Raw genomic sequence first — 115,343 nt, forward strand, 5'->3', positions numbered from 1 at the left:
GGCCGGAGAGCACCGAGACGATGGCGGTCGAGGTCCAGGCCCCGATCCTCCAGCGCCGGACAAGGATCGTGTAAGCGGCAAACATCGTTCCCGCGGCGGCGAAGAGAAGGTCGCCGCGCCAGGCGCCGGCCTCGCCGCCGAGCAGTCCCGGACCGGCGATGGTCGCGAGGCCGGCGACGAGAATGAGCACCCCGGCGAGCCGCGCCGGATTCATCCGCTCCCCGAAGAGCAGGGTCGCGGCGCAGACGCTCGCCAGCGTCATTGCCCCCGGCTGGATAACCGCGGCATGGGCGGCCGGCGCGAAATAGAATCCGCTCGCCCCGACGATGATGAAGAGCGGTCCGGCGAGAGCTGCCAGGACCAGCGGCTTGAACCAGCCGAGCGCGGCAAGCTCCTTCCGGACCGAACGCCGCAGAAACAGCGGGAGCATGACCAGCCCGGCGGACACGTAACGCAGAAAGGCGATATCGACCGCCTCCAGACCGACAACCACACCCCGTCGAGAGTAGGCAAGAAAGCCGCCCCAGATCACGGCCGCGAGCAACCCGAAGACGATGCCGACACGCGGCGATTCCGCTCCCGCGGCGGGAGAGATGACGGTGGTTGGCATGAGCTATCCGGACGCGACTTGAAGTGTCAGGCAGATAATTGCAGGACGACGAACCCGGAGGAAGCCGGAGGTCGACGGCCCGATCTACGGATATAGCCGGAGCCGGTATCCAGGCGACAATCCGAATGCGCCATGCTCATGCACAAGTGATTGCAGGGTCCAGGTGCGGATCTTGTCGGGCATCCGATCGAGCTACCCGATATGGATCAGCCGGCCGCCGGTTTCTCGGACTCCGCGTCGCTCATCAGCCACGCGAGGGCCTCGTCCTCGGTCGCGACTATCTTGAACTCGCGGCCGGGAATTTTTTGCTCCTCCATCAGCACCGCGTAGATGCTGAGGGCGAGCTGATCCGGACCGGGTCTCGCGACGAAAGCCGCCTTGTAGCCAGCTTGCCTGGCCTCGGGCGCCTGCGTGACGGCGGCGACGATCTTCTGAGAATCGGCAAACTGCAATTCGGAGAGATCGGCATCCAGATAGTTCCACAGCACGCGGTTCCAGCGCGTGATATCCGGCCGGTTCCGGACTTCCTGCAGAATAATCTCCGCCGTGAGGGTCCCGCTCAGCGTCGTCTTGACCAGGTTCGCATCCGCGAAATATTCGCGCCTGGCTTCGCCAAGTTTGGGCATGCTGACCATGGAACTACACTATCTGATTTCTACCCACCCCTATATACCATGGTGTTCTTGTCACATCCCAATACCTTCCCATGGTCACGACGACTGGCGAACAGGCCGCCTTCGCCGAAATAGTCGCGCCTCCGCGCCCGCGCTCATCCGCCGCGCAAGGTCCAGCGTGCGAGCTCGACCTGCCGACTTCGGCCGATCAGGCTGCGCACGAGCACGAACTCTTCGACCTCCCAACCGATCGGCGCCTCGAGACGCGTTTCCGGAACCCTATTCCGGTCCCAGAATAGCGTGACATGGGGCTGAAATTGCGTAATGCCCGGGCAAAGCCCGGCCTTCGCCAGCTCCTTCCGTAACAGGCTTCGAAGCGCTGTGACGGCAGACGCATCGTCGTCGCAGCGCAGCACCACCGGACGCTTGTCGCGGCCGCCGAACGTACAGAGCCGGTCGAACCTCAGGGTGAAAGGGTTGATCCTGATACGGGCTGCCGCACCGCAGGCCGCCTCCACGTCACACCGCCTGAAACCGCTCCGGGACACCGCCGGCACGAGGGACAGATGCAGCCGGTCCGGCCCGTAGAGCCGCGCCGAACTCCCGCAGCGCGCCCGGCACAGCTTGCCGACCTCCGTCATTTCCCGCGCAGCCCGGGCATCCGGCCGCAGAGCGAAGAAAGAGATCGCCGCCGGCGCCGGCGACCCGAATGCGAGCGACAATTGCTCTCCCACCGTCACGCTCCCCATGCAATGCATTTTGTTCATGTTATGTTCTCATATCGAGTTGTGACATTCCAGTGCAATCCGCCTCCGGACGCGTGCATCGACGATAGTTTGCGGAAACCGGCGGACCTGTTGCGGAAAAGAGAGAGGCGCCCTGAGGGCCTCACTCCCACTCGATGGCTCCCGGGGGCTTCGAGGTGATATCGTAGGTCACCCTGTTGATGCCCCTGCACTCATTGATGATCCGGGTGGAAACCCGGCTCAGGAGCTCGTGATCGAAGTGGAAATAGTCCGCCGTCATGCCCTCAGCCGAGCTCGCGGACCTCGTCCTTGAAGAGTTCGCACAGCGGCTCGACCAGCTTCTGGTTCATCCGTTCCGGCAGGCCGCCGACATTGTGGTGGCTCTTGATCGTGACGTTCGGGCCGCCGGAGACGCTCTCGATCACGTCCGGACGAGCTTTGCGGCCACGTCCCGCGCGGGTACAATGCAATGAATACGTCACATCCATCCTTTAACGTGATTCTTCCGAAATGGCCGAGCGCCGCCCCCCCACGATCTCCTCCCGAAAGCAACCGAAACAGGCCCGCTCCGCCGAGCTGGTCGCGGCCATTCTCGAAGCCGCCCTCCAGGTCCTGGCGAAGGAAGGCGCGCACCGCTTCACGACCGCCCGGGTTGCGGAAAAGGCCGGGGTTAGCGTCGGGTCGCTCTACCAGTATTTCCCGAACAATGCCGCGATCCTCTTCCGCCTGCAGAGCGACGAATGGCGAGAGACCACCGGCATGCTGCGGGAGATTCTGGAGGATCTCTGCATGCCGCCGCTCGAGCGCTTGCGCATGCTGGTTCACGTCTTCCTCCGCTCCGAATGCGAGGAGGCCGAGGTGCGCGTCGCGCTGAACGACGCCGCTCCGCTCTACCGGGACGCGCCGGAAGCCCGAGAGGCAAGAGAGACGATCGACGACACCTTCCGCGCCTTCATGCGCGAAACCCTGCCGGAAGCGACCCGCGACCTCGCCGGCGAGCTGGTCATGAATGCCTTCAGTACCCTCGGGAAGGAATTCTCCGAAAGCCCCCGCGCGGAGGCGGAGATCGAAACCTATGGCAACGCCATGGCCGACATGCTCTGCGCCTATCTCGAAAGCCTTGGGGCGAAGCGGACAGGCTGACGTTGGGCGCCAAAAACCTGAACAGCCGCCCCCGGCACCTCCCAGATTTAGCCGCCAGCCCCCGCCGCAGGCCTCCCAATAAACTGATTTCACGACATTTTTGATCACTCCGCTCCCAGCTTGCCCGAATGCGAATAGAAAATGCGAATGTTCATTCGCATTTCTAAACCGGCTTCCAGACACACCTGAACCGGAACGGAAATCCCATGCCCCTGTTGACCCAATCGCCGCTCGCCCCCCTGCTCGACCGCTTGTTCGCCGAAGCCGAAATGGCCTCGCCGTCGGTCCGCGCGATCTTCTCGGAGACCAATGGCGAGGAAACCGACCGCATGATGCGGAGCAAGACCGCTTATCTCGATCTCTACGGCAAGCTGAAGGACATCGCGCTCCCGGTCTCGCGCGAAACCGGAACGCTGCTCCACATGCTTGCCCGCAGCAGCCGCGCACAGTCGGTCGTCGAATTCGGAACCTCGACGCTCTATCTCGCTGCGGCCCTCCGGGAGAATGGCGGCGGCCTGCTGATCACCAGCGAGTTCGAACCCTCCAAGCTCGCCCGCGCCCGCGCCAACCTGACCGAGGCCGGGCTCGCCGACCTCGTCGAGTTCCGCGAGGGCGATGCTCTCGAGACCCTGGCGAGCGACCTGCCCGATACTATCGATCTTCTGCTGCTCGACGGTGCCAAATCGCTCTATCCCGAGGTGCTCGACCTCGTCGAACCCCATCTCCGGCACGGCGCCTTTGTCGTCGCCGACAATGCCGACTATTGCCCCGACTATCTTGACCATGTGCGCAATCCCGCCAACGGTTACCTCTCCCAGCCGTTCAACGTGGATGTCGAGCTTTCGCTCTATGTCCCCTGATCGCCACGGGCGCCGCACAGTCCTGCATCACTGATCTATCGGAGAATTTATCCTATGCTTCAATCCTCCGGGCGAGATCCCGCGCAGCTTCGCCTGCTGCTGGCCGGTGTCCTCGTCTTCTCCTATCTCCGGCCTCCGCGGCGCTCACGTCCGGCAAAGCGCATGAACGGGAAGACGCGAGACGGGTGGAGGGACGAGGCCGCCTCGTGGATGTCAGGACTGGTGCGCGCCCTCCTGTTTCTCTGCCTCGCCGCCGGCCTCATGGTCAGCGGTACCTGGGCGAAGGCTGCCGACGATCCGCGTCTCCTTCCATCGAAAACCGCGCCCGCCACGACGGCTCGCGGAGGAGATTTCCGGACGTATCTGCGCGATACGAGACGCCGCGTTGCAACCGCCCTGGCGGTGTCGCCCAGCCTCGACCGGGACAAGGCTCTCGAGGCGGCGCTGCCGTTCGAACTCCCGCCGGGCCGGACATTGCAAGCCTCAGGCGGGAGCACGGCCGTCGCGCGGCATTCTGTTGATCCACGGGCTTTCGGACACGCCCTTCTCGATGCGCGATCTCGCGGTCGCGCTGTCCGAAGAGTGCTTTCTGGTGCGCGCCATATTGCTCCCCGGACACGGCACACGCCCCGGAGATCTGCTTGCGGTGACCAGGGAAGACTGGCTGGAATCCGCGCGCTTCGGCATCTCGACGCTGGCAGGAGACGTCTCCGAAATCTATGTCGCGGGCGTGTCTCTGGGCGGCCTCATCGCAGCGGAGATCGGCCTGACCGATCCCCGGATCAGAGGCATCATCGCGCTCTCGCCGGCGTTCAGCATTGAACGCGCCGCTTGGGTCGGCCAGTCCGTGTGGCTGAGACATCTGGTCACCTGGGCGGACACGGAAGCGTCGGAGGATTACGCCCGCTACGAGGCCATGCCGTTCAATGCGCTGGCCGAGACCTTCCTGCTATCGCACGACCTGCAGGCGATGCTCCGGACGCGCGGCTACGTTGAGACCCCGCTTTTCCTTGCGCAGAGCGCCGACGACGGAACCATCGACATCTTCGAGAACTTGCGGATCTTTCGGCACCATTTCCGTTCGCCGTTGAGCCGTCTGCTGATCTATGAGCGGGCTCCGGACAGCCCGACAATGCCGGACGAGCCCCGGGTCCTCCGTCTCGACAGCCTCCATCCCGAGCAGCGGATCTACGGCTATTCGCATCTCGCCCTGCATGTCTCGCCGCGAAATCCGCATTACGGACGAAACGGCGACTACAGGGATTGCGGCGCGACCGCCGACCGACCGCCCGACGCGGTCGAGCGCTGCCTCTCCGCTCCGCAACCGCTCCGCGGCGAGACCTTCGCCCGGGCTGAGATACCCGGAATCGACATGCAGGCCATGGCCCGCCTCACGTTCAATCCGAACTTCGCCCGACTCGTGGAACGGATCCTCGCCTTCGCGAACGCCGTGTCGGCTTCCTGAGTCTGCCGGGAAATCAGCCGCGGCTTGCCGCCGCGCTCTCGCTTTCGTCCGCGGCGGACCGATAATGCGATGAGCGGAGCAGCCAGCCCCGTTCGACAAAGCGCCAGGAGAGGAACGCCAGACCGAAAGTGGCGAGAATGGCGACCGCAAGGCCGAGATGGGCATCGACACGAAAGAGCCCGAGACGGGTGACAAGCTGAAGGGTGGGGAAATGGAACAGATAGACGCCGTAAGAGAGGTCGCCTATCCGGCCAACGCCAAAACTCAGAGCTCCGATCCGGGACAGGCCGATGACGAAGGCCGGATACATGGCCATGTTCAGCAGCTCCGCCGCCGGTCCGGAGACGTCAAATGCGAGATAGACGACGGAGATCCCGAGGAGGCCGAGCATGACCTTGCGGCCCGGCTCCGCCACGGCAAGGAAGCTGCCGATGGCGAAAAAGGGAAGCTGCCCCGGGAACTGACGCGCGATCACCGCCCCCAACGGGTGGTCGAAACCGAAGCTGAAATAGGCGTACCACGCAACGCCGAACAACAGCGCCAGAGCCAGTCCGGCAGCGTGTCCTAAACGTCCGTAGAGCAGGAACAGCACCGGCAGGACGCAATAGAGCATGAGTTCGACCTTGATGGTCCAGAGCGCCCCGTTCATCGCCGCGACGGGATTCTCGGCAAAGACGCCCGGCAAAGTCGGCTGAAAGAAGTTCAGGAAAGCGAGATTCGCGCCGAGATAGCGGTAGGTCACGGGGTCCGTCAGGAAGGCCGTCGTCCCGAGATCGGTCGCGAACAGTCCGACGAGGAAGCAATAGAGAATGACGAGCGCATAGGCCGGGACGATCCGGCGCACCCGCTTCTCGAAATACTCACGTCCGGTCCGGCTTGAGAGAAAGCTCTTTGAGACGAGATAACCGCTGATCGCGAAGAAGCCCTTTACCGCGAAATCGGCATCGAACCAGTTCGCCATCCACGCCAGCGCGCCGGCGCCGGAGAGCTCGTGCGCATGTGCGAAGAGGACGATGCAGGCCAGCGCGAGCCGGATCTCGTCGAAACAGTTCCGCTCGGCGTGCATCCGGTCCCTACGAAACTGAGATGAAAAGGAAAACGATCAGGAAGATCACTCCCCTTCAACCACAGTAAGTGAACAAGCAGTTCATTTTTATTATTTTTTAATCTCCCAACGACTTCCGGGTTCTTAGCGACGATTAAAAATCGCACCAGAACCAGAACGTCATTTTCTTATCAACCGCTTAGCAATTCAGCAATGCGAAACCGTCCAACCAGAACATACACGTTTCACATGGCCCGCATCGCCAACTCTTTCAAACAAGCATTTTTCATACAAAATCGCGCAATGCACTGATCTAACTATTATTTCATACTTAAAATTTCTATAAACTAAAACTTATCATTTTTATATTATATGCCCATAACTATTTTACTTTTCATTATTTCATAAATCTTTGCATTGTCACACCGCTTATTTCGTAATTACATTTTTTATAAAACTCCACATTATGCTCTTGGCATTGAAGAGCAACTTTGTGGCAACCGCTGGCTTTTGCTACATCGAACAATGCATCCAGAATAGCCTTACCTATTCCTTTTTTTCGATAATTTGGGTGGGAAACGATATCTTCAATATGTCCCATTTTTCCGCCTCTAATTTTTATTTCAAATACAACGGAGCCGTACCCCACAATATTTTCATCAATAATTGCCACTATTGAATGAACATTGGTTTGCCGGCACAAATTTTCCCATATATGGGGGTAATCATTTATTGGCGGCCTGAACTCTGACATCGACTGCAAGAGTTCAATAACATCAGCCATATCGGCTTGTTCAAGCTTTCTTATCGAAATGCTCTCGTCGCCCATTATTCAATCCATTTATACATTCTGCGTAACAGTTGCCATGCCGTCTACTGCCTCTAGTATTGTAGACGAAAAGCAAGTTACGGCAACCAAAACGGGGCCGACTTCCAACCACTTCCAAACTTGTAAATTTATATATATCAAATAGTTAAGAGATGAGACCTATTCCCACTCGATGGTTCCCGGGGGCTTCGAGGTGATGTCGTAGGTCACCCGGTTGATGCCCTTGCACTCATTGATGATCCGGGTCGAGACCCGGCTCAGGAATTCGTGGTCGAAGTGGAAATAGTCCGCCGTCATGCCGTCGGTCGAGGTGACGGCGCGGAGCGCGCAGGCATAGTCGTAGGTCCGGTAATCGCCCATCACCCCGACCGTGCGCACCGGCAGCAGGACCGCGAAGGCCTGCCAGATCGCGTCGTAGAGGCCGGCATTGCGGATCTCTTCCAGATAGATCGCGTCCGCCTTGCGCAGGATGTCGAGCTTCTCGCGGGTGATGTCGCTGCCCGGAATGCGGATGGCGAGGCCCGGCCCCGGGAACGGGTGGCGGCCGACCAGGCTTTCCGGCAGGCCGAGCTCGCGGCCGAGCTCGCGGACCTCGTCCTTGAAGAGTTCGCGCAGCGGCTCGACCAGCTTCAGGTTCATGCGCTCGGGCAGGCCGCCGACATTGTGGTGGCTCTTGATCGTGACGCTCGGGCCGCCGGTGAAGGAGACACTCTCGATCACGTCCGGATAGAGCGTGCCCTGGGCGAGGAACTCGGCGCCCTCGATCTTATTCGCCTCTTCCTGGAAGACGTCGATGAAGAGCCGGCCGATGGTCTTACGCTTCACCTCGGGGTCGGTCTGGCCGGCGAGTTCGCCAAGGAAGAGATCGCTCGCATCCTTGTGGATCAGCGGAATGTTGTAATGATCGCCGAAGAGCCGCACGACCTCCTCCGCCTCGCCCTGGCGCAAGAGGCCATGATCGACGAAGACGCAGGTCAGCTGTTCGCCGATCGCCTCATGGATCAGCACCGCCGCGACCGAGCTGTCGACACCGCCGGAGAGGCCGCAGATCACCTTGCCGTCGCCGACCTGGTCGCGGATCTGCCGGATCGCCTGCTCCTTGAACGCCTCCATGGTCCAGTCGCCGGCGCAGCCCGCGACCTTGTGCACAAAGTTGGAAAGCAGCGCGGCGCCGTGCGGCGTGTGCACCACTTCGGGGTGGAACATGGTCGCGTAGTAGCGGCGCTCGTCGTCGGCGATGACGGCGAAGGGTGCGCCCTCGCTGGAGGCGACGACCCGGAAGCCTTCCGGTAGCTCGATCACCCGGTCGCCGTGGCTCATCCAGACCTGCTCGCTGGCGCCCAGCTCCCAGACCCCGTCAAAGAGAATGCAATTGTCGGTGACGTTCACGAAGGCGCGGCCGAACTCGCGATGGTCGGAGGTCTCGACCCGTCCGCCGAGCTGGTGGCAGAGAGTCTGCTGCCCATAGCAGATGCCAAGGATCGGCAGTCCGGTCTCGAACACCATTTCAGGCGCCCGCGGCGTCGCCTCGCCGATCACCGAAGCGGGACCGCCGGAGAGGATGAAGGCCTTCGCCCCGAACTCCCTGATCTTCTCGACCGGCGTGTTGAAAGGCATGATTTCGCAATAGACACCGGCTTCACGCACGCGGCGCGCGATCAGCTGGGTCACCTGACTGCCGAAATCGAGAATGAGAATACGATCGGTCATCGGGCACCATTTGGCTCGGCGGGAGAGAAGCGCAGGAAACTACCCGAAGCGCTGCACTGCGGCAAGGCCGGTGACCGAGCGCCTGACAGAGGCATCGCTCACCCGGGCGATCGCGCCCCGGACGGGCCGGGACAAAGGATCGAATCGCGGACATAATCGCAGAAACAACGCCCCAAAAAGTAGTTGTCTAAATCCACCGTTTTCCCGCAAGTAGAGAAAGTCATTCGGTCAATTGAACCTTACGCGTTCCCGTCGCTTTCCCCCTTCAGATCGACGGAATACGGATCAGGAAACGAAATGCTGCAAAAAGCCGCGCCGGAATTTACTACCGACTGGTTCCAAATGTCCCGATCGGTCTGGGAAGCGCTCATTCCCCGGAAAAAGCCGGCCAGGATTCTCGAGATCGGTTCATATGAAGGGGCAAGTGCGTGCTTCGTCGTCCAGAAACTCGCGGACGAGCAATCGATCGAGATCCATTGCATCGATACCTGGGAAGGCAGCGTCGAGACGAAAGAGCGGGACATGGGCGCGGTCGAACGTCGCTTCGACCAGAATATGAAGATCGTGACCGAAGCCGCGGCCCGGGAGGTGAAGCTGACAAAGCACAAGGGCAGATCGGACCGGATCCTCGCCCGCCTGCTCACCGAGGGTTATGCCAGCTATTTCGATCTGGTCTATGTCGACGGTTCGCATCAGGCTCCGGATGTGCTGTGCGACGCGGTGCTGGGCTTCAGGCTTTGCCGGACCGGCGGCGTGATGGTCTTCGATGATTATCTGTGGCGGGACCCGTCCGACCCGGCGAAGAACGTCATGCGCACGCCGAAGCCGGCCATCGATGCCTTCACCAACATCTACGGGAGCAAACTCAGGTTCTTTCCGGCCGTGCTCTATCAGGTCTATCTTGAAAAACTGTCGGACTGAGCGCGGATCGGCTTACCCTTCGGCGCCGGCCAGCCGGTCCTGCAAGGCGCGGATGTCTGGCCACCTGTAGACCGTCTCTTCGGCTTTCGCGCCCATCACTGTGCATTCCATCGGCAGGTCGGGCGATCCGTCCAGTTTCTCGTAGAATGCGACGCCCGGCCGGTTGGCACTCAGAACGGTCAGCACGAGCGATCCGAAGCCTTCCTCGGCAAGGCTGTCCACGACACGACCCATCATCGCCGTGCCCACGCCGAGCCCCTGAAAGCTCGGATCGACGTAGAGCACGTAGATCTCCGCGATCTCGCCGGTCTCATTCCCCGCTGCCTTGATGTCCTGACGCCGCTGTCCGCCCTGACAGAAGCCGACGATACGGCCCTGCCAATCGGCCACCTGGAAAAAGCCCGGCACCCTGTTCTTGGCGATCGCGTTGGACCATTGAGCGGCGGAACGGACGGGACGCATTTCCAGCAGAACGCGATCCGGGAGAATGCCGACATAAGCATCCTGCCACGTCTCGACCTGAACCTTGCCGACCGCCGAAGCATCCTTCGCCTCGGCGGGACGGATCTTGATGTCTCGCGGATCCGGCATGGCTTTCCCTTTGGAGCTCTAAACTCCTCCGGGAATCATAGTGAAGACCGCCGCGGGTTCAATGCCGAATAAGCACTCAGCTATCGGCCGAGCGCTCAAGGATCTGGACGAAAAAACCATCCGTGTTGTGGCGATGCGGCGTGAGCCGCAGGCACGCGCCGTCCACCGGGCAGGCGCCGCCGCCGAGGGCAACGACGGTCTCGTTCCAGACCTCGGCGATATCGAGACTGCGGAACTCGTCGCCGCGTTCCGCGAGGAAGGCGTCGACGATGGCCTCGTTCTCTTCGGGCAGGAGCGAGCAGGTGACGTAGGCGAGCCGTCCGCCCGGCTTCACCAGCCGCGCTCCACGCTGCAGAATGACCGCCTGCAGCTTGGTAAGCTCGGCCAAATCTTCTTCGGTATAGCGCCAGCGCGCATCCGGATTGCGGCGCCAGGTTCCGGTCCCGGAACAGGGCGCGTCGACCATGACCCGGTCGAACTTTCCGGCGAGACGCTTCACGCGCCGGTCGCTGCCTTCCGCAAGCTCGTGCCGCTCGACATTGTGCAGCCCGGCGCGCCGGGTGCGGACACCGCAGCGCTCCAGCCGGCCCTTGGAGGTATCGAGCGCGAGCACGCGGCCCTTGTTCTCCATCAGCCCGGCCATGACCAGGCTCTTGCCGCCGGCCCCGGCGCAGTAATCCGCGACCTGCATGCCCGGCGCTGCGCCGAGCAGGAGCGCGGCGATCTGCGCGCCCTCGTCCTGCACTTCGATCAGCCCGTCCTTGAACAGCTTCAGCCCGTCGATCGGCTTGCGGTCGCGCGACCGGAGACCGAAGGGTGAGTAAGGGGTCGGTTCGGTGACGAGCTCCTGCTTGGCCAGCGCCTCGCGGACCGACTCCCGGTCAGCCTTGTGCAGGGGGTTGATGCGGAGATCGAAGGGCGCTTCCGTGCCCATCGCCGTCAACGCTTCCGCACGCTCGTCGCCCAGCACCGGCTCGAGGCGGCGATAGACCCATTCCGGCGTCTCCAGACGCACGGAGGCCGGCATCGCGTCGTCTCCGTCGAGCGTCTTGTCCTTCAGTGCGGAGAAGGCCCGGTTCTCGATCTCGCCGAGTGCATCCGGCGCATGTCGCTCGCCGGAGAACAGTTCCTGCACCGCCTTGCCGGTGAGCTCGTCCGTCAGCACCAGGTCGGCCATGACCCGGAGCCGGGCTGTCGGCCGTTCCACGACACCGGTGCGCTCGAGGTGCCAGTCGATCCGCGCCCGGCGGCGCAGGATCCCGTAGACCCGCTCGCGGATCGCATGGCGGTCTTTCGAGCCGGCATAGCGGCGCTGACGGAAATAGCCTTCGAGCACCCGGTCGACCGGGCGCGGATCCGCTTCGGCTTCTTCGAGAATCTCGATCGCGGCGAGAAGGCGGGCCGCAGGGATCATGGACTGTGCTTTCAAAAGTTCCGGGGGCGCGGGCGGCGCCCCTGGAGGTTACATGCTCGGCCGGTAGTTCGGCGCTTCGCGGGTAATGGTCACATCGTGGACGTGGCTCTCGCGCAGCCCGGCGCTGCTGATCCGGAGGAACTTGCAGTTCGACTGCATGTCCTTGACCGTCGCGTTGCCGGTATAGCCCATCGCCGCCCGGAGGCCGCCGATCAGCTGATGCACCACGGCCCCGACCGGCCCCTTGTAGGGCACTTGGCCCTCGATCCCTTCCGGGACGAGTTTCAGATTGTCGGAGACCTCGGCCTGGAAGTAGCGGTCCGCGGAACCGCGGGCCATCGCGCCGAGGGACCCCATGCCGCGATAGGCTTTATAGGAGCGGCCCTGATAGAGGTAGACCTCCCCCGGGCTCTCGTCCGTGCCGGCGAAGAGCGAGCCGATCATGGCGCAGTCGGCGCCGGCTGCGATCGCCTTGGCGAGATCGCCGGAATATTTGATGCCACCGTCGGAGATCACCGGAACACCGGCCTTGTGGCAGGCTTCCAGCGCACCGGTGATGGCGGTCAGCTGCGGCACGCCGACGCCGGCCACCATGCGGGTGGTGCAGATCGAGCCCGGGCCGATCCCGACCTTGACCGCGTCGGCACCGGCATCGATCAGCGCCTGTGCACCGTCACGGGTGGCGATGTTGCCGGCGATGATCTGGGTCCGGTTGCTGAGCTTGCGGATCTCGTCGACGGAATTGAGTACACCCTGGGAGTGGCCGTGGGCAGTGTCGACAACGACGATATCGACCTCGGCATCGATCAGCGCCTCGGCGCGGGCGATGCCGTCCTTGCCGGTGCCGGTCGCGGCGGCGACGCGGAGGCGGCCCTTCTCGTCCTTGCAGGCGTTCGGGTGGCTCTGCGCCTTGTCCATGTCCTTCACGGTGATCAGGCCGATGCACTTGTGATCGCCGTCCACCACCAGCAGCTTCTCGATCCGGTGCTTGTGCAGCAGCGCGCGGGCCTCTTCTGGGGTCACGTCCTCGCGGACCGTGATCACCTTCTTGGTCATCAGGTCCTTCACCGGCTGCGTCAGCTCTTTCGCGAAGCGCACGTCACGGTGGGTCAGGATACCGACCAGCTTGCCGGTCTTGGCCTTGACCACCGGAATGCCGCTGATCTTGAAGCGGGACATCAGCGCCATCGCCTCCGCGAGGCTCTGCTCCGGCGCAATCGTGACCGGGTTCACCACCATCCCGGCCTCGAACTTCTTCACCGCTCGAACCTCGTCGGCCTGCCGGGACGCGTCCATGTTCTTGTGAATGACCCCGAGTCCGCCGAGCTGCGCCATGGCAATGGCGAGCTGGCTTTCCGTCACGGTATCCATCGCCGCGGAAATCACGGGAATGCCGAGGCGAATGGTGCGGGTGAGCTGTGTGGACGTGTCGACCTGGGCTGGGAGAACCGACGAAAGAGCCGGTTCTAGAAGGACGTCGTCGAAGGTCAGAGCTTCGCGGATATCCATGGTGCCTCCGAATGCTGCGGTGGCACGGCCCTATAACACCGCCCCCCCGGACTGCCAAGCGCGAAGTGCCGAAGCTTCCGTGACGATTGCGCAGAGCTGCCATGCGGCCGCCCCAGCCGCCCCCTATGCGGCGGCGGCAACCAGCCTTGCCGCGAGGGAATCGAGGCCGCCCTGTGCCGTCTCGTCCGCCAGGTTTCCGTCGTCGGCAAAGGCGCTGCCTGCCGCCGGCACGGTGACGAAGCCCTGTACCGGGACACAACCGAGTTCACAGAGACAGTCGCGCAAACGCGGGATCACCCGGACACCGCCGAGCCGGCCCGGCGAGGCGGCCATGATGGCGACATGCTTCGATTTCAGAACGTCTTCCGGACCGCCCTTGTCCGACTTGCGCGAAACCCAGCTGAAGATGTTCACCAGAAGCGGCGGCACGAAGCCGTTATATTCCGGTGTCGCGATCAGCAGCCCGTCGTGGTCGGCGATCATCTGTTTCAGCTTGAGGATATTCTCCGGCAATCCGTGCGCGGCCTCGTCGTCGCCGTGATAGATCGGCGCCGGATAGTCGTTGAGGTCGATCAGCGTCGCCGAGCCGCCCGCCCGCCGGACGGCCTCCGCACCGGCAGCCGCCAGCCTCTTGTTCAAGGAATTTTCGCGCGCGCTGCCCGCGAATACGAGGAACTTCGCATTGCTCATGGAGGAGTCCTTGCCGGGGTTTGGAGAAATCGAACTGGATGGAAGACTTAGAGATGTGGCGCTCACACCTCAAAGCAACTCAGATTTCCCGGGAAAGGTAGAAGCGGCTGTTGCCGCTCGGATAATCGAGCGTGCCGAAGACGGAGAATCCGAGCGCCTCGTAGAAGGCGCGGGCCTGGAAATCGTAGGTATCGAGCATGATCTTGCCGGCTCGCATTTCCCGCCCCTTTTCCATGATCTTTTCGACCAGGCGCCGGCCCCATCCGTCTCCGCGCAACTCGCCGTCGAGCCAGATCGTCGATACCTCGACCGTCCCGAGATTGACCCGCCCGCCCGCACCGCCGCGCAGCCTGCCGTCAGCATCGCGGATCTCGACCGTGAAATAGCGGCTGTTCCAATCGGACCGCTCGCGGTTGAACGCGACCAAACGCTGGTCGAGTTCATAGAGGCCGTCGGTTTCACCATCGATGACGTTAAACGTCAGTCCCGTCATCCTCGTTCTCCGAATCCCCGTCTTCCCGCTGTTCGTTCTCGGGCAGCCCCCTGAATCCCATGCAGACGACATAGGCTTCCGGCGATTCCGGCCGGCTGGCGGCGGGCTTGGCATGCCGCACGGTCCGAAATGCGAGTTTCATGCGACGGAGCATTTCCTGCTCGCTTCCGCCCTTGAAAACCTTGGCGACGAAGGTTCCGCCCTCGTCCAGCACTTCGATGGCGAATTCAAGCGCCGCTTCGCAAAGCGCTGCAGTCCGCAGATGATCCGTCGGGGCGTGCCCAGTGGTGGATGCCGCCATATCGCTCAGCACCACATCGACCGGGCCTTGCATGCGTTCGCGCAAGGCGGCCAACCCCTCGTCGGTCATGAAATCGCCCTGGAACAGGTCCGCTCCGGTGACCGGTTCCATTTCCAGAAGGTCGATCCCGACGACCGAACCCCGATCCTTATCGGCTCCGACAACCGCGACCGCGATCTGGGTCCAGCCTCCGGGGGCGGCACCGAGGTCGACGACTTTCGCACCCGGCTTCAGGAAATGGAACTTCTCGTCCAGCTGCAGCAGCTTGAAGGCCGCGCGGGAGCGATAACCCAACCTCTGCGCCTCGGCCACATAGGGATCGTTGAGCTGGCGCCGCAGCCAGCGTTGCGAGGAAGGTTTGTGCCGGCGCGCATTCTTGAGCTCGACACTGGTCATCCGGGACCCAGAGCCGCGCCCGCCGCGCCGTCCGCCGCGTTTGCTTGTCATGGGCGCCTAAGTGCGCCGGAAGCGGCAGGCTCGTCAAGCGGCGGGGCGCTATTCCGCCGCAGTCACCTGCTCCAGAAGGTCGAAGAGTATGCCTTCGCGCAGCCCCCGGTCCGCGACCCGAAGCCGGCCGACCGGCCAGCGCTCGCAGATCCCCTGCAGGATCGCGCATCCGGCGACCACCAGATCCGCGCGTTCCGCACCGATGCACGGCATTGCCGCCCGCTCGCGAAAGCCGACCGATGCGAGCCGCGCCGCGATTTCCTCCATCTCCTCGAAATCGAGATAGGTTCCGTCCACCCGGTCGCGGTCGTAGCGCCTGAGATTCATGCTGATGCCGGCAAGCGTGGTCACGGTACCGGAGGTTCCGACCATCTGGACCGCGCCGTCACGGATCGCCGAACTGATATCGAAGCGGGCCTCGAAGGCGTCGAGCGCGGCGCGGGTCTCGTCCACCATCCGGCGATATGTCTCGCGGTCGAAACGGTCGCCACCGTGGCGTTCGGCCAGGGTCACGACCCCGACCGGCAGGGAAATCGCATCGAGTGCCCCACGCCCGTTGCGCGGGCTATCCGTCTCATCGCGGCGATGCCACACAAGTTCCGTGCTGCCTCCGCCGATATCGAAGACCAAGGCATTCGGGATGTCAGGATTGAACAGCGGCACACAGCCCGCGAGCGCCAGCTCGGCCTCTTCGTGGGTCGAGATGATCTCGATCTCGAGATCGGTTTCCGCAGCCACACGTTCCAGAAAGGCATCGCAGTTCCGGGCCCGGCGGCAGGCTTCGGTCGCCACCAGGCGCGACAGCGTCACATTCCGCTTCGCCATCTTGCGGGCACAGATCTTCAACGCCTGAACCGTACGTTCCATCGCGTCGTCGGACAATTTCTGGTGTTTCTGCAGGCCCTGTCCGAGGCGGACAATCCGGGAGAAGGCATCGATCACGCGAAACCCGGAGTCCGACGGGACGGCGATCAGCAGGCGGCAGTTATTCGTTCCCAAATCCAACGCCGCCAGAACAGGCTCGTGGCCTGATCCGTTTGAGCGGCGGTCGGCGCTGTTCGGCGGTTTCGGCGGGCCTTTACGCACCGGCGGACGCGGCCGCACGAAACGCCCCTTTTCCCGATCGTTCTCCGTCGAACGGCCTCCCCGGCGTGTCGATAACGAACGGCCGGCGGACATGGTTCACTCATCTCAAATGTCGCGCCCCCGGCCCTGCCGGAGGCTGTTTCAACGATGAGTGTAGTCACAATGTCCGACCTTGCCTACTCTGCGCGCCGTCTGAAATTGCATTTTATGATAAATGCGTGACAGCCCTCGAAGCGATCGGCCCACGGGCATGCTTGTCCACGTCGCTCTTTCCCGCTTCGATCTGCGCGGCGATCCATGCGTAGGTCTTCCCGAGCCCGGCTTCGAGAACCTCTGCCGGCGCCCAGTTCAGCTCCCGCTGGATCAGATCATTGTCCGAGTTGCGGCCCCGCACACCGATTGGACCGGTGACATGTTTCCGGCTCACCTGTTTGCCGGCGATCGCGCACACCATGTCGACGAGCGTGTTGATGCTGACCATCTGCTCCGAGCCGATATTCACAGGGCCAGCGAAATCGGAGCGGGTCAGGCGCAACACGCCCTCCAGGCATTCGTCGATATAAAGGAACGAGCGGGTCTGCTCGCCATCGCCCCAGATCTCGATCTCGCCGCCATCCGGCACCTCGGCGACCTTGCGGCAGATCGCGGCCGGCGCCTTCTCCCGCCCATCGTTCCATGAGCCTTCCGGGCCGAACACGTTGTGGAACCGGGCTATGCGGCATTCGAGGCCATAGTTGCGCGCGAAGGACATGAACATCCGTTCACTGAACAGCTTCTCCCAGCCGTACTCGCTGTCCGGATCGGCCGGATATGCGCTGTCCTCGCGGCAGTTCGGATTGTCCCGGTCAATCTGGTTCTCTCGCGGATAGATACAGGCGGAGGACGAATAGAAGATTCGCCGGATCCCGTTCTTCGCAGCCGTCTCGGCGACATTGAGATTGATCATCGCGGAATTGTGCATGATGTCGGCGTCGTGGCTGCCGGTGAAGACGAATCCGGCTCCGCCCATATCGGCAGCGAGCTGATAGACCTCGTCGAACGGGCGGTCCATCGCGGCCCGCACGTTCGCGGTTTCGCGTAGATCAGCGATGACAAACTCGTCGGCCGCGGTTTCGGAATAGCGCGGATATTTGAGGTCGACTCCGCGGACGAGGCATCCCTCGGTCTTCAGGCGCTTCACCAGGTGGCTGCCGATGAACCCGCCGGCGCCCAGCACAAGAACCTGTTTCATTTCCATTCCCTTCGCGCGGCGCGACCGTCCCGTCGGCCTGACTGAACTGACCCGGAACGGGTCCGGTTCGGTCATACCCTGCCAAAGTATAAAAAGTGTGAAGAATGTCAGATAACCGGACGTTTATTGTGGAAACGATTAAGATAGATCCCGGCTCGGCTACCCGTCGGGGTTCCCCTTCTTCCGCCGCCACCTGGCCGGAGGGCCGATCCAGCGCTTGCGGAAGAAATAGGTGAGCATGACCCCCGCACAGAGCGCCATCAATCCTAGGGCAAAGGGATAGCCGAAGACCCAGCCGAGCTCCGGCATGTTCCAAGGCGAAACCGAACGGTCGAAATTCATCCCGTAGAGACCGGCGATGAAACCGAGCGGCATGAAGATCGTCGCGATCAGCGTCAGCACCTTCATGATGTCGTTCAACCGCGTGCTCATGCTGGAATGATAGAAGTCTCCAAGATCGGAAGCGATTTCGCGGTCGGTTTCGATGAGATCTATCAACTGGACCAGATGATCGTAACAATCTCGCAGATAAATGCGGGTTTGGTCCTCGAAGAACGGAATATCGTCGCGAATCAGCGCATTGACCAGGTCGCGGTGCGGCCAGATCGTGCGCCTCAGGTCGAGCAGCTCGCGCCGGAGGCGATGCACCTGGGGCAACTGACCGGGTTCGGGACGAATGGTGACGGCGTCCTCGAGCTTCTCCAGCCGCTCTCCAAGGTTTTCAACGAGCGGGAAGTAATTGTCGATCGCCGCGTCGATCAGGGAATAGGCGAGGAAATCCGCACCGTACTGACGAATGCGCCCGCGCCCTTTGCGCAGGCGCTCGCGCACCGGTTCCAGACAATTCAGCTCCTGTCCCTGGAAGGTCAGGACAAACCCGGGCCCGACGAAAATGGACATCTGGTCCGTTTGCACCCGGCTCGCCTCGACGGCGGTATGCAAGACGATGAAAACATGATCGTCATACTCTTCGACCTTCGGGCGCTGGTGGGTATTGATGACATCCTCGAGCGCCAGACCGTGCAATCCGAACACCGCCCCGAGTTCCTCGACCATACCCACATCGGCGAGCCCGGTGACGCTGATCCAGAGAAGCTCCGCACCGCCCTTGAGCGTCCGTACCTCCTCTGCAGTCAGATCCTGGCGTTCGAAGAACTGCGTCGCGTCATACCCGATCGCACTGACACTCGAGCGTGCCGCCTCGGGATCGGCGACGAGCGTGCCCGGCGCCGATCCGGGAGGCGTCCGGCGCCTGTACCGCTGGCGGGTCATAGGGCTCGCTCCTGCACCGCGTCAGCCCTCGAACCGCCAGGATTCGGGGATGAGGCGGTACCCGTCCCCCTCGCGGCCCACATAGGCGAAACCGGGAAAGTGGAGATGCATGCCGGCAACCAGCAGCCTGTCGGCGGCGGCCATGTCGAAGGCCCGCCGGCGCGCCGCGATCGCGGCCTCGGGGTCGCTGTCGAAGGCCATCGTCACTCCGGGATTGCGCACCTGAATGTCCGGCACATGGCAGATATCGCCCCAGATCAGCAGCGCCTCGCCATCCGACTCGACCAGATATCCGGTATGGCCCGGCGTATGTCCGCCGAGCGGAACCGCACTCACCTGAGGGAACACGTCCTTGCCGGTCGATTTGCGCCGGTCCTGATAGGGCGCGATCTGGCGCCGCGCCTCGTCGAAATAGCGGGCCTGCTTGCTCTCGTCGGCCTTCGCCCGGGCACCGTCGTCGAACCAGTGCCTCACGTCAGCCTCGTCAACCACGATCTCGGCGTCCGGGAACAGCCGCTCCCCGCCCGGCCCGGTCAGCCCGTTCGAATGATCCGGATGCATGTGGGTCAGCAGAACGGTATCGATGTCGCCGGGCGTCAGTCCCAAGTGGCCGAGCAGAGCCGGCATCTTGCCGAGGGTCGGCCCCATCGTGTCGCCCGAGCCGGTATCGATGATGGCTGTACGCCCGCCGGCCTGAACCAGAAAACAATTCACGGAGATGCGCGGCGGCGCCGGGCGGAAATCCGCCTTCAGCAGAGCTTCGGCCTCCGGCGGATCGATCCCGACCAGCGCGGCGAAGGGCGCGTCGACATAGCCGTCGCAAATCGCTGTCACCAGCACCTCTCCGATCCGGCGGCGATAGACTGCCGGAACCTGATTGCGCGCTACGTCCGTCATTCCGTTTCCCCCGTCTGTCCCGCTCCGAGAGTCTCCAAACTTTAAGGACGGCGAATGGTTCCGTCGAGCGCTCCGCGCCGACGATCCCGGCAGGCGGAAACGGGCAGCCGGTCCTTCGAAATTCACACTTGCCATCGACCGGCAAGATGGCTAGTTTCCGGCCCCTGCCGCGAGCGCATCCGTAGCGCCGATCCCGTTGGGGGATAGTTTAACGGTAGAACAGCGGACTCTGACTCCGTCAGTCCTGGTTCGAATCCAGGTCCCCCAGCCATTCTTCTCCTGACATTTATGTCTCTTGTGGGCCCAGAGGGCGCTGTCACACCTTCAGGCGATGAGCGGCATGCACCGGGAACCTGGTTGAGGATCATGCGACACTGGCAACGGTTTTCCATTGAGCCAAGGCCGCGCGGTACGGTGGAGCTTCATCTGCCGATCATAGCGTCGTTCTCAATGCGATCGTGCTTCGTGTGACAGCCCCGTCCAAGCAGGTGTCCGTCGTCAGGCGGCTGTTCTCTTGCCAGGCTCGACCAGATGCCTGCGTCGCCATGCGAAGGTGGCGGGAATGAGGGCGAGGGCAGCACCGGCGAGTGACATTTCTACCGGCCCGAGATTCATCAGCCCACCGAAGGGCGCGGCGACCAGCAGGCCCGACAGCGAGAGCAAAGTCCGCATCGCGATGGAGACGGTGCCGCGACCGAGGCTGCCTACGAAAGCGAGATAGCCCTGCATCCCGGCCGCCAGGAGCCAGACGCCGAGGAACGCACTGAGGACACTGGTGACGACCTCGGGCATCGGCGCCTGTCCGATCAGCGCCGGATTAAGGACGAAGAAGAACGGAATGACGTATATCACCACGCCAAGCTGCGTCGCCTGCCAGGCCGCAGCCATCGGATTCGCCCCGGCCAATGTTGCGGCGGAAAACGCACCGAGAGCGACCGGCGGTGTGATGAAACTGACCATCCCCCAATAGAGAATGAAGAGGTGGACGGCGAGTTCGTTGAGGCCAGCCTGTACCAGCGCGGGAGCAAGCACCACTGCGAGGAAAATATAGCAGGCGGTTACCGTCATCCCCATTCCGAAAATGAAGGAGGTCAGGGCGCCCATGAGGAGCAGCATCGCCGTGGAATTGCCCGCAGCATGCACCAGTTCGTTCGCCAGCGGTCCGGTCAGGCCGGTCGCCTGGAACGCGCCGACGATCATGCCGATGCCCAGCAGGATCGACACGATCTCGGACAGAGTCCGGCCCACCGAGACGATCATGTCGACGAAGTCGCGCCACGTGAATCTGTCGCGCCGGCTGAACTGATTGAAAACCAGCAGCAGGGCGACGGAGTAGAAGGGAGCGGTCGTCTCCCATCTGTAGGCGGTCATGAGAACGATGAGTAGTGCGAAAACGAGGATGTAAGGCCAGCCCTGCCGCAGGGTGTCGCGGATTTTAGGCAGCTCCGCTCTCGACAGGCCGGAGAGGCCGCGCCGGGCGGAATAGGCGTCGATCTGAACGAACAGGCCGAAATAAAAGAGTGCGGATGGAATTGCTGCGGCCAGCATGATCTCGACGTAAGGGCGCCCCAGCCACGACGACATCACGAAAGCGGTGGCGCCCATGATCGGCGGCATGAGCACGCCGCCCGTGGAGGCGCAGGCCTCGATCGCGGCGGCGATTCTCGCGGAGAAGCCGCTGGATTTCATCGCCGGGATGGAAACGGCACCGGTCGTGAGCACGTTGGAGATCACCGATCCGGACATGGATCCCATGAAACCCGATGCGAAGATCGACACCTTGCCCGCCCCGCCGCGGTATTGCCCGACCAACGCCATCGCAAGATCGTTGAAAAAGCGCCCGCCGCCGGTGAACTGAAGGACCGCGCCGAAGAGGATGAATCCGATGACAAGCGTCCCGAATGCCTGCATCGGAATGCCGAAGGACGCCTCCGGGGAAATCATGAAGTACGGCACCACGTCGGTGAAGGGCTGGGTGAAGCCGCTCAACGGATCGGGGACACTGCTGGCGAAGGTCGGGTAGAGTGAGAAGATCAGAACCACGGCGAACAGGATTAGCCCGCCCGCCCGGCGCGTCCCCTCGAGGATCAGCAGGTAGAGCGCGATGGACATCCATTTCGCGGTCTCCGGTGCTGCATATTCCCATCCGTTCCGAAGGCTCTGATCGGAGGTGTAGGCGAAATATCCGCCGATGAGCAGCGTCGGGACGACAAGGAGCCAATCGTACCAGGGGACATCGGCCGAGCGCCGGCCTGTGATCCGGAACGCGAGGAAGGTAACCGAAAGAAAGATGCCCGCGAGAAGATAGAGATACGTCCCTTCAAGCATCGCGGCACCGCCGATCCGCAGGTTGAAGAGCTGCTTGATCGCAAGCAGGATCGCGACCGTAGAGGCGATCCCGATGTACCACCGGGCCACACCTGAAAACGTCAATGTCTCGCTTACGATCTCGTCTTCGAGAGCCCTTGTCACACGATCGTTGACCACGTCATCGTTCATCTTAGCGCCATGCCTTACATGCCGGAGGACGTTCGGGCGGGCTCTTCACCCGCCCGGCCAACTCAGAAGGCGACCTCAAAACCACCGGCCTTCAGAGCCTCTCGCCGCTTTTCCGCCCATGCCACATCCCAATCGTCAGGTGCTGCGGCCTTGAGCTCGCCCCATGCGGCGGCCAGCGCATTCTGACGGGCGATGAGCCTGTCGTTGTGCTTCTTTGCCTCCTCGGTCCAGACCCCGGCCTCCTTGTAGTAGCGGATTGCGCCAGCGTGGTAAGGGATCACCCATTCAAGTTGTTGAAACTCTATCGCCCAGCCCTCGATGCCGGGGGCCTTGCCGGAATAGACGGGCAGAAGATCGAACATCGCCTTGGTCATATTGTAGGCGAGGTCCTCGTCGGTGGTGTCGAGTGCGATGAGGATCGGATAAGGGAAGGCAGCCATGTCCCGGCCATCAGTGCCGTCAATGTTCGCGCCAACCGTCCCGCGTGACTTGATGTAGTAAGGAGCGACGTCGGTCAGCCGCTTAAAGGCAGCTTCGTCGGACGGATCGAACGGGGGCCAGTAAAGACCGCGCGGGCTTGACGCCGCTTCATAGGTCCGGCCGGAGTTGGTGGACGAGAAGGCAACGTCGACGGTGCCGTCGACTATGCCTTTCCATGCAGCGCCAAAACTTCCGAATTCGACCGTCTCGACGTCGCTCCACGTTAGCCCGCCATAGGCCAGCCACGCGGAGGTGTTCGTGTTGAGCGCGGGCGCGCCTTTAATGGAGGCGACGCGGAGCCCCTTTATATCGGCATAGGTGAAGCCCTTGCAGTCCGGCTTGCCGACCTCGTCGCAAGCCTCGCGCGCGACACCGACCGACATGGCCACACCGCCGCCAGAATTGGTGCCGAGCAGACGGATCTTTTGTGGCCCCCAGGTCTCTCGCCCGAAGTCCAACACGCCTTCCTGCGCAAGATAGACCCCGATACCGCTCAGTGAGAACGGGACCTTGCCCTGCCGCAGCGGTTCCATCCGTGCGATGTCGTTGCCCGCAGGCAGAATCCGCAAGTTGATCCCGGCCTTATCTTGGAGGGCCGCACCGATGGCCACGGCCTCGTTGTACCCTGCGGATCCGGTCCCATAGGCGGTCCAGGCGAGCTGTTTTGGCAGTTCGAAATCGGCGGCGTTGACCCCGAACGAAACCAAGCACATCGCAGCCACATAGATGAACTTTTGCATCGTATCCTCCCTTTGTTCCCAGCGCTTTAGGTCGCTGACTTTATCGCTAGCCTTGCACGGGAATGACCTATCATCAAATATTTTTCTATTTATTGGTCTGAAATTACATATTGTTCAATATAATTGAACTATCAATTCAGACAACAGGAACCCTGCGGGCGGAGCCGTCGCGCGCAGTTTTTGACTGTCGTTGGATTTCAGGCGTGAGGAGGAGGCAGTCGAAAGACACCTGACAGGCGCATGGACGCAGCGGCCTCGGCCAGCCGGGGGCCAAAATCCGTTTCGAAATATTCGGCCACCGCGCGATAGCGCGGCACGGCGCAAGCTATGGCAACAAAGAGGCCGTCTTCGGTTCGGCCGATTGGCGCACCGGCAGCGACCAGTTCCGGTCGCCAATCCCCGTATGACACGCAGAAGCCGTCGGTCCGGCAACGTGCCACGGCGGCCTCCATCACCGGAAGGGAGTCCTCCAGATCCTGCCCGTGGATCGCTCGGATCTCCGCGATCTTGGCATCATAGTCCGTGGGCGGCAGCATCGAGAGCATGGACCAGCCGAGCGCGGAATGATGCAGCGGCCCGGACTGGCCGATGTCGGGAACGTGCGGCCAGCTGGGCGGAAGACCCGCCGTCTGAACGTGGATGAAGGAGTCTCCCGACATCACACCGATCGAGGCGTTGCCCGAGCACATCTCGGCCATTTCGCGCATCAGGGCACTGACATTATGGCGCCACGGCATTGTCGCCAGAACGGGATAGTTCAGGGAGAGCAGTCGCGGCGCGAGGCGGAACGCCCCCGTCTGCGTCTTGCGCAGGTAGCCGAGATGGAGAAGCGTCTTGCACAGGCGTGAAACGGTCGGCCGCTTCAACCCCATACGACGCGCGATCTCCGCATTGGACAGCTCCTGCTCGTCCGCGGAGAAACACTGGAGGATCTCGATCCCGCGCATCAGCGTCGAAGAAATGGAAGTATCGAGTTCGGTGACCAGATCCGTTGCCTGTTCGCCCGCCGGCACCTCCGGCCCTGTCGCCGCTCTCATATGATCCCTTTTGCCACCAACTGCTCAATCTCCGTATCATCGAGACCCAGAAGGTCTTTATAAACATAATCGTTGTCCGCCGCGATGCCCTTGGCGGCCCAGCGAATCCGGCCCGGATTCCTGCGGAACCGGGGCACGAGGCCCTGCATTCGTACTTTTCCGAAATCTTCGTCCTCAACCTGTGCGATCGCGTCGCGCGCAATGAACTGCGGATCGGCAAAGATCTGGTCGATGGAATAGATCGGCGCGAGTGTTCCCCCCGTTGCGCGGAACGCGGCGACAGCTTCCTCCTGGGTGTGGGAGGCAATCCAGCCGCCAAAAACGCGATCCAGTTCCTCCACATTGGCCACGCGCGCGCTGTTGTCGCAGAATCGCGGGTCATCGATCAGGTCCGGGCGTCCGATCGCGCGCGCGTTGTTTGCGAAGGTGCGCGCGGTGCTGCCGGCTACTGTCACGTAACGCTTGTCGGAGGTGAGATAGACGTCTGACGGTGCCGAATACGCATTCCGGTTGCCGGCGCGTTCGCGGACCGCGCCGAGCTGGTCGTATTCGATGGCCAGCACCTCAATGATGCGGAGCAACGCTTCGGTCAGGGAGAGGTCGATCTCCTCGCCCTGCTGGTCGCCCTGCGCCACGCGCCAGAGCGCGGCCATGATCGCGAAGGCTCCGAAGAGCCCTCCGATCGGATCGCCGATTGGATAACCGGTGTGCATCGGCGGCCTGTCGGCGTCGCCGGAGATTGCGGTCAGGCCGCCCATGGCCTCGAAGATGCGTGCCAGTCCCGACATCTCGCGGTAGGGCCCGTCCTGTCCGAAACCGCTGAGACGCAGGATCACGAGCTTCGGGTTCGCCTTCCAGAGCGTATCGACGTCCAGCCCCCAACGATCCAGCGTGCCCGGACGAAAATTCTCGACCAGCACGTCGTTCTGCGCGACGAGCCGCAGGAACAGCTCCTTGCCTTCCTCCCGGCGCAGGTCGAGCGTTCCGAAATATTTGCCGCGGTTCGTGACCTTCCACCACAGCGACTTGCCTTCCTTGAGAGGAGGGAACCCGCGCAGTCCGTCGCCGACACCCGGAAGTTCCAGCTTCACTACCTCCGCACCGAAATCGGCCATCATCGTGGCGGCCATCGGACCCGCGATGATGGTGGCTATGTCCAGCACGCGAAGACCGGCGAGCGGCCCCATTCCCCGGGTTTTCGTCATTCTTCGACTCCCTAAAACTCAAATCGTTCTATCTTATCATTCTTATAATTCAAATTATTTCTCTATTGATGCAATATATTAGTCCGACATAAGGTGCGCGGGAAGTGATTGGAAGGAAGTGCCATGACGAAACCGCTGAACGACAGGGTCGTGCTGATTACGGGCGCAAGCCGGGGGATCGGGCGTCAAATCGCGCTGACGGCGGCGGAACAAGGCGCGGCCGTGGTCATCGCCGCGAAGTCGGACACCGCTCACGCCAAGCTGCCCGGCACGATCCACAGTGTGGCGGAAGAGGTTCGTCAGCGCGGGGGCAAGGCGCTTCCCCTACGGCTGGACGTGCGTGACGATCAGTCCATCGATGCCATGATGCGCGCGGTGGATAACGAATTCGGCCGGTTGGACGCGCTCGTTAACAACGCTGGGGCTATCCGGTTAGAAGGCGCGGCCGACCTCGAGATGAAGCGCTTCGATCTGATCCACATGATCAATACCCGGGCGGTTCTCGCCTGCACCAAGGCGGCGCTTCCCCTGCTCGAGAGATCGGACACCCCCCATGTCCTGAGCCTGGCCCCGCCGCTGAATCTGTCTCCCGACTGGCTAGGTCGCTATGCCCCGTATACCGTGACAAAATACGGCATGACGCTGCTGTCGCTCGGCATGGCCGAGGAGTTCAGGGGGCGCCGGATCGCCGTCAACACCTTGTGGCCGCGCACCACAATTGCGACCGCCGCCGTGGAATTCGAAGTCGGCGCCGACTACCTTGCCCGCTCGCGCACCCCGCAGATCGTCGCGGACGCCGCCTGCCGGATCCTCTCCACGCCCCCCACCGAGTTGACGGGTCAAAGCCTTGTGGACGAAACCTATCTCAGGTCCTGCGGGGTGACGGAGTTCGACATCTACCGGCACGATCCCGCGGGCGGGGACCTTGCACTGGACCTCTTCATCGATGCCTGACGTCTCGCCGAAATACATCTCGCGCGCTGACTACGAGGCACTCGTCGGGCAGGAGATCGGTCTCTCGCACTGGATCACCGTTACGCAGGAGCGGATTGACCAGTTCGCCGCCTGCACCGGCGACCATCAGTATATCCACACCGATCCCGAGCGTGCCCGTCACGGGCCGTTCGGCAAGACGATTGCGCACGGTTTTCTCACCCTCTCCATGATCGCGGAGATGATGCAGAAGCTCCCGCGGATGGAGGGTGTCCGGACGAACGTGAACTACGGGCTCGACAAGGTGCGGTTCATCTCTCCGGTGCCGGTCGACAGCCGTCTGAGGGGGCGGTTCACACTTTCCGGCCTGACCGAGGTGAAGCCGGCCGTCATCGAGACCGTCTTCGCGGTGCGGGTGGAGATCGAGGGAAACGAGAAGCCCGCTCTCATTGCGGACTGGCGGGCACGCAGGTGTTTCTGAAGCGGGTACTTTGTTTTCAACGAAAGGAAGCGGCGTGAACAACTCATCGACCAGGGTGGTGAACGAACGGCGGGGCAACATCCTGCTTCTGACCCTTGACGGCGCCGAGACCCGAAATGCCATCGGCCCCGATGTCTATCCCGTCCTGCAGGCCCACATCGTGAATGCCGAACAGGACCCCGAGATCGGCGCGATCATCCTGACCGGGGCGAATGGTTATTTTTCGTCTGGCGGCAACGTGAATGCACTGAAGGCCAGCGGAGCCTCCACCCTGGCCGCAGCGACCGGCAACACCGACAAGCTGAACGCCCTCATCCTTTCTATTGCTCAGAGTTCCAAACCCATCATCGCGGCCGTCGAGGGCGGAGCGGCAGGAGCGGGATTTTCGCTTTGCTTGGCTTGCGACATGATTGTCGCTAGCGAAGACGCCCGCTTCACCGCCGCCTATGTGCGGGTTGGCCTGAGCCCGGATGGTGGCGCAACGCATTTCCTCACGCGCGCTCTTCCGCGCCAACTCGTCAACGAAATCTGCATGCTGGGGAGGCCGGTGGCGGCCCTTCGCCTCTATGCTGCAGGTTTGATCAACAGCTGTTATCCGGCAGGAGGAGCAATAGATGCCTCCCTTGAGCTGGCGAGCGAGATAGCGGCAGGACCGCCGAACGCAATGAGGAAAATCAAGGAGCTTATTTGCATCGCCGGTTCAAGTGATCTGCCGGCCCAGCTTGCCATCGAAGCACGTGCGATCAATCTTGCCCGGTTTGGCGACGAAGCGGCCGAAGGTCTGTCAGCATTTGTCGAAAAAAGAAAAGCGAATTTTCAGCGCTAGTCGGCAGGGCGATTCCGGCAGCTTGTATCGAGTTTCCCTGTATTTTCCCAGTTATCAAGGATCCCCACACCGGAGCACGGTTCGCCCTCACCTGCCCGCACAGCCAACTCCCTGACCGAACGCCAAGCCAACTCGCCGAATAACCGGATCTGCGCATGTCCGATTGACCGCCCCTGAGCGCAAGTCGGGTGACGTACACCTACACTCAGGCCTTCGGATACATCTTCACGATCGAGCAGCCGTCCTCCTCGGCATGGCCTTGGGCGACATGGAGACGGAAGAGTGTCAGCGCCTGCCCCGCCATCGGCATGGCGAGCGGCAGGTCCTTGGTCGCGCTGTGCAGCATCTCCAGATCCTTGAGGATCTGCCGCGCGTAACCGGTCGGCGCGAAGTCCTCGGCAGCCAGCCGCGGCATCAGCGTCTTCAGCAGGTTCGAGCCGGCGTGGCCGGTTTCCAGCGCCTCCGGGATTTTGCTCGCATCCACGCCGAAGGCCTCCGCGAGGCGGAAGGATTCGGCGATCACGCAATAATTGGTCAGCACCAGGGACTGGTTGACCAGCTTGGTCGCCTGTCCGGCGCCGATCCCGCCCATCAGCGTCGCCCGGCCGAGTCCGCCTAGGATCGGGGCGACGCTGGCGAAATCCTGCTCGCGCCCGCCGGCCATGATCGCGAGCGTTCCGTCCCGTGCCGCCTGCGGTCCGCCGGAGACCGGCGCGTCGACGAAGCCGACGCCCGACCTGGCGAGAGCCTCGTCGAGCTCCCGCGTCAAAGGAATGTCCGTTGTCGAATGATCCACCACGACCAAACCGTCGCGGCCCGGTGCCGACAGGATCCCGTCCTTGCCGCGGATGACAGCGTCCACAGCGGCGGGCGTGGTGACGCAGATCAGCACGTGATCGGCCTCCGCAGCGACCTCGGACGCTGAGCCTACGGTGCGGGCGCCGAGACTTTCGGCGGCCGCCCTCGCCTCCGGCCTCACATCGGTGCCGACAACCGGATGGCCGTTGGCGATCAGACGCTCCACGAAACCGAGCCCCATCAGGCCGAGGCCGACAAATCCGACGGTGACAGTCATGGCAGCCCTTTCAGAGACAGATGTCCGGAAGGGCGATTGTTGCCGCCGGGAAGAGTGAGGGCAAGCGGAGGGACAGGGCGGGAAGTGCACGCGGCACGCACCATTCGCGTGGAATACTCAAGAAAGCGAACACGGATCAAGCGACGAGAACGCTCAAACGACCGCAACCCGCATAATAGATCTTCAGCGCCTTTCATTACAATCAAAAAATTCAGTGAATGAAATTTCAAAAATTAATTATTCAAAACTCTTTGTAAAACATCATATATCTTATCCGCCATAGAACTCAAAGTATATTTTTTTACTATATAGTCTCTCCCCTTATGACATGGTTTTGATTTTTTACTATAATCATCGAAAACTCCCCTCAACGCCCGGGCCGCATCATGCACATCTGGCTCCCAGAACGTATTTCCCGCAAAACCATAATGATTTTTCATGTTGTAACCGAACTCACTTTGGATTCCGGCCACTTCCGTCTCAGTCGCTTGGACGCGGTAGACTCCGGTTCTCGGCAAGCTTTCCGCCATTGCAGTCGAGGCAGGCGCGACCACTGGCTTTCCACAAAGCAAACCCTCATGAAGCGGCATGCACCATCCTTCCCCGCGAGACAGCGAAACGACGCAATCCGCTCGATTGTACATGCGGCACATCCAGGGTGGTGAGGTCGTTCCGCTGAAAGCGCTGACCTCGATATTTGAAGGAAGCTGCCTGCTCTCTGATAATAAATGACTAACCCCATCTTTTTCTAATCCGCTGAAGCAATGAAGACGGAGGTGTACCTTCTCCCCTGCTGAAAACGCCCCCTTGAACGCCGGAAAAAGAAGATCGACTCCCTTCCTATATGAATAAGATCCGACAAATAAAAATGTAAAATCGTCTTTACCTTCATTTCTATATTTTAGGTAAGGCTTGAATACATTAGGATCTACGTATTGATGACAAATATAAACATTATTAAAATATCTCTTAAATATTTTTTCGTCGAACGCTCCGGGAACAATAATAGAATCTGCGCTCCTAAGGCTTTCGATCCACTCCGGCTTTAAATCTCCTAAAGCGTTTTGTGTATATACGACGGTTGGAATTCCTAAATTATTACTTCCTTCCGGAGTGCCAACGCGGAGGGCCACATCGCACTGCAGAGGAGAGTCAGACTCTGGCACGCCCATCAATTCGTCTTTATTGGAAATTCCTTCATCCCATCGCGCTTTCCTTGATTTCACCTGGAGTTCTAAGTTGGTGTGGCGCTTCAATGAAAGCAGGATAGCTCTGGAAAGAGCCCCGTAACCTGAGGCTTTCAGGTGCCTGTTTCCATCATCAACAAATACCCGCATATCATTTCACTCGCAGGTCAGAACGTCGATTATGGAAGCGCATGCCGACCGGGTCGTGTATTCAGACGCTGTGGAGATCGCTTGAATGCACATTTTCCGCCGTGTCGTCGATGGGGATTTCGCGAACTCTCGGACCACTCGAAAGACTTCTTCTTCGTCACGGACATCAACCAAAAAGCCGTTTTCCCGGTGCCGGACATACTCACTGGCTCCACCAAACATAGGCAGCACTGGGGTCGCCCCGCAGGCCATAGCTTCCAGACCGGTACGTCCAAAGGCCTGATAGTCTGAAAGATCCAGAAAAATGTCGGTTTGTCGCAGAACCTGCGCAACCTGTTCGCGGGTCAGGCGGTCCAGATGCTGGACTGAAGCAGCCAAGTTGAGGCCATAATCACGCAACTGCTCGCGATTGCATCCGAAAGTCGTCACGCCGACACCTTCGCCGTATTCAGCCACGATCTTGTTCACGACCCTGCATGTGCGACGCGGCGCGCGGCGCGGCGTGCTCGGGCGTATCATTGCTGCGATCTTTAGCTTTCCACCCTTAGGCTTGGTCAACAGCGGGAAGAAAGTACCGTGATCGATGCTTGCCTTGACGCGCGACACGCGCATCCCGTGACAACGCTCGACGGTTTCACAGATCCAGTCGGTCTTGGCAAAAGCTTTCATAATGAGGTTGTGCTCGTAAGACTGTGCCGCCGCCAGCCAGTCCGGGCTTCCCTTTTCGAAGAACAATGGCTCGTAGTCCTGAATGTAGTAAAAAAGTTTCGGCCTCTTCCTCTCGGGCACATCATTCCAAGCGGAAATGATATCCGGCACTGATGTCGCCACCGTCACGACGGCGATGTCAGAGTCAGCCAAAATCTTTTTCATCGCTTCGCGCGTTCCGTATGACCGAACACCGGAAGCGATATCGGGCAGCGACGCATAGGCATTCGTGAATGTTTCGTAATTCTTGTCATCGACCGCGATCTTCGCGTTGATACCCATCTTCTGCAGCCCGGAAACCTCCTGAACGACAGAATTGGCACCACCGGAATAACCTCCAGCCGGCAGTAAGTAGCAAACATTTCCGATCATCTTTGCCTCACGCGACAGACTGCTTTTTCATGGGTTCGATGTATTCTCGGATCTGCTGAAGTCCCGGAACTTGCAGCATGGCGGTCTCCAGGAACTTCATCCGCGCTTCGCCATAGCGTCCAATCAGTATCTTGTTGGCTCTGGTCGACAAATCCTTGCGCCTTTCGGCGCCAAAACTTGCGGATTTGTGGTGGTATACATAGACATGGTCGGCGACACGCAGCTTGAAGCCGCTATCGACCGCTCGCATACAGAAGTCATTTTCTTCCCCGTATCCCTGCGGAAAGGTGATTTCGTCGAACAACCCGATCGCATCGATCACGTCCCTCCTGATCGCGAGACAGAACCCGTTGAGCACAGGCACTTCCGGAAACTTTTTCATGGAAGCCTGGCGTAGCGTTTCCGCCATGCTCTCGGGGGTCTCGCCGCGCGCCAACTTGTTGACGCACCACCCGTTTTCGTCCTTCACCTTGGGGATCGACTGCCAGCTGGCTGCATTCGATAGCGGCCCAGCCATTCCGGTGTCGTCGCAGACGTTCAAACACTCGATCAGCCCGGTCAACCATCCCGGCGTAACCAGGGTATCCGAGTTCAGGATGATGAGGGTCTTCCCAACTGCAGACTTGATCGCCTTGTTGACGGCGCGTGTGTAGCCTTCGTTTTGCGCGTTGCGCATAACGCGGCACCAGGGTTTATCGGCCGCAAATCGATAGAGAACTTCCGAAGTGTCCGAAAAGGACCCGTCATCTACAAGGGTAATGAGATGCGGGATGTTCGAGTGCCGCTCCAATGATTTCAGACACATCTCTACAGCATGGGGCGAATTGAAGACCGGAACGATTATTTCCGGAACATCAATCTGATCGTAGATTGCCCATTGATCAGCGGGGCTTTCGATTTCAATGGAGCCTTCCGGCTGTCCGCTAACTTCTTTCCATTGATCGCGCACCGCCGGATCTTCGAAGTCGCGAAGTGGTCCTTCAGTATTCGCTTTCCAGTCCCGTCCCATGAACATGCTGGGCGGGGAGATTGTCAGGTCTGCGGCTCCGATGAGATCAAAAATCAGCACCGGCGCTTTGCCGCCGGACGCGGCGCGAGCGGAAACCTCGTTGAGCACCTCCGCCGGTACGGGAATATTGAACTCTTGAATTTGCGCGGCCAAGCGGCCTATCCGTTGGCTCCAGACGCGCTTGAACTGGCTATTCTCCCGATATCCCAGCGCGATCTTGCCAACGAACTCTTGCCCCACAGATTTTTTTGCAACAGCAAAACAAACTGACAGAGGGCTCACGAGGAAAGACCGCGGCGCCTTCATCTCAAAGAACAGCCTTAAATGGGCGTCACGAAGAGGACACCGCAGGCGGACTCCAGGCAAGATGCTGCCAAGCGCAGAGAATTTGAACCCTTCGATAGACTCGCAGCTAAAGTTGCTTATTCCAAGAGCACTCTTGCCGGCTTCGACCCAGATTCCGGGAGCAATGATCTGTCCCCCATTCTCAATCACGCCGGTGATGGCGAGCGGACTGCGGATCGTTGGATTGAGTATAAGCCCTTCATCGAGCTCAACGGGAGGAGCGTTGTAAGGCTCGCCGACGATGTTAATTGGCGATCCGGGCAACTCCTTGTCAGTCCCAGCCAACCTGACGGAAAGCTTTTGAGGACGCCCGGTAAACAGAGTTGGAGGAATGGTAAAGAAGAACGCGTGACACCCGTCGCCTACCCCCGCGCCCTTCAAGTCATCGCGGTATTGGTCAGCTGCAGCAATGCCAATATGCTGGTCTCCAAGAATGATATCGACAGAATTGCAGACAGAGGTTCCGTCATAGGCCCATCCCGCGATGGTATTTCCATCGAAACTGTCTAGATGGCCGAACTCTACCGTAAGATCTAAAGCCACATTCCCAACTCCCAACATGTTTGCTCGTTCGATGTTTCTACCGAGCGACGCCCATCGAAAATGAGGGCCAAAGTTCCGGAGAAGACGACGGTCCGGATTTGACTTCAGCCAATCTTTTAATTCGGCCTTCGCTCATCCCCGCGGTCCGCCGACCGCGCCGGCAGCCCTGCCCTTTGGCCGTAACTCCGCGCAAGTTCTCCCGCTTCGTGCCGAGGCAATGTCTGTTCGATAATCAATTCCAACTCCGACAATCTGGGCCTCCAACCCAATAGGCTCGTGGCGCGACTTAGACCGGCGAGCAGGACTGCTGGATCTCCTTCTCTCCTCACGCTGCTCCGGGCCTTCAATTTCCTGCCAGTTAAACGCTCGATCGACTTGATCACTTGTTTGACAGATCGTCCGATTCCAGATCCGAGATTGATCTCGCCGCTCTCCCCTCCATCAAGCAGCCGCCGCACCGCCAGCACATGTCCCTCGGCCAGGTCGCTGACATGCACGTAGTCCCTGACGCAGGTCCCGTCGGGCGTGTCGTAGTCGGTGCCGAAGATCACGAGTTCGTCGCGCAGGCCGAGCGCGGCCTGGATGGCGAGCGGGATCAGATGCGTCTCGGGATCGTGATTCTCCCGGAGTTCGCCTTCCGGATCCGCCCCCGCGGCGTTGAAATAGCGCAGCGCGCAGTAGCGCAGCCCGTATGCCGCTGCCGCATCGGCGAGTATGTCCTCCACCATGTTCTTGCTGCGCCCGTAGGGATTGATCGGCCGGCGCGGATGGGTTTCCGGGATCGGCACGATTTCCGGCTCGCCATAGACCGCCGCCGTCGAGGAGAAGACGATCCTGCCGATCCCGGCCCTGCGCATACAGCGCAGCAGCGTCTGCGAACCGGAGACATTGACATCGTAGTAATCGAGCGGCTCGCGGACGGAGGTTCCGGCCTCGATCAGGCCGGCGAAATGCAGCACGGCCTCGGGCCGGTAGGTCGCCATTACCGAATTGAGCCGAGCCTCGTCCCGGATATCTCCGATCTCGAGCGGGCCCCACCGCACCGCTGCTGCAATCCCGTTGCTGAGATCGTCATAGGTCACGGGCAGGTAACCGGCGCGCGACAACGCCTTGCAGGTGTGGCTGCCGATGAAACCGGCCCCTCCCGTGACCAGCACGACTGGCCTTGCCGCTCCGCCCACCCGGCGGTCATGCGAACTCGCCGCGCTCATTTCTCGAACACCAGAATGTCCTGGAAGGGCGTACCCGGCGCGGGATTGGCGTAGGGCCAGTGCCCCTCGGCGCGATTGACGAGCGCATATCCGGAACGTCGGAGCGCGCAGTCGAGCAGCCAGTCTTCCTCGACCGCCGCGGCCGCGAAGCCGGTATCTTGAGGTGGCGTATAGACTGGCCCAGGCGCGCCGAGATCGAACGGATAGCGATGGTTCACACCCGCCAGCGGCCGGGTCCGCTCGTCGATCACGAAGAAGCTCGCGAACAGCCGTCCACCCGGCACCAGGATCCGGCTGACCTCGGCGAGGTATCGTTCCGTGACCGCTGCGGACAGATGCGTGAAGACAGAAACCATGAGGACGAAATCGAAAGTCTCGTCGGCGATCGGCAGCGTGAGGTCCTCGGCGCCGATCCTTCCACCCGGATTGTAGAGCGGGTGTCGGACGTCGACATGGAAGAATCCGAACCGCTCCCGCTCGTCGCGGATGTTCTGCAGGCACCACTCGACATTCTCGCGCACCACGTCGAAGCCGAAATAGCTGGCATCTGGTCCGAGATAGTATTTCAGCGGCTGCGCGAGCCGCCCGAGCCCGCAGCCGATATCGAGCACGCTCGCGTCCGGATCGAGGCCGCCGAGATCGACCATGAGGCGCAGGAACTCCGCGCCGATAGCGGCATAATCGCCGTCGCCGATCTTTGCATTGGCATCATCCGGAAGCGTTTCTTCCCGTGCGGACAAGTAACAGTCTATCGCGAGTTCGGCCCTGTCCCTCGTCGCATGATCCAGCATCACGCCGCCCTCCGCCGCTCGAAAAGCGCCAGATAATCGGAGGCGGCCTCGTCGAGAGTCCGGACCGGGGCAATGGCGGCGCTCAGTTTTCGCCAAAGGATCTCGTTGCCGGACACATGCTCGATAACCTCGCGCCAGGCCGCCACGTCTCCCGCCCGCACATGCATCCCGTCGACGCGGTCGCGCACAGCCTCCGCCATGCCTCCGATGTCGCTGCACAAGACCGGGCGTTTGAAACTGAAGGCCTCGTTGATGACCAAAGGCGCGTTCTCCCACCAGATCGACGGCACCAGCACCCAGGCCGCGCGCCGCAGAGCGGGGGCCAGATCGTCCCGGTCATAGCGGCCGTGCATCCGGACAAGGTCTCCGGCCCCGTCGACCAGGGAGGCGAGTTCTTCTTTGAATTCCTCGCGCTGATAGAGCGCCGAGCCGTATATGTTGAGAACCGGTTTCTGCTCGCTTGCGTCTGCGGCTTCGAGAAACGCGCGGATCGCAACCAGCGTGCCCTTGGTCTCGCGGAGATTTCCGAAGAGCGCGAAACTGCGGGGGTCTGGCAGCAGCGTCTGCTGCTCTCCAACGTCGGGCGACCAGCCATTCCGGATCACGGCGATCTTGTTGCCTGCAAGCCCCCAGGCAACGAAGCGCTCGCGGAGAAACGCGCTCGGGGCAATCAGCAAATCCGCAAGACCCAAATGCTTCAGGACGAACTCTTTGCGCGCCGCGAAACTCGCGGGCGAGCGCTCGGGGAAACAATTGAAGCAGCGGTCCGGGGTCGGCTCGGAGCAGCGTTCCCCATCCGAATTGAACAGCAGACCGTCGCGCCCGCAGATCAGGTAGTAGTCGTGGAGAGTCACATAGATCCTGGCCCGCGGAAGCTCCTTGCGAACAAGCTTTAGAAACTCAAGACCGAACTGGTTGAAGTGGTGAATGTGGACGATGTTCGGCCGGAAATCGCGAAGGAACCAGGAGACATCGTACAGAAGCGGTTCCAGCGAATAGCGCGACTGCTCGACGGGATCGAATCCGGGCGCGCGGAAGAAGAAGATGGAGGGATCGCCTTCAAGCGCGGTAATGGCCGTTCCCGGGAGTCCCGGACGCAGCCCGGGATCAACCCCGGCAAGCAGTCTTGCCTCCACTCCGGGGCGCTCCCGATAGGCACTGTGCAACCCTTCCGCCATCATTTCGGTGCCTCCGGGATGCAGGGATGAATGATTGTGAACGACGGAGAGAACGCGCATCGGTCAATGGCCTCCGTATGTGACGTAGAGCACGGCGAAAATGGCGAGCAGACCGACACCCGCGACGGCGCCGAGCGCATGCACCCGCTCGAACCAGCGCAAGGCGCCCGGATCATCGAGCCGGTTCAGCCGGGTTTCGGCCTTCTTCAGCCGCTCGTCGCTCCGGACGGCGAAACTCTCGAGCGAGGCGACCTCCTCCCGAAGCGCCTCGACCAAGGCCTGCAGCTCGCCGGACTTGGCGGCTTTCTGCTGTTCGTAGTCCGATGCCGGATGCGCCATGTGAACGAGGCTGACGAGCGCCCGTTCAATGGATTCCATACGGCCAAGCAGAGCATCCATGTCCGGCCCTCCGCCCCCGGCCGGGTTGTTCCCGGAGACAAGCGTCTCGATCTGCGTCCCAGCAACGGATTGAAGCTTCGTACAACGCGGGCCGCGCAGAAGCGGCACGTTGGAGCCCGCAAAGCAGGCGTAGAAGGCGGCCGCATCTTCCGCCCAGAGCTCTTTCGGCAGCGTGAAGACGAAAGCGTGCCGGCCGGAGCCGCCGCCATACTGTACGAGATCTTCGCGATACCGATCGGCGGTCACCTGCCCGATCTGCTCCGGACCGTGGAACAGATCGATTTCCAGCTTCTTGTCCGGATCTCCGGGATCCAGCGCCCAGCCGAAGATCCTTCCGTCCTCGACGGCATCGATGAACCCGTCGTAACCGGCGGCAAGGATGTCGAAATCAGCGTTCGTATCCTTCGTCCCGCCGCTCTTCCGCGATCGCTTGCTCATTCTCTCTACTCCTCCCGGAAGCCGAGGAAGAGCGCGCGGGAGACCGGCGACAGCAGGTACTCGACGAAGGTCCGCTCCTGCGTGGTCAACACGACATCGGCCGGCATACCTGCCTGCAGCTTGAGATTCTTCGCCCGCTCCAGCGCGTCCTCGGTGAGCTTCACGAAGACTTCGTAATAGGTCGCGCCGTTGGTCGGATCGGTCAGACGGTCGGCCGAGATGTGGGTGATGGTGCCCGGGAGCGGATCGGAGTAGCGCTGGTTGATCGCCAGCAGGCGGACCTCGGCGGCCTGCCCCTTGTGCACCGCGTCGATATCGGTCGGACGGACCTTCGCACGCACGAAGAGCGCGTCGTGTGCCGGCAGCAGATCGAAAATCCTCTCGCCGGGCCCCGCGACGCCGCCGGTGCCGAAGAACTGCAGATCGACGACTGTCCCACGGGCAGGTGCACGCAGAACGGTGTTCTCGAGCAGGGAGGCCGCGCTCATCCTCTGTTCGATCGCATCGCTCAGCGCGCCTTCGGTCTCGGTCAGCTCGCCCGCGACACTCATCGTCCGTTCATAGTCGAGATTGGCCAGTTCGAGCCGGGTCCCATTCTCGGCTTCCTGGATGCTCAGAAGCGATGCGCGCAGGGAGTCGATCTCGCCCTGAAGTTCCGCGCCGTCGCGGCGCAGAGCGAGCAGTCGCGGGCGGCGCTCGTATCCGCGCGCGACCAGCGAGGCGACATCATTTTCCTCCGTGCGCGTTAGTTCGAGGCGTTCCATGCGGCTCGCGATCTCGGCGTTCACGCCGTCACGCCGCTGACGCAGCTCCTCGATGCTCGATTGCAGGACCTCGCGGCGCCCTTCCAGATACCGCCGGCGTGCCGAAAGCAGGTCCTTCTCGATATCCATGAGCTGATCGACGAAGATCTCGCCGGACCGTTCCCGAATCTCCTCCGGCCAGACGATCTCTGCCGCCTTCGAGAGCTCCGCCTTGAGCCGCGCCCGCTTTGCCAGAGCGCGAAGATAGCGGGCATCGGCGATACCGAAATTGGCCTGCGCCTGAACAGGATCGAACGTCACGACCGTGTCGCCGCGCTCGACCACCGATCCTTCGGTCACGTGCAGGGTTGCGATCGTGCCGCCATCCTTGCTTTCCACGCTACGCCGGTTGGCCTCGACGCTGAACTCGCCATTCGCCACCACACCGCCCGTCATCGGCAGGAAATAGGCCCAGCCTGCGAAAGCCGCCAATCCGACGCCGAGAAATAGCAGAACACTGCGGATGCTCGAGGCGATCGGGGGATAGCCCTCACTCTGGGAGCCAGGCCCAAGCGCCGGCGAGCCGGCAGATTTCGTCGGAACCAGGATCGTCATGACCGCCCTCCCATGCCAACGAGATGGCCGCCGCGACGTCCTTGCCCCTTCACGCCGATGAAACCGCGCTCGTCGAACAGCAAATCATCGGGTCGGGCGATCCGTTCGATCGTTCCCTCGCGCATGACGATGATGCGGTCGGCAAGCTTGATGAGCGCCGACCGGTGACTGACGACCAGCGAGGTACTCCCATTCGCCTTCGCGTCCTCGAGGGCGGAGACCAGGGACTGTTGCCCTTCCATATCGAGGCTCGCATCCGGCTCGTCGAGCACCAGAAACGGCGGATTGCCGAACAATGCCCGTGCAAGGCCGATACGCTGCGACTGGCCGCCGGTCAGCTTGGCCCCGAACGTTCCGACATCGGTATCGTAGCCATGCGGGAAACGTCCGATCATCGCATGCACGCCGGCACGTTTCGCCGCTTCGATCACCTTCGGTGCCGGAGCCTCGGTCAGCCTCGAGATGTTTTCCCGCACCGTGCCGGAGAACAGCTCGACCTGCTGCGGCAGGTACCCGACATACTGACCGAAATCGTCACGGTTCCAGGTATAGACATCGTGCCCGTCGAGGCGAATGGAGCCGGCGGTCGGAGCCCAAACGCCAACCAGGAGTTTCGCCAGCGTGGATTTGCCTGCAGCCGACGGCCCGATGATGGCAACGAACTCACCGGGCTGAACCGAGAAACTGACATTGCGGATAATCGGCTGCGGCGCACCCGGCGCGGCGAAGACCAGTCGGTCCACATCCAACTGTCCGCTCGGCCGGGGCAAAGGCATCGTCGACCGCGGCCGCTTCTTCAGATCTTCCGCCACCAGTGCGTTGAGGCGCTGCAGCACCGCACGAGCATTGACCCATTCCCGCCAGCTCGAGATGACCGAGCCGAACGGCTGCAACGCCCTGCCGGAAATCATCATCGCCGCGACGAGCGTCGCCGCGATGACTTCACCTTGGACGACGAGATAGGCACCCGCCGCGATAATGCTCATCTGTCCGACAAACTGGATGCCGCGTGAGATCGAGCGAACTTGGCTCGCCCTTTGCTCGGCAACCTGGCTGGTCCGGATGGTCTGGTCGTTCGCGCGTCGCCAGCGTTGGAGGACATGGCGCATCAGCCCCATTCCCTCGATCACCTCGGCATTGCGCAAGGCGTCGCCAAGATCGTTGTAGGCCACCAGGGCCAAATGCTTGGCCTCGGCGGTCGGCTTGCGGACCAGGATCTCGTTGGCGATCGCGAGAACGACCAGCACGGCCGCGCCGGCGAGCGCGACGGTGAAATAGACCGGATGGAGAATGAAGAGTGCGAGGAAGAATATCGGCGACCAGAGAACCTCCATCCCGGCGGAAATATTCTGGCCGCTGACGAACTGGCGCAGATCGCCGATGTCGCGCAGAGTCTCGCTGATATTCCCTTTGCCGCGGAGCGAGCGGCCGAGACCGGCCTCCAGCAGGTTCTCGTTCAGCTGCTGCCCCAGCCAGGTTCCCGTCAGGAGAAAGATCTTCGAGCGGAAGAAGTCGAAGACCACATAGAGCGAAACGCCGATGATCGCCGCGACGGAAATGCCGAACAATGTCGAATAGCTGTGGCTTAACAATACCTTGTTGAAAATATTGATCATGTAGAGCGGCGGCACCAACATCAGCAGGCTGGTGACAAGACTCAAAAGCAACGCGAAGAGCACCGCCCTGGTCGACCTGCGCAGAACCGACGTGACCGGATTGCCGGTGGCCGACGGAGATATCTTGTGCTGCTCGCTCATGCGGACACCGTCACTTTTGGAGATTGAGGGGTGGCGAGCTGCCTCGCGGCCGGCATTTGCTCCTTGAACCAACGGTTCTGATGGAGCCACCGGTTGTATTGCCCGGCGCAGGAGGTCCGATGCAGCTGGTGTTCCCCGATCGATTGCCGCTCGTAATGCCCGAGCGAGACACGCGGCTCGTAGCCGAGCAGCCACCCGGCGGCCCGCAATTTCAGACAGAGGTCGGTATCCTCGAAGTCTCCGACGATGTAGTCCTCGCTCAGTCCGCCGACCGCCTCCCAGGCATCCCGCCGGATCAGAAGGCAGGCGCCGGTCAGTGCGTCCGGACGGGCCGATCTGTTGGCGCCGCGGTGATCCGCGGGATAGCCCTTGAAGAGGGAACGGTTGAAAACGCGCCCGCGGGAATCCCTGTCGAAAACGAGTCCGGCATGCTGGATGGTCCCGTTCGCGAACAGCAGCTTGGGTCCGACAGCTCCCGTGCTCGGACGGCGGACGAGCGCGCGGAGAAGCCCTCTGACCGGGGCCCGGGTCGTCGGAACGACGTCCGAATTCAGCAGAAGCAAGTGGCCGGCACGAGCGAGCCCGGCCCCCGAATTGACAGCCGGCGCATAGCCGAAATTGGCCCGGTGAACAATCACACGGCAGGCAAGGCCGTATAGCTGGTGCATAGCCCGGAGTTGCGCTTCGACGCGGGAGGCGCTCTCCGGATCGTCCACGACATAGATCAGCTCATCGCGCGCACTGTCTTTCTCCATGGCGAGCGCGCTGTATTGCGCCCTCAGGAACGCGAGATTCTTGTAAAGCGGGATGACGATACTCACCCTCGGAGACGGAACCGTCTCACCGATCTCGACCTGCCGCTCCACCCGGTCGCCGCCGACAAACGCCCCATGAAGCGCAGAAACCGTCTTCGCGAGGCCGGACTCGAACAGACTGTCCGACTGCTCAGGATCGGCCGGCAAGGACAGCAGAAGATCCCGCGCGACTCGCACGTCTCCGGTCGCCGGCCCGACCACCAGGGTCCTCGCGTTCCCCGAGACGAGACTGATCCGAAACACCTCGCTTCCGAGGGCAACGGACGCGGCCGGCGTGCGTATCGTAGCGCAGAAGCCCCGGCGGACGTCGTGATCGGGCTCCGCTGTGTCAGGCTTCGGCACACCTCGATGCGTGACCGGCACCAGCACGTCATTAAGTCTGATGGATGTTCCGCCCGGCCCGATCCAGCAGATCTGGTCCATCAGTTCGTGTGGATCCTCGATCCAGCCGAACACCGTCATATGGCCCTCGGCCGTCCTGACTGCCGCCGTGAGACCGACCGATACCGGTCCCGGAAAGGCGGCCACCGGCGTCTTGCTCGCGGACGCGGAAGCATCCAGCTCCCGGAGGAAACCCGGGAGCTTGCGATTCACTTTCCCGAGAAGGCCGACGGCATTCTTCAGCCACTGGATCGCGTTGGCCGCATCCGGGCCGGACGACGCGCACAACTGGAGGAGATAGCTGGTATCAACGAGCCTGGCGTGCCCCGGCTCGATCCGGTGCATCTGTCCCGCAGACCAAAGCAGGAGACTCCCCCGCCAGAGATCGTCGCGCGGAATATCCAGCATCCAGAAGCCGGTCTGCTGCTCCGAGAGGATCAGGGACCGCCCCGACGACCTCCGGAATCCGCCCTCACCCAGGACCTGAACACTTTCCACCCCGCCGATGTCCGCAAGGCCGGTCACGACCAGAAGCATGGAGCCCGGCGCGAGTTCGACAACATGGCCGGCGTCCGGGAGAGCGACAGGCTCCAGCGCATCCGCCAGTGCCTCCGCGAAGGCAAGCGCTTCGGGGTCATTCGACCGTTTCATGTAAACCAGGATGAACTCGATCAATTTCCGCGCGAGATCGACGCGTACCGCGCGGTCCTCGCATGCGCCCAGCAGATCCCGAGCTTCCGCCTGTCCGAAAACGGCCGCCTCGGCGACCTTCCCGTCCGCCAGGAGCTCGCCGGAGATCGACCAGCTCAGATGCATCTCGGGTTCCAACGCGGCTGAAAACAGTGTCAGCACGAGTTGCCTTGTGTCCGACTCCCGAACCGGAACCGAAATGAGCGGGCTCTTCACCGCACGCCCATCAACAACGATGGATATGTCCTTCAGGTCCCGATGCAGCTCGCAGAGCCCCAGCAGGACAAAGAGATCCGGCGCAATTCTCAGACACGCAGGCCTCCTGTCCCTCGGGGAAACCGCAAGCCGGGACTCCCGGCTTGAAATCTGTCCCACGGCACAGTCCGCCCGGACAAACGTCCGGACGCCCCTCAAAGAAAATCAGATAACCTGGATGTAGAGGCCGATATTGGCCTGAATGTCCGTTGCGGTAATGCCGACAACGGTCACCTGGTTGCCGCCTCCGAGGTCGATTACGGCGTTACCGCTCGAGTCCGAGGAAATGCGGGTCAGCAGATCCCCTGGTTGGGTGACGGAGAGACCGTTGATGTTGGACTGGACCTGGATGACGTCCGCTCCGGCCGTGAAATCGAAGACCACGTCGGAGCCGCCGTCCGTCTCGAAGACGAAAACATCGTCGCCCTGGTTGCCGAACAGCACGTCGTTTCCCTTGTTGCCGAACAAGGTGTCTTCGTTCTGGCCGCCATAGAGCGTATCGGCTCCCTGGCCGCCATAGAGTACGTCGTTCTGCTGGTTGCCGTATGCGATATCGTCGGCCTGGTTACCGTAGATGATATCGTTGTCGCGTTGCCCGAACGCGACGTCGTTGGCGGCGCCGCCGGCGATCTCGTCATTCCCGATGCCGCCATAAAATAGATCGTCACCTTCGTCCGAGCCGATCGTATCGTCGCCCGCGCCGCCCTCGATCGTATCGTTTCCGAGACCGCCAAAGACGACGTCGTTGCCGAGACCGCCATTGACGACGTCGTCGCCGACCCCACCGGTCAGGCTGTCGGAACCGCCGCCGCCGAGAATGTTGTCCGAACCGCCGCCACCGACAACGCTTGCGTTGCCGGAGCCTGCCACAATCACCGTTTTCGCCGTCGTTCCGGAAAGCGCGATCGTTGTCGTCTGGCCCACCGAAAGAGACACCGTGGTCGTCGGCGTCGTGTCGGAAATCGTCGTCGTCCCGCCGACGGATGCCGTTACTGTGGTGATCTCGGTTTCGGTGATCCCGAGCGAGTCGAGGAACTGGCTGATTTGCGCCCCTTCGTCGGCCGTCACGGTTCCGGTATCAAATATACCACCTGCAATTGTCGCCATGAGTGCCCCCTAATATCATTCGAAATCTGAAATTCATTTGTTTCTATCGAATTCGACCGCCGTGAGTATGTCGGCGCGCCTTTCGATAAAAGGCATCTCATGTTTGATTTTTCAGGACAATTTTTCTATTTTCTGAAAAATCGTGAAATCGTTTCTATATTATAAAAATATTCGATTTAACTTCGCGCTGGATAATCGCTGAAATAACGTTGAATTTACGATGGCATGTTTTTCTAGCATCGACACGCCATGGTAGCGTGAAAGCAAACTGAAGGACCGGGGCACAAAAAGCATATTATTCGAAGCACCACGTTTGCCCCGCATAAGGTCGGACTTTGAACGAACGAATTCTCTGAATTACTTATAAATAATAAATACTATATTGCGACATTTACATTCAAAGAGACAATGATAGAAAATTTTGAGCTGTCAGATTTTCCATACGCGGAATTTGCGCGCCCTCGGCTGCCCCAGTCCGTCCGAACTCTCGACATGGAGCTCTTCAAGCTGGTCGAGATGGCAAGACTCTGGGTTCGCGAGCACGAATATCCGCCGTATAAACTGGCGCTGCAGGCCGACATTTCGACCAGCCAGTGCCACAAGATGATGGAGCCGGTCTGGAATCCGTCGGTAAAGCTGCTGCGCAAGATCGCGGCCGCTCTTCCAACGGACTGGGTGCGTGCATTCGAGCTGGATGCGAATATTTCGCTTCCCCGGGTCTTTGCGACTCCTTATTCGAACGCGATAGACCACAGCACCATCGACAGGATCGAGACCGATCTGCGGTTCGGACACCTGGACACGGCCGGTGAGCGGCTTGACGCGGAAGGGCTGTCCTTCCGCGAATTCGACTTTTCGAGTTCTGACCACGTAAAGGTCATGACATTCTACAGCACCGCACCTGATCCGACCGTTGACGGGACCAGCATTTCGCTCCGGAACATCCCGCCGTTCTATCCGGAGGCCACCCCGACCGGGTCGATCTCGATCACCCAGTTTCTCGAGCAAAGAAAGCCGTTCAATTATTTCGGTCGCCATTACGTGACCACAATGAGCCTGATCCAAACCGAAGACCGGAACAAAGTTCGCCAATACTGGAAGGTGAATCCTATCTTGCCGTTTTCCAACCAGAGGCAGAAAGACCTGTTCGAGCTATACAGCCAATACCGAAAATCGAATAGATCTGGCTAAATATTCCCAACAAATTGCTCGTCACGCGTAATATTTTTCAAGTTTCAGAAAATCGAATTCCTACAATAGATCATTGATTTTATAATTTTCAATTACATCGCCGCGCATAAGGCGCAAAATCCCTAAATTTCCTTTTATATCAATATTATTGATCCCGAATAACCTTATCGACACCAACACTCTATAAGAGAATTATTAAAGCCACACCCCCATTTCCATCTGATTTTTACCAGATCCAATTATTGAATAAAAAACAAATATCTCGTTTCTCTTTAACTGAATAAATTCCAAATATGGCGACAGCAGCCGAAATTTTTTCCTCATTAACATTTATATTTATATATTTTTAACTGTATCGATTAACGTTTTTTTCGAAATTTGGAACTAGAACCCGTCTCGGAACATGCAATAACGCAGCCGAGACACCTATGACCTACAAGCGATCATTTCTTCCCGACAGCACAATTTCGTGCCGTTCCTGCAGCGCCGCAACGCTCCATGCTGCCATTGCCGGCCGGATCACGCCTGCTTCGCGGGGAGCGGGGCGATGATCGGCTGGGACAAAGAGATCACCTTCATCATCAATGCGAACGTCAACTATTCGAGAGCGGCCATCCATGATGGCTTCGCGCTTTGGGAGAACGTCGCGGACATCAAGTTCAGCGAGACCGTCAATCCGGCCGCCGCGGATTTCATCGTCGCCGACCTGACCGAAGTGAAAACGGCATTCGGGGCCTTGCACGATGCGGACGGGCTGAACGTTACCGTCACCGACGAAGCGGGTAACGGACTGAAGTCCTATGTCGGTCTGGACGAGACCCGGATCAGCTCCTTCGACCTGACTCGGGTCGCCGCGCATGAAATCGGCCACGGCTTCGGTTTCACCGACAGCCCGGCCGCCGACCCGAACCAGACGCTCTACAGCTATCGCAGCTCTGACGGAGCGCATCTCGAAGCTGACGACATCGAAGCCATCCAGCAGCTCTTCGGAGCCTCCTCGGGCAACAACCTGATCCACGCCGGCGACGGCAGCGGAACCGTCAGTGGCGGCGCCGGAGCCGACACGATTATTGCCGGCGGCGGAGACGACGTCGTTTACGGGAATAAGGGCAATGACATTCTCTATGGCAACCTTGGGAATGACCGACTGAACGGCGGCCAGGGCGACGATGCCATTTACGGCGGCAGCGGCGACGACGTCATCGTCGCGAGCCTCGGACATGACACCGTCGTGGGCGGCACCGGCTTCGACACACTGAAGCTCCGCTCGGCACCGGCCGAGATCGGCAGCACGAGTGTTCACGGCGACGGCTACCGTGTCGAACTGATCGGGGTCGAGAAAGTCCAGTATGGCGGACTCGAGTGGTTGCTCTGAAGATGCGGGTCCGCTCCGCCGTCAGCCGGTAGCATCCGAACGCGGCCAGCCCCACCAGTCGCGAACGGCCGATCCCATAACCCGCTCAAGGTCCGCGCCCCGGAGCCAGGGAAGCTCTTCGGTGAACATCGTCACGCATTCGCGCCAGGAACACGGCATCTTCGAGATGTCCGTGCCCCAGAAGGTCCTGTCGGGCCCAAAGGCATCGAAGACCTGCCGCACATACCCCTGCATCACCGGGAACGGATAGGATTCGGCAGAATAGCCGGGCGCGCCCGTCACCTTGATCGCTACGTTCGGCCGGCGGGCGAGTTTCAGAAGCTCCGGCATGTGGGCCATGGCGGCGGCGTCCTTCAGCGTCGTGTTGCCACCCCTGCCGCCAAGATGATCGATGCTGAGACGGAGACCCGGATGCCGCTCGGCAATCTCGCCGAGCAGGGCGAGCGAGTCGGTCGCGAGCACCGTCACCGGGATATTGAATCTTTCTGCCGCCTCCCAGAACCACGCGAGCTCGCCGTCATACAGGAGCCGGCGGTCCTCGCCTTCGAGAAACATGCAGCGCAGGCCGAGCATGCCGGTCTGCTCGCGCCAATGCTCCATGGCTGCGCGGCTCGCCTCCGGAGCGGTGAGATCGACGGCACCGATGATGGCGAAGCGGCCCGGATAGGTCCGGACCGCATTCATCGCGAGCTCGGTCGAGTTCGGGTCCCAGGACGGCGGATGGATCACCGCGGCATCGACGCCGGCCTCGTCCATGAGCGCGATCGCTTCCGCGGCTGTGAACGAGGTGATCTGCCAATGAGCCGCGTTACTCGGTAGCCCGGTCTGCCAGATGTGAATCTGCGCGTCGACGATTTCCAACTTTTCCTCCCCGGCGGCCATTTGTTCTGGCTCGTCTTCGGCATGAGCCTAGCGCGCATAGCGCGGCGCTGTAAGCTGGCAATGTGACCGAGATCGAAACGGAGTCCCCGATGCGTTCAGACGTGATGGCCAAACTTCAAGAGATGGGGCTTTCCCTGCCTCCCTATCGCGGTGCGCGGGGCAATTTTCTGCCCTGGCGCCGGGACGGCAATCTCGTCTTCCTTGCGGGGCAGACCTGCGACTGGGGCACCGAGGTGACCCATCTCGGCCCGGTGATCGCGCCGGGCCAGACGCCGCCGGTGGACGGGCCGCACGTCACGATCGCCGAAGGCCGGAAGGCCGCCGAAATCTGCGCCCTGAACCTGCTCTATCACCTGCGAGAGGCCTGCGAGGGAAATCTCGACCGAGTCAGGACCGTGATGCGGCTTGGCGGCTTCGTGAATTGTCTTCCCGGCTTTGACAGCTCGCCCGAAATCATCAACGGGGCGTCGGAACTCCTGATCGCGCTCTATGGAGAGAACGGCCGCCACGCACGGACGGCCGTCGGCGTCTCCGGACTGCCGGCAAACGCCTCCGTCGAGGTTGACGCCATCGTCCTGATCGAGTGAGGCCAGCGCCGCTCGTTACGTCTCGCCGCGGTGAATCGGGTCGACCCATTTCACCGCCTCAGGCTTCTCGACCGGGTCGATCTCAAGATTGACGACGACGTTCTCGTTGTCGCTGCGCACCAGCACACAGTCGAGCGGCTCGTCCGTCGAGGCGTTGATCTCCTGATGCGGCACATAGGGCGGCACGAAGATGAAATCGCCCGGGCCGGCCTCGGCGACGAATTCGAGATTGTTGCCCCAGCGCATCCGGGCCCGGCCGCTGACGACATAGATCACGCTCTCCAGTGCGCCATGATGATGCGCGCCGGTCTTCGCGTTCGGGTGGATCTTGACCGTTCCGGCCCAGAGCTTCTTGGCCCCGGCCCGCGCCGTGGTGATCGCCGCCGCGCGGTTCATGCCAGGGGTCTGCGCGGTGTTGGCATCCAGGCTGTCGCCCGGGATGACCTGCACACCCTGGGTCTTCCAGTCGATCTCGCCGTCATGCGAATGATCGTGGCCGTGCTCGTGCCCGTGATCGTGATCGCTCACGCCTGCTTCTCCCTGGTCAGTGTTATTTGCCGGAGCCGAAAACGGCCGTCAGAGCGTTGTCGATCGCGCCGGTGATCTGGTCGATGTCGGACTTGGTCGCGATCAGCGCCGGAGAGAGGCAGAGCGTGTTGTTGTAGCCAGGGATCGAGCGGTTGGTGACGCCGATGATGACGCCTTCGGCGTTGCAGTGACCGACCACGGCCTGGCCCTTGATCTCGTCCACCGGCTCCTTGGTCTCGCGGTCCTTGACCAGCTCGGCGCCCCAGAAGAGGCCCTTACCGCGGACATCGCCGATCACCGGATGCTTGTCCATCAGGGCGAGCAGGTTCTGCTCCAGACGCGCGCCCATGGCGGTCGTGTTCTCGAGCAGCTTCTCGTCCTCGATGATGCGCATGTTCTCCAGCGCCGCCGCCGGACCGGAAGCGCAGCCGCCGAAGGTCGAGATGTCGCGGAAATAGCTCAGCGGATCGGAAGCGTCGTCCTTGAACATGTCGAAGACAGCCTCGGTGGTGACGGTGCAGGAGATCGCCGCATAGCCGGAGGCAACGCCCTTCGCCATGGTCACCATGTCCGGCTTGATGCCGTAATGCTGGTAGCCGAACCATTCGCCGGTCCGCCCGACGCCGCAGACCACCTCGTCGAGGATCAGCAGGATGCCGTATTTCTGGCAGATGTCCTGGACCCGCTCCCAGTAGCCCTTCGGCGGGGTAATGACGCCGCCGCCGGCGGTAATGGTCTCGAGGCAGAGGCCGCCGACCGTGTCCGGGCCCTCACGCAGGATCACTTCCTCGATCGCGTCCGCGGCGCGCTCGCCGTAATTCTCCGTCACGCCGTACTGGTTGCGGTACTCGAGGCAGTGCGGGACTTCGACGAAGCCCGGAGTGAAGGGACCGTAATGCGCCGCGCGCTGCGGTTGGCCGGCCGCCGACAAAGCGGTGATGGTGGTGCCGTGATAGTCGCGCTCGCGATAGAGGATCTTGGACTTCTTGCCGCCGTGATGACGCGCGGAGATCTGCCGCACCATCTTGAAGGCCTTCTCGTTCGCCTCGGAACCCGAGTTCGAATAATAGACCCGGGTCATGCCCGGCATCTTGGAGATCAGGCGCTCGGAGAAACGGGCGCCCGGAACCGAGCCGAGGGCGCCGGCGAAATAGTTCATCTTCACCAGCTGCTCGCGCACAGCGTCGGCGATGGTGTCGCGGCCATAGCCCACATTCACCGTCCAGACACCGCCGGACACGGCATCGAGATGCTCCTTGCCGGTGATGTCCCAGACACGCATGCCCTTGCCTTCGACAATGATCCGCGGGTCCGCCGTCTCGAAAGCCTTGTGCTGGGCGAGATGGTGCCAGACATGCGCCTTGTCGGAGGCGACAACGTCGGAAAGATCGTTTTCGAACTGCTTGGTGCTCACGGCGCGTGTCTCCTAAACCTGATCGCGATGCAGAAGCCACTTGGGGCCGCTCCGCGCCGATGGGCGGACCGCGACCCTGTGGAAGGTAAGACCCGACTCAAAGCACAGATAAAGCACGAACGCCACCACGACGTTCGGCATATCCGATCAAAGCCGCATCGGCCCTAGTCGACCCAGGGCGCCTTGGGCTTCGACTGTCCCTTCCGGTGAGTCTTCTTCGGCTTGCCCGCCCCGTGCTTCGCGTCGCCGCGCTTGCCGTCCAAGGCTTTCGGGCTGCCGGCCTTGCCCTTGGCGAATTTTCCGCCCGGCTTGCCGCCGCTTCCTTTCGGCTTCCGGTTCTTGTCGAACTTCCGCGGCTTGCCGTCGAAGTCGGGAGCTTCCTTCGCGACCGTATCGGAACGCTCCGCCGCGGCCTCCCGCTCAGGCCTGCCCTGCCTGCGTTCCTTCTCCCACTTCCGGGGCGGCGTACGGTCACCTGCTTCCCGATCCTGTCCGAAACCCTTTTCCGCTCTGGGTTTGCGAGGGGCTCTGGGCGCGCGTGATTCCACGATGTCTTCGAGCGCCTCCGGAGTACCGGCAAACCGGTCGACGGTGATCGACTTCTCGACCTTGCGGCTCGGCCCGACGGCTTCGAGGAGAGTCTCGGCCGCCTGCGGGAGTATCTCGACGTAGGTCTCGTTCTCCTGGATCTTGATCCTGCCCACATCGGCCTTGGTGATGTTTCCGATGCGGATCAGCATCGGCAGGATCCATCGGGCCTCGGCCCGATGGCTGCGCCCGACGGAGAGACGGAGCCAGACCCCGTTCTCGAAATCCTGCCGCGTCTTGGGCGCTCCGTCGCGAGGCCCCCGTTCGCCGCGCCTGTCGTCCTGCGGACCGTCCAGCAGATCCTCCGGTGCCGCGAGCCCGGCCATCTGCTTGCGCAGGAAAGCGATCGCGACCGCTTCCGCGTCGTGTTTCGCAAGCAGCTCGGCCGCGAAGGCGCGTTCCTCCTCGGTCGTCTCGCCGCCGAGATCCGGGTCTTCCAGAATGCGCTTGCGGTCCAGCGCCAGGATCTCGTCCGCCGACGGCGGCTTGCCCCAGGTCGCCGTCACATTCGCGAAGCCCAGAAGGCGTTCGGTCTTGCGCCGCATCGAAAAGGGCACGATCAGGGTGGAGACGCCCTTGCGTCCCGCCCGCCCGGTCCGGCCGCTCCGGTGCAGCAGGGACTCCTCGTTCTTCGGCAGGTCCGCGTGGATCACGAGCTCGAGGTTCGGCAGATCGATGCCGCGTGCGGCGACGTCGGTCGCGACGCAGACCTTCGCCCGTCCGTCCCGGAGCGCCTGCAGCGCGTAGGTCCGTGCGCTCTGGTTCAGCTCGCCCGAGAGCGCCACCACGGGAATGCCCCGGTTGGTGAAACGGCTGGTCAGATGGGCGACGGTCGCACGCGTACTGCAGAAAACGATCGCGGAGGGCGCATCGGTATGGCGCAGCACGTTGATAATCGCGTTTTCCCGGTCGCTCGGCGCGCAGACAAGCGCCCGGTACTCGATATCGCCATGCTGGCGCTTCTCGCCCGCCGTGGTGATCCGGACCGCGTCGCGCTGGTAGCGCTGGGCAAGTGTGGCGATGGGTTTGGCCACCGTGGCCGAGAACATGAGCGTCCGGCGCTCTTCCGGGGCGGCGCCCAGAATGAACTCCAGATCCTCGCGAAAGCCGAGATGCAGCATCTCGTCGGCCTCGTCGAGGACCACAACCTTCATCTGCGACAGGTCGAGCGCCCCCCGCTCGATATGGTCGCGCAGGCGGCCGGGCGTGCCGACGACGATATGCGCACCGCGCTCAAGCGCCATACGCTCGCGTCGCGGGTCCATGCCGCCGACGCAGGACGTTACGGAAGCGCCGGTGAACTCGTAGAGCCATTCGAGCTCGCGCTGTACCTGCATTGCCAGCTCGCGGGTCGGCGCTACAACGAGGGCCACGGGTGCCTCGAGCCGCCCGAAGCGCCCGCTCTCGTCGAGCAGAGTCGGCGCCATCGCGAGGCCAAAGGCCACGGTCTTGCCGGAGCCGGTCTGCGCCGAGACCAACGCATCGGCGCCCTGCATCTCCTCGCCGAGAACAGCCTGCTGCACCGGGGTCAAGGTCTCGTAACCGCGCTTCGCCAATGCCTTGCCGAGCGCAGGAACAACGCCTTCGAAATCCGTCATATCATTTCTTTCGGAGTGTCCGCGATCTGCCGACCGGTTGAAGTTCTTCCCGAGCCGGGGATCTGCGGTGCCGCGCCGTCAGCGCGAAATCAAAATCAGTGGCGCGCAACATAATGACGCGCGCGCGTAAAGTACAGCGTTCCCGGATAGAGGCAGCCATGCATGGAAACTGGCCTCGGCAAAGCGATACCGTTAAGTTGGAACAATGACATAGCAGGGGAGCAGAGATGCACCGCGTTGGGATCATCCCGTTCGATATCAGAGACGATCTGGTCGCCGTTCTGTTCGTGACCTCGCAAACGCGCGGACGCTGGATCCTGCCGAAGGGAAAACGCAAGAAGGACGAGACCCAGACCGAGGCCTGTCTGAGGGAGGGGTTCGAGGAAGCCGGCGTCAAGGGCGAGGTGCTCAAGGATTTCCCGATGACCCAGGTAATCACCAAACTGACAAGCGCGGGCAAGGTCGAAATCCCTGTGACTTACTACCCGTTCCTCGTAACCGAGCAGTTCGACGAATGGCCGGAGAAAGAACAGCGCCAGCGCCACTGGGCTCTACTGGAAGACGCCCCGCGGGTCGCCTACCGCGAGGACTATCTTCCCGTCCTGCGCCAGTTCGAGGCGCTGAGCAATTGGATCAGAGAGACTGCAGCACAGCATAAACGGCAGCAGCAAGCAGAGCTGACGCCGGCACAGTGATGATCCAGGCGGCAGCGATCGAGATCACGAAATTGCGCCGCACCAGCCGCCGAACAGACCGGTATTCCTTGCTGTTGAAGGCGTCCTCGGCGGTCGCATTCAGCTTGTGACCGGGCCGGAGCTTGCGCGTGTTCGGGTTCTCCAGAAACTCCCGCAGAAAGCCGACGCCGAAGACAGCGCCGACCGCGATATGGGTTGAACTGACCGGCAGGCCGAGCGTGGTCGCGATCAGCACCGTGACAGCGGCGGAAAGCGCGACGCAGTAGGAGCGCGGCGAGTTCAGCCGCGTGATCTTCTCGCCCACGACCGCGATCAGTTTCGGTCCGAAGAGGCCAAGCCCGAAGGCAATCCCGAAGGCGCCGATCGCCATCACCCAGAGCGGGATGGTGACGTTGCTCGAGATTCCCGCGCCCTCTCCCGCCGTGGAGACGATCGCGGCGAGCGGGCCGACAGCATTCGCGACGTCATTTGCCCCGTGCGCGAAGGAGAGCAAGGCGGCACCGGCGATCAGCGGAATGTCGAACAGGCGATAGACCCCCTGGCGGGTGTTCTCCAGCTTGAGCACGCGCCGGGCGATGTAAGGCTTGGACAGAAAGTACGAGACGGCAAAGGCAAGCAGCGAGTAGAGCGCGATCTCGAACAGCGACGGATGCCAGATCTTCTTCAGTCCCTTCATCGCCATGTAGGCGGCGAAGGCACAGGCCATTAGGCCAATCAGGATGGGGACCCAGGTCTTCGCGGCGGTCAGCTTGTCTTCGACAAGCAGCACCTTCTTCTTGATCACATAGAGCATCGCCGCGGCGCAGATCGCGCCGAAGACCGGGGAGATCACCCAGCTGGCGGCAATCGCGCCCATGGTGCCCCAGTTGACGAGGCCGAAGCCTGCCGCCGCAATGCCGGCACCAAGCACGCCGCCGACGATCGAGTGCGTGGTGGAGACCGGCGCGTTCAGCATGGTCGCGAGGTTGATCCAGAGCGCGGCCGCGAACAGCGAACTCAACATCAGATCGCGGAATTCCCCGACGCTGACGCTTTCGCCCGGAGAGATGATCCCTTTCGACACCGTCTTGACCACGTCGCCACCGGCGAGCAGAGCGCCCGCGCTCTCGCAGACGGCGGCGATCAGGATCGCGCCGGTCACAGTCAGCACCTTGCCGCCGACCGCGGGGCCCATGTTGTTGGCGACATCGTTGGCGCCGATATTGAGCGCCATATAGCCGCCGACCACGGCCGCGACGGCCACGATCAGCCAGTCCTCACCGAGGTTCTCCTGCGTGCTCCCGACATAGATCCCGACTATCGCAAGGAACACGACCGAGAGGCCGAGCGGAACGGTCACGCTCTTCAGATTGCCGAACTGGGACTGGAAGAAGTCGAGCCGGCGCAGGTCGTTGACATACCGGTTTTCGATTTTGCGGGGATTGGAAGACACTGAAGCGACTGCCTATGGGTCTGTCGAGATGCCATTCAGCCTTCTGGCCGAACCGCTTCACGGGGCTGTCTCGCCGAACGCCGGCCAACCGGCAGCGTTCGTTTCGCCGGGCCTATCTTTCAATCGAACGCAGACGCATTCGACCCCCGGGCGGGTTCGCAGCCCTAGTAGCACTGAAAGACGCCGCACGAAAACACAATTCATCCGTCTAAAGAGCAAGCGGAGGTCGGCCCGTCAGTCCCGGCGAAGACCGCCGTACATTTTCAAACGAAACCGGAAAAGCTCATTCCGGGAGCCGTATCCGGCGACAAGACAGCCCAATTTTGTTTGCTGTCCTATCCCGGCGTCAGACCGTTTCGCAGAGGACTGAGCCGGACAGCGCGGTCAGAAACTGTCCGCGACCCGTACCCAGGTATTGCGCAGATGGCGTTGGAGCACCTCGGCCAAAGCGGCCCCGTCGCGGCGCTTGAGTGCTGCAATCATTTCATCGTGCTCGGCAAGCGCGGCCTTCCACTTCTCGGTGCCGCTGTTGCCGATGAAACGCAGCCGCTTCATGCGCGATTGCAGCATCCCGTGCATCTCGATCAGCGTCTCGTTGCCCGTCGCCGCCACGATCATCGAATGGATTGCCTGGTTGAGCTTATAATAGCTCAAGCGCTCCTTCGATCTGTAGAACCCGACCATCCGGTCGTGCACGGCCGAGATCTCCGCGATCTGCGCGTCGCTTGCCTGCTCGCAGGCAAGGCGTCCCGCCATGGCCTCGAGCTCCGTCAGCACCTCCAGCATGTCGCGGGCATCCTTGGCGTTGAATGACCTGACGACCGTGCCCCGCCCCGGACGCGGTTCGATCAGGCCTTCGCTGGCCAGCGTCTTGACGGCTTCCCTCAATGGCGTGCGGGACACCCCGAGTTCCTCGCAGAGCCGGGATTCATTGAGCCGCATCCCCGGCGTCAGAACGCCTTCGATGATGAGGTCGCGCAACCGGTTCGCCACCAGATCGTGCAGCGACTGGCGCTCGATCCGGACCGCGGAATGCTCGCTCAAAGGAGCTGTCAGACCGGCGGCCGCAGCCTCGGGGGAAGACGCTTCATTCATGCCGGCACCATACCCGATTTCGCGGAATTGGAAGATCAAAAGCGCTTGCGACGCATATTGCATTCTGCATACAGTATGCAAAATTGACGAAAGAAACAATGATGCCGACGAGCGAAACGCCCTCAGAAAGACCGACGATCGCGCTTGCCCTCGGAGACGCCGCCGGGATCGGCGGGGAACTGGCGGTCAAGATCCTCTCCGACGAGGAAGTCCTTGAAAATGCGCGCCTTATCCTGATCGGAGACCGCCGGCAGCTTGAGACTGCGGCAGCAATGTTAGGAACCGGCCTCGACCTGCCAGACTGCGATCCAGAGACGGACTCGCCAGCCTCGCTGCTCAACCTTGCGAACATCGATCCGGCTGCCGTCTCCCCAGGCGAGGCTTCGAGACACACAGGCGCCGCCGCGCTGGAGAATTTCGCCACCGCGCTCCGGCTCTGTGCCGCGGGTGGCGCGGACGCGGTCGCCTTCACCCCGTTCAACAAGTACGCGATGCGCCTCGCACGCCCGGACTATGTCGACGAGATCGGCTTCATCAACGCGGTCACCGGCGCGACCAAGGACGGACGGGAATTCAACGTTCTCGACGAGTTCTGGAACGCCCGGGTGACCTCGCACATCCCGCTCAGCCAGGTTGCCGAACGGATCACGGAGGAGCGCGTCTTCGCCAGCATCGAGCTGACCGACCAGACGATGCGGAATGCCGGCTTCGCCCGGCCGCGGATCGCGGTCGCCGCGCTCAACCCGCATGCGGGAGACGGCGGCAATTTCGGCCATGAGGACGACCGGGAAATCGCGCCCGCCGTGCAGCGCGCGAAGGAAAAACAGATCTCCGTCGAGGGACCGCTGCCGTCAGACACCGTCTATCTGCGCGCGTACAAGGGCGAGTTCGACGCCGTGCTGTCGATGTATCACGACCAGGGGCAGATCGCGATGAAGCTCATCGGCTTCGACCGCGGCGTCACCCTGATCGGCGGCTATCCCTTCTGGATCGCGACGCCCGCCCACGGCACCGCCTACGACATCGCGGGCCAAGGCATCGCCAATCCGAACGCAACCAAGCGGGCATTGCTGCTCGCGGCCAAACTCGCGCGGCAGGGCGACCTCGTGCCCGCCGATGCCGCATCGAGAGCGTCCGCAATTGCCAAGGCCACCGCGGAGGTCTCCACGGCGGCTCCATAAAACCGAAGAGCAAGAATGGGAGGAAATACAATGATCAAAATAAGATCACTCGCTCTGGCCGGCGCCATGATGCTGGCCGCAACATCCTTCGCCGACGCGAAGGAAGAGATCATTTTCGGCATCTCCGCCGCGACCGGCTCGCTACAGCAGCAGACCGCCGCCGAGTTCGTGAAGCGCGCCAACGCCAAGCTCGGCGACAAGGCCGAAGTGAAGCTGTTCGACTCCTCGCAGATCGGCAAAGACAAGGAGCTGATGCAGAAGCTGAAGATCGGCACCGTCCATCTCGCCCTGCCCTCCTCGATCATGTCCTCCGTCGCCGACAAGTTCGCGCTTTTCGACATGCCCTTCCTGGTCGCGGACCGGGCGCATCTGGCGCGGATCGAGGAGAAGGTCTTCTGGTCCGAGATCGCCCCGACGGCGGAGGAGAAGGGCTACAAGGTTCTCGCGGTCTGGGAGAACGGCGTCCGGCACATCACCAACAATGTCCGCCCGGTTACCACACCGGAAGATCTGAACGGCCTGAAGATCCGCACGCCGAAATCGACCTGGCGGGTGAAGATGTTCGAGGCCTGGGGCGCGAACCCGACGCCGATGGCTTTCTCCGAAGTCTTCACCGGCCTCCAGACCGGCGTGATCGACGGGCAGGAGAACCCCTATACGAACATCGCCTCGGCCAAACTGAACGAGGTGCAGAAGTATCTCTCCAAGACCGGCCATGTCTACACGCCCTCCTACCCGACCATGGGAAAGGCGATGTACGACAAGATGGACCCGGCGATCGTCTCGGTGCTTGAATCCGTCGCCCGCGAACTCGAGATCTGGGCCCGCGACAGAGGCGAGGCAGCGGACACCGAGCTTAAGGACAAGCTCGTCGCCGGCGGCATGAGCTACAACGAGGCCAACCGCGCCGCCTTCGTCGCCGCCTCGCAGCCGATCTATGACGCCTTCGCCGCCGAGGTGAAGGGCGGACAGGCCCTGATCGACGCGGCCATCGCGCTCGCTCCGGGTTCCTGACCGGCGCACTTTCAAGGGTCGTCCGCCCCACGCCTCCGGCCGGCTGGCGGGGGCGGGCACCCGCCCTTCCTTTCGACCCGTTCCGGGACGCGCCTCATGACCGCCTTCTCCAGAGCCCTTCGCGCCGCGCTCGCCGCCATGACCATCGGACTTCTGGTCACGCTCGCCATCGTCGTCGTCTCGGCGACCGTCGCGCGCTACGTCTTCAATTCCTCCTTCGTTTGGTATGACGAGGTCGCCGGCGTGCTGCTCGCCTGGATCACCTTCTACGGCTCGGCCTACGCCGCCACACGGCGCCGCCATCTCGGCTTCGACGGACTGGTGATCTCGCTGGCGATGCCTTACCGCGCCTGGCTCTTCGCGCTCGCCGAGCTGATCGGTTACGTGGTCTTCGCGATCCTCGCCTACGCCGGCTGGTTCATCCTGCAGGTGATGGGGACCGAGACCCTGATTTCCCTGCCCTGGATGCCGCTCTGGTTCACCCAGTCGGTGGTCCCGGTCGGCGCCGTGCTCTTCATGATCGGCCAGGCAGCCTCGACGCCCGAGGCCTATGCCCGGATCCGTGCCGGACGAAGCGCCGAGATGGACGAAATCGACGAGGAAATCGCCCACGCCAAGAAAGCACAAGGCGCGGGAGACGAGAAATGATCGCCGTCCTGCTCCTCATCCTTCTCGCCATGATGATCGCGATCAACGTGCCGATCGCGGTAGCGATCGCCGCCGTCGCGCTGATCGGCACCTGGACCGAGAAAGGCGTCTTCGGCTTCTACGACGCGGCGCTGACGATCTTCGACGGGTCGACCAATTTCCCGCTGATCGCGATCCCGCTCTTCATCCTCGCGGGCGCGCTGATGAACACGAGCGGCATCTCGCGCCGGCTGATCGACTTCACCGCGGCGCTGATCGGCTTCGTCCGCGGCGGCCTCGCGATGGTGAATGTCGGCGTCTCCCTTTTCTTCGCGGAGATTTCCGGATCGGCCGTCGCCGACGTCGCGGCCATCGGCTCGGTGCTGATCCCGGCGATGAAGCGCAAACGCTATGCCGCGACCTTCGCCGCCGCCGTCACCTCCTCCTCCGCCTCACTCGCGGTCATTATCCCGCCGTCGATCCCGATGATCCTCTATGGCGCCCTGACCGACGCCTCGATCACCCAGCTTTTCGTCGCTGGAATCATCCCGGGCCTGCTCGGCGGCTTCCTGATGCTCTGCCTCTGCCACTGGTTCGCGGTGCGCTACAATCTGCCGCGCGAGGAGGCCTTCTCTCTCGACCGGCTCTGGAGCACTTTCAAAGCCGCGGGGCCCGCCCTGCTGCTGCCGATCATCATTCTCGGCGGCATCTTCGGAGGCGTGGTGACGGCAACGGAAGGTGCCGGGCTCGCGGTCGTCGCGGCTCTGCTGATCGGTGGCTTCGTCTACCGGGAGATCGATCTGAAGGAACTGCACGGCGCGCTGATCGAAGGCGTCTCGCAGACCGCCATCGTCATGCTGCTGGTCGCGAGTTCCGCCATCCTCGGGCTCTATCTTACCGAGAGTGAGGTTCCGCAGCATTTCGCCCGCTGGATCACCGGCGTCTCCGAGAACAAGTACGTCGTGCTGATGCTGCTCAACGTGATGCTGTTCATGCTGGGCATGATCCTGCACGGCGCGGCTGCGATCATCCTGATCGTCCCGATCGTCATGCCCCTGGTGCAGCAGATCGGCGTCGACCCGATCCAGTTCGGCATCATCCTGACTCTGAACATCGCCATCGGCCAGCAGACGCCGCCGGTCGCGAGCGTGCTGGTGACCGCCTGCTCCATCGCCCGCACCGACATCTGGGCGACGACCCGCACCAACGTGCCGTTCATTCTGGTCCTGATCGGCCTGTTGCTGATCGTGACCTACGTGCCCGCGGTGCCGCTGTCCCTCGTCGACTACTTCTTCCGCTAAGCAAAACGCCCCGCCGAGGCGGGGCGTTTCAATATCAGATCGCCTCGCCGCGGCGGCGCCGCTCGGCATCGTCCCAGGCGGTGAGCGCCTGGTAGTCCGGCACGAAGCCGAGCCCCTTCTGCGCATCGGAGGAGACCGCGTCCTGCGAGGTCACCACATCGACCACCGCCGGTGTGTTCTTCAGCGCGCGTTCGAGGGCGGCCGGGAGATCCGCCGGATCGGTCACCCGCTCGCCATGGGCACCGAAAGCCCGGGCCATCGCGGCATAGTCCGCGTGCTGCAGCGTGGTGCCGACTACACGGCCGCCATAGTTCGCTTCCTGGTCGAAGCGCTCGATGTTCCAGGCGGCATTGTTCGAGACGATGAAGACCGCCTTGGCGCCATGCCGCACCGCGCTGTCAACCTCCATTGCATTGAGACCGAAGGCGCCGTCGCCATTGACCGAGATCACCTGCCGGCCCGGCTCCGCAAGCGCCGCCGCGACGGCGTAAGGCACACCGACACCGAGACAGCCGAAGGCGCCCGCGTCCATGTAGGTCCTCGCGGAAAGTCCGACGCGGGCGAAGCTCAACAGATCGCCGCCGTCCGCCACCGCGAGATAATCGGGATCGGCAACTTTCCGGATCGCGTCGAAGATCGCCATCGGATGGATCTTACCGTCCTTGCCCTTTTCCGGACCGGTGCCGGACGCGCTCTTCGCGATCCGCTCCCGGTGCTTCGAACGAAGGCCCTCCAGCCAGACGGCGTCGCGCGTGCCCGCATCGTTGCCGAGCGCCTCGGTCAGCGCATCGAGCGCGAGGCCGACATCGGCGAGGATCTCCGGCTGGCCGCGGCGGTTGTCGTAGAGCTCGCCCGCATTGTCGGCAATGCGGATGAAGGTCGCGTCCGGGAAGATCGCCGGGGAACCGAAGGCGACCTGGTAGTCGAGCTTGCGGCCGAGGGTGATGACGAGATCCGCCTGCGCCATCGCCGCCGCCCGCACGGCACCGACCACGGAGGGATGATCCGCCGGCACGAGGCCCCGGCTTTCCTGCGTGTCGAGATAGAGCGCGTCGGCGGCATCGAGGAAGCGCACCAGCGCGCCGCCTGCCCAGCGCGCGCCGCGGCCGCTGATCACCAGCGGACGGCGGGCGGCACGGATCGCGGCGACGGCCTCGGAAACCCGCTCCGGCACAGGCGCCGGACGGCGCGGCGGCTTCGGCGCCATCCAGTCGGCCGGGATCAGGTTTTCCGGCACGTGCGTGCGGAGCACGTCGGTCGGGATCTCGATATAGACCGGCCCCGGCTCACCGCGGTCCCCCATGGCCGAGGAGATCGCCTCGTCCAGCTCGCGGATCACCTGGTCCGCCACCCGGGCGGTGCGGGAGTAGCGCGTCACCGGACGCAGGATGTCGGTATGCGGGATGTCCTGCAGCGGGCCCATATTCGCCTGCGGGCGCGAGGTGCAGCCGCCGATCAGCAGCACCGGCATGCGGGCGAGCGAGGCATTCGCCATCGCCGTCACCGTATTGGTGACGCCCGGTCCCGCGGTCACCATGGCGACGCCGAGCGTGCCGGTCAGCTCCGCATGAGCGTGCGCCATATGCACGGCCGCCGCCTCGTGGCGCACGTCGTAGACCTTGAGGCCGTTCCGCGTCGCATGGTCCCAGATCGGCTGGATATGGCCGCCCTGCAGGCCGAAGAAACGGTCGATGCCGCGTTCCTTCAAGAGGCGCGCGATCCAGGCGGCGACGTTGAGCGTGTCCGCATTGAGGTCCTGTACGTCGGTCATTCCCATTCTCCCTTGAAGCCCTTTTCGGGTCAGTTGTCGGCGGCGCGGCTGGCCAGCAGCTCGCGCAGCAATCCGTGCTGGATCTTTCCGGTGGCCGTGCGCGGCATCTCGTCCGCGGCGATGAAGGTGACGACGCGCGGGCGCTTGTAGCCGGCGAGCCGACCGCGGGACCATTCGATCAGGGCGTCGGCGCCGACCGCGGCACCGTCACGCAGCACGATCGCGGCCTCGACCCGCTCGCCCCAGCGGTCGTCCGGGCGGCCGACCACGGCGACGTCGCGCACGTCGGGATGCTGCGCCAGCACCGCCTCGACCTCGGTCGGATAGATGTTCTCGCCGCCCGAGATGATCATGTTCTTCTTGCGGTCGATCAGGCGGATGAAGCCGTCCGACTCGCGCAGGGCCACGTCGCCGACCGAGAGATAGTCGCCGCGGAAGGCTTCCGCCGTCTTGTCCGGCCGGTTCCAGTAGCCGTCGAAAACGTAGGGCCCGCAGCTGTGAAGCTCCCCCGGTGTGCCGTCCGGCACCTCTTCGCCCGCGTCGTCGAGCAGGCGGATCGGCAGGGAGCCGACGACCTCACGGCCGACCGAGCCCAGATGGTCGAACTGCTCGTCCGGATGCAGCATCGTGACCCACCCGGCCTCTGTGGACCCATAGAGCTCGAAGAGCCCCGAGTTCGGGAACATCTCCATCACCCGGCGCTTGGTCTCGGCTCTTGCGGGAGCGGAGGAGATCATCAGCTTCTCCATGCGACCGAGATCGCCGGCCTTGTGCCGGAGGTCGAGCATCATCTCGTAATGGGTCGGCACCAGCGAAGTGAAGCTCGCCCCGGTCTCCGAGAGCGCCCGGAGGCAGCGCTCGGCATCGAAACTCCGCCGGGAGAAGACGCTGGTCGCGGCGCCGCAATGCAGGAAGGACGAGAAGAAATAGAGCGAATTGGCGTGACACATCGGCATCACCAGCATTGCCTCGTCGTTGCGCCCGAGCCCCAGCTCCACCGCAGTCATCAGGGCGAGATTGCCGATCCCCTCATGCCCGCGGATCGCCCCTTTCGGATTGCCTGTCGTGCCCGAGGTGTACATCAGGCACCATGGATCCGAAGGCGCGACGGCAACAGCCGGTTCGCGCGAAGAAGCTGCTGCGATCAGGTCCTCGTAGCCGCGCCAGCCGGAGGCGGTGGCACTGCCGCCAAAATGGACAAACCGGCTCTCGGGCAGGTTGAGATCGCCGCGTATCGCGTCGATCGTATCGTGCAGCTCCTGCTCCGCGATGACGGCAGAGACAGAGCAGTCCTGCAGGATGAAGCGGATCTCCGGCGCCACCAGACGGAAGTTCACCGGCACGGCGACAAGGCCGGCCTTGGCCGCCGCAGCGTAAATCTCCAGCCACTCGACCCGGTTCCAGGCGAGCACGCCGAAACGGTCGCCCTTCGAGAGACCGAGGCCGAGGAGAGCATTGGCAAGACGGCAGGCGCGCTCGTTCCAGAGCGCGAAGCTCATCTCCCGTTCAAGATCGCGGCCGCCGATCCGGCCGGGTTGCAGGCGTGCCTGCGCGGACAGCATCTGCCCGATATTCGGCATGGGTGTCATCTGTGGTTTCCCCCGTCCGCGCCTTCTCGAGGGCGCTTGCCAGCAATTCGCAGGCGTTCTGAACGTGATCGACGGCCAGTCTTTCGGCCGCCGCCCCGTCTCCCTTGAGCACGGCGTCCAGAATGGCGCCATGCTGATTCCAGATCGTCTCCGGCCGTTCCGCCTGGCGCAGCACGTCGACCATCGCCCGGCGCAGGAAGCGCCAGTGCGGCTCGGCCGTGCTCGCCAGCATCGGATTTCCGGAGGCGGCGTAAATCATGAAATGGAAGGCATCGTCCTGCCGCATCAGCGCGACCGAGTCTCCGGCCCCGGCTGCCTTTTCGGCCGCCTCCAGCTGCATCGCGCCCTTGGCTTTCAGCGAGGCCGCAAGCGACGGCTCGGCTGCGACACGCGCCGCTGCCTGCTTGGCGGCCCAGCCGTCGAGCGCGGCGCGAATACCGTAATGGTCCCGCATCCGCTGGGCATCGAGCGGCGCGACGAAGAGGCCTCGCCTGCCCAGCTCCTCGACCATGCCGTCCGCCTTCAGCCGCGACATGACCTGCTGGATCGGCTGCCGCGAGACCCCGAAGCGGGCGGCGAGCTTCTCCTGCACGAGGTGAGTGCCGGCCTCGAGACGGCCGTCGCAGATCTCCTCGACGAGTGCGTCGTAGACCTGGTCGGTCAGATTGGGAGCGGTTTCGAGCATCTATTTACGCCATGCAATATGAATTCTGAATTCAGAGTTCAATATAATGGGATACGTGTGGAGTCAACCGACGGCGATCATCGGCGCATCAGCCCGGCATTCTTCCCGGAGATGAATACGGTGACCAGAAACGCGACGATGTGATGTCACGCGAAAAACGTGTAGACTGCGCTTTATCAGGCGGGTCGCGGATACCTCGTGACCGGCGCCGGATACGACGCCACGCCACGGCCGACTGCGACCCTCGAACCTGTCAATTGTTCGGGAGGAGCAAATCATGGCCGTCACCGACCAGATCAGAAATCCGATAGAATGGGGCTGGGACCAGCTCCGCGAACTTCAGCACGCACTCGGCGCAACGGGTCACGCGCTCGGCGGCGCCGGGACGCTTCCAACCGTCCGACGGATCGACATCGACGATCTTCGCGACGCGCTGGAGCGCGGCATCGCCGATTTCGGCGCCAGCCGGACCGACGTCGTCTTCCTCTGCCTCGTCTATCCGGTCGCGGGCCTGTTCCTGTCCCATCTTCTGTTCGGATACGATTTCCTGCCGATGCTGTTCCCGCTCGCCTCTGGCTTCGCCCTGCTCGGTCCGATCGCGGCCGTCGGGCTCTACGAGATGAGCCGGAAGCGGGAACTGGGCCGCAAGGTCTCCTGGGCCGACGCCCTAGGCGTGGTGAAATCCCCCGCAGCGGGAGCGATCTTCGTCCTCGGGCTCTACCTGCTCGCGCTCTTCATCGCGTGGATCCTCGTCGCCTACGGGATCTACTACATGACCCTCGGACCGGAACCGCCGACATCCGTATCCGGCTTCGTCAGCGACGTTTTCACCACCGCCGCCGGCTGGGCGATGATCGCCCTCGGGATCGGCGCCGGCTTCCTCTTCGCAGCCGCCGCCCTGACCCTCAGCGTGGTCTCCTTCCCCCTCCTGCTTGACCGCGATGTCGGCCTCTATCCGGCGATCGCCACCTCGATCCGGGCGGTCGCCGCAAATCCATACCCGATGGCGGTGTGGGGCCTCGTCGTGGCCGGCGGCCTGATGCTCGGCACGATACCGCTCTTCATCGGTCTGGCGGTGGTGATGCCGGTACTCGGTCATGCGACCTGGCACCTCTATCGCAGGCTTGTCCCGAGGTGAGACCCGCCGCAACGGCCGCCTAATTTGTCTGCCGGGCCGGGAGGCGCCATAGTGCGCCTGTCACGCAATCCCCCGGCCCGGCGGAGAGACATGCCCGAACTGAAGAAACTGACCGGCTATATCGGTGCGGAAATAAAGGGACTCGAGCTCGGCGAAGAGATCGAGGCACCTAACGCCGCGCTCCTGCGCCAATGCCTCGCCGAGCACCAGGTGATCGTGCTGCGCGGCCAGCATCTCGACCGGTTGAAGCAGAAGGCGCTCAACCGTGTCTTCGGCGAACCGATGCGCCTGCCTTATGTCGAGCCACTCCCGGAGGATCCTGAAACCATCGCGGTGCTGAAAGAGGCCGACGAGGGTGGTGGCGGCGTTTTCGGCGGCGAATGGCACTCGGATTTCAGCTTCCTCGCGAACCCGCCCGCGGGCTCGGTGCTGAACGCGGTGGAAATTCCGGAGGTCGGCGGCGACACCGTCTGGGCCAGCCAGACGGCGGCCTACGCCTCGCTCCCGAAGGATCTGAAAGACATCGTCAATGGCCGCAGGGCGGTGCATGTCGGCAAGCCTTACGGCGTGAAGTTCGCGCCGCCGGAGGAAACCCGGTCCGGCGCCTCGATCCGCATGACGCGCGGCGATCCGGCGGCCGACAGGGAAACCTTCCACCCGGCGGTGATCACCGAGCCGCTGACGGGTGCGAAAGCGCTCTTCCTGAACCCGATCTACACGACGCGCTTCGACGGCATGACGGAGGAAGAGAGCGAACCTCTGCTGCAGGCGATCTATCGTCACTGCACCCGGCCCGATTTCTCCTGCCGACATCGCTGGCAGCCAGGCGACGTCGTGGTCTGGGACAACCGGACCACACTGCATTATGCGACCAACGACTATGACGGCCACCGCCGCCTGCTCTACCGCACCACCTTCACGGGCGCCCCGCCGCAATAGCCGGGCGCCCGCGACGCTGCTCTAGATCACCACATAGGTGCGGATCTCGATGCTCTCGCGCGCCGGCGTCGCATCGGTCTGGGACGGCAGCTGGAACGCACTGTGCGGCGTGAACCGGGCACGGCCGTCATCCAGGCTGTCCCAGCCCTTGATCAGCAGGATCTCGTCGTGCGTCATTTCCGGCGCGTAGTACCAGCGTTGTGCCGCGTCATGGGCGAGGTGGTAGATCTCGCCGACCCGGTTCGGGAAGACCTGATCGGTCGCGACGAGGTCTTCCGGCCGGATGCTCGTGGCATCGGCGAGGGCGAGCGGTGAGCGCTGCACCGGACCGACGATCGGACGCCAGACATTGATCTGGACGATGCGCCTGCCTGCGGACAGAAACTGCTCGAACGTCTCGTCGCCGAACACGTCGCGGGCCCGCTGCGGCCCGCTCCGGGCGGTGTAGTCGACATGGATACGTGTGGCCGCGCCGCGGTTTCCGTCCTTGTTGCGAGCGCCGGCTCCACCGTCGGAGCGGCGGGTCGCATCGAAGATCGCGACTTCGGCCGCCCCTAACTCCGTCTTCAGCAGGGAGCGGATCTCGGCGTAATAGGCGCTCTCCACTTCGGCGTCGTCATAGAGATCCGCGACGGCGGTCGGCGCGGTACGGAGCGCAAACCCTTCGCGGTCCAGGGAAAAGGAACCGCCCGTGACACGCATGTCCGCCACCAGCACATGCTTTTCAACCGTCTCGAAACCGAACTTCGGCGCGCCGCCCGTATAGGCTTGGCTGTAGAGTACGGGCTTGTCGGCCTGCGGCACGATAAATGTCATCGGCGCAACCACGTCGGCGGCGACCGCATTGTTGTGATTGTAGAGCCTTTCCTGCACGGAACCGGTCATCTCTCGTCTCCTTGTCGGCGGGCAGCTTCCATCCAGCTGCGATGTCCCGAAGGTGGGTCTGCCGCATCCCGGAGACAAAAGAGAAGAACTCAATATGACTTGAGAAAAACTCAAGTCATGACCTTCATGCGCGGTTCGCCGTGAAGATACCGGCCTGCTCAAGCAGCCACCGCTTCACGCGCCGAGCCGGAGCCGAAAGCGGATGACCCGTGGGGTGGCAGAGATAATAGGCCGCGCCGCTCGGCCCCGTCGCACCGAAGGGCGTGACCAGAGTGCCCCGGGCCAGACGGTCCTCGATGTAGGGCGCGCGGCCCATGGCAATGCCGTGACCGGCTTCCGCCACCTGGAGCCCCTGCTCGGTAACGTCGAGCTCCAGCGCCGAACTGAGGTCCGGCGGCGCCAGCCCGCGCGCGCGCGACCATTCGCGCCACTCGTCCGGAATGGTCCGGATGACGATGAGGCGGTTCTGCCTCAATACCGCCTCGATATCCTCAACCCCCTCGGGCACCAACCCCGGCGCCGCCACCGGCGTCGCGTTGTCGTCGAAAAGAAACGTCTTCTCGACATCCTGCCAGTTTCCACGGCCATACCGGATGGCCAGATCCACCTGGTCCCGGAGCAGATCGACGACCCGCGTTGTCGGGACCAGTTGCAGGTCGAGATCGGGATTGGCCGCCTCGAAGGCCCCGAGCCTCGGCAGCAGCCAGATCGCGGCCATCGAGGTTGGCAACGTCACCCGGACGACCGCATGCCCATCCTCCGGAAGCACGGCCCGGGTCGCGGCTTCCAGTTCGCGGATCGCCGGGTCGAGGCGGGCAAGGTAGCGCTCGCCGGTTTCCGTAAGCGCAAGCCGGCGGCCGGTCCGGTCGAACAGCCTGGTCTTGAGCAGGGATTCCAATTGCCGGATCTGGTGACTGATCGCCGACTCCGTGACACCGAGAGCGTCAGCGGCATCCACGAGGCGGCCGTGCTGTGCCGCGGCCCGGAAGGCGAGGAGCGCGCGGAAGGGCGGAAGCCGGAAATCTTTCTGAGCCATCCCTGAAGTTTATCTCAAGTCCGGCCCGGCGCCGAGCGGGAAGTGCTGCGGCTCCGCATGCCGCGATGCCGGCCATTGTGCGGACCGCCCCCAGGAGGCACACTGCGGCGCAAGAGGAAGGACGGAACGATGGTTGCAAACGACGCTACGCAGGCGGACGGCCTCAAGCTCAATCTCGGCTGCGGCAAGGTCATTCGCGAGGGCTGGATCAATCACGACATCATGCCGGGGCCCGGCGTCGATATCGTCTACGATCTGGAGACCTGCGGGATCGAGCCCTTCCCCCTCGCCGACGATTCCGTCTCGGAGATCCACGCCTCGCACCTGATCGAGCATATCGACCGCACGCTCCCCTTCATGCAGGAGATGTGGCGCATCGCGAGACCCGGCTGCCGGTTCGAGCTGAAACTACCGTTCGGTGCGACCGACATGGCCTCGGCCGACCCGACCCACAAGCGGCTCTATTTCATCCGAAGCTTCGACTATTTCCAGCAGCCCTTCTACAATTTCGCCGATTACGGCTATCGCGGCGACTGGGGGACGGACAACGTGATCTTCCGTATCCCCGCCAGCGTCGCCGGTTCGGACAATGCCGAGCGCCTGATGCATCGCATCAACACCGAACGCAATCTGGTTGCAGAAATGGAAGTTCATCTGGTTGCAATGAAACCGATGCGGCCGAATGACCGGAAACTCATGACTCTTCCGAACGTCAACTTGGTCATTGTTTAAACCGAACACTCGTCAGTCGCGGGGCCGGGCGCGATCAAATCGATCCAAAGGCCCATTTTTTTCGCGATATAATTACGTTTATGATTTTGTTACATTTCATTAGGTTTTTCGCTTCCTTCTGAGAAAGCTGACCCTATGGGCATGCGCATCCGCGAGGATTACCGGGGCATCACCGGACCGGAAAAAGCCGGCATTCTCCTGATGTCGCTTGGCGAAGACCAGGCCGGTAAGCTCTTCGCTCTGCTTGACGACGAGGAGATCAAGGAAGTCTCCCAGGTGATGGCCGGGCTCGGCACGGTCAGCTCCAATATCGTCGAGCGGCTGTTCGTCGAGTTCGCCGAGCAGGTCTCCTCCACCGGCTCCCTGGTCGGCTCGATGGACTCGACCGAACGCCTGCTGACCAAGGTGCTCGGCGGCGACCGCGTTAGCGCGATCATGGAAGAAATCCGCGGTCCGGCCGGCCGCACCATGTGGGACAAGCTCGCCAACGTGAACGAGCAGGTCCTCGCGAACTTCCTGAAGAACGAATATCCGCAGACCGTGGCGGTGATCCTCGGAAAGATCGGCCAGGCCCATGCCGGCAAGGTGCTCTCGATCCTGCCCGAGAACTTCGCCATGGAAGTGGTCATGCGCATGCTGCGCATGGAGGCCGTGAACAAGGAGATCGAGAAGGACGTGGAGCGCGTGCTGCGCACCGAATTCATGTCGAACCTCGCCCGCACCAACCGGCGCGACGCGCACGAGATGATGGCGGAGATTTTCAACAACCTCGACCGGGCGACGGAGAGCCGGTTCCTCTCGGCGCTGGAAGAGCGCAACAAGGACAGCGCGGAGAAGATCCGCAGCCTGATGTTCACCTTCGAGGATCTGGCGCGGATCGATCCGGCGGGCGTGCAGACGCTGCTCCGTGCTGTCGACAAGGACAAGCTGACGATCGCGCTGAAGGGCGCATCGGAGGAGCTGAAGGACCTGTTCTTCTCCAACATGTCGGAGCGCGCGGCGAAGCTGCTGCGCGAGGACATGCAGTCGCTTGGCCCGATGCGCCTGAAGGATGTCGAAGACGCCCAGACCGCGATGGTGACGGCGGCGAAGGATCTGGCGGACCGCGGCGAGCTCGTGATCGGCGGCTCCGGCGGCGACGACCAGCTCGTCTACTGACCTGATCTACTCCTCACTCAGGTGCCGCCAAGCACCGGCAACGGGCGGTGCACGGTCTGCCGGCCGTCCTTGAAGGCATAGAGCGGCTGGGAAATTTCCGCGACCGCCATCGCCGGATCCGTATTTTCGATCACCACCAGATCCGCCGGCTTGCCGATCCCGATCCCGTAATCCTTCAGGTTCATCAATCTCGCAGAACGGGTGGTCACCATCTCGAGGCAGGCCCTCAGCATGTCCGTGCGGCCGACCTGCGCGATGTTCGCATAGAGATTGGCCATCCGGATCAGCGAGCCGTCGCCGAACGGGGTGAAGGGGTTGAGCACGTTGTTGGTGGAGAGCGAGCAGGTCACCCCATGCTCCAGCATCCGGTGCACAGGGGACACTCCACGCGGCACCGAATGATCGTGCTCCCGCCCCATCAGGAAGAGATCTGTCGAGGGCAGCACCGTGACCGCGACACCGGCATCGGCGAGCCTCTTCGCATATTGTTCGAACTGCACCGGCGGCATGGCGGACAACTTGCTGACATGACCGATAGCGACGCGCCCGCCCCACCCGTACTCGTCCGTCTTCCGCATCACGTAATCCGCGTCGACGGATGAGAGGTCGGTCGAGAAATCCAGATGCATGTCGATATCGACATCGAATTCCCGCGCCATCTCGAACACCCGGTCGATCTGGCCGTTCGGGTCCGTATCCGTATAGGGCGTCGCGCCGACGCAGCGCGCACCGTCCCTCAGCGCGGTCACCATCAGCTCGTCGGTCCCCGGATTGTTCAACAAGCCTTCCTGCGGGAAGACGCAGATCTCGGTCTCCACCGCCCAGCGCCAGTCCGCGATCGCCGCCTTGACGCCCTCTAGCCCGCGCAAACCGATCACCGGGTCGACCTCGACATGGGTGCGGATGCGCGTGGTGCCGTTGACGACGCATTTGCGCAAGGTGCGGCCCGCCCGCTCGGCGATGTCCTCTTCCGTGAAGTCCGGCTTCACGCGCGAGACCTCCGAGATCGCCTCGGCGACATCGCCGCGCTCCGAGGAGCAGCGGTGCAGGATACAGGATTTGTCGAGATGGATATGTGTCTCGACGAACCCCGGAAGCAGCAGACGCCCTTCGAGATCCAGGGTGCGCGCACCCTCGGGGACCGTGCTGCCGACGGCTGCGATCTTTCCGCCGGCCACGCCAATATCGAGCATCCGGTCCGGTGCCTCCATCAGTCGGGCATTGCGGAACGTCAGATCCACGGGACGACCTCCAGAAAGCGAATGTCTGAATGACGCCCCATGGCGCCGATGCAGAAAAAGAGTCTACCTTTATTGCATGTGCGAAGGCGAGAGCAGATGGAGGAGCAAAATGACGGCGGACGACGAAGTCCAAGAGGTCAAAAACATGGTCGAGCGGTTCCTCGAGATTTCCATGATCCCTGACCCGGAAGGCGCCGCGCGGTTCCTCGCGCCGGATGCCGAGATCTATTTCACCGGGAAGACCCGCATGTCCCATCCGCGGGAAATGGCGGCCTACAACGCGTCACGCTACAAGTGGGTGAAGAAAAAGTTCGGGACCCTGGATATCGCTCCGGCCGAAGATCACATCGTGGCCTACGGGACGGGCACGCTCTACGGGGAATGGCCGGACGGAACGCCGTTCGACGGCAACCGCTATGTCGACCGCTTCGAGATCCGCAACGGCAAGATCACCCGCATCGATGTCCTGAATGACAGCGCCGAACGACTCCTCAAGCGACAGGTCGGCGAACCGGAAACCTGACCCTCGCTCCGCATGGTCAGCGCCACCACTTATTCGCGCATCGCTTGACGGAGCCGCCCTCGGCTCTTCAAACTCCAGCCTTCAATCGGCCGAAGGTCGACGCTCAGGGTTGGGGACCGGAGAGCAAAATGCGAAAATTTCTTATGAGCCTGGCGGTGCTCTCAATGCTTGCCACGGGCGCCGCGGCGCAGGATGCGTCTTCGGCCATCGGGACGGTCAAGGTCGCCAGCGGCGAAGCCGCCGTGCAGCGTGACGGAAAGATGCTTCCGGCCACCGAGGGCTTCGATATCGAACGCAAGGACACGCTCGTGACCGGCGCCGACGGTTCGCTCGGCATCACGCTGAACGACGGCACCCTGGTCTCTCTCGGCCCGAATTCGCGCTTCGAGCTGGCCGCCTTCGAATTCTCGCCGAGACGGGATGCCTTCAACTTCTTCGGCAAGATTCTGGAAGGGACGCTGATCTACCAGTCCGGCCGGATCGGCAAGATCGCACCCGAAAAGACCCGGATCGAGACGCCGCTCTCCGTCATCGCGGTTCGCGGAACGCGCTTCGCCGTCCGCGTACCTGCCAACTCGGGGAACTAGACGATGACGGAAAAGACATCATTCCGGCCACTCCGCACCCTGTTTGCCGTAGCGGCACTGACCCTCGGCATGAGCGCATGCGCGTTTGGCCCCTACGATACGAACGAGCTCAAGGAAATCCCACCGACGGACTCCCAGTTTCTGCAGACCCTCAGCGCCGAGTACGCGGCGCTCGGAGACCTCGAGCGCGAGGAATATGACTGGCCGGATACCGCCAGGTTCTACGATCGGGCGATCCGGGCAGCGAAAGGCGAGGTCTTCGAGCCGGAAGCTCTGGACGCGCGCGACCTGACTCCGGCGGCGCGGCAGGAACTCTCGGAGGCACGCGCTCGCCTCATGTCGCTGTTCTCCGCCGGCGCCAGATCCATTGCCGGACCGGGCAGCGCCCGCGGCCAGGCCGGGTTCGACTGCTGGATGCAGGAACTGGAGGAAGGCCACCAACCCGACGACATCGCCTCGTGCCGCGCGATTTTCGTGGCAGCGGTCACTGAAATCGAAGGGACGGTGAAAGGCGCGCTTGTGGTGCTCCTGCCCGATACCGACGGCAAGCTCGGCGCCGTCAGCGTCGGCAATCCGGGGGGGCAGGTCCTGCTCGATACGGAGCGGGCAAGCGCGCTCGTCGCGGCGGCGAATGCCGCACCGCAAAGCGCCGGTACCTTCGATCCGGCGGATGTCCAGATCGTCTTCGGAGATGCGATCGCGGCCAGCCCGGTGCCCCCGGTGACCTTCATCCTTTATTTCGAGCAGGGTACCGACACACTCACACCGGAATCGCAGGAGTTGCTCGCGCAGGTTCTGGAAACGATCCGCACGCGGAAACTGCCGCAGGTCGAGATCTCGGGACACACGGATAGGGCCGGCTCCGCCGCCTACAACGACGGGTTGGCTCTCGACCGGGCCCGGATCGTCAATTCCTCTGTGCTCGGCCTCGGTGTCCCGGAACGGGTGGTTACGGTCGAATCCTACGGCGAGCGGGCGCCGATCGTTCCGACGGCAGACGGCGTCTCCGAGCCCCGCAACAGGCGGGTCGAGATCGTCATCCGCTAGCCTCCTTGCCTGATCCGGGTATCCTGGGTTCGTATGCGCCGGGTTCACGCCCCTACCGCATAGCGCTACCGTCATCGGGAGGGCTGACTTGCACAGAAACCGCAGCGGGGGCGCCATCAGGCCCGCCGCTGCACCACCGAGGCTTGAATGGACGGCAGAGCACGCAACGAGATCGGCCAGGCGCCGCCGGCGGAAGGCAGTGCGTTTCCGTGGCTGGACGATCAGGATGAGGGCCGGCTCGGGAGATTCGTTCGCCAAGGCAGGCTGATCGCTGTCCTTCTGCTTCTCCTGCTTGTTATCCTACGCGTCCTCGATGTCCCACCGCTCGAGATTCCCCGGCTCTGGGCTTTCGACCGGCAGATCGGGCTGCGCGCCGCCCCGCCCATCCCCTCTCCCGTGCTTGCCGTCGACGTGACGGACGAGAGCCTGGCGCAGATGGGCCAGTGGCCTTGGCCGAGACGGCACTACGCCGATCTGGTCGAAAAGCTCCATCAGGCGGGTGCGGCGATGATCGCCTTCGACATTCTGTTCACGGAACCGGACCGGATGTCTCCGCACCTGCTCGCAGAAACGCTCCCCGGCCTTGACGCCAATCTTCGCCGTACTCTCTCAGAACGGGGCAGCTACGACGATGATCTCGCGGCGGCCATCCGCCTGCTTCCGACGGTGACCGCGACCGCGGCATCACCCGTCGGAACAGGAGATCCAGACGATACGAAGCGGCAAGGCCGCTTCGCGGTCCGCGGCACACCGGACCTCAGCAGCCTGCCCGGCATCGGTGGCGTAATCGAGAACATCCCCGTGCTCAGCGCGGCGAGCGCCGGCGCGGGCATCGTCAATCTGCTTCCGGAACCGGACGGCAACGCACGCCGCGTCCCGGCCGTGTTCCATGTCCTGGACCGGCTTGAACCCGGGCTCGCACTGGAAGCCGCGCGCGTTGCTCTCGACCAGTCCGGAATGTTGCTGGAGGTTCCTTCCATCCTCGGATTGAGCGGCATTTCGGTCGGCCCGCTTTTTGTGCCGACCGACAGGGAGGGCCGGATCTGGATCGACACCGCGCGGCCGGAGCGGGTCCCGGGAGTCGCGGCCCATGACATCCTTATGAACAAGGTGCCGGCCGCGGATATCGAGGGCCGCATCGTGATGATCGGAACCTCCGCCTCCGGCATCGGCGACCGGGTCCGGGCCGCCGGGAAAGAAAATCTCTCGGCATTGCAGTTCCAGGCCCTCGCACTCGATACCATTCTGACGGGTCGCACGCCTGCACGCCCGCCGGTGTTCGCACCTCTGGAAATCGCCGCCACGCTCCTCCTGTGTTGTCTGATGATCTGGCTATTTCCGGCACTGGCTCTGGCCTGGAAGCCGGTGGTTGCGGTTTCGCTGACTGCCGGCGCGGCCGGGCTCGCGGTGGCCGCGCATGCAGGTTTTGGCGTCCTCCTCGATCCGACCTTTCCCGGCCTCGCGATTCTGCTCACCGGCGGGATTTTCGTCCTTTCGGATCTCCGTGCGGAGATCTTCCTCCGGCGCCGCAACGAAACGATGCTGAAGCGGCACGATGCTTATATCCGGGAAGTCGTCGATGCCAGCTTCGACGCGATCGTAACCGTCGGGGAGGATGCCCGGATTCGCACTGCGAACCGGGCTGCGGGCCATCTGTTCGGGCTGCCGGCCGCGCATCTGATCGGGCATCCGGTCGCCGGCCGCCTGCGCGGAGACTGGGCGGAGGGGCTTTCGGCCGACCCGGCGGATCACCTGCGGCGCGCGGCCGTTGCCGGGGGCATCCTCGATGCCGATATCCTCGACCCGGACGGCATAACCTCCCATCCGACGGAGATTACGCTGACAGCGTCTGCTGCCGGCACCGAACGGATCTACGTGCTCGTTCTGAGAGATGTCTCGGTCCGCAAGGCGGCGGAAGCATCGGCCGATCGGGCCGCCCAGCGTCTGCGCGACGCCATCGACTCCATCTCCGACGGCTTCGCGCTGTTTTCTCCGGATCGGAGACTCGTCCTCTGCAACCGGCATTTCCGCGACATGCTCGGAGCCGCCGGCGATCTCGCCGAACCCGGCGCGCCTTATGCAACGATGCTGGAACGCTTCTCCGAGATCAGACGCCCCTCCGAGACCGGTGACGAACGGTCCGATTCCTGGATCGCCGGCCGGCTTGCATCCTTCGGCTCCGACAGCGCGCCTTGTGAACTCGCCACGACCGATGGCAAGTGGTACCGCCTCGACGAGCGCCGCACCGCCGACGCCGGGATGGTCTGCGTCTATACGGATATCAGCGAACTCAAGAACCGCGAGCTTGAGCTTGGGGCTGCGAAGGAACTGGCGGAGCGGGCAAGTCGCGCAAAATCGGAGTTCCTCGCCAACATGAGCCATGAGCTCCGGACTCCGCTCAATGCCATCATCGGCTTCGCCGACATGCTACGCAGCCAGCCATACGGCCCGCTCGGCAACGAGCGCTATCTCGGTTACGCGGGCGACATTTCCAACAGCGGCTTCCGCCTCCTTGCGATGATCGATCAGATCCTCGAATTTGCCCGGCTGGAGAAACTTCCAGCCAAAGTCGAAGCGGCTGCGACGGAGCCCGCGGCGATCATCCGTAGCGCGCTAAACGACCTAATCCCGGCGATCCAGCAGCGCGGCATCACTGTGGAGACTTCACTTGCGAGCGACCTGCCAAATCTGCTCGCGGACCCTCAGATGCTTTACCAGATCGTGCAGAATCTGATCGGCAACGCCGTCAAGTTCTCTCGGGACGGCTCATCTATCGAGATCGCCGGACGGCGCGACGAGCAGAACAGAATTGCCCTTTCCGTCCGCGACCATGGGATAGGGATTCCGCGGGAGTTGATCGCGCTCGTCACCCAGCCCTTCTGGCAGCGCCCGGGCGCGATGACCAGCACGCATGACGGCGTCGGCCTCGGCCTTGCCATCGTCAGCGCCCATGTCGAGGCCCATGGCGCAAAGCTTACCATCGACAGCGTGCCCGGCGATGGAACGACGATGACAGTTACCTTCCCGGCATCGCGCACCCTTGCACGCACCTGATCCGTTCCGCGCCAGGCCGCTTATGATGTATTCAATTTTCTGATTTTCGCACACGGCATTGCTATTTTTGCACCCGGGAAAGCCAAAATCTCGAAAACCTGTATACAGTATGATTTTTGATTCTTAATATTCCAGCGCAATCCGGCAAGAGATTGGAGCAGGGAGAATGACAAACGCGACCGAGGACCGCCTGCCGACGCAGTCGCAGCGGGCACTCGAAGGCATTCGCGAGCTGCTGTTCTCTGGCGTCTTCGTGCCAGGAGCCCGCCTGTCCGAGCCGGCCATCGCCGACCGCCTGCAGATTTCCCGCACCCCGGTCCGCGCCGCCCTCGCCCGCCTCGAACAGGAAGGCGTGGTCGACGCGATCCCGTCCGGCGGCTTTGCGGTCCGCAGCTTCGCTCCGAAGGACATTCTCGACGCCATCGAGCTGCGCGGCGTGCTGGAGGGTACCGCAGCGCGCCTCGCGGCCGAACGCGGCATCACGCCGGCCCAGTCCGTCGCGATGCAGAAGGTTCTGGCGGAGATCGACGAGATTCTGGAGGCGACGCACTACGCCCTCGACCATGACCGATACACCCGCTGCAACGCCACCTTCCACGATCTCATCAAGAGGGCGGCCGACAGCCCGGTGATCAGCCGCGAGATCTCCCGCCTCGTCTCCCTGCCATTCTCCGGCCCGAACGCCCTGCTGATGGTCCAGCGCGAGCTGCCGGAATTTCACGGCTCGCTGCTCCTCGCCCAGTCTCAGCACAAGGCGATCCTAGAGGCGATCGAGCTGCGCGAGGGAACCCGCGCCGAAAACCTCGCCCGTGAACATGCGCGCCTTGCCCGCCGCAATCTTGAGGTCGCAATGAACGATGACCGGATCAAGGCCCGCTATCCGGCCCTCACCCTGGTGACAGGCTGAGGCGCAAATGACCGACCTGCATGGAGCCATCTGAATGAGTGAACGCTACGACAACGGCATGAAGATCCGCCGCTCGGTCCTTGGAGACGCCCATGTCGATCGCGCGGAGGCGGCGAAGACGGCGTTCGATGAGCCGTTCCAGAGCTTCATTACCGAAGGTGCCTGGGGCACGGTCTGGGCGAGCGATCACCTGACCAAGCGCGAACGCTCCATGATTACCCTCGCCTTGCTCGCCGCGCTCGGCCAGTGGGACGAGGTGGCGATGCATGTCCGTGCGACCGTCAATACCGGCGCCACGCCGGAGGATATTCGCGAGGCGATGATGCATGTCGCGGTCTATGCCGGCGTCCCGGCGGCGAACCATGCCCTGAAGATCATCAAGAAGACCTATGCCGAAATGGGAGTGAAGATATGAGCCTGACGAACCAGAGGCCGGCAGCCAGTTTCTTTGCCAGGGACCGGGGCTGGCAGCCGGAAGCCCTGACCCCGCAATACAAGACCTCGGTCGCGCGTTCGCCGAGCCGGGCGTTGCTGAGCATGCCGCAGACCCTGAGCGAAATTACCGGCCCGGTGTTCGGTCACAACATCATCGGCCCGCTCGACAACGACCTGATCCTGAACTTCGCCAAGCCGGGCGAGAGCGCGATCGGGCCGCGGATCTATGTCTATGGCCGCGTGCTCGACGAGACCGGCCGCGGCGTGCCGAACGTGCTGGTGGAATTCTGGCAGGCCAATGCCGGCGGCCGCTACCGCCATGCCAAGGAAGGCTACATCGCGCCGCTCGACCCGAATTTCGGCGGCTGCGGGCGCTGCATCACCGCCGAGGACGGCAGCTACGAGTTCCGCACCGTTCAGCCCGGCCCCTATCCCTGGCCGAACCGCGGCAACGACTGGCGCCCGGCACATATCCACTTCTCGCTGTTCGGCCAGGGCTTCGCCCAGCGCCTGATCACACAGATGTATTTCGAAGGCGATCCGATGATCTGGAAATGCCCGATCGTCGACGTGGTGCCGCACCGCGAAGGCATCGAAAGCCTGATCGCACAACTCGACATGGACAGCACGGTGCCGATGGATGCCCGTGCCTACAAGTTCGACATGGTCCTGCGCGGCCGCCGCTCGACCCTGTTCGAGAACCGCCTGGAGGGGAACTGATGCAATCGCTCTATCGTCTGAAGGAAAGCCCGAGCCAGACCGCGGGCCCGTACGTCCACATCGGCTGTGTGCCGAATTTCTGCGGCATCGGCGGCGTTTACGAGGAAGATCTCGGCACCACCATGGTGAACGACAAGACCAAGGGCGAACGCATCTCCGTCTCCGGCACCGTCTATGACGGTACCGGCACGCCGCTGAAGGACGCCCTGATCGAGATCTGGCAGGCCGATGCGGACGGGCTCTATCCGAGCCCGGAGGAGCATCGCGGCACCGCCGACCCGAACTTCACCGGTTTCGGCCGCAAGGCCGGCGACTACCAGACCGGCGAATGGAAGTTCGAAACCGTGAAGCCCGGCGCCGTGCCGTTCCCGGACGGACGCAAGATGGCGCCGCATATCAGCTTCTGGATCGTCGCCCGCGGCATCAATATCGGCCTGCAGACCCGGATGTACTTCCCGGACGAGGCCGACGCGAACGCCAAGGATCCGATCCTGACGAAGATCGAGCACCAGAACCGGGTGCCGACCCTGATCGCGAAGAAGGAGGGCGACGGCGCCTACCGCTTCGACATCTATCTGCAGGGCGAGAACGAGACCGTGTTCTTCGACTTCTGAGTCCGAATTTCGGCGAAAAAGAAACGGGCGCTCTGTCGAGGAGCGCCCGCTTTCATTTGAACCAGCGGCGAAAGGCCCATCAGACCTCGCCCCAGACCTCCTTCGCCACGTCGACGATGAAGGAGAGCTTTCGCCACTGCTCCTCCTCGGAGAGGATGTTGCCTTCCTCGGTCGAGGCGAAGCCGCATTGCGGGCTGAGACAGAACTGTTCCAGAGGCGCGAACTTGCTGGCTTCCTCGATCCGGGCAAGCACTCCGTCCTTGTTTTCCAACTCGCCGAACTTCGAGGTCACCAGCCCGAGTACGACCCGCTTCTTGCCTTTCGGCAGGAACCGGAGCGGCTCGAAGCCACCTGCCCGCTCGGAATCATACTCAAGGAAATAGCCGTCATAGGGCAGCTCGCCGAGCAGCACTTCCGCGACTGGTTCGTAACCGCCCTCGGAGATCCAGCTCGAGCGGAAGTTGCCGCGGCAGACATGGGTGGTGATCGTCATGTCCGCCGGTTTCGCCTTCAGCGCATGCGCGATCATCGCCGCGTAGTTCTTCTTCAGGTCCTCCGGATCGTCACCGCGCTCGCGGATACCGGCGCGTTCCTTTTCCGAACAAAGATAGGCCCAGACCGTGTCGTCGAACTGGAGATAGCGGCAGCCCGCATCATAGAAGCTGCGCACCGCCTGCGCATAAGCCTCCGCCGTGTCCGCATAGAACGCATCCATATCCGGATAGACCTCTTTCGAGATCGCATCGCGCCCGCCACGGAAATGCAGCACGGAGGGAGACGGGATGGTGAGCTTCGGCATCGCCGTCTTCACCGCGCCCTTGAGGAAGCTGAAATGCTCCAGCATCGGGTGGCTCGAGAAACCGACCTTGCCCGTGACCGCGATGCTTTCCGACTTGGTCTGTATTCCGGCGAACTGGATCGCCTTCGCGCCGCTGACCAGCTCGACACCGTCGAGACCGGCGAGGAAATCGAAATGCCACCAGGAGCGGCGGAACTCGCCATCCGTCACCGCCTTGAGGCCGGTGCTCTCCTGCTTGGCGACGACTTCACGGATGCACTCGTCCTCGACATTTTTCAGGCCCGCACTATCGAGAGTCCCAGCCTGGAATGCGGCACGGGCCTCTTTCAGACGCTGCGGACGAAGCAGGCTTCCGACCTCGTCGGCACGGAACGGTGGAGTTGTGGCAGTCATGGAGCGCTCCCTTGATCTTTTTCTTATCGGTTTGCCGTGAATCGAATGCGGAATCTGGCAGAAGAACCTTGTATACGCAACTTTCGACTTGTATACATTCTGACTAAAATCAAAAAGAAAAAGTGACTGGGAGGATCATGGGACAGCATAGCTTTCCGCTCAATGCATGGTACGCGGCGGCGTGGGACGTCGAGGTCGGTCGCACGCTCCTGGCGCGCAAGATCGCCGGCACGCCTATCGTTCTCTACCGTAAGGAAAGCGACGAGGCGACGGCACTGGCGGATGCCTGCTGGCATCGCCTCCTCCCCCTCTCCAAGGGCTGGCTCAACGGCGACAATGTGGTCTGCGGCTATCACGGGCTCGAATATGATGAGTCCGGTCGATGTGTATACATGCCGTCGCAGGACACGATTAACCCGTCCGCCTGTGTGAAAAGTTATCCGATCGTGGAGCGTCACCGTTTCGTCTGGATCTGGCCCGGGGATCCGGCACTGGCCGATCCCGACCTGGTGCCCGACCTGCACTGGAACGACAGTCCGGGCTGGACCTCGGACGGGAAGATGATCCCGGTCCGCTGCAATTACCGCCTCGTGGTCGACAACCTGATGGACCTGACCCACGAGACCTATGTGCACGGCTCCTCCATCGGCAACCGCGCGGTTGCGGAGTCCCCTTTCACGGTGACCCATTCGGAAAAGACAGCGACCGTGACCCGCTGGATGGAAAACATCGAGCCGCCGCCCTTCTGGCGCGGCCAGCTCGGCAAGCCGGGCAATGTGGACCGCTGGCAGATCATCAATTTCGAGGCGCCCTGCACCATTGCCATCGATGTCGGCGTGGCGCCCGCCGGAACCGGCGCGCCGGACGGCGACCGCAGCCAGGGCGTCAACGGCTTCGTGCTGAACACGATCACCCCCGAGACGGAGAGTACCTGCCTCTATTTCTGGGCCTTCGCCCGCAACTACGATCTCGAGAACCAGGCGCGCACAACTCAGTTACGCGAGGGCGTTGCCACGATCTTCCGCGAGGACGAGGAGGTCCTGGAAGCGCAGCAGAAGGCCATCGAGGCCAATCCGGACCACGTCTTCTACAATCTGAACATCGATGCCGGTTCGATGTGGGCCCGCAAGCTGATCGACCGGATGATCGCGCGCGAAACCTCGCTCGCAGAGGCGGCCGAATGAAATCCGAACCGGATGGGCGACGGACGCGGGCGACCTCGCAGTCCCTGAAAGCGGTGCTCGGGGTCCGCGACCTGGTGATGTCCGGCAGTTTCGCGCCCGGCGAGCGCCTGTCAGAACCCGTCATCGCGCGTCAGCTTGGAATCTCGCGGACGCCGGTCCGCGCTGCGCTCGCCCGGCTCGAACAGGAAGGCCTTCTGGATGTCATTCCATCCGGCGGATATTCGGTCCGACGCTTCTCGGTCGCAGACGTGATCGACGCCATCGAGCTGCGCGGCGTGCTCGAAGGCACCGCGGCGCGTCTCGCCGCCGAGCGCGGGCTTGCGCCTGCGAGGCTCTCCGCATTCGGCGCCCTGCTGACCGAGATGGACAAGATCGTCGCCGAGCCGGCGGACAGCTTTTCCTACGAGGCCTATATCGAGCGGAATGCCGAGTTCCACGACATGCTGAAGGATGCCTGCAGCAGCCCGCTGATCGCACGGGAGATCGAACGGGTGACCAACCTCTCCTTCGCCAATCCGAGCGCCTTCCTGCAGGCCCAGATCGAGCTGCCGAACTTCCTCGGCAGCCTGACGGTCGCGCAGGGGCAGCACAAGGCAATCATCGGCGCGATCGAGATGCGCGAGGGCTTCCGTGCCGAGGCGCTCGCCCGCGAACATGCGCGCCTTGCCCGGGAAAATCTCGATTTCGTGCTGCAGGACGAGCGCATGATCGAGCGGGTTCCCGCCCTCTCCCTGGTCGCGGACTGAGGACGGAGGCCGGCATGAAGGGCAAGCTGAACTGGCAGGCCGCTATCGTCACGGAAGTTTCCGATGCGGCCCCCGGCGTACGGGTGATCGAATTCGCCGTCCGGGATGCGGATGCCGCATTCTCCTTCGCGCCGGGATCGCACTCGACCTTCGAGATCCCGCTCAGAGGCGAACAGGCGCAGCGCTCCTACAGCTGTCTTCCGAGCCCGCCGGGAACGATCCGCGTCGGGGTCAAACGCCATGCGGTAAGCCGTGGCGGGTCGGCCTATATGTGGGCCCTAGAACCCGGCATGGAGGTCCGCCTCAGCCTGCCGGAGAACCGTTTCGAGCTGTCCTGGCGCGCACCATCTTACCTGCTGGTCGCCGGCGGCATCGGGATCACGCCGCTCTACGGCATGGCGCTCGCCCTGGCGCGGCGCAAGATCCCGGTCCGCCTCGCCTATGCCGTCTCGAAGCGCAGCGAGGCCGCTTTCGCCGAAGAGCTTGAAGCGGCGCTCGGCGAAGACTGTGCCGTTTATGCCGCCGATGAAGGCAACCGGCTGGATCTCGGCACCGAGATCGGCCGCCTGCCGCCGGACGGAGAGCTCTATGTCTGCGGGCCCGTCCGCATGCTGAATGAGGCGAAAGCGCTCTGGGCCGACGCCGGTCGTCCGTCGAGCAAGCTCCGCTTCGAGGTGTTCGGCGCCGTGGAGGATCCGGCGGACCGTCCGTTCCGGGTCCGGTTGTCCGGCGAGAACCGCGAGATCGAGGTCCGGCCCGGCCAGACAATGCTCGACGCCCTGACCGAGGCCGGCGTCGACATGATCTGGGATTGCCTGCGCGGAGAATGCGGGCTCTGCGCCGTGGACGTCGTCGAGCTCGACGGCGCGATCGACCACCGCGACGTGTTTTTCTCAAGCGAACAGAAGGCGGAAAACAGGAGCCTGTGTACCTGCGTCTCCCGCCTCATGAGTGGAAGCGCGACCATCGATACCGGTTTTCGTCCCGGATCGCGCTGATACAGGCGTCAGAAACCAAAAAAAGCAACAGAGGAGGACCCCCGATGCTCAAGAAACTGATCGCCGCCGGCTTCGTCGCCGGCCTTGCGCTCTCGCCATTGGCGGCAAGCGCGCAGGACGTGACACTGAAACTGCACCAGCTGCTGCCGCTGAAGGCCACGATCCCGGCGGGTTTCCTGACCCCATGGATCGAAAAGGTCGAGAAAGAGTCCGGCGGACGGATCAAGATCGAGCACTATCCCTCCATGCAGCTCGGCGGCAAACCGCCCCAGCTCGCCCAGCAGGTCACCGACGGCGCCGTCGACATGATCTGGACCGTCATGGGCTATACACCGGGCCGCTTCCCGAAGGCCGAGGCTTTCGAGCTGCCCTTCATGATCTCGACCAGTGCCGAGGCCTCTTCGCGGGCGCTTCAGGAATATGCCGAGAAGCACATGAAGGACGACTTTCCGGGCATGAAGGTCATCGCTCTGCACACCCACGGTCCGGGCCTGATCCATTCCAAGAATCCGGTCGGCAAGCTTGAGGATCTGAAGGGCATGAAGCTGCGCGGCCCGACCCGCGTCATCACGGACATGCTTGCCACCCTCGGCGCTGTGCCGGTCGGCATGCCGGTCCCGGCGGTTCCGGAAGCGGTCTCCAAGGGCGTGATCGACGGCGCGGTGATTCCGTGGGAGGTCACCTTGCCGCTCAAGATGAGCGAGCTCGTGAAGAACCATACCGGCTTCAGCGGCGACAAGGCACTCTACACCGCGACCTTCCTCTTCGCGATGAACCAGGCGAGCTATGACAAGCTGCCGGCCGACCTGAAGAAGGTTATCGACGACAATTCCGGCGTCGAGGCTGCAGCTTGGGCGGGCCGCGCGATGGAAGCGGGCGATGCCGTCGGCCTGAAGAAGGCCCAGGGCGCCGGCAACAACATCATCACGCTCGACGATGCCGAGACCAAGCGCTGGGCAGAGGCCGCGGCGTCGGTCGAAAAGGCCTGGATCGCGGAAATGTCAGGCAAGGGTCTCGACGCTCAGGCCCTGGTGGACGACGCCAAGGCGCTGATCGCCAAGCACAGCAAGTAATCCGCCACCGGATTGCGGAACCTCGATGCGCTGCGGCGGCGGAACCGATCCGCCGCCGCAGCGGTTACGCGACAACAGAAAACCGGTACGCTGGCACCCGATGCTTACTCACCTCTGCCGATATCTGGCTCTCTTCGGAGGCGCCCTGCTGCTCTTCATCACGATCCTCGTCGTGACGAGCGTGACCGGACGAGCCCTCATTCCCGCAGGGCTCGGCCCGATACCGGGCGATTTCGAGCTCGTGGAATTCGCGACGGCACTCGCCGTCTTCAGCTTCCTTCCCTGGTGCCAACTGCAGCGCGGCCATGTCTCCGTCGACATCTTGCAATCGGTCCTCGGCAAGAAAGTCGATAGCTGGCTGGCGGCCTTCTACAACACGGTCATGACGGCGGTGTCCGCGGTCATTCTCTGGCGCCTCTGGGGCGGCATGGAAGATCTGCGGACATACGCCGAGACCACCTTCATCCTGCAAATCCCCGTCTGGTGGGCCTATGCCGCCTGCCTGCCGCTCGCCGCACTTTCGGTCTTCGCCTCGCTCTGGACCGTGCTGCGCGACGTGCGTGCGGCCCTGGATGCTTCCCGCGACAATGGCTCCCGTGCGGAGGCCGGCCGATGACCAAGCTCGAAATGGCGATCTGGTCCTTCCCTGTCCTCCTGCTGCTGATCCTGTTCCGCATGCCCATCGGGCTCGCCATGCTGGTGATCGGCATCGGCGGTTCGGTGCTGGTGAACGGGAGCTGGATCCCCGTGCTCTCGCAGCTGAAATCGCTGCCGTTCGAGACCTTCTCGAACTATTCCCTCGGCATCATTCCGCTTTTCCTCATGATGGGTCAGTTCGCGACCCACGGCGGCCTCTCCAAATCCCTGTTCGACGCGGCTGAATCCTGGCTCGGGCACCGCAAGGGCGGCGTCGCGATGGCTGCGGTCGGCGCCTGTGCCGGCTTCGGCGCGGTCTGCGGCTCCTCGCTCGCGACCGCCGCGACCATGGCCCAGGTGGCCCTGCCCGAACTCAAGCGCTTCGGCTATTCCGGCTCGCTCTCGACCGGCGCGCTGGCCGCCGGCGGAACGCTCGGGATTCTCATCCCGCCCTCCGTCGTCCTGGTGATCTACGCCCTGCTGACCGAGCAGAACATCGCCAAGCTGTTCCTCGCCGCCGTCGTGCCCGGCATCATCGCCGCCGCCGGCTACATGCTGGCCATCGCGATCTATGTCCGTCTGAAGCCGGACAGCGCCGGGCAGCGCGATGCGACCCCGATGAGCCAGCGGATCAAGGCGACCATCGCCATCTGGCCGGTGCTCACCGTCTTCATCGTCGTCGTCGGCGGGATCTATGCCGGTTTCTTCACCCCGACCGAGGGCGCCGCTTTCGGCGCGGCCGGAACCGGCCTGATCGCCGTGCTGAACGGCGGCCTCACGAAGGAACGGCTGGTCGCCTCGCTCAGCCAGACCGCGAGTTCGAGCGCGATGATCTTCTTCATCGTGCTCGGCGCGGCAGCGTTCAATTCCTTCCTCGCCTTCGCCCAGCTGCCGCAGGAAGCGGCGCTCTGGGTGACCTCTCAGGGTTTCGCGCCCTACACGGTGCTGATCGCGATCCTCATCCTCTATCTGATCCTCGGCTGTTTCATGGACTCGCTCTCCATGATCCTGCTGACCGTGCCGATCTTCTTCCCGGTCGTCAGCCAGCTCGATTACGGCATGTCCGCGGAAGCCTTCGGGCTCTGGTTCGGGGTGCTCGTGCTGATCGTCGTGGAGGTCGGACTGATCACCCCGCCTGTCGGCATGAATCTCTTCGTCATCAACTCGATGGCGCGGGATACCCCGATGCTGCAAACCTATAACGGCGTGGTGCCCTTCCTCGTCAGCGACCTGCTGCGGGTGATCCTGCTGACCGCTTTCCCGGTCTTCTCGATCTGGTTCCTGACCTCCTGACCGGCTCCTCCTGATCGTATCGTTGCCGGGCGTTATTGCGCGCCCGGCAACAACTGTTGCCCGGGTCGCACAAAACCCGTTGCAACAGTTGGGGTTGTTCCCGGTCCCTCCGCACGTGTAGCCTCACCCTATTCGCTCATCCAAGTTGTAACGCCTCCCTTCAAGAACGTGGCGGCGGATCGGATTTGCGGATTGGGGAACGACGCTGGGAAAATCTTTATGACAGAGATCCAATACGTTGCGCCGTCGACACTCGACGAGGCAATCGGCGCCTATGCCGCGGCAAGCGGTGCGGCACGCATTCTGGCCGGCGGCACAGACCTTCTGGTGCAGATGCGCTCCGGTATGGTCAAGCCGGGGCTGATCGTCGACATCAAGAAGATCGACGAGCTGAACGCAATCGAGGAACTGCCCGACGGCGGCTTCCGGATCGGCGCCGCGGTATCCGGTGCGGTTCTCGAGGAGCATCCGAAGTTCGGCAAGGTCTGGCCGGGTGTGCTCGAGGGGCTGAACCTGATCGGCTCGACGCAGGTCCAGGGCCGGGCTTCGGCCGGTGGAAACCTCTGCAACGGCTCGCCTGCCGCGGACAGCGTCCCGGCACTCGTCGCCGCCGGCGCCATCGCGACCGTCAAGGGCCCGAACGGCACCCGCGAGTTGCCGGTCGAAAAGGTCCCGGCGGGTCCCGGCAAGACGACGCTTGCTCCGGGAGAGATCCTGGTCAGCTTCACCTTCCCCGCCCGCCCGAAAGGCTCGAGCGACGCCTATCTGCGGATGATCCCGCGCACCGAGATGGATATCGCCGTGGTCGGCTGCGGCGTCAGCCTCACGATGGACGGCGACACCTGCACGGCGGCCCGGGTGAGCCTCGGCGCCGTCGCTCCGACGGTCCTGCTGGTCGAGGATGCGGCCAAGGCGCTCATCGGCAGCAAGCTGGACGATGCGGCGCTGGAAAAAGCCGCCGCCGCGTGCAGCGCTGCCTGTAACCCGATCAACGACAAGCGCGGCACCATCGCCTACCGGACCAAGGTCGCGGGCGTGCTGCTGAAACGCACCACGGCGATCGCCGCCGATCGCGCCAAGGGAGGCTGACACCATGGCGAAACTCCATGTGACCACCACGATCAACGGCGAGCCGACGGAATTCCTCTGCGAGCCGCATCACACCATGCTCGACGTCCTCCGGGACAATCTCGGCCTGACCGGCTCGAAGGAGGGCTGCGGATCCGGCGACTGCGGCGCCTGCAGCATCACGCTCGACGACCGGCTGGTCTGCTCCTGCCTGATGCTCGCCGCCGAGGCGGAAGGCCATGAGATTAAGACCATCGAGGGCATGGCGGAGGGCGACAAGCTGCATCCGCTGCAGCAGAAGTTCCTCGAGATGGCCGCGCTGCAGTGCGGCATCTGCACGCCCGGTGTGCTCGTCGCCGCCGACGCGTTGCTGAAAAAGAATCCGAACCCGAGTGAAACCGAAGTGCGGTACTGGCTTGCCGGCAACCTCTGCCGGTGCACGGGCTATGACAAGATTGTCCGCGCCGTCCTCGAGACCGCGGCCGAGATGCGGGGGGCAGCAGAATGAGCGAGATGACCAACAAATGGATCGGCACCAGCACGATCCGGCCCGACGGCGTCGACAAGGTTGTCGGCCGGGCCCAGTACGCCGCTGACAGCACCCTGCCCGGGATGATCTGGGGCAAGGTCCTGCGCAGCCCGCATCCCCATGCCATCATCCGCAGCATCGACACTTCCAAGGCCGAGGCGCTTCCGGGCGTGAAGTCCGTCGTCACGGCGAAGGACATCGTGGACTTCTCGGTCGGCACCCCTGTGCCGCTCGGCATCCAGGACATGCGCTGGATGTGCCGAAACGTGATGGCGCGCGAAAAGGCGCTGTTCCACGGCCACCCGGTCGCGGCGGTCGCTGCCATGTCGGCGGATATCGCGGCGAAGGCCTGCGAGCTGATCGAGGTCGATTACGAGGTCCTTCCCTGGGCCATCGAGATCGATGACGCGATCGCGCCGGATGCGCCGATCCTGCACGATTTCATAAAGTTCGAGGGCAAGCCGTCGAACATCGCCGGCACGCTCGAGCACAAGCTTGGCGACATCGAGGCAGGTTTCGAGGAAGCGGACGTCATCGTCGAGCGCAGCTTCGACACGCGGCCGGTGCACCAGGGCTATATCGAGCCCCATGCCTGCCTCGTCAGCGTCGCGGCGGACGGCAAGACGACGATCTGGAGCTCCAGCCAGGGCCAGTTCATGGTTCGTGCCATGACCGCCTTCCTGACCGGCATCCCGCAGAGCGACATCCGCGCCATTCCGGCGGAGATCGGCGGTGGCTTCGGCGGCAAGACGATCATCTATCTCGAACCCGTCGCGGCCATGCTGTCGAAGAAGTCGGGCCGTCCGGTGAAGATGGTCATGACCCGCGAAGAGGTGATGCGGGCGACCGGTCCGACCTCCGGCGCCAAAAGCATGGTGAAGATCGGCGCCAAGAAGGACGGCACGATCGTTTCCGCGCAGGCCACCCACTACCTGCAGGCGGGCGCCTTCCCGGGCTCGCCGATCCGCGGCGCCTGCGGCTGCTGCTTCGCGCCCTACGACATTCCGAACGTCTATACGCTCGGTTATGACGTGGTCTCCAACCGCTCGAAGGTCGCGGCCTACCGCGCCCCGGGCTCCCCGATCGGCGCCTTCGCCGTCGAGAGCACGATGGACGAACTGGCCGAGCAGCTCGGGATCGATCCGCTGGAGCTGCGCCTGAAGAACGCGGCGAAGCAGGGCACCAAGGCGGCGCACGGACCGGTCTACCCGGTCATGGGCTATGCCGAGACGGTGAAGGCCGCGCTCGCGCACGATCATTACAAGGCGCCCCTCGGCAAGTTCCAGGGACGGGGCGTTGCCAGCGGCTACTGGTTCAATGCCGGCGGCGAATCCTCCGCCCAGGTGAACATCACCGAGGACGGCAACGTCGTCGTGACCACAGGGCACCCGGATATCGGCGGTTCCCGCGCCTCGATCGCCAACATCACGGCGGAACTGCTCGGCATCGACTATCGCCGGGTCTCCGTCCTGATCGGCGACACCGCGACGATCGGCTACAGCAACCTGACCGGCGGCAGCCGCGTCCTCTTCGCCTCCGCCATGGTCGTCACCCAGTCGACGGAGAAGGTCATCGAGACCCTGAAGGGGCTGGCGGCGAAGATCTGGGGCATCCCGGCCGACGCGGTCACCTGGTCCGACGGCGCGGCCCGTCCGGCGGGCGACAATGCGGGCAAGTTCGAGCCGCTGACGCTCGAGCAGCTGGCGGCCCGGGCGAACGAGAGCGGCGGTCCTATCGGGGCCGGCACCCAGCTCAACACGACCGGCGCCGAAGGCGGCTTCGCGACGCATATCTGCGACGTCGAGGTCGATGTCGAGCTCGGGATCGTCCGCGTGGTCCGCTACACCTCGTTCCAGGATGTCGGCAAGGCCGTTCACCCGGCCTATGTCGAGGGCCAGATGCAGGGCGGCGCCGTGCAGGGTATCGGCTGGGCGCTGAACGAGGAGTACATCTACAACAAGGACGGCAAGGTCGATAACCCGGGCTTCCTGGATTACCGCATGCCGGTCTGCTCCGACGTTCCGATGCTCGACAACGTCATGATCGAGGTCCCGAACCCGAAACACCCGCAGGGTGTGCGCGGGGTCGGCGAGGTTCCGCTGGTGCCGCCGCTCGCGGCCATCCGAAACGCGGTCTACAACGCGCTGGGCATCCGCTTTAACAGCCTTCCGATGTCGCCGCCGCGGGTCCTCGAACGGCTCGACGCGATGCGCGAGGCGGCGGAGTAATCCGCCGCATTCGGGCAAAGGCAACGCACAGACATGTCGTCTGACAACGGAAAGATCACCTCCGGCGGGGTGATCTTTTCGCGTTTGAGGGAGCTCGGCGTCGAGTACGTCTTCTGCAATTCGGGCACCGACTTCCCGCCGATCATCGAAGGCCTCGCCGCCGCCAAGGCGAAGGGCCTGCCGCTGCCGGAGGCCATCACCGTGCCGCACGAGCACGCGGCGATGAGCATGGCGCACGGCTATTACCAGATCTCCGGCAAATGCCCGGCGGTCATGCTGCACACCAATGTCGGGCTCTCCAACGGCGTCACCGGCGCGATCAATGCCGCCTGCGCCCATGTGCCGGTACTGATGATGTCCGGCCGGACGCCGGTGACGGAGCATTCCCGCTTCGGCGCCCGCACCGTGCCGATCGGCTGGGGCCAGGAGATGCGCGACCAAGCGGCGATGGTGCGCGAATGCTGCAAGTGGGAGTTCGAGCTGAAATTCCCCGAGCAGATCGGCGAACATCTCGACCGCGCCTTCGCGATCTCCAATTCGACGCCGAAAGGCCCCTCCTATCTCTCCCTGCCCCGCGAGACGCTGTGCGAAGAGATCGACCCGGCGACGCTCGCCCCGGCAGGCTCCATCGCGCCAGCCCGCATGGTGCCGGACCCGGAGAGCCTGAAGCGCGCGGCGGCCGCCCTCGCCGGCGCAAAGGCGCCCCTGATCGTCGCCCAGCGCGGCGCGGGAGACGACGCGAGCTTCCGGCTGTTCCAGAAACTGGTCGAGGACTGGGCGATCCCGGTCTGCTCCTATTGGGCCGTCGCGCTGGCGATCCCGACAGAACATCCCTGCCATGTCGGCGCCAGCCCCTCGCCCTGGATCGAGGAGGCGGATGTCATCGTCATCCTCGACAGCCTCGCGCCCTGGCAGCCGGATGTGCACAGGCCGCGCGCCGACGCGACCATCATCAATATCGGCCCCGACCCGGTCTTCTCCCGCTTCCCCGTGCGCGGCTTCCGCTCCGACATCACGCTCGCGGGCGAGTCCGCCGGCACCATCCCGGCCCTTGCCGCCGCGCTATCCCGCTTGAAACGCGACGAGACCGCCCTTGCCGCAAGGCGCAAACGCATCGCCGCCGCGTCCGAAGCGACGAGGCAAAAGCAGCGCGAGATCGCCGAACAGGGCAAGGGCGGTCCGATGAGCAAGCAGTGGGTCAGCCAGTGCCTCGGCGAGGCCCTCGGCGACCGAAAATCGACCGTCTATGCGGAGCTCGGCGCAATGCTCGGTTTCCTGAAACGCTCAGAGCGCAACAGCTTCTTCCAGGAGCCCCATTCCGGCGGCCTCGGCTGGGGTTTCGGCGCGGCGCTCGGCGCGCAGCTCGCCGATCCGGAGCGGGTCGTCGTCGCGACCATGGGCGACGGCTCCTACATGTTCTCCAACCCGACGGTCTGCCACATGATCGCCGAGGGGCTGAAACTGCCGGTGATCACGCTGGTCCTGAACAACCACGAATGGGGCGCGGTCCGGCAGTCGGTGGTCGGGCTCTATCCGGACGGCCACGCGGCAAAGGCGAACGAGGTGCCTCTGACGGCGCTGACGCCGAGCCCCGATTTCGTGCAGACCGCCAAGGCGAGCAATGCCCATGCGGAGCGGGTGGAGCGCGGCGAGGATCTGCCGTCCGCGCTGGAACGCGCGATCCGCATCGCGACGGAGGAACGCCGTCAGGTCCTGCTCGACATCCAGGTGGCAAAGGGCTGATTCTCCTAATGAATGTCCGGCTCGCAGACGAAGAACTACGGTCTTTTAGTTCCGGAGCAGCCTCCGCTCATTACCTAAACAATATTAATTGGTGATGCCGGCCTCTTTTTTTGCGACGCGGTGGGCGCGTCGGTAGAGCTGGTGTGCCACTATGTCGAGTTCTTTGTCGGTAACTGGACGGGCTAAGGGCCATCCAACGAAAGTAGATTGAACCGGCCAGATTTGAGCAAAGAGGGGCGCTATAGCAGGGGGTAGCTTCCACCGGCGAATAATGTGTCGAATAGCTTGGGAACTCATCACATAAAAGACGAGATGTTCGCCAACGCAAATCGTCGAAACTTGCGTATTGGAACGATAGGTTGCGCTCGATTCCAAAATTTCGAGCTTGTTTTTGGTAAATGAAATCGCGTCATGGGAATAAAGCGAGTATCGGCTGTTGGGCTCGCGGCTTCCGATCCAAATTCGCCAATGTGACGGCGGTTTTCGGTTCACTTTGAACCACGTTCGATCAGACTGAGGTACCGCCACCATATCGGTATTTAGGTACTCCGAAACCATCACCATCATTGCGGCCCATGACGCGACCAACGTTTGCGACTTTCTGTTGAGAGATGCAGATTTACCTTGAATCAATGGAATTAAATAAGGTTTTACAGCTTCTTGAGATTGGCTCATCCAATTATTATTACAATCAGCGCAAACACACTTTATTTTACGAACGTGAGGATCACCTTGGCGAGTATAAATATTTTCTTTTGAGGATTGTGGGAAATCCACGGTCGCTAGAACTGCATGGCGCTCGCGAACTCTTGGAATGTAGTTCCGCAACCAGTCTGCGTACATATGCTCCTTGGTAAGCGGACGTTGGCCGCAGAAAATACAATTTGATGGAGGCTTCGACATAAGCTCTCCCATGACTCGAAATTTGAGAAGATCTGCCCGCAGGATACAGCCGCACAGCGCCGCGACGAACATCTAATGAATTTGCCTGCAGCAACCACTGAAGTTCAACAGCAAGAACACGTCCAGGCAAAAACAAGGCAGAAGAAAGTTGATCTCCTGCTTTTCAATTTGCCACCCGTAACCTGCGTCAGCGTTTAGCCGCGTAATATGAGACCCGCCGCTCCAGATAGGCGAGAAACTCCGAGATCGTGAAGGCAAGCGCGAAGAGCACGACCAGCACGGCCCAGAAATGCGCCATCAGGAAGTTGTTGGCGTAAAGCTCGAAGAGCGCGCCGAAGCCGACGATCGAGATCAGCAGCTGCCCGATGATCACCCCCTTCACCGCCCGGATCACACCGATGCGCACTCCGCCGAGGATCTCCGGCAGCGCGGCCCAGAAATAGATCTTGAAGAAGGCGTCCAGCGGCGAGGCGCCGTAGGAACGCGCCATCTCGACCAGCGAGCGGTTGATCTGCAGCACGCCGGCCCGCGCGTTCAGGATGACGATCCAGATCGCGAACAGCGTCGTGGTGATGATGATCGCCTTCATCCCGAAGCCGAACAGCACCATGAGCACAGGCACGAGAGCGGTCAGCGGTGCGCTGAGGAACATGTTCACCCAGGGCAGCAGCAGCTCGTCGAGCAGCCGGTTCTTGCCCATCAGGATGCCGGTCGGAATGCCGATCGCGACGGCGAAGAACACACCCGCGAAGAAGGCATAGGCGGTTTCCGTCAGGGCCTTGAGGAAGGCCGGCGTTCCGATCACGGCGAAGAGCGTGCGCACCACCTCGGTCAGCGGCGGCAGAAAGAAGGTCAGGTCGAGCCGGCCGACGATCTCCCAGAGCAGGCCCCAGAGGATCAGCGACGACATGCCGGGCAGCGGATAGCCGAAAAGCTTCATCTCTCAGCCCTCACTCCACGTAGCTGCGCAGCGAGGCCCAGATCCGGTCGACGATGTCGAGATATTCCGGATCGCGGCGGATATTGTCGACGCCTTTGCCGCGAATCCCGGACGGCCGGATGATTTCCGAGACCCGGCTCGGACGCGGCAGCAGGATCGCGATCTGGTCGGAGACATAGACCGCCTCCTCGATCGAGTGGGTGACGAAGATGAAGGTCTTGTTCTCGTTCGCCACCAGCGCCAGAAGGTCTTCCTGAAACTTGCGTCTTGTCTGCTCGTCGACGGCGGAGAACGGCTCGTCCATCAGCAGAACCTGCGCATCCACCGAGAGCGCCCGGGCGAGGCCGACGCGCTGCCGCATGCCGCCGGAGAGCTGGTGCGGATAGCTCATCTCGAAGCCGGCAAGCCCGACATCGCGGATATAGCGTTCGGCGATGGCCTCCCTCTCGGACCGGGCAACGCCGCGGAGCTCCAGCCCGAAGGCGACGTTGCGCATCACGTTGGCCCAGGGCAGCAGGGCGAAATCCTGGAAGACGAAGGCGCGGTCCGGCCCGGGACCGGTCACCTGCTCGCCGTTGACGAGGATCTCGCCGGAGGTCGGCTCCAGCAGGCCCGCGATGATCTTCAGCAGAGTGGTCTTCCCGCAGCCGGAGGGGCCGAGCAAAGAGGTCAGTTGGCCGCGCGGGAACTCGAGGGTGAGGTCCCTCAGGGCCTCGACGGGCCCGTAATGCTTCGAGACATTGCGCGCGACGACGGCGTTCTCCGGCGCCGGTTCCCGGATGGGACGGGGCGCGTCGCTAATCTGAGACATAGCCACGATTGTTTCCTTTGAAGAGAATGAATTCGAGCCGTTCGACCAGGTTCAGGAACAGCACGGCGAAGAGGATGATCGAGAAGATCGCCGCATACATGCTCGGATAGTCGGCGATCGAGCGGCTGTAGGTGATGATATCTCCGACACCGGTCGGGGTGATCTTGAGTTCCGCCAGGATGGCGCCGATGAATCCCGCCGAGATGCCGAGCCGGAGCCCCGAGAAGATCACCGGCGAGGCCGCCGGGATGATCACCTTCAGGATGATCTGGTCCTCGCGGGCAAGGAACGCCTTGCCCATCTCCTTGAGGGACGACGGCGTGTTGCGCACCGCCGCGCCGGTATTCAGCACGATCACCGGCATCGCCATGATGCAGACCACGAAGACCTTCGATGTGAGTCCGATGCCGTAGGCCATCACCAGCAGCGGGATCAGCGCCGCCAGCGGCGCCGCCTGCATGACGATGAAGATCGGCGAAAAGAGCCAGTCAAAACGCGCGCTGAGACCGACCCAGAGCCCGATCCCGATACCGAATACGGCGGAAATCGTGATACCGACCGCGAGCGGCTGCAGGGTCTCCGCATAGGCCCGGAGCATGGTGCCGTCGAGCGTCAGGGCCGCCAACGCCGACATCGTGTCGAGGAAGGTCGGGAAGGAATAGCTGACCGGAATCCAGCCCGCGATCTCCCAGGCCCCGAACACGAGCACGGCGGAGAGAAGCTTCAGAAAGAGGGAACGATAAGAGGTCATCAACCGCCTCTTGTTGGCATTGCGGAAGAAGGAAGCGGCCGCCGGACAGGGAACCGGCGACCGCCGGGGTTTCTAGTTCGAGGCGGCGTCGAGCGGCGCCAGGTACCAGAAATCCTCGATCTTCAGCGAAGCGGGATCGCCGGTCAGCTGACCGGCGGCCGAGTACCATTCCATGTCGGCCTTCGCCGCCTTGCGGCCGCCGCCGTTCGCGTCGTAGAGACCGCCGGCCACCGCGTCGATGTAGAAGCCGTCGAGACCGTCCAGCACCTCCTTAGGAAGCTGCCCGATCGGACCGTCGGGATTGGTTTCCTTGCGGATGATCGTCGGATCCTTGCTCATGTCGCGCCAGACGCTGAGCAGCGCCTTGACGAAGATGTCGACATCCTTCTCGTTCGCCTTGATCCAGTCGAGATTGGCGAACAGCGCCTCGTCGCTCGCATCGACCTCGAACATCGGCAGCACGTTGAACCTGTCGCCCTGCAGCTTCATCAGCTTGTTCTTGTTGGAAAGGTCGACGATCGTCGCGTCGGTCTGCCCGGCGATCAGCGCCGCGATCCGATTGGCGGAGCCTGGCACGTAGGACCGCTTGCCGAACTTGATATTGAGCTTTTCCTCGATCACGTTGGCAATCGAGTCCGTACCGCCGCCGCGGGAATGCAGCATGATCGGCTCGCCGTTCAGGTCCTCGAGCTTGCTGTATTTCTTCGACGTCACCGGAAAGAACTTCAGCTTCGAGAGCTGGAAGACGATACGGATCGGCGCCCGCGAACGCTGCATCGCCGCATAGGGAGTACCGAAGCCGATATCCATCTGGCCGCTGAGGACGGCCTGGATGGCGAGTTCCTCGTCCGAGAAGGCCGTCCATTCGTAATCGAGGCCGTTGGCCTTGGCCCTTTCGAGCGCGACGAAGAAGGCCGCGAGTTCATCCGACGGAGTTTCCGCCAGCGCGATCCTGATCTTTTCCGCCTTCGCCGCCGACACCATCAGTGCGGCGGCAACCGGTATGGCGACACAGAGCGACAGAGCCGCCCTCAGTAATTTCTTCATTGCTTCCTCCCTTTTTGTTCGCTTACCGGGATTTGAGATCCCGAGGCTGGGGGTTTTCCCCTCTTTCGCCGCGAAAAGACCTGACTGGTGCTCAGTCCTCCCCGAAAAGCCGTGCGGAGACGGACGCGATATGCTGGCGCATTGCCGCTTCCGCTCCAGAAGGATCCCGTGCCTCTATGGCAGCCGAGATCCGTTCATGCTCTGTGAAACTGGAATGATTTTCTGGTGGGCGCTCCGAGCCGCGCACCACGTTGCCGAGCGCGACCGCGCGGCGCACCTGGTTCAGCTGGTCGAACATGCCGAGCAGCAGCGGGTTGTCCGTGCATTCGGCGATCGCGCGGTGCATGTGGTCGTCTTCCGCCTCGTATTCTTCCCAGGTCAGCGCCTCGCGCGCCCGTTCCTTGGCCGCGTTGATCCGGTTGATCGCATCGCGCGAGGCGTTGATCGCCGCTTCCCGGGCAATCGCCGGCTCGATACAGAGCCGGGCGCGGATCATCTTCACCGGCGTGAGATGGCGGCCGAGTTCCAGCAGGTTGCCCGCTCCGGCGGGACCACCCTGGCTGGAGATGAAGGTTCCCTTGCCGACATGTCGCCAGATCATGCCGTCGCGCTCCAGCACGTCGAGCGCCTTGCGCAACGTCGCACGGCTGATACCGAGCTCGACGATCAGCTCACGCTCAGCCGGAAGCCGGTCGCCGGGGACATATCCGCCCTCGGAGATGAACTCCCTCAGCGTCGCCACGGGATCGTCCCGCTCTCTGGCATCCAGAACCTTAAGCACGCCGGAACCTCATTTTGGTTGACCAATTGGCTGCTATTGGTACGAATATGGCAGATCAATCTGCGCTTCGGAAGCGTAAAAGCTGAAAAACCGAAATTGATTGCGATTGATTTTTCCTTCATGCACCGCCCAGAAGCGGTGCCCGTCAAACAGCACGATGGAGGCTCGCGTGCCCGACTACGTCATTGAAAAACCCCGGCAGGTCGCCATTCCGGTCGCCGGTTCAGACGCGCTCTTTCCGGTGCGCCGCGTCTACTGCATCGGCCGCAACTACGCGGCGCATGCGGTCGAGATGGGGCACGACCCGGACCGCGAACCGCCCTTCTTCTTCCAGAAGAACCCGGACAATCTGGACGCGTCGGGCGAGTTCCCCTACCCGCCCGAATCCAACGACGTGCATCACGAGATGGAGATGCTGGTCGCCCTCAAGTCCGGCGGCAGCAACATCGCCCTCGAGAACGCGCTCGACCATGTCTACGGCTACGGCCTCTCGCTCGACATGACCCGGCGCGACCTGCAGGGCGAGCAGAAGAAGCTGGGCCGCCCGTGGGAGATCGGCAAGGCCTTCGAGCGCTCCGCCCCCTGCGGTCCGGTTCATCCGGTGGAGAAGGTCGGCCACCTCGATCAGGGACGGGTCGCCCTCAGCATCAACGGCGAGCTGAAGCAGGAAGGCGACCTCAACCAGATGATCTGGAAGGTGCCGGAGATGATTTCCTACCTGTCGCGCTTCTTCGAACTGGCCGCCGGTGACGTCATCCTCTCCGGAACGCCGTCCGGCGTCGGCCCGGTCTCCCGCGGCGACGTGATGGAAGCCAGCGTCGAGGGTCTCGGCAGCATGACGGTGAAGGTCGTCTGATAAAATCGGAGGAGCCGCGCCTCACCGGCGCGGCTCTGATCTACTATTCCTGCATCTGCGCGTTGCGTATCAGCGCCGCCAGCCGGAAGAAGCCGTGCACCATCTTGGTGTAGGGCGCGGTCAGGAAGAAGGCGAGCACCGCCCCCAGATGAACCGGCAGCAGGACGCCGACCAGCGCCGATCCGCTCGCGGCATAGAGCGCAAGACCGCTCGCGCCGGTGAAGAACAGCAGCAGCACGAAGGCCATCTCCCCGCCCCAAAGTGCCGGCGCTCCGAGATCCTTCTCGCCCCGCGTCTTCAGCACCGCCATGCCGAGCCCGCCGAGGGCCAGCAGCAGGCCGCCCGGAATGCCGAGAAGCTTTGGCAGCGAGAAGAGCCCGTAGGGCGCCGGCATGTCGAAGGCATAATGCAGCATCGTCGCCGAGGCCGTGGAGGCGAAGCAGAGCAGGAAGCCGTACATCACCGCCTGGTGGTGCCAGCGGCGGACATTGGTATAGCGGTCTTCCTTCTCGAAATTGCAGCCTCCGGCCGCGCCGCCGGAGAGATCCTTCAGACGCGCCGCCTCCGAGAATGCGCGCGTCAGATGCGTCAGCCGCACCGGCATGCCTCCGACCTCGCGCCAGTAGGCTCGGAGCCCAAGCGATATGGCGAACAGCGGCAGGAGGAAGGCCGGCATGAAGATCGCGACCATGACCGAGTGCGTGAGGAAGGCGTAGAAACCCTCCCCGCTTTCGGGCCGAAGCGCCTGACCGGCCCAAAACAGGAGGCCGAAACAGACGACGAGCGCGGCTGCAAGTGCCACGCCACTCCGCTGGAACAGGCCCGAGAAAGCGCCGGGCCAGGCGAAACGCTCCCAGCTCTCCGACCGCGCCTCCGCCAGAGCCTTCGGCAGGTTGATCTGGAACTCGTGCGGGTCTGTGTACTGGCAGGCGTAATAGCAGCCGCGGCAATTGTGGCAGAGGTTGGCGAGCTGGGTGATGTCCCCGTCGCTGAAACTGCGCTGCAGGGTGATCGCCGGGAAGACCGAGCAATAACCCTCGCAATAGCGGCAGGCATTGCAGATCTCGATCTGGCGGCGCGCCTCTTCGGTCGTTGAAAGCCCGGTCCGGGTCTGGTCAAGCGGCATGGGCGTTCTCCCCGCGCACCGCGCCTTTCGCGGCTTCCTGTCCGGCGATGCGGCCGAACACGGTGCCGATCGTCATGCCGAAACCCGCGAGATAGCCCTCGCCGAGGATACTGCCCGCCATGATCTCTCCCGCGGCCCAGACATTTTCGAGTTTGCGCCCACCCATAGTCACCCGCGCCGTCTCGTCCACCTTGAGACCGAGATAGGTGAAGGTGACACCGGGACGAAGCGAATAGCCGTAGAAGGGCGGATCGGAGATGGGACGGGCCCAGTTCGTCTTTTGCGGTTCGACACCTTCGGTCGCGAGCCCGTCGAGCTCGGTCGGATGGAAGGTCCCCTCGCGGCAGGCGGCGTTGAAGGCATCGACCGTCTGGCGCAGTTTCTCAGCAGGAAGCCCCATCTTCTCCGCCAGCCCCTCCAGCGTGTCCGCCTCGACCGCCGGGAAGACCGAGGGCATGAAAAGGTTGGCGCTCTTGCTGTCGATGATTGAGTAGGCGACCTGGTCCGGCTGCGCGGCGACGAGGCGGCCCCAGATCGCGTAGCGCTTCGGCCAGACGTCCTCGCCCTCGTCGTAAAAGCGCTCGCCGTTCTTGTTCACGACCACGGAGAACGGCACGCAGTCGAGCCTTGTGACGATCCCGCCGTCGAATTTCGGCGCCCGGCCGTCGATCGCGACCGCGTGGCACTGGGTCGGATCCCCGACGCTGTCCGCGCCCTGATCCAGCATGTCCTTCAGAACGACGCCCCGATTGTAGGGCGTGCCGCGGATCAGGAAGTTCCGTGCCGCCGGTCCCCAGGCCCGGGCCAGCCAGTCGATATCGCCCTGGAAACCTCCGGAGGCGAGCACCACGGCGCGGCCTTCGATGCGCTGCCTCGCGCCGCCCGCGATCTCCACCTCGACCGCGTTGAAGCGCCCGTCCGCGATCTCGACATGGGTGACCTGCGCCTCGTAGACGACCTCGACGCCCAGATCGGCGGCGGTGTTGTAATAGGCGTTCACAAGCGCCTTGCCGCCGCCGAGGAAGAAGGCGTTGGTCCGGCCAAGGGACAGCGTGCCCGAGAGCGACGGCTGGAAGCGGACGCCATGCGACTCCATCCAGGGCAGGCATTTCTCCGAGGTGCGGATGGCGAGCCGCGCCAGCTCCTCGTCGGTATTGCCCTTGGTAACCCGGATCAGGTCGTCGAAATACTCGTCTTCCTCGTAGCTGTCCGTCAGTACCGAGAGCGGCCCGCGATGCATGCAGCGGAAGTTCCTGGTGTGGCGCGAATTGCCGCCGCGATAGGTCTTCGGCGCGCCTTCGAGAATGATCACGCTGCGGCCCGCTTCCGCCGCCTCGATGGCCGCGCACAGGGCCGCATTCCCGCCGCCGACAACGACGACGTCCCACACCTTTTCGGATTTGGCAGACAAGGTATTCTCTCCTCGCAACGGACCGCTTGGCGACTTCGAAACGCCGCCATTCGCAGCCTTCTTGACTACATTGTATACAATTGAATACCGTAGCGTCAAACCACGAAAACAGACGGGTTTTGCACCGGCCGGGCAGCTGACGCACCATGGTCCGCAAACCGGTCGCCCCAAGGGAGCGCGTGCATCATGTCGGCGAAGAAAACCTACGAGATTCTGGCAGAGGCCTTCCATCAGGAACAGGTGGAAACCTGCTTCGCCCTGCTCGGCGACGCCAACATGAACTGGGCGACGGCGCTCGCCGGTCTCGGCTGCGATTTCGTCTATGTCCGGCACGAGCATTGCGCCGTCGCAGCGGCGATGGCCTATGCGCGCTCCAGGAACACGGTCGGCGTCTCCACGGTCACCTGCGGTCCGGGCCTCACGCAGGTGATGACTGCCCTGCCCGCCGCGGTCCGCGCCCATATCCCGCTGGTGGTCTTCGCCGGGGAGTCGCCGCTGAAGAACCACTGGTACAACCAGGAGCTGGAGCAGGCCCCGTTCGTAAAGGCCTGCGGCGCCGACTATCACGCGCTGCACCACCCGGACCGTATGCTGCGCCAGATCCGCGACGCCTTCGTGCAGGCGCAGGAGGAAATGCGACCGGTCGTCCTTGGCGTGCCGTTCGACCTGCAGAACCTCGACTGGAAGGGAGATAGCAAGCTCCCGGCGCCGTCCCGCGACGTGCTGCCGAAAATGCGCCCGATGCCGCCGCATCCGGAGGACGTCGCCGACATGGCGGCGGTCATCGCGGAAAAGCGCAAGGTGATCGTGATGGCCGGTCTCGGCGCATTGCGTTCGGAAGGCGCGACCGAAGCCTGCAAGGCGCTGGCGGAGCGCTGCGGCGGTCTGCTCGCCACCACTCTGCCTGTGCGCGGGATGTTCCACGACGACCCGTTCAATCTCAGCATCGCCGGCGGGTTTTCCAGCGACGTGACGCGGGAATGTTTCGCGGAAGCCGACATGGTCATCGCGGTCGGCGCCAGCCTTGCCAATCACAACTCCTACAACGGCACTCTCTACCCGAACGCGGAGGTGCTGCGCATCGACACCGCACCGACCACCCTCACGCAGGGCCGGATCACCGCGCACCGTCATCTGCGCGGCGATGCCGGGATGAGCGTCCGCGCGCTCGTCGAGGCGCTCGGCCCGCGTGACGCCAATGCTCCGAGCTGGCGCAGCCCCGAACTGGCGGACCGGATCCGGACCTCTCCCGCGGACGGCTCCGTGCATGCGCAGGAACAGGGCCTGCTCGATCCGCGCGACGTCGCCATCGCGCTCGACGCGGCGCTGCCGAAAACCTGGGAGGCGGTGAACTCCTCCGGCCATTGCTCCTATTTCTTCGCGCAGATGCCGGACCGCCCGGTCGAGAACTTCCTCACCATCCGGGAGTTCGGCGCAATCGGAAACGGCACCTCCTTCGCCATGGGCGTCGCGGCGGCGAAGCCCGGCAAACCGGTCGTCATGTTCGACGGCGACGGCAGCCTGCTGATGCATATCCAGGAACTGGAGACCATGAAGCGGCACGGCATGAAAGTGCTGATCTGCGTCATGAACGACGGCGCCTACGGCTCGGAGATCCACAAGCTGCGCTCGGAAGGCCTGACCGACGAGGGCGCGGTGTTCGGCCGGCCGGATTTCGCCGCGATCGCACGCGGATTCGGGCTGCAGGGCGAGACAGTGACCGATCTCGACACCCTTCCCGACCTCGCGCGCAGGTTCGAGGCCTCGAGCGGTCCCGCGATCTGGGACTTCCATGTCTCGGACCAGATCCTCTCGCCGCTCATGCAGCGCGCGCACCCTAAATAGCGGAAGCCGTCGGGCGGCGGGAAATCCCGTATTTTTGCGCCGATTCCGCCGCTCCCGCAGAGCGCGCATATCGCCCGCCAGACTTTCGCCAAGATTGATTGCCGCACGCTGGCTGGGTAAACTGGCTTTCGTGAAATTTTTGACGTGAATTCATCCGACCCTCAGAAGAGGAAAATGTCGGTATTCGCGCTTCCTGCCAGGGTAGAGGTGAGAAAATGAGCACCGACACTTTCTCCAGCTCCGAAATGGCCCTGAGCCTGGAGGCCAATGTGAATGAGACCCGCTCAGGGCAACCCTTGGAGGAGCAAACAGAGATTGCCGAAATCAAGGTGAATTCCGGGGCAATACAGGCCCTTAGCCATGCATTCGAAGATCTGAATGAAGATCCGGGCAGCCCCTACTCGTTCAAACATGAAATACGGCCACACTCAAGCGGATCAACCGTCGGCTCCGTTTCGCAATCGCTCGATACGATCGAATTCGAAATCTTCAAGATCACCGAGATGGCGCGGCGCTGGATCGTCGAGAACGGGCTGTCTCCCTACAAGCTCGCCCTGACCGCCGAGACCTCCCCCAGCCAGGTGCACCGGATCATGGAGCCGGGATGGACGCCGTCGCTCAAACTGGCGCGGCGGATCGCCTCTTCCCTGCCCGAGGATTGGGTCAGCAGTTTCGAACGCGACTGCAATACCTGCCTGCCGCGGCTTTTCTATTTGCAGCCGTCATCCGTCATGAAATCCGCCCCGATCAATCAGGTGATGCAGGCAATCGATCACAAGACGACCGAAGAGGCGCTGGCCGATCTGGTCCAGGACGAGTTCAATTATTGCCGGTACAACTTTCTGTCCAAATCCGAGCTGTCGGTCCAGACCGCCCGGCACCACGGGTCCGGCCTGAAGAGCGACACGCCCTACATGCCACCCGCGCCGAGGCTCATTTGGGAGGCCGGTCAGAGCGGCACGGAGTGTCGCAGCTATTCCTTCTCGATTCACCGGATCCCGCTCAAGTCAAAGGATCGTACGATCCTTTCGACCGTTCACATCGTCGAGTTCGACGGACAGAACTGGGCGATCCAGCTCTGGAAGATCGAAAACAGCCGTCCGCTCACCGACCAGCGGCAGCTGGATATTCTCGCCGCTTACCAGAACGTGTTTACCTAGAGAAAGCTGCGGCTTCAGCCCCGCTTCACCGGCATACCCGCCACATAGGTCTCGACCACCGTCCGGTCGTCGCCGAGGGTTTGCAGCAGGAAAAGCTCTTCCTGCAGGCTCCGGACCCGTTCCATGCGCAGCGCCATGACCGGCGTCGCCCGGCTGTCGAGCACGGCGATATCCGCGGCCGTACCTGGATCCAGCGTCCCGATGCGGTCCTCCAGCGAGAGCGCATGGGCGTTGCCGAGCGTCGCCCAGTAAAAGCTGTGCAGCGGGTCCATCCGCTGGCCCCGTAGCGCCAGCACCTTGTAGCCCTCGTCCAGCGTACGCAGCATGGAGTAGTTGGTGCCGCCGCCGACATCGGTCGCGATCGCCCGCCTCACCCCGTCGGCGCGCAGTCCCGCCTCGTCATAGAGCCCGCTGCCGAGGAAAAGGTTCGAGGTCGGACAGAAGACCGCAACGGAATCCGTCTCCGCCATCCGCTTCTGCTCGCGCTCGGTCAGATGGATGGCATGGCCGAAAAGGCTCTTCGCGCCGAGCAGGCCATAGCTCTCGTAGACGTCGAAATAATCCCGCGCGCCGGGGTAGAGCTGCCGTGTCAGCTCGATCTCCGCCTTGTTCTCGGAGAGATGGGTCTGCAGGTAGCAATCCGGATGCTCGCGCACAAGCGCCTCTGCCATCTCGAGCTGCTCGGGAGTCGAGGTAATCGCGAAGCGCGGCGTGATGGCGTAGAGCGCCCTGCTCCGCCCATGCCACTTCGCGATCAGCGCCTTGCTGTCGTCGTAGGAACTCTGCGGTGTGTCGAGCAGTCCCTCCGGCGCGTTCCGGTCCATCATCACCTTGCCGGCAATCATGGCCATGTTGCGCCGCTCGGCCTCGGTGAAGAAGGCGTCCGCAGATTGCGGATGAACCGTGCAGTAGACCGCTGCCGTCGTGGTGCCGTGCGCGGCGAGCGTGTCGAGGAAATGACCGGCGATATGGGCCGCGTGGCCCGGGTCGGAGAAGCGGGTCTCCTCCGGGAAAGTATATTTCTCCAGCCAGTCGAGCAGGGTCGCGCCCCATGAGGCGATGACCTGCATCTGCGGGAAATGGGCGTGGGTATCGATGAAGCCCGGCACGATCAGGTGAGGACGATGATCAACGACGGTCGTTCCCTCCGCGGCGCGCGGATCGAAGGTGCCGACGGACACGATCTTGCCGTCCGCGATGCGCACCGCGCCATCCTCGATGAAAAGGAAGCTGTCCGTGTCGTCATAGTGCGCGGGCTCGGAACGGAAGCTCAGCACCCGGCCGCGCAGGATGGTCCCCGTCATCAGTTCACCGCCTGGCCGCTGCCCTCGTACCAGCGCACGATGGCCGCGCGCTCTGAAGGCTCCATATAGGAGACGTTGGCGGGCGGCATGGCATGGCTGCGGCCGGCCTGCAGGTAGATCTCCCGCGCATGCAGGGCGATCTCCGCTTCGGTCTCCAGCTTCACGCCCTTCGGCGCGGCGGCGATCCCGTCCCAGGCAGGTTCCGTCGCATGGCACATGGAGCAGCGGCCGAGTACGGCCTCAAGCACCGGCTCGAAATGCGGCGAGGCGGCCAGCCGCTCCGCGGCCGGGCTAAGCTCCACTGCGGCGGCCTCATCACCCGCCTGCTTCGGTTCCGCCGTGGAAAGCCAGACGATGGCGAGGAAAAGCGCCACGGTCAGTGCCCAGGTCCACCAGGGCTGGCCCTTGCGGGCATGCATCGTATTGAAGAAATGCCGGATCGTGACGCCCATCAGGAAGACCAGGCTGGCGATCACCCAATTGTACTCGGTCGCAAAGGCGAGCGGGTAATGGTTCGAGAGCATCAGGAAGAGAACCGGCAAGGTCAGGTAGTTGTTGTGGGTCGAGCGCAGCTTGGCAATGGCGCCGTATTTGGCGTCCGGCACCCGTCCCGCCTTCAGGTCGGCGACGACGATCTTCTGGTTCGGAATGATCACCATGAAGACGTTGGCCGACATTATGGTCGCGGTGATCGCGCCCAGATGCAGGAAGGCCGCTCGCCCCGTGAAGATCTGCGTGAAGCCCCAGGCGAGCGCCACCAGAGCCGCGTAGAGCAGCACCATCAGCAGCGTCGGGTTCTTCGCCAGCGGCGAGCGGCAGGCAAGCGTGTAGACCGTCCAGCCGAGCGCGAGCGAGCCAAGCGAGACGGCGATTGCCTGCCAACTCTCGGCGGCCCAGACATTCTGGTCGATCAGGTAGAGATCGGCATGGCCGTAATAGACGATGCACATGAGCGCGAAGCCCGACATCCAGGTCCAGTAGCTCTCCCACTTGAACCAGGTCAGATGCTCCGGCAGCGCGGCGGGGGCCACGAGATATTTCTGGATGTGGTAGAAGCCGCCGCCATGCACCTGCCATTCCTCGCCATGCGCGCCTTCCGGCAGGCTCGCCGCCTTGCGCAAACCGAGGTCGAGGGCGATGAAATAGAAGGACGAGCCGATCCAGGCGATTGCGGTGATCACGTGCAGCCAGCGCGCGGCGAAACTCACCCAGTCCCAGATCACGGCCGAATTCGGCAACAGCTCCAGCATTCGCACACTCCCCCGCAGCATGACAGATCGCCACTCTGGCAAATCCGCGGCGCTTCCAAAAGCGCGATATCTCCGCTTTACTTTATAGGAATTTTTGAAAATCAGAGGCGGCCATGCCCTATCTCGACAGCATCCGGGTTTTCGTGCGCACGGTCGAACTCGGCAGCATTACCGCGGGCGGCAGGGATCTCCGGCTGACCCCGGCGGTGGCCAGCAATCGTATACGGGAGCTTGAAAACCGTCTCGGCATCCGGCTCTTCAACCGGACCACGCGGAAGATCGCCCCGACGGAGGTCGGGCGCCTGTTCTACGATCATGCGAAGGAAATCATCGACGCGCTCGACAAGGCCGAAGCGGCGGTCGCGGAGTATTCGCAGCATCCCCGCGGCTCGATCAAGGTGCTCTCTCCCCTCGGCCTCGCGCGACGTGTGGTGGCGCCGCTGGTGCCCGAGTTCAACGATCTCTACCCCGATCTCGCGATCCAGCTCCGGCTCTCCGACCGCAAGGTCGATATCTTCGACGAGAGAGTCGATGTCGCCATCGTGCTCGGCACACCGGAGGATTCGAGCCTGAAGGCGCGCAAGATCATGGACTGCCCGCGCGTGCTCTGCGCTGCGCCGGTCTATCTCGACCATTTCGGCACGCCGGAAAAGCCGGAAGACCTGGTCGAGAACGGCCACCACTGCCTGCTGTTGCGCTTTCCGGGCACGCAGGAATATTTCTGGACCCTGCAGACCAAGAACGGCCCGACCCGCTTCAATGTCCGCGGTCCCTACGATGCCGACGAGGGCGACGTGCTGACCGAATGGGCGCTCGCCGGGCGCGGGATCGTCAACAAGCCCTTCTTTGAGGTCGCGAGCCATATCCGCAGCGGTGCCCTGGTGCCGGTGCTGGAACAAACCCCGCCGCCACCGGTCGCGCTCGCCTGCCTCTATCCCCATCGCCGCCTGCTCGACCCGAAAATCCGGCTCTTCGTCGATTTCATGATCAGGAAGTGCAAAGCACGGGTCGAGGGGATGATGAAATGAGTAAAAATCAATTTACTCAACTTTTCTATCTTCACTCCATTTAATCAGAGTCTTACATACCTTTCTAATAGTGTCCTCATTACATATTACCTGCTCTCTTCGAGGGAGTTTATCCTTCAGAAATTCGCGAAGAATTTTTTGTTCCGCATCAAAAGCGATAGTGGCTGTAGGAAACCGAGCCTGAAAATATTTTTTCCAACTTCCTTTAATCGAAATTGGAATATGCGCGTTTATCTGCCCAAGACGGCGTATAGGGTGCGTCGTCCACCCTATCTTCCATGTATCATTCCCATCCGGGTTACCTGTACCAAATCGTAAAATATAGCAGTACGCCGGCCTACTCGCTTCAAACCCACTTGGCTCTTTGGAAATGAACCAATCTCCGGGGGCGGAACCATATCTAGCGAAACTGTCAATTTTCGAGCTCACCGGAAGACGGTACTGCAGCTTATTTAAGCGAACGCTTTGACAAGCATCCAAGAAGTCCCTGATTGATCGATATACTTTCCTATTGCTCACTCCCAGCTTAACAACTGGATAATATCGCGCGGATTTACCGTCCGAGAACTCAACGTCGACACGCTTATGATGGTATGTCCTCTCTAGTTCATCTTTCGGCAAGGTGGCTCCGCCACCTGAAATCCTACCGTTATGCATTAACCAAATTTCGCCGTCACCGTCCTTTGCGAAGACGGCTGCGTAATGCCTATTCTTACCTTCCTCGGGTAAATCACACTGAACGATTCGTTTCTTCCATGAACCCGCCCCCCGACCAAATCCGATCCAGTAGTGGGGTGAACCGGTATCTTTCCGAGGCTTCGGTTCATCTACAAGGCACCAAATATCTGTGTTCGACGGTCGCCACAGTTCTCCGAATAGCTTCGTCGGAACCCCAGCCACAATCTCATCGGCGAAGTGACTGGCAAGACGACGGGCGGCAGATCTAATTGATCGTTTTGACTCCAGTGCTGTTAGACTTGTCATGCTTTCCCCCAAAAAACACTACCAAGACTAAGTGAGCACTCGTCGCCACTCAAGTCGACGGCTTGAACGGCTGTCCGAGACAGGCCGGCGCCTGCGAGCCGACGGACTTGCGCATCGAGATCAGCGCCAGCACGACGATGGTCGCGAGATAGGGCATCGCGGCGAGGAATTCCGGCGGGACGTATTCGAAACCGGCCGCCTTGGCGTGCAGCTCCAGCGTCATCACCACACCGAAGAGATAGGCCCCGGCGAGCAGCCGCATCGGCCGCCAGGCGGAGAACACCACCAGCGCCAGTGCGATCCAGCCGCGCCCGGCGGTCAGCCGTTCGGCCCACATCGGGGTCAGGACCAGCGAATAGTAGCAGCCGCCGATCCCCGCCATGGCGCCGCCGAAGGCGACCGCCATGTAGCGCACGGAGATCACCGAATAGCCGATGGAATGGGCGGAGACGTCGTTCTCCCCGACCGCGCGGAGGATCAGTCCGGCGCGGGTGCGGCGGAGGAACCAGGCGACCACGAGGGTCATCGCGAAGGAGAAATAGACCACCGGATCGTAGCCGAAGAGCACGCGGAGATGCTCGTGCTCGGCAAGCGCGGGCGGGAAGAGCGGGCCGATCCGCTCCACCGTCTGGCCGACGAAACCGGCGCCCATCAGCGAGGAGAGGCCGATGCCGAAGATGGTCAGAGCGAGACCGGTCGCGACCTGGTTGGCGGTCAGCGTCAGGGTCAGATAGCCGAAGATCATCGACGCCCCCGCCGCCGCGACAGCCGCCGCGACGATGCCGACGAAGGTGACGCCGGTCATGGTGGTGACGGCGAAGCCGGTGACGGCGCCGACCAGCATCATGCCCTCGACCCCGAGATTGAGCACGCCGGATTTCTCCACCACCAGCTCGCCGAGGCCCGCCAGCAGGATAGGCGTCGCCGCCCCGACGACGGTGACGAGGATGGAGATCAGGATCGCTTCGGTCATGCCGCGCCTCCGCTGCGCGCACCGCCGAGGCGGAGGCGGTAATTCACCAGAATGTCGGTCGCCAGCAGGAAGAACAGCATCATCGCCTGAAAGAGGCCGCTCGCCGCGTTCGGCAGGCCGATGGAGGATTGCGCGATCTCGCCGCCGACATAGGAGATCGCGAGGATCAGCGCGCCGAGCACGATCCCCGCCGGATGCAGGCGGCCGAGGAAGGCGACGATGATCGCCGTGAAGCCGTAGCCCGTCGGGAATTGCGGCACCATCTGCCCATAGGGGCCCGCCGCCTCCAGGATGCCCGCGAACCCGGCGAAGCCGCCACCCGCCAGCAGCGCGAGCCAGATCGTGCGCTTCTGGTTGAAGCCGCCATAGCGCGCCGCGTGCGGCGCCGCGCCGACGACCCGGATCTCGAAGCCGAACACGGTCTTCGAAAGTACGTACCAGGCGATCACCGCGACGATGAAGGCGATCGGCACGCCGAGATGCACGAAGGTATTGCCGATCTCCGGCAAAATCTGGCTGTCGTTGAACATCCGGCTCTGCGGGAAGTTGAAGCCCTCCGGATCCTTCCACGGACCGCGCATCAGGAAATAGAGCAGCTGGACCGAGACATAGGTCAGCATCAGGCTGCTCAGGATCTCGCTGACATTGAGCTTGGTCTTCAGCAAGGCCGGTATCCCCGCGTAGAGCGCGCCGCCGATCATTCCCGCGAAACACATCGCCGGCAGGATCCACCAGCCCTCCATCTCCCAGGTCGCGAGCGCGACGCCGGTGCCGGCGAGCGCACCCATGACGTACTGCCCCTCGGCGCCGATGTTCCAGACATTGGCGCGGAAGCCGATGGAGAGGCCGGTCGCGATCAGGATCAGCGGCGCCGCCTTGATGCCGAGGTCCTGCCAGGCGCCGATATCGAGCACCGGCACGAAGAAGATGTCCCAGACCGCTTCGGGCCCGTCATACCCGAGCAGCGAGAAGATCGTCGCCCCGAACACCATGGTCAGCATCACCGAGATAACCGGTGTCAGATAGAGCATCGCGCGGCTCGGCTGCTTGCGCTTCTCCAGCTCAAGCAACATGGGAGGCTCCCGCATATTCGCGCGTCGCTTCCGGATCGCCGTGCACGCCGCCCATCAGGAGGCCGATCTCGTCGACCGAGGCCTCGCCGACCTTCAGGCTGCGCGAGAGTACACCCTCGTTCATCACCGCGAGCGTGTCGGAAATGGCAAGCAACTCGTCGAGATCCTGGCTGATCACCACCACAGCCGAGCCACGCGCAGCAAGATCGACGATCTCCTGATGGATCGCCGCCGCGGCGCCCGCATCGACGCCCCAGGTCGGCTGCGAGACCACGAGCACTTCCGGCGCCTGCATGATTTCCCGTCCCATGATGAATTTCTGCAGATTGCCGCCGGAAAGCGATCCGGCGGGCGACGACGCACCGGTGGTTTTCACCGCGAAGGTATGGATCACCTCGTCCGTATAGCGCTCCGCGAGACGGCTGTTGATCACGCCCCAGTTGACCATGTTCTTACGGTTCCGCGCGGTCAGGATGGCGTTGTCGGTCAGCGAGAAGCCCGGCACCGCGCCATGGCCGTTGCGCTCCTCGGGCACGGCACAAAGGCCATGCCCCCGGCGCGCCTCGGCACCGAGCGCGCCGACTGGCACGCCGTCGATCTTCACCGCGTCGGAAAACGGCACCGGCCGCTCGCCGCTGAGGGCGAGCAGAAGCTCATTCTGACCGTTCCCGGCCACACCGGCGACGCCGAAGATCTCGCCTGCGCGGACGGAGAAGGTGACGTTCCTGAGCGTCGTGCCGAACTCGTCGTCGGCCGGCAGCGAAAGATCCGAGACGATGAAGCGTTCGGCCCCGAAGCTGCGCCCCTCCGCCTTCTCGATCTCCTTCAGCGAGCCGCCGATCATCATCTCTGCCATGGAGCGGGAGGATTCCTTCTTCGGATCGCATTCGGCGACCACCCTGCCACCGCGCAGGATCGTCGCCTTGTCGCAGAGCTCCACGATCTCGTGCAGCTTGTGGCTGATATAGAGGATCGAGCAGCCGCCTTTGGCCAGTGCCCGCAACGTATCGAAAAGCTGGGCGACCTCCTGCGGTGTGAGCACCGAGGTCGGCTCGTCCATGATCAGCAGCTGCGGGGTCAGCAGCAGGGCGCGGACGATCTCGATGCGCTGACGCTCGCCAACACTGAGGGTGGCGACGGTGCGGTGCGGGTCGAGATGCAAATGATACTGGTCGAGCACGGTGCGGACGCGGCTTTCCAGCTCGGAATAGGAGACGGCCTCGTCGAGCCCGAGGGCGATATTCTCCAGCACCGTCATCGCCTCAAAGAGGGAGAAATGCTGGAACACCATGCCGACGCCCATGGCACGCGCCGCCTTCGGGTTGGCGACCTGCACGGGCTTGCCGTCGAAACGGATCTCGCCGGCATCGGGATGCATGATCCCGTAGATCATCTTTACCAGTGTTGACTTACCGGCCCCGTTCTCGCCGAGCAGCGCATGGATCGTGCCCGGCGCCACCGAGAAGCTGACATCATCATTGGCGAGCACACCCGGAAACGACTTGGTGATCCCCGTCAGTTCCAGACGGCTCGTCGCCCCCTCACTCATCCAACCCGTCCCCCCGCTCTTATTTGTTGCGGCGCAGCATCCCCCGTCGCCTGCGCCTCCGTCAACCGCGCGATCACCTCGGCCGCGACGAAGGCGGCGATCACTTCCGGACGCTTGTCGTCGCTGCCGGCGCTTCCGATCGGACAGAGCAGTGGCGCAGTATCTCCCACCGACGCGCTGCTTTTCGCGCACCAACGCTCGAACGAGGCACGCTTGGTCTTCGAGCCGATCATGCCGACATAGGCCGCGTCCCCGCGCATCAGCGCTTCGGCGGCAATGATGAAATCCAGCGCATGGTCGTGGGTAAGAACGACGAAAGCGCTGCCCGGCGGCGCACCCCGCACCTCGGCTTCCGGCAACGGCGTCAGGCGCTGTTCGACCGGCGCCTGGCAGAGCGCGAGTTGCTCCTCGCGCTCGTCGACCAGCACGGTGCGAACCGGCAGCAGACTTGTCGCGGCGGCCAGCGCGCGGCCGACATGGCCGGCGCCGAAGATATAGATGGACGGGTTATTCCGCCGCGCCGCCGCCAGGCGCTCTCCCTCTCGAGCGAGCATAGCAGCGTCGAGCCGCAGCATGCTGATGGCCACGTAACCGCCGCAGCACTGGCCGATTTCCGGGCCGAGCGGCATTTCGAGCCGGCGCTCAGCGGACCCCGCCGCGAGCATCTCGCGCGCCGCCTCGATCGCAACGAATTCGAGACGACCTCCGCCGATCGTGCCTTCGGTCCGGTCGGCGGAGACATACATCACGGTCCCCGCCGCGCGCGGCGTCGAGCCCAACGCCAAGACGAGTTCCAGCCGGATCGCCGGTCCGGCGGTTTCGAAGAACGATCCGCTCATGCCGCAGCTCCGTCCTTGGCCCGCAGACGCTCGACGGCGAGCAGGATGCGTTCCGGCGTCGCGGGCGTATCGAGGCGCGAGCATTCGCGGTAATCGGCAACGCTCGCCACCGCCATGGAGAGCGCTTCCAGCACCGAGATGCCGAGCATCAGCGGCGGCTCGCCGACCGCTTTTGAGCGCCTGATGGTACGCTCCTTGTTCTCGGACCACTCGGCCAGCGCCACGTTGAAGATCCGCGGCACGTCGGATGCGAGCGGGATCTTGTAGGTCGAGGGCGCATGGGTGCGCAGCCGGCCCTCCTTGTCCCACCACAGTTCCTCGGTGGTCAGCCAGCCCACGCCCTGGATGAAGCCTCCCTCGACCTGGCCCTTGTCGATTGCCGGATTGAGCGACTTGCCGACATCGTGGAGCACGTCCGAGCGGTCGATCCGGTACTCGCCGGTCAGCGTGTCGATGGTGACCTCCGAGACCGCCGCGCCGTAGGCGAAATAGTAGAACGGCCGGCCCTTGCCCGCGGCACGGTCCCAATGGATCTCCGGCGTCTTGTAGAACCCGGCCGCCGAGAGATGGACCCGCGCCATGTAGGCGGCGGCGATGAACTCTTCAAAGCTGAGCACCTGCTCGCCGACGACAACCTGTCCGGCCTCGAAACGCACGGCCTCCTCGGGCAGGTCCCATTTCTCAGCGGCGAATGTCCTCAGGCGCTGTTTGATCTGCTCCGCGGCATCCTGCGCCGCCATGCCGTTGAGGTCCGAGCCGGACGAGGCCGCCGTCGCGGAGGTGTTCGGCACCTTCTCGGTCGCTGTCGCGCTTACCCTGACACGGTCGAGATCAACCTGGAAACAGTCGGCCACGACCTGCGCCACCTTGGTGAAGAGGCCTTGCCCCATCTCGGTACCGCCATGGTTCAGGTGGATCGAGCCATCCTTGTAAACATGCACCAGCGCGCCCGCCTGATTGTACCAGGTCGCGGTGAAGGAGATGCCGAACTTGACCGGGGTCAGGGCGATGCCCTTGCGAAGGATGCCGCCCTTCGCGTTGAAATCGAGCACAGCCTTACGGCGCGCCTGATAGTCCGAACTCTCCTCCAGCTCCGCAACCAGCCGGTCGAGGATGCAGTCGGTGACCTGCTGGTGATAGGGCGTGACGTCCCGGTCCGGCCCGGCGCAATAGAAGTTCGCCTTGCGGATCTCCAGCGGGTCCTTGCCGAGGGCGTAGGCGATCTCCTCGACGATCCGTTCCGCCCCGACCACACCCTGCGGGCCGCCGAAGCCGCGGAAGGCGGTGTTGGAGACCGTGTTGGTACGGAGCGGCTGCGACCGCAGGCGGACGGCCGGGTAATAGTAGGCATTGTCCGCATGGAACAGCGCGCGGTCCGTCACCGGGCCGGAGAGATCGGCGGAAAAGCCGCAGCGCGCGGCAAAGGTGCCGTCGACGGCGAGGATACGACCCTCCTCGTCGTAGCCGACATCGTAGCTGACCTTGAAGTCGTGCCGCTTGCCGGTCGCGATCATGTCGTCGTCGCGGTCCGGGCGGAGCTTCACCGCTCGATTCAGCTTCTTGGCGGCGAGCGCCGCGACAGCAGCGAACAGAGCCGGCTGGCTTTCCTTGCCGCCAAACCCGCCGCCCATGCGCCGGACCACGACCGAGACCGCATTCGCCGGCACGCCGAGCACCTGTGCGACCAGAACCTGTCCCTCGCTCGGATGCTGCGTCGAGGAGTGGATCGTGACGGTCTCGTCCTCGCCCGGGATGGCGAGCGCGATATGGCCCTCGAGATAGAAATGATCCTGCCCACCGATCTCCATCTCGCCCTTCAGGCGGTGCGGAGCGGCTTTCAACGCACTCTCGACATCGCCGCGCTCCAGCTTCAGCGGCGCGGTCACGAGATCGCCGCCCGCCTCCAGCGCCGCATCGATGGAGATCGCGGCCGGGAGCGCGCGATATTCGATCTTCGCCAGCGCCGCCGCCCTGCGCGCCGCGTCCCTTGTCTCCGCGATCACCGCGAACATCGGCTGCCCCCGGAACATGACCTTGCCCTCAGCGAAGACCGGATCGTCATGGGCATGGACCGGGCTGACATCGTTCTCGCCCGGAATGTCGTCGGCGGTCAGGACCAGTGCGACACCGGGCGCCGCGCGGACGTCGGAGAGGTCCATCGAGACGATCTCCGCATGGGCCGCATCCGACAGCCCGAGCCAGCCATGCAGCGTGCCCGCGGGCTCGGCCATGTCGTCGATATAGTCCGCCGTACCCGCCACATGCTTATGGGCGGAGTCATGCCGCTCCGCGCTGTGCACGCCGCCGCGGATCGCTTCCTGTTTGCTTCCCCCGTCCATCACGCGCTCAGCCTTGCAAGCGTTTCCCCGCCGGAGGTTTCGAGGAAGAAGCGCAGCAGCAGGTTGGCCGCGACCTTGGAGCGGTAGTCGGCAGAGGCCCGCCAGTCGGAAAGCGGCGTGAAATCCTCGGCCATCGCCGCCATCGCCGCCCGCACGCTTGTCTCGTTCCAGGGCTGGCCGAGGAGCGCCGCCTCCGTCTTCTCCGCCCGTTTCGGCGTCGCCGCCATGCCGCCGAAGGCAAGCCGGGCCGATGTCACCGTTCCGCCATCGAGCGCAACGGAGAAGGCGCCGCAGACCGCCGAGATATCCTCGTCGCGCCGCTTCGAGACCTTGTAGGCGGCGTTCAGCGTGCCCGGCGCCGGGAGCGGGATGCGCACGCTCTCGACGAACTCGTCCGGTACCCGGTCCTGCTTGCCGTAATCGATGAAGAAGGCCTCGAGCGGGATGGTGCGCCGCTTGCTGCCGCGCCGGAGCATCAATTGGGCGCCGAGCGCGATCAGGGCGGGCGGCGTGTCGCCAATGGGAGAGCCGTTGGCGATATTGCCGCCGATCGTGCCCATATTGCGCACCTGCCAGCCGCCGATCCGGTCCCAGAACTCGGCCAGATGCGGGAAATGCTCCGCGATCATTGCCGTGCTCTCGCTGTAGGTGACGCCGGCGCCGAGGAAGAGCGCGTCTTCGCCGACGCTGATCCGTTTCAGGTCCGCGATATGTCCTATGAAGACAGCCGGAGAGATGTCCTTCATGTGCTTGGTGATCCAGAGCCCGACATCGGTCGAGCCCGCCACCATGGTCGCATTGCCGACCTCGAGCAGAACCCGCGCGAGATCGTCCGCGTCGGCCGGCAGGATCGCCGTGCTGCCGCCACGCGAGACGACGACCCGCGCACCGTCGTCCATCTCCGCCAGTTTCGCCGTTACGGCCTCGCGCTGCGCCATCAACGGATCGTCGGCCACTTTCCCGCGTCCGGCCGCGTCCAGCGCCGCGCGGACAATCGGAGCATAGCCGGTGCAACGGCAGAGATTGCCCTGCAGCGCGGTCTCCACTGCCTCGACCGAGCCGCAGCCGCCCTCCATCCAGAGCGCGTAGAGCGACATCACGATGCCCGGCGTGCAGAAGCCGCACTGGCTGCCGTGATGCTCCACCATCGCCTGCTGGACGGCATGCAGCCCGCCTTCGGGAGCGCGGAGATATTCCACTGTCACCACGTGGCAGAGATCGACCGAGGCGAGCAGACGGATGCAGGCATTCACCGTCTCGTATTTCAGCC

The 115,343-nt window shown here is 63.1% G+C and carries 102 protein-coding genes, 1 tRNA gene and 1 pseudogene (2 of these 104 only partly in view); 42 read left to right on the forward strand and 62 right to left on the reverse strand.

Annotated elements, in window-relative coordinates; all coding sequences use genetic code 11:
- The 4 genes and pseudogenes from IG122_RS08290 to IG122_RS08305 all read right to left on the reverse strand — a co-directional run.
- Positions 1 to 610: the 5' portion of a DMT family transporter gene (locus IG122_RS08290; RefSeq protein WP_193182331.1), read on the reverse strand. 305 nt of this gene lie to the left of the window's left edge; only the first 610 of its 915 coding nucleotides appear in the window; its start codon is at positions 608 to 610; its stop codon lies beyond the left edge, outside the window.
- Positions 611 to 816: 206 nt separating this feature from the next.
- Complete coding sequence (locus tag IG122_RS08295; RefSeq protein WP_193182333.1) at positions 817 to 1,245, reverse strand: hypothetical protein; 429 nt, start codon at positions 1,243 to 1,245, stop codon at positions 817 to 819.
- A 134-nt stretch (positions 1,246 to 1,379) separates the two neighbouring features.
- Entirely contained in the window at positions 1,380 to 1,991 is a 612-nt protein-coding gene (locus tag IG122_RS08300) for a 2'-5' RNA ligase family protein (RefSeq protein WP_193182335.1), read from the reverse strand.
- Positions 1,992 to 2,112: 121 nt separating this feature from the next.
- Positions 2,113 to 2,401, reverse strand: a pseudogene (locus IG122_RS08305) (GMP synthase (glutamine-hydrolyzing)); the annotation flags it as partial.
- A gap of 79 nt (positions 2,402 to 2,480) precedes the next feature.
- Between IG122_RS08305 and IG122_RS08310 the strand changes: the two are divergent.
- The 3 genes from IG122_RS08310 (at position 2,481) to IG122_RS08320 (ending at position 5,438) form a co-directional block, all read left to right on the forward strand.
- Positions 2,481 to 3,113: a TetR family transcriptional regulator gene (locus IG122_RS08310; protein WP_193182337.1), complete on the forward strand. Its 633-nt coding sequence runs from the start codon at positions 2,481 to 2,483 to the stop codon at positions 3,111 to 3,113.
- 206 nt (positions 3,114 to 3,319) lie between these two features.
- Positions 3,320 to 3,973: an O-methyltransferase gene (locus IG122_RS08315; RefSeq protein WP_193182339.1), complete on the forward strand. Its 654-nt coding sequence runs from the start codon at positions 3,320 to 3,322 to the stop codon at positions 3,971 to 3,973.
- Between the two features lie 385 nt (positions 3,974 to 4,358).
- Complete coding sequence (locus IG122_RS08320) at positions 4,359 to 5,438, forward strand: alpha/beta hydrolase (protein WP_226893393.1); 1,080 nt, start codon at positions 4,359 to 4,361, stop codon at positions 5,436 to 5,438.
- Positions 5,439 to 5,451: 13 nt separating this feature from the next.
- On the opposite strand, the gene IG122_RS08325 is transcribed toward IG122_RS08320, so the two are convergent.
- The 3 genes from IG122_RS08325 to guaA all read right to left on the reverse strand — a co-directional run bounded on the left by IG122_RS08325 (position 5,452) and on the right by guaA (position 9,022).
- Positions 5,452 to 6,504, reverse strand: coding sequence for an acyltransferase family protein (locus IG122_RS08325; protein ID WP_193182343.1), 1,053 nt, complete (start codon positions 6,502 to 6,504; stop codon positions 5,452 to 5,454).
- Positions 6,505 to 6,880: 376 nt separating this feature from the next.
- The gene (locus tag IG122_RS08330; protein WP_193182344.1) at positions 6,881 to 7,312 is read right to left on the reverse strand and encodes a GNAT family N-acetyltransferase; all 432 of its coding nucleotides are present in this window, start codon (positions 7,310 to 7,312) and stop codon (positions 6,881 to 6,883) included.
- Positions 7,313 to 7,471: 159 nt separating this feature from the next.
- Entirely contained in the window at positions 7,472 to 9,022 is a 1,551-nt protein-coding gene (gene guaA / locus IG122_RS08335; protein WP_193182345.1) for a glutamine-hydrolyzing GMP synthase, read from the reverse strand.
- A gap of 297 nt (positions 9,023 to 9,319) precedes the next feature.
- Between guaA and IG122_RS08340 the strand changes: the two genes are divergently transcribed.
- On the forward strand, positions 9,320 to 9,943 hold the full coding sequence (locus IG122_RS08340; protein ID WP_193182346.1) for a class I SAM-dependent methyltransferase: 624 nt from the start codon (positions 9,320 to 9,322) through the stop codon (positions 9,941 to 9,943).
- Positions 9,944 to 9,955: 12 nt separating this feature from the next.
- Here IG122_RS08340 and IG122_RS08345 read toward each other — a convergent pair whose 3' ends face one another.
- The 10 genes from IG122_RS08345 to IG122_RS08390 form a co-directional block, all read right to left on the reverse strand.
- Entirely contained in the window at positions 9,956 to 10,534 is a 579-nt protein-coding gene (locus IG122_RS08345) for a GNAT family N-acetyltransferase (RefSeq protein ID WP_193182347.1), read from the reverse strand.
- 76 nt (positions 10,535 to 10,610) lie between these two features.
- Positions 10,611 to 11,948, reverse strand: a complete 1,338-nt coding sequence (locus tag IG122_RS08350) for an RsmB/NOP family class I SAM-dependent RNA methyltransferase (protein WP_193182349.1) — start codon at positions 11,946 to 11,948, stop codon at positions 10,611 to 10,613.
- Between the two features lie 48 nt (positions 11,949 to 11,996).
- On the reverse strand, positions 11,997 to 13,457 hold the full coding sequence (gene guaB, locus IG122_RS08355) for an IMP dehydrogenase (RefSeq protein ID WP_193182351.1): 1,461 nt from the start codon (positions 13,455 to 13,457) through the stop codon (positions 11,997 to 11,999).
- A gap of 123 nt (positions 13,458 to 13,580) precedes the next feature.
- Positions 13,581 to 14,147, reverse strand: a complete 567-nt coding sequence (locus tag IG122_RS08360; RefSeq protein WP_193182352.1) for an NADPH-dependent FMN reductase — start codon at positions 14,145 to 14,147, stop codon at positions 13,581 to 13,583.
- 79 nt (positions 14,148 to 14,226) lie between these two features.
- Positions 14,227 to 14,640, reverse strand: coding sequence for a GNAT family N-acetyltransferase (locus IG122_RS08365; RefSeq protein ID WP_193182354.1), 414 nt, complete (start codon positions 14,638 to 14,640; stop codon positions 14,227 to 14,229).
- The gene (locus tag IG122_RS08370) at positions 14,621 to 15,388 is read right to left on the reverse strand and encodes an RlmE family RNA methyltransferase (protein ID WP_193182356.1); all 768 of its coding nucleotides are present in this window, start codon (positions 15,386 to 15,388) and stop codon (positions 14,621 to 14,623) included. The genes IG122_RS08365 and IG122_RS08370 overlap by 20 nt, the downstream gene beginning before the upstream one ends.
- A 48-nt stretch (positions 15,389 to 15,436) precedes the next feature.
- Positions 15,437 to 16,387 (reverse strand): Ppx/GppA phosphatase family protein, encoded by a 951-nt coding sequence (locus IG122_RS08375; protein WP_226893394.1) that lies wholly within the window; start codon positions 16,385 to 16,387, stop codon positions 15,437 to 15,439.
- Positions 16,388 to 16,679: 292 nt separating this feature from the next.
- Positions 16,680 to 17,705, reverse strand: coding sequence for an NAD-dependent epimerase/dehydratase family protein (locus IG122_RS08380; protein ID WP_193182360.1), 1,026 nt, complete (start codon positions 17,703 to 17,705; stop codon positions 16,680 to 16,682).
- Between the two features lie 159 nt (positions 17,706 to 17,864).
- Positions 17,865 to 18,977, reverse strand: coding sequence for a magnesium/cobalt transporter CorA (corA, locus tag IG122_RS08385; protein ID WP_193182361.1), 1,113 nt, complete (start codon positions 18,975 to 18,977; stop codon positions 17,865 to 17,867).
- Positions 18,978 to 18,998: 21 nt separating this feature from the next.
- A complete protein-coding gene (locus IG122_RS08390; RefSeq protein WP_193182363.1) occupies positions 18,999 to 19,874 on the reverse strand; it encodes an MBL fold metallo-hydrolase in 876 nt (291 codons plus the stop codon).
- A gap of 197 nt (positions 19,875 to 20,071) precedes the next feature.
- On the opposite strand from IG122_RS08390, the gene IG122_RS08395 reads away from it, so the two are divergent.
- Positions 20,072 to 20,145: transfer RNA gene (locus tag IG122_RS08395), tRNA-Gln, on the forward strand.
- Between the two features lie 227 nt (positions 20,146 to 20,372).
- Here the strand turns inward: IG122_RS08395 and IG122_RS08400 are convergent.
- The 4 genes from IG122_RS08400 to IG122_RS08415 form a co-directional block, all read right to left on the reverse strand.
- Positions 20,373 to 22,373, reverse strand: a complete 2,001-nt coding sequence (locus IG122_RS08400) for a TRAP transporter permease (protein WP_193182364.1) — start codon at positions 22,371 to 22,373, stop codon at positions 20,373 to 20,375.
- Positions 22,374 to 22,435: 62 nt separating this feature from the next.
- Positions 22,436 to 23,593: a TAXI family TRAP transporter solute-binding subunit gene (locus IG122_RS08405; protein WP_193182366.1), complete on the reverse strand. Its 1,158-nt coding sequence runs from the start codon at positions 23,591 to 23,593 to the stop codon at positions 22,436 to 22,438.
- A gap of 197 nt (positions 23,594 to 23,790) precedes the next feature.
- Entirely contained in the window at positions 23,791 to 24,606 is an 816-nt protein-coding gene (locus IG122_RS08410; RefSeq protein WP_193182368.1) for an IclR family transcriptional regulator, read from the reverse strand.
- A 20-nt stretch (positions 24,607 to 24,626) separates the two neighbouring features.
- Positions 24,627 to 25,835, reverse strand: coding sequence for a CaiB/BaiF CoA transferase family protein (locus tag IG122_RS08415; RefSeq protein ID WP_193182370.1), 1,209 nt, complete (start codon positions 25,833 to 25,835; stop codon positions 24,627 to 24,629).
- A 123-nt stretch (positions 25,836 to 25,958) separates the two neighbouring features.
- Between IG122_RS08415 and IG122_RS08420 the strand changes: the two genes are divergently transcribed.
- Genes IG122_RS08420 through IG122_RS08430 form a run of 3 tightly spaced genes read left to right on the forward strand, consistent with a single transcriptional unit; the run spans position 25,959 to position 28,075 of the window.
- Positions 25,959 to 26,789 (forward strand): SDR family oxidoreductase, encoded by an 831-nt coding sequence (locus tag IG122_RS08420; RefSeq protein ID WP_193182372.1) that lies wholly within the window; start codon positions 25,959 to 25,961, stop codon positions 26,787 to 26,789.
- Complete coding sequence (locus IG122_RS08425; RefSeq protein WP_193182374.1) at positions 26,782 to 27,249, forward strand: MaoC family dehydratase; 468 nt, start codon at positions 26,782 to 26,784, stop codon at positions 27,247 to 27,249. The genes IG122_RS08420 and IG122_RS08425 overlap by 8 nt, the downstream gene beginning before the upstream one ends.
- A gap of 10 nt (positions 27,250 to 27,259) precedes the next feature.
- Positions 27,260 to 28,075: an oxepin-CoA hydrolase, alternative type gene (locus IG122_RS08430; RefSeq protein WP_226893396.1), complete on the forward strand. Its 816-nt coding sequence runs from the start codon at positions 27,260 to 27,262 to the stop codon at positions 28,073 to 28,075.
- Between the two features lie 205 nt (positions 28,076 to 28,280).
- Here IG122_RS08430 and IG122_RS08435 read toward each other — a convergent pair whose 3' ends face one another.
- From IG122_RS08435 to IG122_RS08490, 12 genes are all read right to left on the reverse strand, one after another.
- Positions 28,281 to 29,150: an NAD(P)-dependent oxidoreductase gene (locus tag IG122_RS08435; protein ID WP_193182376.1), complete on the reverse strand. Its 870-nt coding sequence runs from the start codon at positions 29,148 to 29,150 to the stop codon at positions 28,281 to 28,283.
- A 233-nt stretch (positions 29,151 to 29,383) separates the two neighbouring features.
- On the reverse strand, positions 29,384 to 30,487 hold the full coding sequence (locus tag IG122_RS08440) for a glycosyltransferase family 4 protein (protein WP_193182378.1): 1,104 nt from the start codon (positions 30,485 to 30,487) through the stop codon (positions 29,384 to 29,386).
- A gap of 6 nt (positions 30,488 to 30,493) precedes the next feature.
- Entirely contained in the window at positions 30,494 to 31,567 is a 1,074-nt protein-coding gene (locus IG122_RS08445) for a glycosyltransferase family 4 protein (protein ID WP_193182380.1), read from the reverse strand.
- 7 nt (positions 31,568 to 31,574) lie between these two features.
- Positions 31,575 to 33,464 carry a glycosyltransferase family 2 protein gene (locus tag IG122_RS24430; protein WP_193182383.1) on the reverse strand — a complete coding sequence of 630 codons (1,890 nt, stop codon included), beginning with the start codon at positions 33,462 to 33,464 and terminating at the stop codon, positions 31,575 to 31,577.
- Positions 33,465 to 33,580: 116 nt separating this feature from the next.
- Positions 33,581 to 34,675, reverse strand: coding sequence for a UDP-glucose 4-epimerase GalE (gene galE, locus IG122_RS08455; RefSeq protein WP_193182385.1), 1,095 nt, complete (start codon positions 34,673 to 34,675; stop codon positions 33,581 to 33,583).
- Complete coding sequence (locus IG122_RS08460; RefSeq protein ID WP_193182387.1) at positions 34,672 to 35,466, reverse strand: class I SAM-dependent methyltransferase; 795 nt, start codon at positions 35,464 to 35,466, stop codon at positions 34,672 to 34,674. Before IG122_RS08460 ends, galE begins: the two co-directional genes overlap by 4 nt.
- On the reverse strand, positions 35,466 to 36,704 hold the full coding sequence (locus IG122_RS08465; RefSeq protein ID WP_193182390.1) for a glycosyltransferase family 4 protein: 1,239 nt from the start codon (positions 36,702 to 36,704) through the stop codon (positions 35,466 to 35,468). The genes IG122_RS08460 and IG122_RS08465 overlap by 1 nt, the downstream gene beginning before the upstream one ends.
- Positions 36,705 to 36,707: 3 nt before the next feature.
- Positions 36,708 to 37,481, reverse strand: coding sequence for a hypothetical protein (locus tag IG122_RS08470; protein ID WP_193182392.1), 774 nt, complete (start codon positions 37,479 to 37,481; stop codon positions 36,708 to 36,710).
- A 5-nt stretch (positions 37,482 to 37,486) separates the two neighbouring features.
- Complete coding sequence (locus tag IG122_RS08475) at positions 37,487 to 38,839, reverse strand: HlyD family type I secretion periplasmic adaptor subunit (protein WP_193182394.1); 1,353 nt, start codon at positions 38,837 to 38,839, stop codon at positions 37,487 to 37,489.
- Entirely contained in the window at positions 38,836 to 40,596 is a 1,761-nt protein-coding gene (locus IG122_RS08480) for a type I secretion system permease/ATPase (protein ID WP_193182395.1), read from the reverse strand. Before IG122_RS08480 ends, IG122_RS08475 begins: the two co-directional genes overlap by 4 nt.
- The gene (locus IG122_RS24435; protein WP_193182397.1) at positions 40,593 to 42,857 is read right to left on the reverse strand and encodes a glycosyltransferase family 2 protein; all 2,265 of its coding nucleotides are present in this window, start codon (positions 42,855 to 42,857) and stop codon (positions 40,593 to 40,595) included. Before IG122_RS24435 ends, IG122_RS08480 begins: the two co-directional genes overlap by 4 nt.
- 45 nt (positions 42,858 to 42,902) lie before the next feature.
- Entirely contained in the window at positions 42,903 to 43,844 is a 942-nt protein-coding gene (locus IG122_RS08490; RefSeq protein WP_193182400.1) for a calcium-binding protein, read from the reverse strand.
- Positions 43,845 to 44,336: 492 nt separating this feature from the next.
- Between IG122_RS08490 and IG122_RS08495 the strand changes: the two genes are divergently transcribed.
- Positions 44,337 to 45,035 (forward strand): hypothetical protein, encoded by a 699-nt coding sequence (locus tag IG122_RS08495; protein ID WP_193182401.1) that lies wholly within the window; start codon positions 44,337 to 44,339, stop codon positions 45,033 to 45,035.
- A 547-nt stretch (positions 45,036 to 45,582) separates the two neighbouring features.
- Complete coding sequence (locus IG122_RS08500; protein WP_193182403.1) at positions 45,583 to 46,410, forward strand: calcium-binding protein; 828 nt, start codon at positions 45,583 to 45,585, stop codon at positions 46,408 to 46,410.
- A 21-nt stretch (positions 46,411 to 46,431) separates the two neighbouring features.
- Here the strand turns inward: IG122_RS08500 and IG122_RS08505 are convergent, their stop codons facing one another.
- A complete protein-coding gene (locus IG122_RS08505) occupies positions 46,432 to 47,271 on the reverse strand; it encodes an amidohydrolase family protein (protein WP_193182405.1) in 840 nt (279 codons plus the stop codon).
- A gap of 110 nt (positions 47,272 to 47,381) precedes the next feature.
- Here IG122_RS08505 and IG122_RS08510 point away from each other — a divergent pair, with 110 nt between their 5' ends.
- Positions 47,382 to 47,879 (forward strand): RidA family protein, encoded by a 498-nt coding sequence (locus IG122_RS08510; protein ID WP_193182406.1) that lies wholly within the window; start codon positions 47,382 to 47,384, stop codon positions 47,877 to 47,879.
- Between the two features lie 15 nt (positions 47,880 to 47,894).
- Here IG122_RS08510 and IG122_RS08515 read toward each other — a convergent pair whose 3' ends face one another.
- The 3 genes from IG122_RS08515 to IG122_RS08525 form a co-directional block, all read right to left on the reverse strand.
- Positions 47,895 to 48,407, reverse strand: coding sequence for a cupin domain-containing protein (locus IG122_RS08515; RefSeq protein WP_193182407.1), 513 nt, complete (start codon positions 48,405 to 48,407; stop codon positions 47,895 to 47,897).
- A gap of 22 nt (positions 48,408 to 48,429) precedes the next feature.
- On the reverse strand, positions 48,430 to 49,821 hold the full coding sequence (locus IG122_RS08520; RefSeq protein WP_193182408.1) for an aminotransferase family protein: 1,392 nt from the start codon (positions 49,819 to 49,821) through the stop codon (positions 48,430 to 48,432).
- A 164-nt stretch (positions 49,822 to 49,985) separates the two neighbouring features.
- Positions 49,986 to 52,007, reverse strand: coding sequence for a DEAD/DEAH box helicase (locus tag IG122_RS08525; RefSeq protein ID WP_193182409.1), 2,022 nt, complete (start codon positions 52,005 to 52,007; stop codon positions 49,986 to 49,988).
- Positions 52,008 to 52,234: 227 nt separating this feature from the next.
- Here IG122_RS08525 and IG122_RS08530 point away from each other — a divergent pair, with 227 nt between their 5' ends.
- Positions 52,235 to 52,702, forward strand: a complete 468-nt coding sequence (locus IG122_RS08530; protein ID WP_193182410.1) for an NUDIX hydrolase — start codon at positions 52,235 to 52,237, stop codon at positions 52,700 to 52,702.
- Here the strand turns inward: IG122_RS08530 and IG122_RS08535 are convergent.
- Together IG122_RS08535 and IG122_RS08540 are read right to left on the reverse strand one after the other, a co-directional pair.
- Positions 52,641 to 54,134 (reverse strand): inorganic phosphate transporter, encoded by a 1,494-nt coding sequence (locus tag IG122_RS08535; RefSeq protein ID WP_193182411.1) that lies wholly within the window; start codon positions 54,132 to 54,134, stop codon positions 52,641 to 52,643. The genes IG122_RS08530 and IG122_RS08535 overlap by 62 nt on opposite strands.
- Positions 54,135 to 54,518: 384 nt before the next feature.
- Positions 54,519 to 55,229, reverse strand: a complete 711-nt coding sequence (locus IG122_RS08540; RefSeq protein ID WP_193182412.1) for a GntR family transcriptional regulator — start codon at positions 55,227 to 55,229, stop codon at positions 54,519 to 54,521.
- A gap of 101 nt (positions 55,230 to 55,330) precedes the next feature.
- Here IG122_RS08540 and IG122_RS08545 point away from each other — a divergent pair, with 101 nt between their 5' ends.
- The 4 genes from IG122_RS08545 (at position 55,331) to IG122_RS08560 (ending at position 59,352) form a co-directional block, all read left to right on the forward strand.
- Entirely contained in the window at positions 55,331 to 56,410 is a 1,080-nt protein-coding gene (locus IG122_RS08545; protein WP_193182413.1) for a 4-hydroxythreonine-4-phosphate dehydrogenase PdxA, read from the forward strand.
- Positions 56,411 to 56,440: 30 nt separating this feature from the next.
- Complete coding sequence (locus IG122_RS08550; protein WP_193182415.1) at positions 56,441 to 57,424, forward strand: TRAP transporter substrate-binding protein; 984 nt, start codon at positions 56,441 to 56,443, stop codon at positions 57,422 to 57,424.
- Positions 57,425 to 57,520: 96 nt separating this feature from the next.
- Complete coding sequence (locus IG122_RS08555) at positions 57,521 to 58,072, forward strand: TRAP transporter small permease (protein WP_193182418.1); 552 nt, start codon at positions 57,521 to 57,523, stop codon at positions 58,070 to 58,072.
- Positions 58,069 to 59,352 carry a TRAP transporter large permease gene (locus tag IG122_RS08560; protein ID WP_193182420.1) on the forward strand — a complete coding sequence of 428 codons (1,284 nt, stop codon included), beginning with the start codon at positions 58,069 to 58,071 and terminating at the stop codon, positions 59,350 to 59,352. The genes IG122_RS08555 and IG122_RS08560 overlap by 4 nt, the downstream gene beginning before the upstream one ends.
- Positions 59,353 to 59,386: 34 nt before the next feature.
- Here IG122_RS08560 and IG122_RS08565 read toward each other — a convergent pair whose 3' ends face one another.
- Genes IG122_RS08565 through IG122_RS08575 form a run of 3 tightly spaced genes read right to left on the reverse strand, consistent with a single transcriptional unit; the run spans position 59,387 to position 63,397 of the window.
- Positions 59,387 to 61,123 carry a thiamine pyrophosphate-binding protein gene (locus IG122_RS08565; protein ID WP_193182422.1) on the reverse strand — a complete coding sequence of 579 codons (1,737 nt, stop codon included), beginning with the start codon at positions 61,121 to 61,123 and terminating at the stop codon, positions 59,387 to 59,389.
- Between the two features lie 29 nt (positions 61,124 to 61,152).
- Positions 61,153 to 62,712 (reverse strand): class I adenylate-forming enzyme family protein, encoded by a 1,560-nt coding sequence (locus IG122_RS08570; protein ID WP_193182424.1) that lies wholly within the window; start codon positions 62,710 to 62,712, stop codon positions 61,153 to 61,155.
- A complete protein-coding gene (locus tag IG122_RS08575) occupies positions 62,630 to 63,397 on the reverse strand; it encodes a GntR family transcriptional regulator (protein ID WP_193182426.1) in 768 nt (255 codons plus the stop codon). The genes IG122_RS08570 and IG122_RS08575 overlap by 83 nt, the downstream gene beginning before the upstream one ends.
- Positions 63,398 to 63,674: 277 nt before the next feature.
- Between IG122_RS08575 and IG122_RS08580 the strand changes: the two genes are divergently transcribed.
- Both IG122_RS08580 and IG122_RS08585 read left to right on the forward strand, forming a co-directional pair.
- Positions 63,675 to 64,535 (forward strand): DUF2189 domain-containing protein, encoded by an 861-nt coding sequence (locus IG122_RS08580; protein ID WP_193182428.1) that lies wholly within the window; start codon positions 63,675 to 63,677, stop codon positions 64,533 to 64,535.
- A gap of 90 nt (positions 64,536 to 64,625) precedes the next feature.
- Complete coding sequence (locus tag IG122_RS08585) at positions 64,626 to 65,474, forward strand: TauD/TfdA dioxygenase family protein (protein WP_193182430.1); 849 nt, start codon at positions 64,626 to 64,628, stop codon at positions 65,472 to 65,474.
- A 21-nt stretch (positions 65,475 to 65,495) separates the two neighbouring features.
- Here IG122_RS08585 and IG122_RS08590 read toward each other — a convergent pair whose 3' ends face one another.
- Positions 65,496 to 66,359 carry a CmcJ/NvfI family oxidoreductase gene (locus IG122_RS08590; protein WP_226893397.1) on the reverse strand — a complete coding sequence of 288 codons (864 nt, stop codon included), beginning with the start codon at positions 66,357 to 66,359 and terminating at the stop codon, positions 65,496 to 65,498.
- 124 nt (positions 66,360 to 66,483) lie between these two features.
- The gene (locus IG122_RS08595) at positions 66,484 to 67,395 is read right to left on the reverse strand and encodes a LysR substrate-binding domain-containing protein (RefSeq protein WP_193182432.1); all 912 of its coding nucleotides are present in this window, start codon (positions 67,393 to 67,395) and stop codon (positions 66,484 to 66,486) included.
- A 129-nt stretch (positions 67,396 to 67,524) separates the two neighbouring features.
- Here IG122_RS08595 and IG122_RS08600 point away from each other — a divergent pair, with 129 nt between their 5' ends.
- Together IG122_RS08600 and fliG are read left to right on the forward strand one after the other, a co-directional pair.
- Positions 67,525 to 68,127, forward strand: a complete 603-nt coding sequence (locus IG122_RS08600) for a class I SAM-dependent methyltransferase (RefSeq protein WP_193182434.1) — start codon at positions 67,525 to 67,527, stop codon at positions 68,125 to 68,127.
- Between the two features lie 135 nt (positions 68,128 to 68,262).
- A complete protein-coding gene (fliG, locus tag IG122_RS08605) occupies positions 68,263 to 69,285 on the forward strand; it encodes a flagellar motor switch protein FliG (RefSeq protein WP_193182435.1) in 1,023 nt (340 codons plus the stop codon).
- 17 nt (positions 69,286 to 69,302) lie between these two features.
- On the opposite strand, the gene IG122_RS08610 is transcribed toward fliG, so the two are convergent.
- On the reverse strand, positions 69,303 to 70,526 hold the full coding sequence (locus IG122_RS08610; protein WP_193182436.1) for an amidohydrolase family protein: 1,224 nt from the start codon (positions 70,524 to 70,526) through the stop codon (positions 69,303 to 69,305).
- Between the two features lie 109 nt (positions 70,527 to 70,635).
- Here IG122_RS08610 and IG122_RS08615 point away from each other — a divergent pair, with 109 nt between their 5' ends.
- From IG122_RS08615 to pcaG, 8 genes are all read left to right on the forward strand, one after another.
- Positions 70,636 to 71,049: a nuclear transport factor 2 family protein gene (locus tag IG122_RS08615; RefSeq protein WP_193182437.1), complete on the forward strand. Its 414-nt coding sequence runs from the start codon at positions 70,636 to 70,638 to the stop codon at positions 71,047 to 71,049.
- A 128-nt stretch (positions 71,050 to 71,177) separates the two neighbouring features.
- Entirely contained in the window at positions 71,178 to 71,636 is a 459-nt protein-coding gene (locus IG122_RS08620; protein WP_193182438.1) for a FecR family protein, read from the forward strand.
- A gap of 3 nt (positions 71,637 to 71,639) precedes the next feature.
- Positions 71,640 to 72,683: an OmpA family protein gene (locus tag IG122_RS08625; protein WP_193182439.1), complete on the forward strand. Its 1,044-nt coding sequence runs from the start codon at positions 71,640 to 71,642 to the stop codon at positions 72,681 to 72,683.
- A gap of 147 nt (positions 72,684 to 72,830) precedes the next feature.
- Positions 72,831 to 75,737, forward strand: coding sequence for a CHASE2 domain-containing protein (locus tag IG122_RS08630; protein WP_193182440.1), 2,907 nt, complete (start codon positions 72,831 to 72,833; stop codon positions 75,735 to 75,737).
- A 166-nt stretch (positions 75,738 to 75,903) separates the two neighbouring features.
- Positions 75,904 to 76,644 (forward strand): GntR family transcriptional regulator, encoded by a 741-nt coding sequence (locus IG122_RS08635; protein ID WP_193182441.1) that lies wholly within the window; start codon positions 75,904 to 75,906, stop codon positions 76,642 to 76,644.
- A gap of 34 nt (positions 76,645 to 76,678) precedes the next feature.
- Positions 76,679 to 77,059 carry a 4-carboxymuconolactone decarboxylase gene (gene pcaC / locus IG122_RS08640; RefSeq protein ID WP_193182442.1) on the forward strand — a complete coding sequence of 127 codons (381 nt, stop codon included), beginning with the start codon at positions 76,679 to 76,681 and terminating at the stop codon, positions 77,057 to 77,059.
- A complete protein-coding gene (gene pcaH / locus IG122_RS08645) occupies positions 77,056 to 77,799 on the forward strand; it encodes a protocatechuate 3,4-dioxygenase subunit beta (protein ID WP_193182444.1) in 744 nt (247 codons plus the stop codon). The genes pcaC and pcaH overlap by 4 nt, the downstream gene beginning before the upstream one ends.
- Positions 77,799 to 78,413, forward strand: a complete 615-nt coding sequence (gene pcaG / locus IG122_RS08650; protein ID WP_226893398.1) for a protocatechuate 3,4-dioxygenase subunit alpha — start codon at positions 77,799 to 77,801, stop codon at positions 78,411 to 78,413. The genes pcaH and pcaG overlap by 1 nt, the downstream gene beginning before the upstream one ends.
- Positions 78,414 to 78,492: 79 nt before the next feature.
- Here the strand turns inward: pcaG and IG122_RS08655 are convergent, their stop codons facing one another.
- Entirely contained in the window at positions 78,493 to 79,605 is a 1,113-nt protein-coding gene (locus IG122_RS08655; RefSeq protein ID WP_193182446.1) for a cobalamin-independent methionine synthase II family protein, read from the reverse strand.
- Positions 79,606 to 79,742: 137 nt separating this feature from the next.
- Here IG122_RS08655 and IG122_RS08660 point away from each other — a divergent pair, with 137 nt between their 5' ends.
- The 10 genes from IG122_RS08660 to IG122_RS08705 all read left to right on the forward strand — a co-directional run bounded on the left by IG122_RS08660 (position 79,743) and on the right by IG122_RS08705 (position 91,103).
- Complete coding sequence (locus IG122_RS08660; protein WP_193182448.1) at positions 79,743 to 80,789, forward strand: aromatic ring-hydroxylating dioxygenase subunit alpha; 1,047 nt, start codon at positions 79,743 to 79,745, stop codon at positions 80,787 to 80,789.
- The gene (locus tag IG122_RS08665) at positions 80,786 to 81,535 is read left to right on the forward strand and encodes a GntR family transcriptional regulator (RefSeq protein ID WP_193182450.1); all 750 of its coding nucleotides are present in this window, start codon (positions 80,786 to 80,788) and stop codon (positions 81,533 to 81,535) included. Before IG122_RS08660 ends, IG122_RS08665 begins: the two co-directional genes overlap by 4 nt.
- A gap of 14 nt (positions 81,536 to 81,549) precedes the next feature.
- On the forward strand, positions 81,550 to 82,533 hold the full coding sequence (locus tag IG122_RS08670; protein ID WP_193182452.1) for a PDR/VanB family oxidoreductase: 984 nt from the start codon (positions 81,550 to 81,552) through the stop codon (positions 82,531 to 82,533).
- 44 nt (positions 82,534 to 82,577) lie between these two features.
- Positions 82,578 to 83,606 carry a TRAP transporter substrate-binding protein gene (locus tag IG122_RS08675; protein ID WP_193182454.1) on the forward strand — a complete coding sequence of 343 codons (1,029 nt, stop codon included), beginning with the start codon at positions 82,578 to 82,580 and terminating at the stop codon, positions 83,604 to 83,606.
- Positions 83,607 to 83,631: 25 nt separating this feature from the next.
- Entirely contained in the window at positions 83,632 to 84,222 is a 591-nt protein-coding gene (locus IG122_RS08680) for a TRAP transporter small permease (protein ID WP_193182456.1), read from the forward strand.
- Entirely contained in the window at positions 84,219 to 85,535 is a 1,317-nt protein-coding gene (locus IG122_RS08685) for a TRAP transporter large permease (protein ID WP_193182458.1), read from the forward strand. Before IG122_RS08680 ends, IG122_RS08685 begins: the two co-directional genes overlap by 4 nt.
- A gap of 219 nt (positions 85,536 to 85,754) precedes the next feature.
- A complete protein-coding gene (locus IG122_RS08690) occupies positions 85,755 to 86,624 on the forward strand; it encodes an FAD binding domain-containing protein (RefSeq protein WP_193182460.1) in 870 nt (289 codons plus the stop codon).
- A gap of 4 nt (positions 86,625 to 86,628) precedes the next feature.
- The gene (locus IG122_RS08695) at positions 86,629 to 87,111 is read left to right on the forward strand and encodes a (2Fe-2S)-binding protein (RefSeq protein ID WP_193182462.1); all 483 of its coding nucleotides are present in this window, start codon (positions 86,629 to 86,631) and stop codon (positions 87,109 to 87,111) included.
- Positions 87,108 to 89,360, forward strand: a complete 2,253-nt coding sequence (locus IG122_RS08700; RefSeq protein ID WP_193182464.1) for a xanthine dehydrogenase family protein molybdopterin-binding subunit — start codon at positions 87,108 to 87,110, stop codon at positions 89,358 to 89,360. The genes IG122_RS08695 and IG122_RS08700 overlap by 4 nt, the downstream gene beginning before the upstream one ends.
- Before the next feature lie 33 nt (positions 89,361 to 89,393).
- Positions 89,394 to 91,103 (forward strand): thiamine pyrophosphate-requiring protein, encoded by a 1,710-nt coding sequence (locus tag IG122_RS08705; protein ID WP_193182466.1) that lies wholly within the window; start codon positions 89,394 to 89,396, stop codon positions 91,101 to 91,103.
- A gap of 84 nt (positions 91,104 to 91,187) precedes the next feature.
- On the opposite strand, the gene IG122_RS08710 is transcribed toward IG122_RS08705, so the two are convergent.
- The 6 genes from IG122_RS08710 to IG122_RS08735 form a co-directional block, all read right to left on the reverse strand.
- Positions 91,188 to 92,078 carry a hypothetical protein gene (locus tag IG122_RS08710; protein ID WP_193182467.1) on the reverse strand — a complete coding sequence of 297 codons (891 nt, stop codon included), beginning with the start codon at positions 92,076 to 92,078 and terminating at the stop codon, positions 91,188 to 91,190.
- Between the two features lie 115 nt (positions 92,079 to 92,193).
- Complete coding sequence (locus tag IG122_RS08715; protein ID WP_193182469.1) at positions 92,194 to 92,946, reverse strand: ABC transporter permease; 753 nt, start codon at positions 92,944 to 92,946, stop codon at positions 92,194 to 92,196.
- A 10-nt stretch (positions 92,947 to 92,956) separates the two neighbouring features.
- On the reverse strand, positions 92,957 to 93,757 hold the full coding sequence (locus IG122_RS08720) for an ABC transporter ATP-binding protein (protein ID WP_193182471.1): 801 nt from the start codon (positions 93,755 to 93,757) through the stop codon (positions 92,957 to 92,959).
- Positions 93,744 to 94,508 (reverse strand): ABC transporter permease, encoded by a 765-nt coding sequence (locus IG122_RS08725; RefSeq protein WP_193182473.1) that lies wholly within the window; start codon positions 94,506 to 94,508, stop codon positions 93,744 to 93,746. Before IG122_RS08725 ends, IG122_RS08720 begins: the two co-directional genes overlap by 14 nt.
- Before the next feature lie 72 nt (positions 94,509 to 94,580).
- On the reverse strand, positions 94,581 to 95,555 hold the full coding sequence (locus IG122_RS08730; protein WP_193182475.1) for an ABC transporter substrate-binding protein: 975 nt from the start codon (positions 95,553 to 95,555) through the stop codon (positions 94,581 to 94,583).
- Between the two features lie 91 nt (positions 95,556 to 95,646).
- Positions 95,647 to 96,336 carry a FadR/GntR family transcriptional regulator gene (locus IG122_RS08735; RefSeq protein ID WP_193182477.1) on the reverse strand — a complete coding sequence of 230 codons (690 nt, stop codon included), beginning with the start codon at positions 96,334 to 96,336 and terminating at the stop codon, positions 95,647 to 95,649.
- Positions 96,337 to 96,505: 169 nt separating this feature from the next.
- On the opposite strand from IG122_RS08735, the gene IG122_RS08740 reads away from it, so the two are divergent.
- Positions 96,506 to 97,192, forward strand: coding sequence for a fumarylacetoacetate hydrolase family protein (locus IG122_RS08740; protein ID WP_319024842.1), 687 nt, complete (start codon positions 96,506 to 96,508; stop codon positions 97,190 to 97,192).
- 43 nt (positions 97,193 to 97,235) lie between these two features.
- On the opposite strand, the gene tcuB is transcribed toward IG122_RS08740, so the two are convergent.
- Together tcuB and tcuA are read right to left on the reverse strand one after the other, a co-directional pair.
- Entirely contained in the window at positions 97,236 to 98,318 is a 1,083-nt protein-coding gene (tcuB, locus tag IG122_RS08745) for a tricarballylate utilization 4Fe-4S protein TcuB (protein WP_193182481.1), read from the reverse strand.
- Positions 98,308 to 99,729, reverse strand: a complete 1,422-nt coding sequence (tcuA, locus tag IG122_RS08750; protein ID WP_226893399.1) for an FAD-dependent tricarballylate dehydrogenase TcuA — start codon at positions 99,727 to 99,729, stop codon at positions 98,308 to 98,310. Before tcuA ends, tcuB begins: the two co-directional genes overlap by 11 nt.
- 186 nt (positions 99,730 to 99,915) lie before the next feature.
- Between tcuA and IG122_RS08755 the strand changes: the two genes are divergently transcribed.
- Together IG122_RS08755 and IG122_RS08760 are read left to right on the forward strand one after the other, a co-directional pair.
- Positions 99,916 to 101,574 (forward strand): thiamine pyrophosphate-binding protein, encoded by a 1,659-nt coding sequence (locus IG122_RS08755; protein WP_193182482.1) that lies wholly within the window; start codon positions 99,916 to 99,918, stop codon positions 101,572 to 101,574.
- A gap of 215 nt (positions 101,575 to 101,789) precedes the next feature.
- Entirely contained in the window at positions 101,790 to 102,734 is a 945-nt protein-coding gene (locus tag IG122_RS08760; RefSeq protein WP_193182484.1) for a hypothetical protein, read from the forward strand.
- A 14-nt stretch (positions 102,735 to 102,748) separates the two neighbouring features.
- On the opposite strand, the gene guaD is transcribed toward IG122_RS08760, so the two are convergent.
- Together guaD and IG122_RS08770 are read right to left on the reverse strand one after the other, a co-directional pair.
- Positions 102,749 to 104,038, reverse strand: coding sequence for a guanine deaminase (gene guaD / locus IG122_RS08765; RefSeq protein WP_193182487.1), 1,290 nt, complete (start codon positions 104,036 to 104,038; stop codon positions 102,749 to 102,751).
- Positions 104,038 to 105,288 carry a urate hydroxylase PuuD gene (locus IG122_RS08770; RefSeq protein WP_319024843.1) on the reverse strand — a complete coding sequence of 417 codons (1,251 nt, stop codon included), beginning with the start codon at positions 105,286 to 105,288 and terminating at the stop codon, positions 104,038 to 104,040. The genes guaD and IG122_RS08770 overlap by 1 nt, the downstream gene beginning before the upstream one ends.
- A gap of 113 nt (positions 105,289 to 105,401) precedes the next feature.
- Here IG122_RS08770 and IG122_RS08775 point away from each other — a divergent pair, with 113 nt between their 5' ends.
- Positions 105,402 to 106,316 carry a LysR family transcriptional regulator gene (locus IG122_RS08775; protein ID WP_193182488.1) on the forward strand — a complete coding sequence of 305 codons (915 nt, stop codon included), beginning with the start codon at positions 105,402 to 105,404 and terminating at the stop codon, positions 106,314 to 106,316.
- A gap of 1,033 nt (positions 106,317 to 107,349) precedes the next feature.
- On the opposite strand, the gene IG122_RS08780 is transcribed toward IG122_RS08775, so the two are convergent.
- The 6 genes in view from IG122_RS08780 to xdhA are tightly spaced (each overlapping or abutting the next) and all read right to left on the reverse strand, a layout consistent with a single transcriptional unit that may run on beyond the window.
- Positions 107,350 to 108,273, reverse strand: a complete 924-nt coding sequence (locus IG122_RS08780; protein ID WP_193182490.1) for an ABC transporter permease — start codon at positions 108,271 to 108,273, stop codon at positions 107,350 to 107,352.
- Positions 108,270 to 109,346: an ABC transporter permease gene (locus IG122_RS08785; RefSeq protein WP_193182492.1), complete on the reverse strand. Its 1,077-nt coding sequence runs from the start codon at positions 109,344 to 109,346 to the stop codon at positions 108,270 to 108,272. Before IG122_RS08785 ends, IG122_RS08780 begins: the two co-directional genes overlap by 4 nt.
- Complete coding sequence (locus tag IG122_RS08790; RefSeq protein WP_193182494.1) at positions 109,336 to 110,895, reverse strand: ABC transporter ATP-binding protein; 1,560 nt, start codon at positions 110,893 to 110,895, stop codon at positions 109,336 to 109,338. The genes IG122_RS08785 and IG122_RS08790 overlap by 11 nt, the downstream gene beginning before the upstream one ends.
- Positions 110,892 to 111,734 (reverse strand): xanthine dehydrogenase accessory protein XdhC, encoded by an 843-nt coding sequence (xdhC, locus tag IG122_RS08795; protein WP_193182496.1) that lies wholly within the window; start codon positions 111,732 to 111,734, stop codon positions 110,892 to 110,894. Before xdhC ends, IG122_RS08790 begins: the two co-directional genes overlap by 4 nt.
- Positions 111,731 to 114,073, reverse strand: a complete 2,343-nt coding sequence (gene xdhB, locus IG122_RS08800; protein WP_193182498.1) for a xanthine dehydrogenase molybdopterin binding subunit — start codon at positions 114,071 to 114,073, stop codon at positions 111,731 to 111,733. The genes xdhC and xdhB overlap by 4 nt, the downstream gene beginning before the upstream one ends.
- On the reverse strand, positions 114,073 to 115,343 hold the 3' portion of the coding sequence (xdhA, locus tag IG122_RS08805) for a xanthine dehydrogenase small subunit (protein ID WP_193182500.1). Its footprint extends 187 nt past the window's final position; 1,271 of the gene's 1,458 nt are visible here — the last part of the coding sequence; its start codon lies off the right edge, out of view; its stop codon occupies positions 114,073 to 114,075. Before xdhA ends, xdhB begins: the two co-directional genes overlap by 1 nt.

Origin of the sequence: Nisaea sediminum, from assembly GCF_014904705.1 — a bacterium.
Classification (GTDB): domain Bacteria; phylum Pseudomonadota; class Alphaproteobacteria; order Thalassobaculales; family Thalassobaculaceae; genus Nisaea; species Nisaea sediminum.

Bases quoted from the DNA above. Each gene is read 5' to 3' on its own strand.
- IG122_RS08295 (WP_193182333.1), bottom strand. From the start codon at position 1,245: ATGGTCAGCATGCCCAAACTTGGCGAAGCCAGGCGCGAATATTTCGCG.
- IG122_RS08300 (WP_193182335.1), bottom strand. From the start codon at position 1,991: ATGAACAAAATGCATTGCATGGGGAGCGTGACGGTGGGAGAGCAATTG.
- IG122_RS08310 (WP_193182337.1), top strand. From the start codon at position 2,481: ATGGCCGAGCGCCGCCCCCCCACGATCTCCTCCCGAAAGCAACCGAAA.
- IG122_RS08315 (WP_193182339.1), top strand. From the start codon at position 3,320: ATGCCCCTGTTGACCCAATCGCCGCTCGCCCCCCTGCTCGACCGCTTG.
- IG122_RS08325 (WP_193182343.1), bottom strand. From the start codon at position 6,504: ATGCACGCCGAGCGGAACTGTTTCGACGAGATCCGGCTCGCGCTGGCC.
- IG122_RS08330 (WP_193182344.1), bottom strand. From the start codon at position 7,312: ATGGGCGACGAGAGCATTTCGATAAGAAAGCTTGAACAAGCCGATATG.
- guaA (WP_193182345.1), bottom strand. From the start codon at position 9,022: ATGACCGATCGTATTCTCATTCTCGATTTCGGCAGTCAGGTGACCCAG.
- IG122_RS08340 (WP_193182346.1), top strand. From the start codon at position 9,320: ATGCTGCAAAAAGCCGCGCCGGAATTTACTACCGACTGGTTCCAAATG.
- IG122_RS08345 (WP_193182347.1), bottom strand. From the start codon at position 10,534: ATGCCGGATCCGCGAGACATCAAGATCCGTCCCGCCGAGGCGAAGGAT.
- IG122_RS08350 (WP_193182349.1), bottom strand. From the start codon at position 11,948: ATGATCCCTGCGGCCCGCCTTCTCGCCGCGATCGAGATTCTCGAAGAA.
- guaB (WP_193182351.1), bottom strand. From the start codon at position 13,457: ATGGATATCCGCGAAGCTCTGACCTTCGACGACGTCCTTCTAGAACCG.
- IG122_RS08360 (WP_193182352.1), bottom strand. From the start codon at position 14,147: ATGAGCAATGCGAAGTTCCTCGTATTCGCGGGCAGCGCGCGCGAAAAT.
- IG122_RS08365 (WP_193182354.1), bottom strand. From the start codon at position 14,640: ATGACGGGACTGACGTTTAACGTCATCGATGGTGAAACCGACGGCCTC.
- IG122_RS08370 (WP_193182356.1), bottom strand. From the start codon at position 15,388: ATGACAAGCAAACGCGGCGGACGGCGCGGCGGGCGCGGCTCTGGGTCC.
- IG122_RS08380 (WP_193182360.1), bottom strand. From the start codon at position 17,705: ATGAAACAGGTTCTTGTGCTGGGCGCCGGCGGGTTCATCGGCAGCCAC.
- corA (WP_193182361.1), bottom strand. From the start codon at position 18,977: ATGACCCGCCAGCGGTACAGGCGCCGGACGCCTCCCGGATCGGCGCCG.
- IG122_RS08390 (WP_193182363.1), bottom strand. From the start codon at position 19,874: ATGACGGACGTAGCGCGCAATCAGGTTCCGGCAGTCTATCGCCGCCGG.
- IG122_RS08400 (WP_193182364.1), bottom strand. From the start codon at position 22,373: ATGAACGATGACGTGGTCAACGATCGTGTGACAAGGGCTCTCGAAGAC.
- IG122_RS08405 (WP_193182366.1), bottom strand. From the start codon at position 23,593: ATGCAAAAGTTCATCTATGTGGCTGCGATGTGCTTGGTTTCGTTCGGG.
- IG122_RS08415 (WP_193182370.1), bottom strand. From the start codon at position 25,835: ATGACGAAAACCCGGGGAATGGGGCCGCTCGCCGGTCTTCGCGTGCTG.
- IG122_RS08420 (WP_193182372.1), top strand. From the start codon at position 25,959: ATGACGAAACCGCTGAACGACAGGGTCGTGCTGATTACGGGCGCAAGC.
- IG122_RS08425 (WP_193182374.1), top strand. From the start codon at position 26,782: ATGCCTGACGTCTCGCCGAAATACATCTCGCGCGCTGACTACGAGGCA.
- IG122_RS08435 (WP_193182376.1), bottom strand. From the start codon at position 29,150: ATGACTGTCACCGTCGGATTTGTCGGCCTCGGCCTGATGGGGCTCGGT.
- IG122_RS08440 (WP_193182378.1), bottom strand. From the start codon at position 30,487: ATGCGGGTATTTGTTGATGATGGAAACAGGCACCTGAAAGCCTCAGGT.
- IG122_RS08445 (WP_193182380.1), bottom strand. From the start codon at position 31,567: ATGATCGGAAATGTTTGCTACTTACTGCCGGCTGGAGGTTATTCCGGT.
- galE (WP_193182385.1), bottom strand. From the start codon at position 34,675: ATGAGCGCGGCGAGTTCGCATGACCGCCGGGTGGGCGGAGCGGCAAGG.
- IG122_RS08460 (WP_193182387.1), bottom strand. From the start codon at position 35,466: ATGCTGGATCATGCGACGAGGGACAGGGCCGAACTCGCGATAGACTGT.
- IG122_RS08465 (WP_193182390.1), bottom strand. From the start codon at position 36,704: ATGCGCGTTCTCTCCGTCGTTCACAATCATTCATCCCTGCATCCCGGA.
- IG122_RS08470 (WP_193182392.1), bottom strand. From the start codon at position 37,481: ATGAGCAAGCGATCGCGGAAGAGCGGCGGGACGAAGGATACGAACGCT.
- IG122_RS08475 (WP_193182394.1), bottom strand. From the start codon at position 38,839: ATGACGATCCTGGTTCCGACGAAATCTGCCGGCTCGCCGGCGCTTGGG.
- IG122_RS08480 (WP_193182395.1), bottom strand. From the start codon at position 40,596: ATGAGCGAGCAGCACAAGATATCTCCGTCGGCCACCGGCAATCCGGTC.
- IG122_RS08490 (WP_193182400.1), bottom strand. From the start codon at position 43,844: ATGGCGACAATTGCAGGTGGTATATTTGATACCGGAACCGTGACGGCC.
- IG122_RS08495 (WP_193182401.1), top strand. From the start codon at position 44,337: ATGGAGCTCTTCAAGCTGGTCGAGATGGCAAGACTCTGGGTTCGCGAG.
- IG122_RS08500 (WP_193182403.1), top strand. From the start codon at position 45,583: ATGATCGGCTGGGACAAAGAGATCACCTTCATCATCAATGCGAACGTC.
- IG122_RS08510 (WP_193182406.1), top strand. From the start codon at position 47,382: ATGCGTTCAGACGTGATGGCCAAACTTCAAGAGATGGGGCTTTCCCTG.
- IG122_RS08525 (WP_193182409.1), bottom strand. From the start codon at position 52,007: ATGACGGATTTCGAAGGCGTTGTTCCTGCGCTCGGCAAGGCATTGGCG.
- IG122_RS08530 (WP_193182410.1), top strand. From the start codon at position 52,235: ATGCACCGCGTTGGGATCATCCCGTTCGATATCAGAGACGATCTGGTC.
- IG122_RS08540 (WP_193182412.1), bottom strand. From the start codon at position 55,229: ATGAATGAAGCGTCTTCCCCCGAGGCTGCGGCCGCCGGTCTGACAGCT.
- IG122_RS08545 (WP_193182413.1), top strand. From the start codon at position 55,331: ATGCCGACGAGCGAAACGCCCTCAGAAAGACCGACGATCGCGCTTGCC.
- IG122_RS08550 (WP_193182415.1), top strand. From the start codon at position 56,441: ATGATCAAAATAAGATCACTCGCTCTGGCCGGCGCCATGATGCTGGCC.
- IG122_RS08555 (WP_193182418.1), top strand. From the start codon at position 57,521: ATGACCGCCTTCTCCAGAGCCCTTCGCGCCGCGCTCGCCGCCATGACC.
- IG122_RS08560 (WP_193182420.1), top strand. From the start codon at position 58,069: ATGATCGCCGTCCTGCTCCTCATCCTTCTCGCCATGATGATCGCGATC.
- IG122_RS08565 (WP_193182422.1), bottom strand. From the start codon at position 61,123: ATGACCGACGTACAGGACCTCAATGCGGACACGCTCAACGTCGCCGCC.
- IG122_RS08570 (WP_193182424.1), bottom strand. From the start codon at position 62,712: ATGACACCCATGCCGAATATCGGGCAGATGCTGTCCGCGCAGGCACGC.
- IG122_RS08575 (WP_193182426.1), bottom strand. From the start codon at position 63,397: ATGCTCGAAACCGCTCCCAATCTGACCGACCAGGTCTACGACGCACTC.
- IG122_RS08580 (WP_193182428.1), top strand. From the start codon at position 63,675: ATGGCCGTCACCGACCAGATCAGAAATCCGATAGAATGGGGCTGGGAC.
- IG122_RS08585 (WP_193182430.1), top strand. From the start codon at position 64,626: ATGCCCGAACTGAAGAAACTGACCGGCTATATCGGTGCGGAAATAAAG.
- IG122_RS08590 (WP_226893397.1), bottom strand. From the start codon at position 66,359: ATGACCGGTTCCGTGCAGGAAAGGCTCTACAATCACAACAATGCGGTC.
- IG122_RS08595 (WP_193182432.1), bottom strand. From the start codon at position 67,395: ATGGCTCAGAAAGATTTCCGGCTTCCGCCCTTCCGCGCGCTCCTCGCC.
- IG122_RS08600 (WP_193182434.1), top strand. From the start codon at position 67,525: ATGGTTGCAAACGACGCTACGCAGGCGGACGGCCTCAAGCTCAATCTC.
- fliG (WP_193182435.1), top strand. From the start codon at position 68,263: ATGGGCATGCGCATCCGCGAGGATTACCGGGGCATCACCGGACCGGAA.
- IG122_RS08615 (WP_193182437.1), top strand. From the start codon at position 70,636: ATGACGGCGGACGACGAAGTCCAAGAGGTCAAAAACATGGTCGAGCGG.
- IG122_RS08620 (WP_193182438.1), top strand. From the start codon at position 71,178: ATGCGAAAATTTCTTATGAGCCTGGCGGTGCTCTCAATGCTTGCCACG.
- IG122_RS08625 (WP_193182439.1), top strand. From the start codon at position 71,640: ATGACGGAAAAGACATCATTCCGGCCACTCCGCACCCTGTTTGCCGTA.
- IG122_RS08630 (WP_193182440.1), top strand. From the start codon at position 72,831: ATGGACGGCAGAGCACGCAACGAGATCGGCCAGGCGCCGCCGGCGGAA.
- IG122_RS08635 (WP_193182441.1), top strand. From the start codon at position 75,904: ATGACAAACGCGACCGAGGACCGCCTGCCGACGCAGTCGCAGCGGGCA.
- pcaC (WP_193182442.1), top strand. From the start codon at position 76,679: ATGAGTGAACGCTACGACAACGGCATGAAGATCCGCCGCTCGGTCCTT.
- pcaH (WP_193182444.1), top strand. From the start codon at position 77,056: ATGAGCCTGACGAACCAGAGGCCGGCAGCCAGTTTCTTTGCCAGGGAC.
- pcaG (WP_226893398.1), top strand. From the start codon at position 77,799: ATGCAATCGCTCTATCGTCTGAAGGAAAGCCCGAGCCAGACCGCGGGC.
- IG122_RS08655 (WP_193182446.1), bottom strand. From the start codon at position 79,605: ATGACTGCCACAACTCCACCGTTCCGTGCCGACGAGGTCGGAAGCCTG.
- IG122_RS08660 (WP_193182448.1), top strand. From the start codon at position 79,743: ATGGGACAGCATAGCTTTCCGCTCAATGCATGGTACGCGGCGGCGTGG.
- IG122_RS08665 (WP_193182450.1), top strand. From the start codon at position 80,786: ATGAAATCCGAACCGGATGGGCGACGGACGCGGGCGACCTCGCAGTCC.
- IG122_RS08670 (WP_193182452.1), top strand. From the start codon at position 81,550: ATGAAGGGCAAGCTGAACTGGCAGGCCGCTATCGTCACGGAAGTTTCC.
- IG122_RS08675 (WP_193182454.1), top strand. From the start codon at position 82,578: ATGCTCAAGAAACTGATCGCCGCCGGCTTCGTCGCCGGCCTTGCGCTC.
- IG122_RS08680 (WP_193182456.1), top strand. From the start codon at position 83,632: ATGCGCTGCGGCGGCGGAACCGATCCGCCGCCGCAGCGGTTACGCGAC.
- IG122_RS08685 (WP_193182458.1), top strand. From the start codon at position 84,219: ATGACCAAGCTCGAAATGGCGATCTGGTCCTTCCCTGTCCTCCTGCTG.
- IG122_RS08690 (WP_193182460.1), top strand. From the start codon at position 85,755: ATGACAGAGATCCAATACGTTGCGCCGTCGACACTCGACGAGGCAATC.
- IG122_RS08695 (WP_193182462.1), top strand. From the start codon at position 86,629: ATGGCGAAACTCCATGTGACCACCACGATCAACGGCGAGCCGACGGAA.
- IG122_RS08700 (WP_193182464.1), top strand. From the start codon at position 87,108: ATGAGCGAGATGACCAACAAATGGATCGGCACCAGCACGATCCGGCCC.
- IG122_RS08705 (WP_193182466.1), top strand. From the start codon at position 89,394: ATGTCGTCTGACAACGGAAAGATCACCTCCGGCGGGGTGATCTTTTCG.
- IG122_RS08710 (WP_193182467.1), bottom strand. From the start codon at position 92,078: ATGTTCGTCGCGGCGCTGTGCGGCTGTATCCTGCGGGCAGATCTTCTC.
- IG122_RS08715 (WP_193182469.1), bottom strand. From the start codon at position 92,946: ATGAAGCTTTTCGGCTATCCGCTGCCCGGCATGTCGTCGCTGATCCTC.
- IG122_RS08720 (WP_193182471.1), bottom strand. From the start codon at position 93,757: ATGTCTCAGATTAGCGACGCGCCCCGTCCCATCCGGGAACCGGCGCCG.
- IG122_RS08725 (WP_193182473.1), bottom strand. From the start codon at position 94,508: ATGACCTCTTATCGTTCCCTCTTTCTGAAGCTTCTCTCCGCCGTGCTC.
- IG122_RS08730 (WP_193182475.1), bottom strand. From the start codon at position 95,555: ATGAAGAAATTACTGAGGGCGGCTCTGTCGCTCTGTGTCGCCATACCG.
- tcuB (WP_193182481.1), bottom strand. From the start codon at position 98,318: ATGCCGCTTGACCAGACCCGGACCGGGCTTTCAACGACCGAAGAGGCG.
- IG122_RS08755 (WP_193182482.1), top strand. From the start codon at position 99,916: ATGTCGGCGAAGAAAACCTACGAGATTCTGGCAGAGGCCTTCCATCAG.
- IG122_RS08760 (WP_193182484.1), top strand. From the start codon at position 101,790: ATGAGCACCGACACTTTCTCCAGCTCCGAAATGGCCCTGAGCCTGGAG.
- guaD (WP_193182487.1), bottom strand. From the start codon at position 104,038: ATGACGGGGACCATCCTGCGCGGCCGGGTGCTGAGCTTCCGTTCCGAG.
- IG122_RS08770 (WP_319024843.1), bottom strand. From the start codon at position 105,288: ATGCTGGAGCTGTTGCCGAATTCGGCCGTGATCTGGGACTGGGTGAGT.
- IG122_RS08775 (WP_193182488.1), top strand. From the start codon at position 105,402: ATGCCCTATCTCGACAGCATCCGGGTTTTCGTGCGCACGGTCGAACTC.
- IG122_RS08780 (WP_193182490.1), bottom strand. From the start codon at position 108,273: ATGACCGAAGCGATCCTGATCTCCATCCTCGTCACCGTCGTCGGGGCG.
- IG122_RS08785 (WP_193182492.1), bottom strand. From the start codon at position 109,346: ATGTTGCTTGAGCTGGAGAAGCGCAAGCAGCCGAGCCGCGCGATGCTC.
- IG122_RS08790 (WP_193182494.1), bottom strand. From the start codon at position 110,895: ATGAGTGAGGGGGCGACGAGCCGTCTGGAACTGACGGGGATCACCAAG.
- xdhC (WP_193182496.1), bottom strand. From the start codon at position 111,734: ATGAGCGGATCGTTCTTCGAAACCGCCGGACCGGCGATCCGGCTGGAA.
- xdhB (WP_193182498.1), bottom strand. From the start codon at position 114,073: ATGGACGGGGGAAGCAAACAGGAAGCGATCCGCGGCGGCGTGCACAGC.